Below are 114,349 nucleotides of genomic sequence, written 5' to 3' on the forward strand. Positions count from 1 at the left end.
AATTGATTTTCCGATGTAGCGGTTTCCGACGTCTCGGAAAACCAAGTAGTTCTCTCAAAGTTACTTTTATTAACGGCGCATGCCCTGTTTTCTTTAGAAAAAATTTTAGATTTTTTTGAAAATAATTCGTTTGGAGAGGTAATCGTGACGAAGTGGATAAAAAAGCAAAAAAACTTTCATTTTTCGCTAAAGCTTCTTTTCGAATTGTCGATACAGGCTGATTTTGCGTTAAATTCGTGTGGTGCGAACCATTAGCCAAGCAGCGTCAAAGCAAGGTTTGGCGCTTGTTTTGCTTGTGCCAGAATCGAAGTGCTGACCTGTTGTAAGATCTGCTGCTTCACCATTTGCGTGGTTTCTTTGGCGTAATCAGTATCTTGAATGCGGCTGTTCGAAGCCGCTAGGTTTTCGTGGATATTATCCAGATTATTGATCGCATGATTAAAGCGGTTTTGATACGCACCTAACTCAGCACGACTGCTGTCCACTGTTTTCATGGCGTCATCTAGAATACCGACCGCCATTTGAGCACCACCCACCGTACTGATATCAATTTTATCTACCGTTCGTTTTACAGTGACATACTTATCAAGCTCTAACTCATCACCCAAACCACCACTGAAGGTTGGTCCAGGGTATCCTATGGCATCTTTATAGGACATCAGTAACTGCAGTTGCCCCTCTTCATTAACAGACGCTTTTACTTTATCGGTTTGCCCATTAATGTAAGTAGCGAGTTCTTCTATATCGTCGCCTGCTTTAGCTTCAATACGGATCTCCTGCTCTTCAAAATTGTTATCACGATAGTGGATAACAATATCGTTGTTTCCGTTTTGAACCGTCCAATCGGAGCCGAGCCTTTGAGATGATCTCATAGAAAAGCTAGCAAAAGATTCCGGCTGCATAGTCCGTAGGCCAATTTGTACCGCTTCACCAGCAGTTGCACCGATTTGAAAAGACGATGTGCCAAATGTGCCATTCAGTAGTTTACGCCCACCAAATGAGGTGGTTTCCGCAATACGACTTAACTCATCATTTAAAGCAGAGACCTCTTCTTGCAGTGCAGTGCGTTCCGCTTTGCTGTTTGAACCATTGGCTGATTGAAGCGACAAATCACGCATACGCTGCATGATGTTAGTCACTTCATTCATCGCGCCTTCGGCAGTTTGCATGATGGAAATGCCGTCGTTCGCATTACGCACGGCAACATCCAAACCACGCATTTGCGATTGCAGACGGTTGGAGATTTGCAGACCCGCAGCGTCATCCTTTGCGCTGTTAATACGCTTCCCTGAAGACAAACGCTCCATGGATTGGTTCAGCATGTCAGTTGCACTGGTCAAATGACGCTGTGCGACAAGTGCTGCCACATTGGTATTAACGGTGATCGCCACGAGTAAAGGTCCTGAAATTAAGGCTTTGGATACTTATCGACCAAATTGCAGAAAGGTTTAGTGTTTTTTTATGAAAAGTGATGTAGTTACGCATTTCCTGACGAGACAGCGAATAGCAAAAAGCCTAGTGATGGCGCACTAGGCTTTGCATTTATGAGCAAAGACGACTCAGATTATTTTCTTACTTCGCTGCTTGAGTTGGCCGCAAGAGTAACTGTCACATAACTCACTCGTTGTCCGTTAACGTGCTTGTGCTCAGCAGGAACAGACTGCCCATCAACAACAAGCGTCGGGTAATCGCCATAGAACCAAGCTTCCCACTCTAAGTTTTGCTCAGAGGTATTGGTTAGCGTCGACCGTTCTAATCCATCATGACGCAAAGTTAGCTCGTGCTCTCCCATCGGAAGTTGCTCAACTTGAAGCCAGTCAATATCGGTTGTTAGATGAGACGCGGTTACAACTCGATGGTTTGCCGCATCAGGCTTGATGCCCATCAACCCCTCAATGGTATTCGAAATAAAGGTAAAAGAGATTTCAGGATAGTCACCGTTAGTACCTTGAGTTGGACGCTCATGGGGCTCATCTTTGATATCCATGATGTACTGCATCCACTTCCATGCTTCTGCATTGCGATTGTAAGGGAAGTAGGTTTCTGGGATATAAGTGTAAGCCTCAATGTTGTATGGCGCTTCCGGCGTACTGCCTATACCATCGCCCAGATTTTCTGCAATAAAGTCTAAGTAGCGCTCGTTACGTTCTCCAGGTTCAGTGATCAGCTTCATTGGCATGAACCAACTGTTTTCTTTACCGAAGTCATTCATACGGAAACCATCACGCTGAACGATGTTAACGTAGTTATCCAATGGTTTATTTGGATCCGCAATACTCCATTCTTCATTAAAGAAGTCTTTAAGTTGCTGTGCTTTCTCTTGCCAAAGCGCCGCCTCGCTGTACTCTTCACGAGCCCCAAGCATTGCAGCATACGCGACCGTCGCTTGGTATTGAGAGCCTATGCCATCACCGGCTTCGATTGGGAATTCGCCACGCTCGTTGTAAGTTGCGGATCCTTCAAAAATACCACCATAACCCTCGGCAATACCGTTAGGATCTTGATCGTCGTGAAGCGCGATATAATCCGTTAGCACCTTGGTGTAAAAACGCCATAAATCTGGGTCTTCGATGTAACGCTTGTCTCCTGTCCATTGATATTGCTTCCATGCTTTTTCCACAAACTCAAATTGCGCAGGCACTTCACGTACAAACCAGCTGTCATCTTTGTAGTCAATGGTATGTGGCGTGCCATCAAAGTTAACCGCCCACAAGGTATACCATTTTCTTGATTCCGTAGAATGCTTAGCGAAGGTCTTAAACATCGAAAAGTTTTCGGCATCTAGACCTGCGATTTTGGCTCCGCTGGCTTGATGTAAGAAGTCGCGAGAGTAGAAAGCCGTTCGGTCAAAATAACCAGCCCAATAAGATGGAATATAGTCTGCGGTGCCATCACCGTCATTATTGTTCTCATCACGGTTAACCAGATCATGCTGCCCTGTCATAACGAAGCGACGTGTTTTATCAATTGCCCATTCAAACGAACCTTGAAGTTTCTGATTCGAGGACGTGACGACAACCTGCTTCTCTTTTTCAATCGCCGTTAATGTCCATTTTTCTTCTTTGCCATTTGCATCTGTTACTACCGCTTGCACTGGTTGAGTAAAGTCCACGATTTCACCCACATCCAAGCTTGGTCGACTTTGTTCAGAAACCAAAAGGGTACTCACCGTTATGGCACTTAAATCGGTACCATAAGGCACTTGGAACTCGACGGTTCGCTGAGTTTTATCAATGCCCGTCACACCGACCTGTTGCTCGGCTTTAAATTGGATGATTTGATTAAAACTAACAGGCTGGCTCTTGTTCACTCTTACCAAAGACACACTGTCGACGCTCACCCCACCGACATCAGATCCTGTAAACCAGACTTTAATTTGCTCGCCTTTCTCTAGTGGAATAGCTGGCAGAGTATTTGGCTTATATATTTCACCCTCTGCATTTTCGTCTTTGGTTTTTTCAATCGTCTGGCTGACTAGAACCTCATCGGTCAGATTACTCAAGCCAAGAATGGCGTCATCACTTGGGCTGCTTATGTAGGCGGATAAATCATAAAAGCCCGTCTCAGGAATAGTGACTGTTTGGCTTACATGATGGTTAGTTCCGGAGGCAATCCTCGCCATCGACTCACCAACATAAGCGTCTTCATACTTCACATTGGCAAACCAGTAGCTCCATCCTAAACCGTCATTTTCAAAGGTAGAATTTGAGACAAGGTTGTCGCCTTTCGAAGAATCATCATCAGACGAGCTATTACAACCGGACAAAGCAAGGGCGACAAGAATCGCTGAAGCAAGTATTTTCAGTTTCATTTTTTTCTCGTTCGTAGGGATAGCGTGGTTATTGGATAACGTTTATTCGGGATGCTGCCGGCGACATGAAATGAAGACGCCGGCATGTTTATTGTTAATTTTTAATAGCTATAAGGAGCGTTAAACCGCTTGAATGGATTCTGGAGAAACTTTCGTTTTCTCATCAGAATCGTTGGCTACGATATGGTCGTATTTCTCGGTCAGATGATCCTGAATTTTTTGGTGGTAAGCACCGTTGAGTTTGTAGAAACGGAAGTACACAACCAAAGCGATAGCGAAGAAGAACGCTGGCAGCCCAACCATGATGCATTGCATGCCAAAGACGGTTTCAGGGCTTTGTTCCATGTTCGGTACATAATCCACTGCGGTAAGTGCGATACCAATGAAGAAAGCCGCAAAAGCTGAACCAGCTTTAACCACCAACGTTTGTACTGAGTACGCGATACTCTCGCAGCGTGAACCTAGCTTGTACTCACCGTAATCCACTGTATCCGCCACCATAATGACGTTCAGTACCCAAAATAGCGCCGTACCGATTTGCAATAACACACCCGCAGTAGAAATCAGCAGGATGCTTTGTTTGTCGTACATGCCTACGTAGATAAGGACTGCACTGCCTAGGATTGGGAAGCTCGATGCACACGCCCACAACACTCGGCGTGAGAACATTTGCGCCAATTTAGGGAACAAAACCAGTGTAATTAGGTTCGCGATACCAGCGTAAGCCATGTAGTAAGGGAAAAGTTCCTCATTTCCAACCACATACGTGAAGTAGTAAACCGCAAAGGCTGTGATGATGTTGGTAGCGAGGTTGTATGACAGTGCCATACAAAGAACGCTAGTCAGTTGGTCATTTTTGTAGATAAGCGAGAGAAGCTTCTTCAGCGAGACTTTTTCTTCAGGTTTCGTTATGTCAAGGTTGCTGGTTGAGTAGCGCTCTTTCACGTTACGTAGCGTGATGTAAGTTGAGACAAGGAAACAACCGACAAGCAAAATCGCAAACACTTGGAAACCAAATCCTTTGTCGTCGCCACCGACATAATTGACGAACGGCATTGCGATTGCGGCGGTAACAATCCATGCAAGGCTGGCGAAGAATCGAGGGTATGGCACAAGCTCTTCACGCTCACGTTTGTCCAGAGTGAGTGTCGGAACCAGTGACCAGAAAGGAATATCCATTAAGGTGTAGGTCATGCCCCACAAAATGTAAGTCACTGCTGCATAAGCAACAAGCCATGGTCCTTCGATGTGATGTGCACTAAACAACATGAGCAACACCACTGAGTTGGTGATGGTACCAATTAAAATCCAAGGTTTAAATTTACCCCAACGCGTGCGGGTATTGTTCACGATCCAGCCCATAATTGGGTCATTCACTGCATCCCAAATACGCGCAATTAAAAAGATGGTTCCCACCACGGCAGCCGAAATACCAACAACATCGGTGTAGTAGAACATCAGGTACATGTAAACGATGGTGATAGCGAAGTCTTTACCAAATGCGCCAAAGCCGTAGCTTAGCTTGGTATTCATAGAGATACTCATTTGTTACTCCTTACGCCCCCTCATCGAGAAGGCGCAGTATATTCACGTTATTGTCGTTTTTATTGATATTGGTTTTGTGATTCTGGATTTACTGATGCACCCACGCTGGCAACCAACCTTCGTGTGCTTCAATCAAGTCATCAACAAGGGCATAAATTTCTTCAATTCCAAGCACTGCTGCGGTATGAGGATCAAGCATGGCGGCATGATAGATACGATCTCGGTTTTCAGTGAGGATGGCTTCCGTCAGCAGAGTCTGAACATTGATGTTGGTCTGCATTAATGCCGCTAAGTGATTTGGTAGTCGGCCAGCTTTGATCGGTTGCACGCCATTTGCGTCGACCAGACAAGCTACCTCCACACAACAACCTTGTGGCAAGTTGTCAATTAACGCTTCATTCTTCACGTTGCCGTAGATAACGCTTGGCGTGCCTGTCCAAATCGAGTTCATGATGGTGCTCGCGTATTCATGGGACTCTTTGACGGTGATTTGATCCGCGTTTTTGAAGTCTTCGAGGTCTTTTTTCCAGTCAGCAATTTGTTCTACACAACGTTTAGGATATTCATCAAGTGGCACTTTATAACGTTCAATCAGATCTGGGCGATTTGGTTTGATGAAATATGGGGTGTATTCAGAAAAATGTTCTGATGATTCCGTCACGAAGTAGCCTAACTTCTTAAACATTTCGTAGCGGACTAGGTTGGTACAGCGACCGTTGTGATGCAAACCCGGCTTCGGCGCTTTGCCCGATTCAAATGCCTCAAGCAAATCAGGATAAATGTCGACATACTCCCCCTGCTCGTTTTTCTTTTCGAACGTAAGGTAATAAGCCATGTGGTTAATGCCCGCACAGGTGTAGCGAAGGTCTGAATATTCGATATCAAGGTCGCGAGCCAGCTCTTCTGCCGTCCCTTGCACGGAATGACACAAACCCACTTGTTTGATGTGAGGGTATTTCTCATACATCGCCCAAGTGTTCATCGCCATTGGGTTAACGTAGTTGAGCATAGTGGCATTTGGGCACACTTCAGTCATGTCTTCACACACACTCCAAAGGTGAGGAATAGTGCGCAGTGAACGCATGATGCCGCCAGGGCCTAAGGTGTCGGCGATGGTTTGCTCCAAACCGTGACGCTTGCAAACCTCAAAGTCCGTTACAGTGCATGGCTCATACCCACCGATTTGGAATGCGATAACGACAAAGTCTGCGCCTTGCAATGCTTCTTTTTGGTTTAAGTGACAAGTGATCGTCCCCGTCGCACCGGATGATTCCATCAACTTGCTTACGACTAGGTGTGATTCCTCCAAGCGGATTTCATCAATATCCATCAAGGCAATTTGCGCCCCTTTGAAGGCCGGCTTATGGAACACATCGCCAAGAATGTTCTTCACAAAAATCGTAGAACCCGCACCGATGAATGTGATTTTAGGGCTTTTCATAGTTGAATCCTTTTTGCTTTCATACTTTTGTTTCGATGCATTTAAGTTACACCTGTCGCAAGGCCGAATTCGTCTCAGATAAACCAATCACTCTCCCGTTTCCTAATATTTAAAATCAACCAATAAAAATTCTTAGGAAATGGGATATTTTTGTGTAAATCACGGATAAAAAAGGTGGGAAGATACACTGAGGCTTGCTAGCACGGCGATTTAAGTCACATAACCAAAATCTTATAAAACAGAGTAATCGGTGTTTTTGAAGCTGTTCTGAGTTTTGTTTCAACAGATTTAGTACAAAGAACTTATACAGTTTCCTAAGAGGTGGGCGATGGCGAAGGTAGAGTCCAAGGCAGAGTTAGATACATTGAAAGTCGTGATTCAAGATAAGTATTCTTCCGAAACAGTTTCTGTAAGCCCACTTTCGCTGTACTCATCTTATGAAAAAATCGATATCGAGCTTAGGCCGCCCCACTCTATGCCGGGTTATCACTGGCACGGACAAGTAGAGGTAAACATTCCTTTCGGGGATGATGTCGAGTACATCATTAACGGCAGTCCAATAGTGGTGAAAGCAGGCTCGATAGGATTGTTTTGGGCATCGGTTCCTCATCGGCTCACCAATCCGGGCAAAAGTCATAATATGGGGATCATCAATATTCCGATACACCACTTTATGTCTTGGACGCTAAATCGAGACTTCGTCAATCAGATCACCCATGGTTGTGTGCTGCAATCAAACGCCAGTTCATTAGTCAGCGAGTTTGAGTTAGCACGCTGGGCAGAAGAAACAAGCCACCCTTCGGAAAGTCGCCAGCAATTAGCGATTGATGAAATTGGCTTGATGTTAAAAAGAATGTGCTTAGATGGTTGGCAACAACTGAGCATCAATAAACAAGAGAAGTCGACCAAAAAAGGCGTCTCCAAACACTCGCAGTTTTACGTCAGTCAAATGCTGGAATACATTGCCACCCATCATAACCAGCCGATCACGATAAAAGATATTGCAGAACACATTGGATTGCATACTAACTACGCGATGAACGTGTTCCAACGAACCATGCAGATGACCATCAAGCAATACATCACGGCAATGCGGATTAACCACGCCAGAGCGCTGTTGAGTGATACCGACCGAACAATTTTAGATATCGCTTTAACGGTAGGTTTTAATTCTAGCAGCCGATTTTATGAGACTTTTCAGAATTATATTGGTGTAACGCCAACGCAATATCGCAAGAAGTCACGAGAAGATCATCGCTGGAGCAGTCACAGTACTAGCCCACTTTACGAACTAGAGAAAGGCGCCATTGATGGCAAAAGACCACTGACGGTCAGTTAGTCTTATCAGGCAAGAATGAGGGGAAACAAAAAAGGCAGATCACTCTGCCTTTTTAATCATTGGAGGGTTAGCGAAGAATTACTTAATCGCCAATTCCGCTAGCATTTCTTGTGAAGGAGCGAAGAAGTACGCACCTGTTACCGCTTTAGTGAAGCGAAGCAGTTGGTCAGTCTTACCATCTGTCACGCCGTACATGCTTTCAAGCATAACTTTGATGTTGTGGATAGTGTTGCAGTAAGAGATGAACAACAGACCGTGTGCGCCCGTTACTGTACCGTATGGCAAGCTGTGACGAACGATCTTAAGGCCTTTGCCTTCTTCTTTGATGTCCACACGACCCACGTGAGAAGCGGCTGGAACATCTTCTAGCTCGATAGAATCTGGCTTAGTACGGCCAATCACTTTCTCTTGTGCAGATACGTTCAAACGGTTCCATGCAGGAAGGTTGTGCTCAAAGCGTTGAACCATCACGTAACTACCACCAGCGAAAGCACCGTCTTTGATCAATGCTACGTCAGCACGTGCGTCGCCTTTCGGGTTCTCTGTACCATCAACAAATTCTGTCATGTCACGAGCATCTAGGTAACGGTAGCCGTATGTTTCGTCAACAATTGTTACGTCTTCCGCTGTGTCCACTAGGAATTTACGAAGAACGTAGAAGTGCAAATCGTGGCGCGTTGAATGACAGTGGATCAGTACATCAACGTCTGATGCCGGAGCAATCACGTCCCCTTCACCCAATTGTGGAAAATCAATCAACTCTTCTGGCATTTGCATGTTTAGGTGCTGCCAGAAAGACTTAGTGAATGCGATAGAAATCGTTAGGTCTGCACCTGGTTGGTTCGCATTGAGCTCTTTTACTAGCTCAGGTAGCGCTTTTAGTTTCGCCAGTACGTTTTCACGGTTTTGGTTCACTTTTAACTGAGTGTAAAGTGCAAATGGTCCTGCTTCAGGCACAATCGCCGTTTGAGCTTGTGACATTGAGAAATCCTCTATACATTGCCCCATGCGGGAATTTTTTGTTCTTAATTCTTCGATGGCTGTTCTTCTTTGTGCTCAACTTGTGGCACGTTGAAACAGTCTTTCACCCATCTTCCATTAAAAAGATAGATCATAAACCAAACTAACAGGGTAATAGTGAGCGCGTTTGCCCAGTTGAATACACCATGTTCTAAGTAGACATGATACATGGTCTGAACCAATTGAATACCGCACAAGATCAAAGTCATGGCACGACCATGCTGGGTAATTTGATTCACCCAACCTCTGTCTGGATGGCGCAAGCCCATCAACCACATCAATAATAAACTTGGAATACCCATCGATAGTCCGAGATATAGCGTATTTGAGTCCGGATAAACAATCGATAATATCTTGCTACCGCTGTCTCTACTCACTCCTGCCATGGCAAACACCACCCAAGAGCGTGCTAGGAACATCCACCCTAGCCATAACATAATTGGCGCTTTCAAAAATCCATGAGCGTCGTACTGATCAAATGAGTAACGCACAATATCGTCTTCTTAGTTTCATAAAAACGCCACTTTAACTGATCGCTTCAGAGTTGCAACCCAGCAAAGCTGAGAACTAAAGTTCATTTCATCATCTTACGCAGGTAAACTAGGTTTAGATTTACAGTGACGTCGATGGAAATATGAAGAAGAAAAACACAGCAGCACCCGTTCCTTCCCAAGAAACCCAAACAGAAGCGATGAAGATTGCTAAATCCACGCAAAAGCCAGGGCAAACCAAAGAACAGACTAAACTGATCGCTCAAGGTATTGAGAAAGGCATTGCTCAGTACAAGAAGCAGCAGAAAGAGCGCAATCGACAAGCCGATAAAGCGAAGAAAAAACAGCAGAGAGAAAAACAACGCCAAGTCGATGACGTGGTTGAACTAGATTCAGCAAACGTTGAAGCACCAACGAGCAAACCTGCCGTCTTACCTTGGGCGCTATTGGTTTTGAGTTGGGCAGGTTTTGCGGCTTACATCATGATGGGGAAATAGCATGCAACGATATGTGATGATAGGAAGCATCGCATTGGCTTTGATGGGGTGTTCATCACCATCCATACTGCTAACTGAACTAGGTAGTGATGTGCAGATCCGCATTGATAGCCAGTTCAATCCAGATCAATGCGAGTACCTAGGTGAAGTCACTGGCAGCGAAGGGCATTGGTATAATTACTTGTTCTACACCAACGATGCCATGATGCATGGTGCGATGGCCGATTTGAAAAACAACGCCGCTTTGCTCGAGGCCGACACCGTTTACATGGTCTCACCTCAAGACTTTGTGACTTCTTTCAGCGTGCTAGGTACTGCCTACCGCTGCCAATAAGCGTTTTCCAGACGTAAAAAAAGCCAGCAATTGCTGGCTTATGCACGAAATCCAAGACTGCTAGCGATATCTCCCTCTCGCTCAAGAACCCATTGACTGTCAAAAGGTCCCCAATCCGAAAGTTGGTAATAGCCGTCGTTATGACGTCGACCATCTTGAACGAAGATGAGTTCGATGCCGATCCCCGGTAATGCCTTGAGTACATCTTGAATAGTACGACGAGGCCACCCCGTTCTTTCGATCAATTTTGGTACATTTGGCCTTTCTAGGTTTTCCACCAACAAGGCCAAATATAGCCGCCTTGCAAAAACAGGACTCAATTCCATTGACACCTCCTAAAATTGTGCTGATTCATTATTTCTTTTTTGCTCGGCGAGATGTTGCGTTTGATCAATAACTCGACTTTTCCGTGCTATTTAGCCGAGTTTTTTATCAATCTGATCACCATTTGATGGAGGAATGAGCTACAAAATAAGCCTGAATAGAGCACTGACCTGTGAAATATTCGCCGCATGATTTTGTCACATTGGTTGCTTCTTGATAGGATGCTTGAACAGCCAAAAACAATGCAAAATCGGGCGTTCCATAGCGCAAACCGATAAGTAAAGTACAAAGAGAAAAGGAAATAATATGACGATCACTATGTTCGGCATCCCAAACTGCGACACGATTAAAAAAGCCAAGAAATGGCTAGAAGCGGAAAACGTTGCTTTTGATTTTCACGACTACCGCAAACAAGGTATCGATGCGGCAATGGTGACGGAATTTTGTAACGCACTAGGTTGGGAGCAAGTTCTGAACAAGCGTGGCACGACTTTCCGTCAACTGACTCAAGAGCAAAAAGATTCTCTTAACGAAGAAAACGCAATCGCGCTGTTAGTAGAAAATCCAGCGATGATTAAGCGCCCAATCTTGAAAGTTGAAGACCAACTTCATATCGGTTTCAAAGCAGACCAATACGCGACCATTTTTAACTCTTAATTTAAGGAACACTCAAGGATGACAGACAGTCCAGTACTGGCACTTGCTAAAGACCTGATTAGCCGCCAGTCCGTAACGCCTGAAGATGCAGGCTGCCAGGAAGTAATGATCGAGCGATTGAAAGCGCTTGGTTTTGAAATCGAAGTCATGGTATTTGAAGACACCACTAACTTCTGGGCTCGCCGTGGTACAGAAGCGCCACTGTTTGCTTTTGCCGGACACACAGACGTTGTGCCAGCGGGTAAGTTAGAACTGTGGGATACACCACCATTTGAGCCGACCATTATCGATGGTTACCTTCACGGTCGCGGTGCAGCCGACATGAAAGGCTCACTGGCGTGTATGGTGGTTGCGGTTGAGCGCTTTATTGCTGAAAACCCAGACCACAAAGGCTCGATCGGCTTCTTGATCACTTCAGACGAAGAAGGCCCATTCATCAACGGTACCGTTCGCGTTGTTGAAACCCTAATGGAGCGCGGCGAGAACATCGACATGTGTATCGTTGGCGAACCTTCAAGTACAGAAGTGGTTGGTGATGTAGTGAAAAATGGCCGTCGCGGCTCCATCACAGGCGACCTAACCGTAAAAGGTACACAAGGTCACGTGGCCTACCCTCACCTTGCAAACAACCCAGTTCATCAGTCTCTAATGGCTATCCATGAGCTTGCCACTACAGAGTGGGACCAAGGTAACGACTACTTCCCTCCGACTAGTTTCCAGATCCCGAATGTTTCAGCAGGGACTGGCGCGTCTAACGTCATTCCTGGCGAGTTCAACGTTCAATTCAACCTGCGCTTTAGTACTGAACTCAGCAATGAAATGATCGTTCAACGCGTCACTGAAACGCTGGATAAACACGAGTTAGACTACGATCTAAAATGGACCTTCAACGGCGACCCGTTCTTAACTGACACTGGCGCATTGCTAGACGCAGTGGTAGCAGCAGTTGATGAAGTAAACCACACTAAACCAGCGCTTCTGACAACAGGCGGTACATCTGATGGTCGCTTTATCGCCCGCATGGGTGGTCAGGTAGTTGAACTTGGCCCTGTTAATGCGACGATTCATAAAGTGAACGAGTGCGTGAAAGTGGACGATCTAGAAAAGTTGACTGACATGTACGAGAACACCTTAAAGCATCTGTTAGCAAAATAGCACCTACGTGTGTAGCAAGTAGTATTTAGCGAGAACACCATGACACCAGAGCAACTTACCGGAATCACTGACTCGCATCTGCAATCCACTTTAGTGGGTCAAAAAGCCTTTATGCTTCATCCAGAGGTCGCAGATGATTTGTTGCAGATGATTGATGCCGCAAACAAAGCGGGCTTTAAGATGGAAATTGCCAGCGGATTTCGCGATTTCAACCGCCAAAAAGCGATCTGGAACGGTAAGTTTGCCGGTGACTTAACCATCTTAGATTCTCACTCCCAGCCTCTAGACAAGGCGAAACTCAGTGATGAACAAAAGCTGATGGCCATTCTTCGTTGGTCTGCCCTACCGGGCGGAAGCCGACATCATTGGGGTTGTGATTTTGATGTCTACGCGCGTAACTTGCTACCGTCAGACACACAATTGCAATTAGAGCCGTGGGAATACTTAGAAGGTCACCAGTTACCTTTCTATCAATGGTTAGCAGCCAATTTAGAGCGCTTTGGTTTCTTCTTCCCTTATCAGCAAGATCTGGGGGGCGTTGCCATTGAACCCTGGCACATCAGCCATCGCTTTGTAGGGCAGCAATGCCTAACTCATTTGACGCCCGAAGTTCTGAGAAATCAGCTCATTGAGCAAAATCAGATCGATAACATTGCAGGGATTGACGTCATATTGAATAATTTGGATAAGGTCGTTACCAAATTCATTCACAATATCACGCCGCCGGAGGCTCTATGATCGAACTCTTAACCAACCCTTGGGTCATTATCATCATAGTGGTCAGCATCGTGGTGGGGAATATTGCTGCGCTCAAGTACACCGCAAAAATGAAGTTTGGTCAGATGGATAAAGGTCGTAAGAACGATTTAGATAAGCTGAACGAGCTGGATAAAGAACGCTACAGCGAAAATGGTGAGAAGAAAGACGACTCTCGTTAATATCTCATTTGAGCTTACTCTGAGCTCAAACCAAAGTACTGAGTACTCTCATTAAAACAAATACTAAAAAGGGACCAAGAAGGTCCCTTTTGTTTATCTGTGTCTAACTACTTAGCTGTTTTAAGTAATTAATCTTTCACTACCGCAGCCAATACTGGCGCAAGTGACTTCAAGAATTCTTCTTCTACTGGCTTACCAGAAGAGTCGGTAATGTTGATAGAAGTACGGTTACCCAAGTCACCCAATAGGAAAGTGTATTTACCTGCGGCTAGGTCTACTGGTTTCACGCCGATGTCATTCCAGAAAGCATCATCAGGTGATGCGTATTTCGCTGTCACCGTGCCTTGAGATTGGCTGCGCTCTTCAATAGTGAAGCCCATCTTCGGCATGACATCTGGCAGGCGGTTCCACACTACGTTGTATTGAGCACGAGCAATGATTACTGGCAGACCGCTGCGGTCTTTACCCATGGTAATTGGGATGTGCTTCACTAGCTCTTGTGCTTTACGCTGTGCTTCTTCACGAACGTGCTGGTCATAACGAGCAGTAACCAAGTTAGTCATAAACACGTTGTAACGCTCACGGTTAGTACGTGTTACTTCTTTAACTTGATTGCCTTCACGCCAATCAATCAAGCTCACTTTAAAGCCATGGCGACCGTTCATCTCACCACGAGTAATTTCGTAGCGGCTGCCGATTTCCATGTCTTCATCTGGTGAGTTCCAAGTTACCCAACCCGTTTCGATACGATTGTCGGTTTGGTTTTCTACTGGGATCTTGTTTTCAGCAACCATGTCTTGAACGGTTTGCCAAACTTTATCCAATTCATCCTTGCGAAGCAGCCACAGTGTTACTTCACCGTCATTGCTGCGATCTAGGCGAGCACCAGGGATCAATTCCAATACTTGCTGCGGCGGACGAATATCCACTTCTTTACCAATACCACCAGCGTACTCACCTTGTGGGATGCGGTAGTTAGGGTAAAACTGAGGAACAGCACCTGCGGGAACACTCCACTCTTCAAGAGGTGGGGTGTTCAAGTACTCGAAGTCGTCTTTTGCTTGACGACGCTGGTTTGCACCACCTGAACAGGCAGTCAATACGAATACAGCTAGTGAACTTAACACTAACTGGCTTGAAAGCTTCATTTATACTCCTAAAACACTGAGGGCTAATTTGCCCTCAGCATGAACTTCAATCCTAGCAACTCAATCTTAATAAATACCGGCGTCGGTTAGCGCCTGTTCAACGACTGGCTGCGATTTTTCAGAAAGTGGGGTCAAAGGAAGACGCAGTTCACCTTCTTCAATCAAACCAAGCTTATGTGCAGCCCATTTTACTGGGATAGGGCTTGATTCAACGAATAGGTTCTTGTGCAGAGTCATCAAACGTTCATTGATCGCTTCTGCTTCGTCGTATTTTCCTTCACTTGCCAAATGGAACATGTCTGCCATGTCCTTAGCCGCGATATTGTTCGTTACCGAGATAACGCCATGACCGCCAAGTTTAACAAATTCTAGGCCAGTCGCATCATCACCACTTAGTAAGATAAAATCTTCGCCACAAAGTTCACGGTGAAGTGCAATTCGGCTTAAATCGCCTGTCGCGTCTTTTAGAGCCACGATATTATCAAGCTTTGACAAGCGTGCCACTGTCTCAGGCAACATATCTACCGCAGTACGACCCGGTACATTGTACAAAATTAGAGGTACGTCACTCGCTTCAGCAATTGCTTTGTAGTGTTGGTACAAACCTTCTTGAGTTGGTTTGTTGTAGTAAGGCGTTACGCTCAGGAAACCCGTAATACCAGAATCAGCCAATAATTTGCTAAATGTCACTGCTTCGTGGGTTGCGTTTGCACCCGTACCAGCAATCACTGGGATACGACCGTTTGCAAACTCAACGGTTTTATTCACGACCTTTACATGCTCTTCAATGGTTAGAGTCGCTGACTCACCAGTGGTGCCAACTGCAACAATACCGTCTGTACCAGCTTCAACATGGTACTCAACAAGCTTTTGTAGACTATCAAAATCTACTTCACCATCTGATTTTAGTGGTGTAATCAGCGCTACGATACTTCCTGAAAACATGTTTATCTCCCTCATTTTACTCTTTCTGCATGGTACTGTAATGCGATTGAAAAACACAAGAGCGTAAACTCGCTTACAAAGTACAAATGAATGAATAATTATCAGTTGTTAGAGGTCTCGCAACTAAAATGTGAATTTTGTTCTCAATCCTAGCCATTCTGATAATTGTGTTTGGTGGCGACATGCCGCGAATAAGCCTAGGCCGCCGCTTTTAATTAGGCGCGGAATATACTCTCTCGTCATGAGGCTCAAGTCAGCGTTAAGTGAATTAATAGAGTACTCAACAATCAAACTGTTCACTTAATCAACAAAGCGTTTTAACAAGTTTAAAAAAAGAACTGACTCGACATTTCTGTGCCGTATCTGTGCTAACATCTCTCTATTGAAGAAAGGACAAGAAGCTCATTTATGAAGCAACATCTGGTACTTACAGCGGTTGGAACGGATCGTCCGGGCATATGTAACCAAGTGGTTAAGCTCGTCACACAAGCTGGCTGTAACATTGTCGATAGCCGTATTGCTATCTTTGGTAATGAATTCACTCTTATCATGCTGCTTACTGGTAACGCCAGTAATGTCACCCGCGTCGAAACGCAATTGCCACTACTAGGTCAAGAACACGACCTTATCACTATCATGAAACGCACGTCAGCACATGAGTTGCTCGACAACAGTTACACCATGGAAGTGTTCATTGAATCAGAAGACCGTATCGGCCTCACTGAGAAGTTCACACAATTCTTCGCCGATAAACAGATTGGTCTAGATTCCCTTAGTGCGCAAACAATCAGTAAATCGAAAATCCAATTAGATGCCGATCAGTTCCACATCGCGATCACCGCCTCAGTGAGTTCTGACTGTAATCTGATGCAATTACAAGAAGATTTCGATGAACTTTGTAATACGCTCAACGTACAAGGTTCTCTGAATTTCATTAAAAACAATCTATAAAGTAAAGGATATAACAATGAATACGCTGACAGCAGGCTCGCCAGCGCCAGCCTTCTCTTTGCTCGACCAAGATGGCAACACCGTTTCTCTCGGTGACTTCAAAGGTAAAAAAGTTCTGTTTTACTTCTACCCGAAAGCGATGACGCCGGGTTGTACCACCCAAGCAAAAGGCCTGCGTGATGTAAAAACAGAGCTAGATGCACACAATGTTGTGGTTTTGGGCGTAAGTATCGACCCAGTAAAACGCCTTGGTAAATTCATCGAACGTGATGAGCTAAACTTCACGCTACTTTCAGACGAAGACCATGCGGTTGCTGAACAGTACGGTGTGTGGGGCGAGAAAAAGTTCATGGGTAAAGTGTACGATGGTCTTCACCGTATTAGCTTCCTGATCAACGAAGAAGGCGTGATTGAGCACGTGTTCAACAAGTTCAAAACCAAAGACCACCACGAAGTGGTTGTGAACTACTTGAAAGAAAACGCGTAAACTTAGCTTTCATCTAAACACCAAAAAGCCCAGCAATCGCTGGGCTTTTTATTGGATTCGATGTCTATTCTTGTATCGGTTCGTTTTCTTCAGTGCTTGGCAGTGCGTTCCATACCGCTTTCACTAGTGTCGCCAATGGAATTGCGAAGAAGACGCCCCAGAAGCCCCACAAACCACCGAATACCAACACGGCAACGATAATCGCCACAGGGTGAAGGTTTACCGCTTCAGAGAACAACACAGGGACTAATACGTTGCCGTCTAGTGCCTGAATAATGCCGTAAGCGACCAATAACCAGTAGAACTGTGGTGTTAAACCCCATTGGAACAAACCAACAATCGCAACAGGCACAGTCACTGCAGCCGCACCGATGTACGGGATAAGCACCGACAAACCCACCGCTACAGCAAGCAATGCAGAGTAGCGCAGGTCAAGAATCGCGAAAGTCACATAACTTACGCCACCCACGATAAGGATTTCTAAAACTTTACCGCGAATGTAGTTCGAGATTTGCTCGTTCATCTCGTGCCAAACTTTGTTCGCTAGCTTGCGGTTTTTCGGCAAAATGCCACTCGCCATGCGCAGCATTTCTTCTTTGTCTTTGAGCAAGAAGAACACCAACAGCGGAACAAGAATCAGATAAACCGCCAGTGTCGCTAAGCTTACCAAAGATGCCAAAGAGCCTTTTACCACACTCTCACCCAAACCAATGGCTTGGTTTTTCGCGTTGGTAACCACGGTTTCTACGATCTCTAGGTTTGCCAACTCAGGGTAACGCTGTGGCAATGTAGCAATGAATTTTTGCAACCCTGCATACATGTTCGGGATATCGTTAATTAAATTCCCCACCTGAGTCCAAATCGTTGGCACGAGACCAAAGACGGCAATCAGCATCAAACCGATAAAAATCAGAATGACGGTAATGACGGAGAAAGTACGCGGAATACCCAAACGGCACATTTGTGTCACTGGCCATTCAAGTAAGTATGCAAGAACGATCGCCACCAGCAATGGTGCAATCAAATGCCCGAAAAAGTAAATTGTGATAAAGCCGAACAGCAAGATCGCCACTAGGCTCACTGCATGTGGGTCTGAAAAGCGTCGCTTATACCAACGACTTACCATTTCAAGCATCTTATGAAGATTCCTTATTGAATACTGTCAACGTGAAGTGTTCCGGCGAAGTTTGGCAATCCACCGCATACCCTTGGTTAAGTAAATACTTCACGATATCGTGTTTAGAGCTTTTATCCACCACTTGAATGACAAGCTGATGATATTGCTGCGTTTCTCCCTGAAACACATCTGCAGCGTGACGCTTAGCAAGTAACAGTGCCATAGGGCAGCGTTGCTCGCGCAAATCGAGTAACATGGATTCCATTGTATTGCTCTGCACTTGTGATAGGGTTGTATTGTAACGGCTTTTTGAGCTGGTGCTAGTGATTTAAGCGTAGACGACAAAGACTTTATAATTCAAAATTTTAACATCTTGTAAGAAGTATCTACGAAACCAATCCGTTTATTTTCGGTCTTATAGCTAGCATATTCATCCCATAAGGATGACCATAATGCATGGTGGTCATGCTGAGAGGAACTCGGCACCCAACCCATGTTTCGGTATTTTGGAGAATCTTTAAACCGTATGTTAAAACGCACTCGCTCGCTAGTTTGTTTATGCCTTGCTGCTGCATTGAGTACACCAACACCTATTTACGCCAATAGCCTTGATCTCCCTGATATTGGTACGGCAGCTGGAGGCACTCTGACGATAGATCAGGAGTTGATTTATGGCGACGCTTACATGCGTATGCTCAGAGCCAGCAGCCCTATTGTTAGCGATCCCGTCATCAATGAATATATTGACACACTTGGACACCGTTTGGTCGCCAATGCGAATGACGTAAAAACTCCGTTCCACTTCTTTATGATCCGTGACCGCAACATCAACGCATTCGCCTTCTTTGGCGGTTACGTTGCCCTGCACTCGGGTCTATTTTTGCACGCTCGTACTGAAAGTGAGCTTGCCTCTGTTGTGGCGCACGAAATTGCCCACGTAACACAGCGCCACCTTGCACGAAGCATGGAAGAACAGGCTCGTCGATCGCCAGCTACTATGGCAGCACTCGCTGGTGCATTGCTACTCGCCATTGCTTCTCCAGAAGCCGGGATGGCCGCTGTGACAGCAGCAACTGCCGGTAACATGCAGAGCCAAATCAACTACACTCGTTCAAACGAGAAAGAAGCCGACCGCTTTGGTATTGCAACCTTGGCAAAAGCAGGCTTTGACGTACAAGCAATGCCGCGCTTCTTTGGCCGCCTAGCGGATGAATACCGTTACGCGAGTAAGCCGCCACCAATGTTGCTGACTCACCCATTACCTGAAGACCGTATTACCGACAGCCGAGCGCGTGCGCGAGCTTACCCGCCAATGCGTATCATGCCTTCGATTGATTACCATTTGACTCGTGCTCGAATCGTTGCACGTTATGCGGGTATCGATGGACAAGCGGCAATGAGTTGGTTTAATCGAACTCAAAAGAAAGCCTCTCCTGAAATCATCCCGTCTTTTGATTACGGTCGAGCGCTCGTTCACCTAGACAACAAACGTTTGAGTGAAGCTGAGCCACTTCTGAAAAAGCTGCTGCAACAAGATCCTGGCAACCCATTCTATTTAGATGCCATGACCGACTTGTACATAGCGCAGAAGAAACCACAAAAAGCGGTTAATATGCTGAGCAGTGCGCTGAAACGCAACCCGCAAAACAAAGTGCTGACCATCAACTACGCTAACGCTTTGCTAGAAGCGAATAAGAACGAAGAAGCCGTACGCATTCTTCAACGCTACACGCACGATAACCCAGAAGATACCAACGGCTGGCACCTTCTATCAAAAGGTAACCACGCCCTAGGTCGCAATGACGAAGAACTCGCCGCTCGCGCAGAAATTTTAGCGCTGCGTGCAGGATGGAATAAAGCCATTCAATATTATTCTGAAGCAAGTAAAATTGCTGAACTTGGCAGCTTAAAACAAGCTCGATACGACGCTCGTATCGACCAGTTAATGATCCAAAGAGATCGATTCATGGCATTACAATAACGAAATGGAGAAAACCATGTCAGTCGTGATTTATCACAACCCTCGTTGCTCAAAGAGCCGTCAAACTCTAGAACTTCTAGAGCAAAACGGTGTTACACCGGAAGTCGTTAAGTACCTTGATACACCGCTTAATGTGGAACAACTCAAAGCACTTTACGCTCAACTTGGTTTCTCTTCTGTACGCGAAATGATGCGTACAAAAGAAGACATCTACAAAGAGCTTGCTCTGGGTGAAGCGTCAGTGACAGACGAGCAACTGTTCGAAGCAATGGCACAAAACCCTAAACTGTTTGAGCGCCCTGTTGTGGTTGCTAACGGCAAAGCGAAAATTGGTCGTCCGCCAGAGCAAGTACTGGAAATTCTATAAATGGATTGCCAGATCCTCATTTTGTATTTCAGCCGTCATGGCTCGACAAAACAGCTGGCAAGACAGATAGCAAGAGGGGTCGAATCGACTCCTCATTGCGAAGCGATTTTGCGTACAGTTGAAGAATTGTCACCTCACTCACATACCCCTTCCGATCCAATTGTTACTCTAGATGAATTGAAGCAGTGTGATGGCCTCGCGTTTGGCAGCCCAGTATGGTTTGGCAACATGGCAGCACCGCTTAAGCACTTTTGGGATCAAACCACACCTTTGTGGGTGAACGGCGATCTTATCGATAAGCCAGCTTGTGTGTTTACCTCGTCATCCTCAATGCACGGCGGTCAAGAAACCACGCTACAGAGCATGATGACCCCACTTCTGCATCACGGCATGATGGTGTTAGGAATCCCTTACTCAGAGCCAGAACTGCATACCACCCAATCAGGTGGAACCCCATACGGGGCAAGCAGTGTAGGACAAGAACCTAGTCTTACGGCAGAAGAGATTCGTCTCGCACAACAATTAGGAAAACGACTGGCGACCGCAGCGAAAAAGCTCAAAGGAAGTCAGTAAGCTCAAGGATAAGAAATCGATGTCTGACATTATTGACCAACCACCTCTTAGCACCCGAACCCAAACCTATCGCTACATGGCGCTGTTCGGCAATTTGGCATTGTTAGCTTGGGTCGCGATTTGGCAATTAGCGCTTTCCCCTCACCCGCACCTAAGCAGTACCACGCTGGCTATCGCATGGTGTATCCCGCTACTTTTACCATTGCCGGGCATTCTTGCAGGTAAGCCATACACGCACGCATGGGCAAACTTCGTCTTGATGCTGTACTTCTTACACGCCCTGACAATTTTGTATATCGATGGTGGTGAGCGTTGGTTAGCTGCTGTGGAGCTACTTCTTACTTCACTCGGCTTTGCAGGTAACATCTTGTTTGCACGAGCGCGTGGTAAAGAGTTGGGGTTGAAGCTAAAACGTCTATCTCAAGTAGAGAAAGAAGAGAAAGCTAAATTCAATAAATAGCAATTTCAATAAGTAGCTAGCCCAATACGTATCTGGATGATGAAGCCTCCAGTTTTCTCACTCCCAGCAAGAAATACCAAACAATAAAAAAGAGTCGCACTTGGCGACTCTTTTTTTGTTCAGCTTGTTGCTATGTTGCTAGCCAGGCCTAATGCTTAGTTTAGGTCTTCAACCACATCCGTTTCTAGCACTGGCGCAATCTCTGAGTTTTCTTCAGGCTCGACAGGCGTGCGAACTGGCGCATTCCATTTGTAGATCAAGTCGTACTGCTCTGGTGCAGGCTTCACGATGGCAGGCTGTTCTGGTTGCGCAGTATCTGTATTTAGATCGACCACTTCCGCTGCTTGAGCGTCTTCTGTCGTTGCTGGCAGTTGTGTTGGCTGTGCTGGCTCTTCAGGTAACTGGGCCGGTACAACTTCTTCCATACCAGCCATTGGATCTTCCGTTACTTCCAAAGAACGAATAGAAGAGACTTCTTGCTCAAACGCTTGTTGAGAAGCCAATAGATGGATAGTCAAGGTGACTTGATTGCCTTGAATACGCTTAATTTCAGCACCAGCAACCGAACTCAACTTTGTTAGTGAGTTTTCTAGCTCGAAGAAATCCATAGCAGAGGAAACGCTAAGCACTTTCACATCAATCGCTTCTGATGATTTGCTGGAAACGACGACAGCGCTTTTCTTCGCATAGTAATCGGCAATGCCACCAACCATTGCTGGAATCGCATTTGCGCCAGATGCTGAGCCACTGCGTGGAGATTGCTTAGACTCAGAAAGCTGAGCTGGAGATTGGTCGTACAGTGTCCAACGAATCTTATCGCCTTGAACACGAACAATCAGTACCGCATCCACAGGGTAACGTTGGCTCGCTTGGCTGATTGGGTCAACAAAGTCACCCCATAGATCAGAAACGTTCACGCCTGTTACATCATCGAAATCACCCACTGGCATCGTGATTGGAAGACCACGTGCTTGTGCAGCATCACGAAGGGTCGCTGCACTCGTTGAATCTGAATGCTCCCATGTAATCGTACGATCGTAGCCTTGCTCTTCTACCATCCAAACCAGAATGTTCGCACGGTTTGGTGACCAAAGAGGAAGCTGAGCTTGCGTTAGTAATGAGCGAATCTGGCCACTATTAAACAGCATTTTTAAGCTGCTTTGACCATCAATTTGGCCATAGCCAAGTTGGGAAATATAGCGAGAACTTGAACCCACTGCTTTCTTAATTACTGGGTTGCTAAGGGAAGATTGGCTGCCTGTTGCACGCACAATCACATCTTGCATACCTTGTTGACGCGCGAGTTCTTCGCCGTCTTTTTGCTCACCGTCGATCGCCACTTCGGCACGATAGATATCTACCTGAGTTAATGCATAAACTGGCAGAGACAACCAACCTATCAATAAGAGAGCTAAATAGCGCATAGTTTTCATAATCCTCTGAACAAGAACACGCATGATAAGCAACTATCAAACCTTGAGCAAGAAGAGTACTGAGTGAATTGTCTGTATTCTGACCAACTTAAAAGGCCCGCATGAAACTAAACATTCGCTGACCTTATAAATCCACACAAAAGTTTGATCTAGGCAACATTGCAATCGATTGCCAGATGATAAGATTCGCCGGATTTGTCTGCGTATCTTTGAATAGGGAATTATTATGAAAAATGCGTTACAAGGCGCTCAGATGCTCTTTGTCGCTTTTGGTGCTCTCGTACTTGTGCCACTTCTGACTGGCCTTGACCCAAACGTTGCTTTGTTTGGTGCTGGTGTCGGTACTCTTCTTTTCCAACTGATTACTAAACGTTCTGTTCCAATCTTCCTTGCCTCTTCTTTCGCGTTTATTGCTCCTATCATGTTCGGTATCCAAACTTGGGGTATCGGTGCAACCATGGGTGGCTTGATGGCTGCAGGTTTGGTGTACGTTGGCCTTGGTGCGATGATCAAAGTGCGCGGCGTTGGATTCATCCATAAAATTCTTCCGCCTGTCGTTGTTGGCCCAGTAATCATGGTGATTGGTCTTGGCTTAGCACCAACGGCTGTAAACATGGCGGTAGGTAAATCAGGTGACGGCGCAATTCAATTAGTGAACGGCGACGCAGCGATTATCATCTCCGCAGTGTCATTGCTAACGACGATTGCATTGAGCGTATTCGCAAAAGGCTTCCTAAAACTGGTTCCTATCGTTGGCGGTATCTTGGCAGGCTACACGGTGTCACTGTTCTACGGAGTCGTGGATTTCACTCCGGTTGCTCAAGCGGCTTGGCTAGCAATGCCAAACTTCACAGCGCCTGAATTCAACATCAACGCTATCTTATTCATGATCCCAGTCGCCATCGCTCCGGCAGTTGAACACGTGGGTGACATGCTGGCGATTTCAAACGTAACGGGTAAAAACTATCTGAAGAAACCAGGTCTTCATCGCACCATTGCGGGTGACGGGGTAGCAACAATTGCAGCTTCTATGGTTGGCGCGCCACCAAACACGACTTACAGTGAAGTAACCGGTGCGGTAATGCTAACTAAGGCATTCAACCCTGTAATCATGACATGGGCGGCAATCACAGCCATCGTACTTGCGCTGGTTGGTAAGCTAGGTGCGACTCTACAAACGATTCCAGTTCCAGTTATGGGCGGCATCATGATTCTACTGTTCGGCTCTATCGCAACAGTCGGTCTGAACACGTTGATCAAGAACCACGTTGACCTTCACAAATCACGTAACCTAGTGATCGTAGCAGTAACTCTAGTGTTTGGTATCGGCGGCATGGCTTTCGGTATTGGTGAGTTCAGCCTTCAAGGTGTGAGCCTATGTGGTATCGTGGCTATCATTCTTAACCTAGTGCTACCACACGACCTTGGTGAAAACCACGTGGTGGATAACGCACAAATGGAAGAAGAGAACGCGAAATAATTTGAAGTGCGGCTTAATCGATTTAAGCCGCCCTTCCTGCTCTCGTATCTCGTAACTATCTTCTATATAACAAATACAAAAAAGGCTTGGTTTTCACCAAGCCTTTGTTTTTTCAATTCAGTAATAATCTAGCATCAAGCCCGAATTATTTAGTACCGAAGATCTTGTCACCTGCGTCACCAAGACCAGGAACGATGTAGCCTTTGTCGTTTAGCTTCTCATCGATAGCTGCTGTGTATAGCTCAACGTCTGGGTGAGCTTTTTCTAGCGCTTCGATACCTTCAGGAGCAGCTACAAGAACAAGTACTTTGATTGCCTGACAACCTTTCTCTTTTAGAAGATCGATTGTTGCGATCATAGAACCGCCCGTTGCAAGCATTGGGTCAACAACTAGAGCGATACGCTCGTCGATGTTAGAAGCAAGCTTGTTGAAGTAAGGTACTGGCTCAAGTGTTTCTTCGTCACGGTAGATACCAACAACACTGATACGTGCACTTGGCATGTGCTCAAGTACGCCGTCCATCATGCCAAGACCAGCACGTAGGATTGGCACTACTGTCACTTTCTTACCTTTGATTTGGTCAACTTCTACAGGACCGTTCCAACCTTCAATGGTTACTTTTTCTGTTTCAAAGTCTGCTGTCGCTTCGTAAGTAAGTAGGCTACCGACTTCTGTCGCTAACTCACGAAAACGCTTCGTGCTGATGTCACCTTCTCGCATTAGACCAATTTTGTGTTTTACTAGAGGGTGTTTAACTTCAACAACTTTCATTTCCATCTCCGGCTTTTTTGGCAATATTTAAACAAACCTTCAGATTATACATGATTTTTGCAGGGATATCAGGATAGATCACTAAAGAAAAAAACCGACGCAAACGTTTGCTATCTGTATTTAACCACTGGTAGAATAGCGCCGTTTTCATATCCAACTTAAAAACCGAGGACTTCCCTGTGAGTGGTAACAACTCTTCTCTTAGCTATAAAGACGCTGGTGTAGATATTGATGCAGGCAACGCGCTTGTAGATCGTATTAAAGGTGCGGTTAAGCGTACTCGTCGCCCTGAAGTGATGGGTGGTATCGGTGGTTTTGGCGCACTGTGTGAATTACCGACTAAATACAAACAACCTGTACTGGTTTCTGGTACTGACGGTGTAGGTACAAAACTTCGTCTAGCACTGGATATGAACAAGCACGACACCATCGGTGTAGACCTAGTCGCGATGTGTGTAAACGACCTAATCGTGCAAGGTGCTGAGCCGCTATTCTTCCTAGATTACTACGCGACTGGCAAGCTAGACGTAGACACAGCAGCAGATGTGGTTTCTGGCATTGCTGATGGCTGTGTTCAAGCAGGCTGTGCACTTATCGGTGGTGAAACTGCTGAAATGCCGGGCATGTACGAAGGCGAAGACTACGACGTTGCAGGTTTCTGTGTTGGCGTAGTAGAAAAAGAAGACGTGATTGACGGCACGAAAGTAGCAGCAGGCGATGCACTAATCGCTGTTGGCTCAAGCGGTCCACACTCAAATGGTTACTCGCTTATCCGTAAGATCCTAGAAGTTTCTGGCGCAGATAAGAACGAAGAGTTAGCAGGTCGCACTATCGGTGAACACCTACTAGAACCAACTAAGATTTACATCAAATCAGCACTTAAGATGATTGAGAAGCACGACATCCACGCGATTTCTCACATCACTGGTGGTGGTTTCTGGGAAAACATCCCACGCGTACTGCCTGAAGGCACGAAAGCCGTTATCGATGGTAGCAGCTGGGAATGGCCAATCATCTTCAAATGGCTACAAGAGAAAGGCAACGTTGAAACGCACGAAATGTACCGTACGTTCAACTGTGGTGTTGGTCTAGTCGTTGCACTACCAAAAGACCAAGCAGACGCAGCGGTTGCGCTTCTTAAAGAAGAAGGCGAAAACGCATGGGTGATTGGTGAAATCGCTCAAGCAGAAGCAAACGAAGAGCAAGTTGAAATCCAATAACTTGCGAATCAAGCTCAAAAAATAAAAAGAATGAGGACGCTATGTCCTCATTCTGCTATCTGGAACATCGAAAACCATTCTAATAGTAGGTAATTTAGTGATTACGCACGTCAAACCTACAGTATCAAGGCAGTCTCAATATCATGAAAAACATAGTGGTCCTCATTTCGGGTAACGGCAGTAACCTACAAGCAATACTTGAAGCCTGTGAAGCCAACATGCCAAACGCACAAGTGGCAGCGGTTTTTTCTAACAAAGCTGATGCCTACGGTTTGGAGCGTGCAAAACAGTTTGATGTGAATGGTCACTTTGTCGATCCTAAAGCATTTGAATCTCGTGAAGACTTTGATGCCGAACTGATGAAGCAAATTGATGAATACCAACCAGACGTGATTGTATTGGCTGGTTATATGCGTATTCTCAGCAGTGCGTTTGTTTCCCATTATCTGGGTAAGATGATCAACATCCACCCTTCTCTATTGCCTAAGTATCCGGGTTTACACACCCACCAGCGTGCCATTGATGCCGGAGACAAAGAGCACGGCACCAGCGTTCACTTTGTCACAGAAGAATTAGACGGTGGCCCTGTTGTGCTACAAGCTAAAGTACCGGTGTTTGAAGACGATGACGCAGATGCACTCGCCGCACGCGTTCAGACTCAAGAGCACAACATCTACCCAATGGTGACGAAGTGGTTAGTCGAAGGGCGATTATCGATGACGGAGGGCAAAGCGTATCTCGATGGTATTGAGCTAGGTGCGCACGGTTACGCTGCCGAGTAACTCTTAACTCCAAACACCAAACGCAAAAAGGCAGCCATCAGGCTGCCTTTTGTTTTATTCAAATGTTTTACTGCGAGAAAACCATCACTCCAACGGCTCAGTCGGCGCTTGGTTACCCGGCTTCGGCGCGGCAAACGGTACATCCGTTAGCGCTTCGGCGTTGTTCAATATCAATTCACCAACATGGAACAAGCCATACTCGCCCGGCTTCATTCGATGCCAAGTCTCATTGCCCGTTAAAGGCTGAGTCGCAATCACAGAAACCACATCGTTTGGTGTCGTCTCTTCTTGGAAGTTGATTTCTACATCTTCATCCAACAGAGCCGCCTTGCCAAATGGTGCTCGACGCGTTATCCAGTAAAGATGGTTGGTACAGTAAGTCATCACGAACTCACCGTCGCTGAGCAGCATGTTAAACACGCCCTTTTCTTTCAACTTATCGCAGCACTGGGCAACATAAGCAAAGACCGCTTCCATATCTTGAGGAGGCTCAGGGTATTTGTCTTCCATCTGCTTGAGTAGCCAACAGAAAGCCATCTCACTGTCGGTTTCTCCGACCGGACGGTGACGACCCGTATACAAATCTTGGTAGTCAGTTAGCTGACCATTGTGTGCAAAAGTCCAATAACGTCCCCAAAGCTCACGCGTAAACGGGTGTGTATTTTCTAAGTTCACACCGCCTCGGTTTGCCTGACGAATATGGCTGACCACCGCACGACTTTTGATCGGGTAGTTTTGCACTAACTCAGCAATTTTCGAGTCACAACTTGGGTTTGGATCTTTGAAAGTACGGAACCCCTTTCCTTCATAGAAAGTGATTCCCCAGCCATCACGATGCGGGCCAGTGCGACCACCGCGCTGCATCAAGCCTGTAAAACTGAAACAAATATCTGTAGGAACATTTGCGCTCATGCCGAGCAATTCACACATGGTTTAACGAACTCCTTACCTTAAAACACAACTAAGCCAGTATTCGGCTTAGTTGTAAATCTTATTCCATCTCTTTTTCGATCAACTGAATGATGATGTGAATGATCTTAATGTGCACTTCTTGGATACGGTCTGCGTAACCAAAGTGTGGTACGCGGATCTCGATGTCTGCAAGACCTGCCATTTTACCGCCATCTTTACCCGTTAACGCGATCGTCTTCATACCTTTCGCTTGTGCCGCTTCAATCGCTTTTAGGATGTTGCCTGAGTTGCCAGAAGTCGACAAACCAAACAGAACGTCACCTTTGCGACCAACCGCTTCTACGTAACGAGAAAATACGAAATCATAGCCAAAGTCGTTACTGACACAAGAAAGGTGGCTTGGATCTGAAATAGCGATACCAGCGTAACCTGGGCGGTTTTCACGGTAACGACCTGTTAGCTCTTCTGCAAAGTGCATGGAGTCACAGTGAGAACCACCGTTACCGCACGACAACACTTTACCATCTTGCTTGAATGAGTCAGCAATCATTTTCGCTGCCGCTTCGATTTGCGCAATATTGTGGTCATCACTTAAAAACTTATTCAGAACTTCAGCAGCTTCGTTTAATTCACTTCTAATCAGATCTTGGTACATAAGACGTTCTCTTTATTATTTCGGCCACAGCGGAGCGTTTCCGCTTCTCACTTGGCAAATTGTTCTGATGCGAAATTCACACCGGACAGTTCATTACTCTGAGTTTACCCACAAACGAGAATTAGTGTCGATAGCGAACCAACAGATTTGGATTCATCGTGGTAATAAACTTGTTAACTTGCTTACGAAATCATCACCCAACTCCCAACTTTAGAATTTTAACTCTACTTAGATCACTTTTTACTCAATCTTGGGTTTTACATTTTATTAATATTTTGATTACACTTATGAGAACTGGTTAGACCTCTTACCAAAATACAGACGTACAACATAATTAAAGTCTGAAAAGGAAAAAACATATGGACATCTTGCTCTCAATCGTAGCGATGACAGTTGTATTAGGCATTACGCTTTACCACAGAATGTCACTCGTGAAATCCGTCAGTCTGCTAACTGCTGCCATGCTAGCACTGACTATCGCAGGCTCAGTTGGTGTTATTGGCTGGGCACTTTACGTTCTTGCTGTTGCAGTGTTCGCGGTTTCTAGCATTCGCCAATCCCTCATTAGCCGCAAAGCACTCGTTATGTTTAAGAAAGTCCTGCCTGCTATGTCTCAAACCGAGAAAGAAGCATTGGACGCTGGTACAGTTTGGTGGGAAGCCGAGCTATTCAAAGGCAAACCGGAATGGCAAAAGCTTCACGCAATCAAAGCGCCTAAGCTGAGCAAAGAAGAGCAAGCTTTCCTAGATGGCCCAGTAAACGAAGTGTGTGCCATGGTGAGTGACTTCCAAGTAACACACGAGCTGGCTGACCTTCCACCAGAAGTGTGGCAATACCTGAAAGACAACAAATTCTTCGCCATGATCATCAAAAAGAAATACGGAGGCCTAGAATTCTCTGCATACGCGCAATCTTTAGTACTGCAAAAACTCACTGGCGTATCTGGCGTGCTGTCTTCTACCGTTGGCGTACCAAACTCGTTAGGCCCTGGTGAACTTCTACAACACTACGGTACAGAAGAACAAAAAAATCATTACCTACCGCGCCTAGCAGAAGGTAAAGAAATTCCGTGTTTCGCACTGACTAGCCCAGAAGCAGGTTCCGATGCGGGTTCTATTCCAGATTACGGCGTGGTATGCAAAGGCGAATGGCAAGGTGAAGAAGTCCTTGGTATGCGTCTAACTTGGAACAAGCGTTACATCACTCTAGCGCCAGTCGCAACGGTTCTTGGTCTTGCATTCAAACTGCGTGACCCAGAAGGCTTACTAGGTGACCAAGAAGATCTTGGTATCACTTGTGCTCTAATCCCAACTGACCTTAAAGGCGTTGAGATTGGTAACCGTCACTTCCCGCTTAACGTACCATTCCAAAATGGCCCAACTCGCGGTAAAGACATCTTCGTACCAATGGACTTCATCATCGGCGGCGAGAAAATGGCAGGCCAAGGCTGGCGTATGCTGGTTGAGTGTCTATCGGTTGGTCGTGGTATCACGCTACCTTCAAACTCAACAGGCGGCATTAAAACTGCAGCGATGGCGACAGGTGCTTACTCGCGCATTCGTCGTCAGTTCAAACAGCCTATCGGTCACATGGAAGGCGTTGAAGAGCCATTAGCGCGTCTTGGTGGTAATGCTTACGTGATGGATGCAGCAAGCAACCTAACTGTGGCAGGTATCGATCTAGGTGAAAAGCCTTCGGTTATCTCAGCTATCGTGAAGTACCACTGTACGCATCGAGGCCAACAAAGCATCATCGACGCGATGGACATCGTAGGTGGTAAAGGCATCTGTATGGGTCCTTCTAACTTCCTAGCGCGTGGTTACCAAGGCGCGCCAATCGCGGTAACCGTAGAGGGTGCGAACATCCTAACTCGTTCAATGATCATCTTCGGTCAAGGCGCAATTCGTTGTCACCCTTACGTTCTTGAAGAGATGAACGCGGCTTACTCTGACGCTGGCGACGCGGTTGAGAAGTTCGACAAAGCACTAGCGGGTCACGTGAGCTTCACCATGAGTAACCTAGTGCGCAGTATTTGGTTTGGTCTAAGTGACGGTCTAGGTTCTTCATCACCAACCAAAGACGCAACCAAGCGTTACTACCAACAATTGAACCGTTACAGCGCAAACCTTGCTCTGCTGTCGGATATCTCGATGGCAGTACTAGGTGGTTCGTTGAAACGTAAAGAGCGTCTGTCTGCACGTCTTGGTGATATTCTAAGTCAGCTATACCTGAGCTCCGCAACATTGAAACGCTTTGAGCAAGATGGCCGTCCGGTTGAAGATTTGCCATTAGTACATTGGGGCTTGCAAGACAGCTTGAAGCAAACTGAAGCGGCAGTTGATGAGTTCCTAGCGAACTTCCCGAACAAAGCAATTGGTCGTGCACTGCGTGTATTGATCATGCCATTTGGCCGCGTACGTAAAGCACCAAGCGACAAGCTAGACAGCAAAGTAGCTCGTATTCTACAAACGCCAAGTGCAACACGTTCACGTATTGGTCGTGGTCAGTACCTAGAACCGACGGAACACAACGCAGCAGGTAAAATTGAACTGGCACTGTCTGTGATTCTTCAAGCTGAACCTGTGTTCGACAAGGTATGCAAAGAGCAAGGTAAACGCCGTCCATTCATGCGTTTGGATATGATTGCTCAAGAAGGTCTAGAGCAAGGCTTCATTACCCAAGAAGAAGCTGATTTGCTGAGAGAAGCAGAGCAACACCGCCTAGACACCATCAACGTAGACGATTTTGAGCCAGAACTATTGGCCGCAAAGCCGCTGTACCCTCAGATGGAAAACGTCGCTTAAGCGAATGATGGCTTAAACGATAAATAGGAAAGCAAAACGGGAGCCGAAGCTCCCGTTTTTTATTGAATCTCTGCTTCGCACAACACGGCGATCGCAAAGAAGCGTTTATTGTTCGTTATCTTCTTCAACAATAAACGACTGTTCAATTCTGCGCAGTTCTTCCTGCTCTTTCAGCTTAAGTTCTTCTTGAAGCGTCGCTTTGCGTTCGTTCAATGCTTTCTTCTCTGACTTAGTCAGGAACTTCACCGCTTTTTTGTTCGCCAATGCGTACGCAACGACATCTTCACCTTTTTCACGGCGCTCACTCACGCGTTGTGAGAAACGTTCGTTGTCACGTGCTTTACGTTCAGCTGAAGTTAATTTGCTCATTTTTGTGCCTTTAATAAGAATACAGCAGCCCAATTGCTGCCCTCAGGTAAACAAATGAGAAGTCATTCATATAGCTGATGGCGAGAGTCTAACATAGATACGTAAAGGAACCGCGAAGTGATTGAGTGTGCAAAGTAGGATCTACTGCCGAGTACTCTGTAGAGGGTGAAGAAACAAACGCCCCAGCGCGCTAACAATAGATTCTTAGTCTCGCTGGAGCTCGCTAGAGTGACGGTTTACTTTGAGTTATCAGGTTGCTACACGCGAAGTGTTTCTGGATTTCCGTAATTCTGAACAGTGAGGAACGAACATGATTCAGAATCTACTCACCAAGAGAGCTTAACTAGGCAGACAAAAGATCCGGTTTAGAAAAACATCCGCCAAATACTCTGACTCCGTAATAGATGTACGTCGCTCTAAAATTCGACATGCCATGTTCAAGACATATTTGAGGCAGAAGCCTATCCGCTTGCTCTCGACTGCTTTGAGGTAGCACTTCTTCTCTCATCAACTGGTATAACGCGTCATGAACCAGAGAAGCTTTAAGAATGTTCTTGGTATCAATCGCTGGGCCACTAGCTCCATCCCAAGACTAACCTTTCTTAATCGTCAGCAACCCTTGCTCAGATAGACTCAGAAACGGACTATCGAAAGGCTGTGTGAGTGTAATACCGGTTTCAACCTGTTCTTCGGAATGAAGGTTATATTTGTACGTCCGACGTTTTTTGTACTTCATAAGAGGCCTCCTAGTCACCTAGCTTCTTTGAGGTGCTTAACCTAAAGCTTCTCTGAGACTTTCCTTAGGTAGTTTTTTGCCAACTCATTGTTGTAGTGACTCCGCCATTTTACATTCGATTTAAAACAAAAAGGGAGCCAAAGCTCCCCAATATTCATAATTAACCCAATTGATACCTTTGGCCTACTCGAAGGTTACCTTCGCTACCATCGCCTTCCCTGAAACGGATTTACCAGACAAAAGATAAGTATCATCTGCAACTTCAATGACACTGCTGACTTGCGCCATCGTTGCGTCCGCATTGTAGATAATTTGGTCGAATGTACCTAAGCCCATGCCACCAGCATTATTGGATGGATTGCGCTTAATCTGTTCTGAAGTGATGACTTTACCCGACTTCTCTAGAGTTAGCGTACTTGCCGTTTTGTTATTACAAGCACCTTTATTCACATCACAGCTTCTTCTCACTTGCCAAAGAACTGCAAATTTAGTGTCTTTATCTAAGACATCACCATTTTTGAAAGTGATTGGGTTGTTTACAAAAGTTGATGCTGTCAGAAGTCGACCATCTTGACTGACTTCCGCTAATTGATAGCGCCAATCACCACCGTCACTGTTCTGACTCATACTACGGTTACCGACCTTAGCAGGCGGCAGAGACCCATTTCCTTTAGTGATTTCAGTCTTTATCGGACGCCACTTACCGTCATCCAGTTCAAATGCAAATGGTCGAACAAGTTTACTGTCAGGAACTCGCCCATCAGCAGTAAACATTGGGATGTCTTGTTCAAAACTGACTTGAGCAGTCACTTCACGACGTTGATCTTGAACCATCTGGAATTGCTTCCACGGCTTACCTTCATCTTGACTCGCCAGAGGTTCGACGCTAGTTGGACTAAAGCCACAGTTAGTATCGTCAAAAACTAAACTGAACGTTGTTGTTAAGTGTCCTTTTCGCTCAATCGAATCTCCGTATGTAAACTTGTTGTCACTCTCGCCTTTCAGTTTAGCGATGGCATGCAGTTCACCATCAATATCAACCAATGCGTTGATGTTGCCTTGGAAGTCGAGTGTACAAGTTTCAACGGACGTGGCAGCTTGTGCCCCTGTAGAAATAGCTAATATGGAAAGAGCCAAAAGGCTTTTAGAAGTAGAGTTTCTCATTATATGCTCTCGTGTAATTATTGATCCATCAAAATACACTCAGCAATGCAGCCCACAGTATCCCTGTGCTGTCACTTTGCGTCCCAACCTCACGATTGGTTTGCCCTTAATGAGTTGGCATAAATTTAGTACATTAGGATTACTATTCAAGCTCTTAATACCAATTTAGTATTAGTTAATTGAGCTTTATTGATAAAACAATACTTACATCACTTTATGCGCAACAATACACTTATTATTGGTAAGTCATTAATACTCACTTAAGTTCATATTATTGTCATATCTTCCAAAAAAACGGAGCCAATCGACTCCGTTTTCAATTTAAATTCTTGCGCCCTACTTCTTAGGCACTTCCAACTGCATCTCTGGCATGGCTTGGCGTTTGGCTTTGAGCTTGCTCCAGATAATCCAAAATAGAATCACCAGAATCAAAGCAATCACGTTGCCGATGGCAATGATGATCATGCTGCGTTTACGTTCGGCTTCACGTTCGGCGATGATGCGTTTTTCCATTTCGATGCGGCGTTGCTCGGCGATCTCAGCTTGTTTCGCTAAGCGTGCAGCTTCTAGATCCACTTCATCGACGACGCTGAATGACTGTTCTTTGATTGGGAAGACTAATGAGCGCTTGGTTGCTAGGTCTGTGGCAAAGACTTCACCATGCCATGAGTACTTACCTAACTCTGGATCGTTATCCATATTAAGCGTGGTTTTGGTACCGTCAGCAGACACTTGACCTTGGCTGTAGCTGATGAAACCGTCTGGTGCTTCTTGCTCTACATTCACCGCAATGGATCCCGGCGTGATCATGCCTTGCTCACCGCTAACCACCAGCTGGTGTGGTTGGTCTGCATGACGTGCTTGAATAAAGGTGCGCGTAATTGGCGATGGGTACACCAGTACCACTTGCTCCTGAGCTCGCAAAAATACGCCATTGCCCGACGTAATACGTGCACGGTATTTACCCGGCTCGATATCAATTGGCAGTTGAACGGTAAACACACCGTCGCCAGCTTTTTCATCTAGCCCGCGGCCATCATCAGCAAACTCGCCAATCACCATAGGTACAGGACGCGCTTCTTTGATCAGTTCGTCTTCGTTTTCTACAAACTTAGTGAAGGTGACACGCAGATTTACGCGGTCTAGGAAATCACGCAGTACGAGCGGCTTATCGTCTGAAGTCAAACGCGCGGTGAACTTGAGGGCTTCATTCTGATAAAGGCGATTTGGGAACACATCGGTACTGAGCTTTAAGTGTGAGATCAGACGAATGTTGTTTTTCGGGGTGACTTTTCCGACAGCCTGCCACGGACCTGGCATGGGTTTATCTATCGAAATAATATCGAGGGAAGATTCTTGATACCAACGAACGTTGTCGTAGGTGCCCCAAGCATAGTACTTTTTACCGTCAGGGCGGACAAGGACGACGGGCTGAGAGCTCTGTTCACGATAAACCAAAAAAGTAATCTGTTCGATGGTTGGATCGACACGAAAGCGGTTATCTAACAAAGACATGGCGGACTCGCTCGCGGCAAACGCGAAACAACTCCAGAACGCTAAAATAGCGACTGACAAAGCCCTCAACATAGTCTCTCCTATTTACTACCAAATACTGTCGTTCACCAGTTCGAGTCTTTTCTGGTGTGCTTCTACTTCATCGGCAGTTGCACGCAAAACCTTTAGCGCTTTTCTTCCTTCAACACGACGAATGCCTTCCGCTTCACCGTCTTTTTTATTGGCATTAAATTCTAGGCTAGTTTGTCCACCTGTCATCAATAGGTAAACGTCGGCTAGAATCTCCGCATCGAGCAATGCCCCGTGGAGAGTACGGTGTGAGTTATCAATACCGTAACGTTCACACAATACGTCAAGGTTGTTTCGCTTGCCCGGGAAGATTTTCTTCGCCATGGCAAGGGTATCGGTCACCTTACAGTAATCATCCGTCTTACCAATGCTTGGATTGAGCATTTCAAACTCGTAATCCATGAAGCCGGTATCGAAGGGCGCGTTGTGGGCAACCAGCTCGGCGCCTTTAATGAAATCTAGAAACTCTTGGTGTACGGCAGAGTATTCTGGCTTATCGACCAAGAATTCATCCGTAATACCGTGAACTCCAATCGCGTCTGGTTGGATTTCACGATCAGGCTTTAAGTAAACGTGAAAGTGACGACCAGTCAGCTTACGGTTGATGATCTCCACGGCACCAATTTCGACGATGCGGTGACCCATGTAGTGAGGACCACCTTCTAGGTTCATACCCGTGGTTTCGGTATCGAGAACGACAATACGATTATGTTCAGAATTGCTGCTGGTATTCATAAGGTTATGTGTGTCAGACTATGCTTTATTAAATGTTTCGGCTAATAGTACCAAAAATATGACCAAACACGTTGAGATTTTCACTGATGGATCTTGTTTAGGCAATCCGGGCCCTGGCGGTTACGGCATTGTCTTGCGTTACAAGCAAACGGAAAAGACCCTCGCGAAAGGCTACACGCTGACCACGAATAACCGCATGGAAATGTTGGCCGCCGTGGTGGCACTTCAAACGCTAAAAGAGCCATGCCAAGTGACGTTAACGACGGATAGCCAGTACGTGCGCCAAGGCATTACGCAGTGGATTCACAACTGGAAGAAACGTGGCTGGAAAACAGCGGATAAAAAGCCAGTGAAGAATGCTGATTTGTGGCAAGCGCTCGATAAAGAAACCGCTCGCCATCAAGTTGATTGGCATTGGGTTAAGGGCCATGCAGGTCATCGTGAAAATGAAATCTGTGATGAGCTAGCGCGCGCTGCCGCAGAAAACCCAACTGAAGAAGATACAGGGTATCAAGCGTCCTAGTTTTTACTGCTTGAAACCTTTTTCACTGCACTGCCCTCTCTGTTCATCACGCCAAGTGGTGTTAGCTTTCTCTTCAAGCGCCAATGCGGCTTGATAGGCTTGAGAGGGTACGTTCGTTTACGAGCCACGATATAGTACAAACTCCCCGCCGGTGATGCCCAATCACCCAAACTGTTCTCTAGCCACGTCCACATGGTTTTGTAACGCGTCATTGGAAACAGCGCATAGCGATCGCAGTGAATCACTTGGTAGTTCAATACCCCTAACCAGTCTTTAATCCGGTTCACCGTGAACATGCGACCACTCCATGGCAAATTATTTCTTCGCCAAGGCAATAAACTCGCTAACCCAGTGAGACTGATCGGATTGAACCCCGTAATAATAAGATAACCATCATCCATCATGACGCGATCAACTTCGCGCAGCAGTCGATGGGGATCACTTGCATAGTCAAGCTGATGAGCAAGCACCACAACATCAAAGCTTTTTTCTAAAAAGGGCAATTCGTAACCATCTGCAATGACATTATGCAACGGGTTCTGGATATCTACGTTGACTTGGTGTTGAATGTTACAACTACAGCTGGTTAGCTCACAGCTCAAACCACCCAATTTCAACATGTGGTAACCGAACAGTTTCGGACACCACTCATCAAGTCGGGTTTGGATTGACTCAAGTACCCACGGCCCATTGTTCATGTCTGACCAAGTCGACGGGTGCTGTAAAGTTTTGTTGCTGAGTGCTGGTTTCATTAACCACCTGACTATATAAAGGGTGACGGAGAACGAATCGTGTTAGAGATCAAAAGCATACCCGCATTTAATGATAATTACATCTGGCTGATACAAAATAGCGACAAGCGATGTGCCGTGGTCGATCCGGGCGATGCTAAGCCAGTGTTAGAATATTTGCAGGCTAACGAGTTAACTTTAGAAGCGATCTTAATTACGCACCACCACAACGATCACATTGGTGGCGTTCCAGATTTAGTTCATGCTTTTCCTCATGTTTCTGTTGTTGGGCCAAAAGCGGAACCTATCCCAACATTGACCAATGCCATGGAAGAAGGCGATAAGCTTGAGCTTTTCGGAGAAATCTTCATGGTGCTAGGTTTGCCGGGTCACACGCTTGGTCACATCGGCTACGCTGGTGACGGTAAGTTGTTCTGTGGTGATGTGCTGTTCTCTGCAGGTTGTGGTCGTATTTTTGAAGGCACACCAGAGCAGATGTTCGAGTCACTAAGCAAAATTATGAAGCTCCCAGAAGAGACCGAAGTGTTCTGCGCGCACGAATACACCGCAAGTAACGTAGCCTTTGCCCTAGCGGTTGAGCCAGACAATGAGCACTTACGTCAGTACCGTGATGACGTAAACCGACTACGCGGATTAAACATTCCAACCATTCCTACCACGCTTCGCAAAGAGAAGTTAATCAACCCATTCCTGCGTGCAACCAACGCAGAGGTCATAAAATCTGTAACAAACCGTATCGAAAATAGCGACCCATGCTCGGTTTTTACAGCTTTACGTGAGTGGAAGAACGAATTTTAACCAATTTCTGCTTGTAACTTTGCTCGACGCAAGTATTATCGTGAGCTGATTTTCATAGAAGCGCCTCTGGCGCTTCTATTGCGTTTGGGGCTGATATAAAGCTGTTTGTATTTCACCCAATCGCATAAAAGTAGCGGCTTTCGCGCCCTACCCTTAGTTAGTGTTACAAGATGTCTATTATCTTGCGACTGCCACGCACCTTAGCTGCGCGACAGGCAGGAGAAGATAAACAGGCCCTAAATAGGCTGAATCCATGCGTTTAAAGTACAGTTGGGCGTTGGCGTTACTACTTTCTGGCTGTCAATTGACACAGTCAGATTCAACAAACACACCAACACCAGAAACCAATAAGTCCGAGCAAGCGGTAAAACAAGACGCGGCTCAAGCGGACTCCGAGAAAAAGCAATCGATAGCGAAGAAACCTGCTAAAGAGACGCCGAAAACCCTTTCTCCTCAGGAACAAGAAGATGTATGGCGTCGTATCGGCATGCAGCTTGAAATGGACATCCCAGACAACAAGAAAGTCGCTTACTACCGTACATGGTATCTGAAGCACCCTAACCACCTGCGCACCGTTTCTGAGCGTGCACAGCCGTTTTTGTACATGATTACAAAACGCATTGAAGAACGTGGTCTTCCAATGGAATTGGCGCTTCTACCTATCGTAGAGAGCTCATTTGACCCATTCGCGTACTCACACGGTAGTGCGGCAGGTCTTTGGCAGTTCGTTCCTGGCACCGGCAAGATGATGGGCCTAGAGCAGAACTACTGGTACGACGGTCGTCGTGATGTGTACGCAGCGACAGATGCAGCACTTGATTACTTAGAGCAACAAAGCAAGCGCTTTGACGGTAACTGGGACCAAGCGATTGCTGCTTACAACAGTGGTGGCGGTCGTGTATCAAGCGCGATTCGTAAGAACAAAAAGCTAGGTAAACCTACGGACTTCTTCTCTCTAGATCTTCCAAAAGAGACCAGCAGTTACGTTCCTAAGCTACTTGCGCTTGCAGACATCATTGCGAACCAAGATAAGTACGGCATCGACATTCCACCGATCCCGAACAAACCTGTGCTTACGCAAGTCGATCCAAAAGAACAATTGGATCTCGCAATTGCGGCAGACTACGCAGGCATTGGTGTGAAAGAACTGCAAGGTTACAACCCAGCTTACAACCAATGGTCGACAGCACCGAATGGCCCGCACCAGCTTCTTATTCCTATCGAGAAAAAGGATCAGTTCCTTGCTCAGGTGAAGAAGAACCGTGGTAAAGGTATGAAGGTCGCACGCTACCAAGTGAAGTCTGGTGACTCACTCAGCGTATTGGCTCAGAAGTACGGTACGACAACCAAAGTTATCCAACGTGCTAACGGCCTAAAAAACAGCAATATTCGCGTTGGTCAGTACCTAATGATCCCAACGTCAACAAAAGACGATGCTAAGTACGCGTTAACCGCCGAAAATCGCCTAAACAAAACGCAATCTCAAGCTCGCGGTCAATTCAAACTGACTCACGTTGTGCAATCTGGCGAGAGCTTGTGGTCTATCGCAAAAGAGAACAAGGTTTCTCATAAGTCTCTGGCGAAATGGAACGGCATGGGACCAAAAGACACCTTGCGCGTTGGCCAAAAACTGGTGATCTGGAAAAACTCAGATAAAGGCGCAGTAATTCGCACAGTGTTCTATGACGTGCGTTCTGGCGACACCATCAGTGGCATTGCGAGCAAGTTTAAGGTGAAGAGCAACGACATCGTGAAATGGAATTCTCTTCAAAAGCAGAAGTACCTGAAACCAGGTCAGAAGCTTAAGTTGTATGTTGACGTAACTAAGGTAAGTGTATGAACCCATCGAGTAACCCGCTTGTAATGTTGTTGGATATTTTCCGTTCTCCAACATCGTGCTTCCTAGCGCTGTATCAGCGTGGAGGCTGGGGGTGGCAACCGTTCATCTTTTTGATGCTCAGCCCATTCCTATTCTGGGGTGCCTATTTCTCGAATGTGGATTTCACTTGGCTAAGTGAACAATTAACGGCTCAATTCCAACAGGTCGATCCTAAGCAGATTGAACTGTTGGAACCAAACACGCTGATGGCAAGTGCGATCATCAATGATGTGTTTAACCGCTTTGCGACTCTGCTGCTTTTGGCGTTGTGGTTCTTCCTAGCGACTAAAGCAAGCAAACAACAATACGGCTATTGGAAATGGTTTGCAGCGGCTTCTGCAATCCTGTTCCCTGCGGTTTTAGGCGACATCGCAAGCTATGCGAGCCTGTTACTGAAACACGGTCAGGTAATGACGTACGCGGCGGATTTAAACAGCCTAAATGGTTTGTTGAAACTGCCTTTGACCAACGAGTGGTCGCACTTTGCTAGCTCACTACCGCTGCTGCTGCCTTGGTACATTGTATTGGGCTATGGTGTGGTTCTGACTTGGACAGAGTTTGAACGTGGACAGGCTCTTGTGATTTCGAGCCTGCCTTGGATTGCGTTTTACGTGATTTGGGCGTTGTACATCGTTATTGCTTAAGCCATTTAAGCGAGCTCATAAGAGTCCTTACTGGTCGTTAAGCGTAAACGACACCAATAATGGATTATGATCGGAAGCGTCGCTCTGCGGCGCTTTCGCGTTTTTGAGGGTCAGACCTCGGTAAAAGACGTGGTCGAGTGGTAATCCGGTAATGAACTGAGTGCGATTATCTTGACTGAATTTCGCTTCTTGTAGGTCTGCCTTTTGGAGAGCCGTCTTCATTGCTTTCACACGGTCCTCACTCCAGCTGTTGAAATCTCCCGCAAACAAAATTGGGCCTTTGTGCTCTTTTAGAACCATTTCTAAACCAGACAACTGTGAAGTGTACTCTTCAGTGCCAACGGTAAAGTTAATCGCATGAATATTTACCACGGCTAGGGTCTCGCCATTGCTAAGTTGATACTTGCTGTACAGAGCCGACTTTGGCAAACGCAGCCATGGTTCTTTAGAAGTGTATGCACAAGCACGAATTGGCTCTTTTTGCGCAATACTGATTACCCCTGCACCACTTCCAAGCGCCTTAAACGCGCTTACTTGGTTGCTCATCCAATGGCCTTCCACCAGCCAGTTTTTAAACTCATCAGTCAAACTGGCTTCTTGTAAAAGCAACAGTTGTTTATTGGCAGAGAAAGCATCGAGCGCTTGTTGCCAGTTGTCTCTGTTTTGCTTATAAATGTTCCATACCAAAACGTTAAGCTCACCATCCTTATCAATCGCTTGTGGCTTATTAAACTCCATACAGCGGATGTCTTGAGTAATGTTCGTCCCTGTTTGAGTAACAATCTGTGGTTGTTCCGGCACAGTAAAGATCACCTGAAAACTCACAAACCCAGCGATAATGAGAAAAACTAACGCAAAAGCTAAACGCTGATACATAGACCTACCTGAATGCAAATAAAATGGAATCAAAAATACGAGCAATAAAAAAGGAGCCATTCTCGGCTCCCTTTTAGCTTACTCAAATTTTCACCACATGCTGTAGTGAAATCTTATATCTATCTGGATAAAGATTAGATCGCGTCTTCGTCTTCTTCACCTGTACGGATACGTACTACACGCTCTACGTCGGTTACGAAGATCTTACCATCACCAATCTTACCGGTTTGCGCCGTTTCAATGATGGTTTCGACACACTTGTCTGCAACGTCTTCTGTCACTACGATTTCTAGCTTCACTTTAGGAAGGAAATCCACCATGTACTCAGCACCACGGTACAGTTCAGTGTGACCTTTCTGACGACCAAAGCCTTTCACTTCAGAGACGGTCATCCCTGTAATGCCTACTTCAGCCAATGCTTCTCGAACATCATCCAATTTGAATGGCTTGATAATCGCTTCAATCTTTTTCATGTTCATCCCTTAAGCTTCAATCGTTTGCGCATATTATCGGTTAGCGTCTCACAACATTCAATCCTTGTTGTCACCAAGCACCTGAAAATCCTGACACTGGTGGAATTTATTTGCGGATGAATGTAACAAAGTCGCGCAGTCAGCAATCCCGCATGCCCGAAACGAAAAAACCAGAGCACTGGCTCTGGCTTGGTCTAAATCTTTATCTGGGTTATACCCGCGCTTACTTCAAGCTTGCGTAGTACGCTGCTAAGTTTGCGATATCTTCGTCTGACAGTAGATTCGCTTGCGCTTGCATCACTGCGGCAAGACCACCTGTGCGTTGACCCGCTTTGTACGCCTTGATTGAACTTACGATGTATTGCTCATTCTGGCCTTTCAGATTTGGATAACCAGGAATCACCGCGATACCATCCGCGCCATGACAAGCAGCACATACGCCCGCTTTTGCTTGCCCTGCGGCTACATCACCTGCCGCCAGAGCTTGCCCACTTAACATGGTTAGCGCCACCATTGCGCCCATGATTGTTTTCTTCATTGCTTCACCTAATCGATTATTATTTAAGGATTTTTATATTTTATAATCAACATTGTGGCATGAATTACAACGACTTGCGCCAGATAAGTTCACAATCTTGACCACTGAAGGCTTGATCAACAAACAAATCGCCGACCGCCACCACCTGATCTTGGTACATCAGAATCGGGATCTGGCGGCGCAGCCAACTCGGCACATTGTATTCTTGGAATAACTTCTTCAGCTTACGGCTATGGTTACGAGTGGTTGGGTGCGCAGAGAGCCCTTCTGGATTAAACGTCACTCGTAATAGATCTGGCTGAGGCGGGATAGCAATGGTAGCTTGTTCTGAGCGGGTACTCAAAGTGAGCTCTCCGAGTCGCTCAGGCAATACCAAAGCAGTATCGGTTTGAATTTTACTCTGCCACGTCGTGACATCAGCTGTTTCAGTGACCCAATAAAGGCGATTTTGAAAACGGCGTACTTCCCCCTGCTTAAGTTGCAGCTTAGGGTTAGCATCTTGCTGCGCCAATCCGACTTCATTCCAAATTAAATTGAGTTGCACTTGGGTTGGCATATTGGCATTTAGCTTAGCCAACCACATACGAACCAATCGCGCACGAGCCAATTCACTGTGCGTAGCTAATTCTTCAATACTCAGACTCAAATCACTTTGCAGAGCACGCTCAAACACTGCGCTAAGCAACTCGTCCAGCAAAGCTTCTTGCTGCGCGCACAAACTCGCACTGCGCTGCACCGCTTGATGGATGCTCGGCCAACGTTCAGAAAGTTCTGGCACTATACGATGACGTAGGAAGTTACGATCGTAACGAGTATCTTGGTTGCTTTCGTCTTCTACCCAATCCAGCTTTTGTTCTCTGGCTGTCGCTTCGATTTGCTCTCGCTTAACGGCCAGTAGTGGGCGAACTAATGTGCCATCAGCAAACGGCATGCTTTCAGCCATCGATGATAACCCCTTTGGCCCGCTGCCCCGTTTAAGTGCTAACAAGAAGGTTTCCACTTGGTCATCGGCATGTTGCCCTGTCAGCAATAAGTCCCCCATTTGGACATGCTTTTCTAAGGCTTGGTAACGAGCTTCACGTGCCAACAACTCGATACTTTCGCCGCTGTTGATGTCTAAGTTCACGTGCTCAACCGAGCATGAGATTCCCGCTTGCTGAGCCCAAACTAAACATTGATTTGCCCAGTCGTCCGCATTCGTACTCAAACCATGATGTACGTACACCGCGTGGCAGCTAACGGATTTAGAATCTACTGATTGATTGTCTATCGAATGCGCTTGGCGATAACGGCTAAGCAGCTCGAGTAGTAAACGCGAATCCACCCCACCACTAAACGCCAAGACAATCTTGGTGCCTGATTGGTAATAACGATCAAGAACTTGAGCAAATTGCGAGTAAAGCGATTCCATAAATCATCCGATAGAAACAAAAAAGGGTTGGACGTATGCCCAACCCTTTCTATTTTATCTGTAATCTAGCGAGAATTCAGCTAGCACCTAGCGACAGCTGTAATTAGCAGTAACCGTAGTTCATTAGACGCTGGTAACGACGCTCAAGTAGCGTTTCGTGATCCAGTTGTTCTAGGTCTTCTAGCTGACGAAGCAAGTTTGCTTTCATGTTTTCAGCCATTTGAACGTGGTCACGATGTGCACCACCTAGTGGTTCTTCGATGATTTCATCGATAAGCTCAAGCTCTTTTAGACGTGGAGCGGTTAGGCCCATCGCGTCTGCTGCTTGTGGTGCTTTGTCTGAATCACGCCACAGGATTGAAGCACAACCTTCTGGAGAAATTACTGAGTACGTTGAGTACTGAAGCATGTTCACGTAGTCACCTACACCAATTGCAAGTGCACCGCCTGAACCGCCTTCGCCAACAACGTTACAGATTACTGGTACTTTAAGACCAGACATCACTTTTAGGTTCTTCGCGATCGCTTCAGATTGGCCACGCTCTTCCGCGCCAACACCTGGGTATGCACCTGCCGTGTCGATGAAAGTGATGATAGGCATGTTGAAACGCTCAGCCATTTCCATCAAACGTAGCGCTTTACGGTAACCTTCTGGTTTAGGCATACCAAAGTTACGTTTTACTTTTTCTTTGGTCTCACGGCCTTTCTGGTGACCAATGATCATCACTGGGCGACCTTCAAGACGTGCAATACCACCAACGATCGCTTTGTCGTCAGCAAACGCGCGGTCACCCGCTAGTTCGTCAAATTCATCAAATGCGTGCTTGATGTAATCTAGCGTGTATGGACGTAAAGGGTGACGAGCCAGTTGAGCTGTTTCCCATGCACCTAGATTGCTGAAGGTTTTCTTCTTAAGTTCTAGGCTCTTTTTCTCAAGCTGTTCGATTTCTTTATCAAGGTCAACCGCAGAATCACCACCGTGACGAGATACGTCACGTAGCGCTTCGATTTTCGCTTCTAGTTCTGCGATTGGCTTTTCAAATTCAAGAAAGTTTAGGCTCATCTATGAATCCTTTTTTACTCAGCGTCTTACATATTGCGCTGAATTTTTAGTTAAATTCGAGTTCTACTTGGCCTTTGCCAAGCAACTGTTTTAAATCGTCTAGTAATGTATCTGTTGGCGTTACTCGCCATTCGGTGCCCAATGTTAACCGCGCTCTGGCGTCGGCACGCTGGTAGTATACATTGACAGGTACGGTTCCGGCTTTGTGCGGTTCTAAAATACGAGTAAATTGCTCAAAGAATTTATCGTTGATCTGGCTAGCATCAATAGATACCGACAAACCACGTGCGTATTTCTCACGTGCGGTACCCAGATCCATAACTTCACGCGCCGACATTTTAAGGCCACCGTTGAAGTCATCAAAGCTGACCTGTCCAGAAACAACCAGAATTTTATCTTTTTCGAGAAGTTCTGCATACCTATCAAGCGCATCCGAGAACAACATCACCTCCATTCGACCACTTCGGTCGTCCAGAGTCATGATACCGATACGCGTACCGCGTTTGGTTGTCATCACGCGAGCTGCAATAACAAGACCCGCGACTGTTACGGATTGATCGCGACGAGTTGGGGTTGCGTCTTTTAGTCGACAACTGACGTACTTATTTAGTTCCTTTATGTATGCGTTAACTGGGTGGCCGGTCAAATATAAACCGAGCGTCTCACGTTCACCCTCTAACCATACTTTCTCTGGCCACGCTGGCACTTGAGTATATTTGTGTTCCACCTCTTCTGGCGCATCAGTCAATACACCGAACATATCGGTTTGACCAAAGGCTTCCGCTTGGTGGTGTTGGCTTGCCGCTTTCACCGCATCATTAAGCGATGCCATTAGCGCCGCGCGATGTGGACCTAGCCTGTCGAGTGCGCCCGCGTAAATCAGTTTTTCGATAACACGCTTGTTGACCTTTTTCAGGTCGATTCGCGCACAGAAGTCAAATAGGTCAATGAAGTGACCACCTTTGTTGCGCGCTTCTAAGATTGCATCGATTGGACCTTCACCCACACCTTTGATCGCGCCGATGCCGTAAACAATCGCGCCATTCTCATCGACATTAAAGCGGTACAAACCAGCATTGATGTCTGGTGGAAGCACGGTGAGCTTCATGCGGAAACATTCGTCAACTAGGCCAACCACTTTCTCAGTGTTATCCATATCGGCGGTCATTACCGCTGCCATGAATTCTGCTGGATAGTGCATCTTAAGCCATAGCGTTTGGTACGAAACCAATGCGTAGGCTGCCGAGTGAGATTTGTTAAAGCCGTAACCAGCGAACTTCTCTACCAAGTCGAAGATCTTCATCGCCAACTCGCCATCGACGCCGTTGGCAATTGCTCCCTCTTCGAAGGTTGCACGCTGTTTCGCCATCTCTTCCGGTTTTTTCTTACCCATCGCACGACGAAGCATGTCCGCACCACCAAGGGTGTAGCCAGACAGCACCTGTGCGATCTGCATTACCTGTTCTTGATACAGGATGATGCCGTAAGTCGGATCCAGAATCTCTTTAAGCGATTCGTGTTGCCACTTTTCATCAGGATAAGAGATCGCCTCACGACCGTGCTTACGGTCGATAAAGTTATCTACCATGCCCGACTGAAGCGGCCCTGGGCGGAACAGTGCCACCAATGCAATGATGTCTTCAAAACAGTCCGGTTGCAGACGTTTAATCAGCTCTTTCATACCGCGCGATTCAAGCTGGAATACCGCAGTGGTTTCTGAGTTTTGCAGCAAACGGAATGACGCCGCATCATCCAGTGGAATCGATTCGATGCGAACAGGAGCTTTACCTTCACGTTCTAGACGCGGGTTAATCAGACCCAACGCCCAGTCAATGATGGTTAGGGTACGTAGGCCCAAGAAGTCAAACTTAACCAGGCCGGCGGTTTCCACGTCGTTCTTATCGAACTGAGTAACTGGGAAGTGGCCTTCCGAGTCGGCATAAATCGGCGCGAAGTCTGTAATGGTGGTTGGTGAGATTACAACACCACCCGCGTGCTTACCGGCGTTACGTGTACAACCTTCAAGGAGGCGACACATGTCGATAAGCTCTTTCACTTCTTCGTCTGCGTCATACAACTCAGGCAGTGCAGGCTCAGCTTTGAACGCTTTTTCCAGCGTCATGCCCGGATCAGGCGGAACCAGTTTTGAAATACGATCAACAAAGCCAAACGGGTGGCCAAGTACACGGCCTACGTCGCGGATTACCGCTTTCGCCGCCATGGTACCGAAGGTGATGATCTGAGATACCGCATCACGGCCATACATTTCCGCTACGTGATCAATTACTTGGTCACGCTTATCCATACAGAAGTCGACATCGAAATCGGGCATGGATACACGTTCTGGGTTCAAGAAACGTTCGAATAGAAGGTCGTATTCAAGTGGATCAAGGTCGGTGATCTTCAATGCGTATGCCACCAAAGAACCAGCACCTGAGCCACGACCCGGACCTACCGGAATCGCGTTGTCTTTCGACCATTGGATGAACTCCATTACGATCAAGAAGTAACCTGGGAACCCCATTTGGTTGATTACGTCAAGTTCGATTTGCAGACGATCATCGTATTCAGGACGACGCTGCTTGCGCTCTTCCTCATCTGGGAATAGGAACTCTAGGCGCTCTTCCAGACCTTCACGAGACTTCATGACCAAGAAGTCGGTCTCTTCCATACCTTCAGTTGGGAAGGCTGGAAGGAAGTATTCACCAAGACGTACTGTCACGTTACAACGCTTCGCAATTTCAACGCTGTTTTCTAACGCTTCCGGAATGTCGGCAAACAGCTCGCACATTTCCTCTTCAGTACGCAGGTATTGTTCTGGGCTGTAGTTCTTTGGACGACGCGGATCTTCTAGGGTGTAACCATCGTGGATCGCAACGCGGATTTCATGGGCGTCAAACAAGTCTTCACTGATGAAAACGACTTCGTTGGTTGCAACGACTGGCAGCTCAACCTCTTCTGCCAATTCAATCGCAAAGTGCAGGTAAGTTTCTTCGTCTGGACGACCAGTACGAACCAACTCTAGGTAGAAGCGGTCTGGAAAGTATTGGTTGTAAAACTCGACACAACTGTCGACAACTTTGCGGTTGCCTTTTAGCAATGCTTTACCGATTTCACCGTTTTTCGCGCCTGAAAGAACGATCAAACCTTCTGATAGTTCAGCCAACCAAGCTTTGTCGAGCACCGGTTGGTGTTGTACATGACCACGAAGGTAAGCTTTTGAGATCAGCAAAGTCAGGTTTTTATAACCTTCGTTGTTTGCTGCGAGTAACGTTAATTGCGTCAGCTCCTCACCAAACTCATCCGATTGCATTTTGAAGTCTGCACCGATGATTGGCTTCACACCACTGCCGTGTGCGGTGCCATAGTATTTCACCAAACCACACAGGTTAGTGAAATCGGTCAGCGCCATTGCAGGCATACCGAGTTCGGCGACTTTCTTAACGAGCGGTGGAACTTTGTTGATACCGTCCACCATAGAGAAATCACTGTGGATTCTTAGGTGAATGAACTTGGGATCTGACATTAACAGGTACCGTAAAACTATATCTTGATTGGGATTCTAACCTAAAGCGGGCGTGGTTTATAACACCGAAACGCCCATTCTATTACTTTGCTTTATTCTTCGATGCCGAGCGCTTTCTTCACGGGTTTGAAGCTCTTACGGTGCTCACTGATGACACCGTGTTGCTCAATCGCTTCAAAGTGCGCTTTGGTTGGATAACCTTTGTGCTTAGCAAAACCAAATTGCGGATATTGTTTATCCAACTCTTCCATTTCTTGGTCACGAACCACTTTGGCAATGATAGAAGCCGCACTGATTTCCGCTACGCGTAAGTCGCCCTTCACGACGGCTTGCGAGTCCATCGGAAGTTGTGGGCAGCGGTTGCCGTCGATAAGCGCTAAATCTGGCTGCACTTTCAAACCGGAAATTGCACGTTGCATCGCAACCATGGTCGCTTGCAAGATGTTGAGCTCATCAATCTCTTCAGGAGAACAGCGACCTACCGCCCATGCTAGGGCTTTCTCTTTGATTTCTGGCAGCAGTGCAAGGCGCTTTTTCTCGCTCAGCTTTTTAGAATCGTTCAAACCTTCAATTGGGTTGTTTGGATCTAAGATGACCGCTGCGGTAACAACATCACCCACCAAAGGACCACGCCCTACCTCATCGACACCCGCAACCAGCTGATAGCCTTGCGGGTATTCAAACGGTGGTAGTTCTACTTTTGCTTTGGTCGTTTTTGGTTTTACAGCCATGGTAAATCTCTATTTATTAATCAGTTTTAGAACCGCATTCGCGGCTTGTTGATCCGCATCTTTACGAATCCAATGATGCATTTCAGTAAACTTATCCAACATTTCTCGGTTGTCGCTCTCTAATAAACGAGACACTTCATTGAATAGATTTTCTGGCGTGCAATCTTCTTGCAGATATTCTTTTACAAGTTCGGTGTCAGCCAAAATGTTCGGCAGCGACACGTATTTGGTTTTCAATAGTCGCTTAGCAAGGAATGCCGTTACAGCATTAACACGGTAACCCACCACCATTGGGCGTTTAAGCAACATACATTCAAGTGCAACGGTGCCCGAGGCTAACATCACCGCGTCAGAAGCAGTAATTACGTTACGCGCCGTATCATCCACCAGCTTGAAATCAAGCTCTGGCGCGTATTCTTTCCACGCGTGCTCAAATTGTTCACGACGTTTCTGGTTTACTAGTGCAACGACGAAGCCAAGATCTGGGAATTTTTGATGCAGTTTTTTACAGGTTTCAATAAACGGTTGAGAGAGCATTTTCAGCTCGCTGCCACGGCTACCCGGAAGTACCGCTAACCATTGTTTGTCTTGTTCTAAACCAAGCAGTTCACGTGCAGGTGCTTTGTCCGATTGCAGTGGAATAGCATCTGCCAATGTGTGACCAATGAATTCACAAGGTACATTGAATTTGTCGTAGAACGCTTTTTCAAACGGTAGGAATGCCAGTACCAGATTGGTTGCGGCTTCAATATTGAAGATACGCTTTTGACGCCAAGCCCAAACCGAAGGACTGACGTAATGCACGGTTTTAATGCCCGCATTTTTCAGGTCTAGCTCAACTCGCAAGTTAAAATCTGGAGCGTCAATTCCGATGAAAACATCTGGTGGATTCTCGGTGAAATACTTCACAAGTTGCGCTTTGACTTTCAGTAGTCTTGGCAAGCGACCTAGCACTTCCACTAGGCCCATTACAGCAAGTTCTTCCATATCGAACAGAGACTCACAGCCTTGCGCGATCATCTTAGGGCCACCAATACCAACAAACTCTGCGTCTGGGTATTGTTGTTTTACTGCCTTGATAAAGCCTTCACCTAGCGTGTCGCCAGACAATTCTCCGGCAATGATGCCGATACGTAATGGTCTTTCCATATCTACTTCGCTATTTTTCCTGTGCGCTATGGGTAACGTTTTAAACTATGTAGACACATAAACCGCAGTAGCCGCACAATCTGCAGCGTACAATCCGTTATCCATAAAACACAAAAAGACCGCAGCCCAATTTGGGCGCGATCTTTTCAATTTAACCGCTCATTCGTTGATTAACGAATAATGCCACGTTCCGTTGTTTCCAGAATATCTGAGAAACGTTTCACTGCCGGCCACTCTTGTGCCATTTCAGCTAGGATTGGTTTCACTTCTTCCAGAGTCTTACCTGAACGGTAGATTTCTTTGTACGCTTTTTGTAGCGCACGAATTTCTGGTTTTTCGAAACCGTTACGCTTCAGGCCAACCAAGTTCAAACCAAATGGTGTTGCGTGGTTACCTTGAGCAAGTACGTATGCTGGTACGTCTTGAACAACAGCAGAACAGCCGCCAACGTATGCGTAAGCGCCAACCGTACAGAACGGATGAATCGCAGAAAGCGCCATCACACCTGCATGATCATCAACCGTTACGTGACCACCAAGAATCGCATTGTTACCAATGTGAGTATGGTTACCAACGATAACGTCGTGTGCGATGTGTGCATTTACACAAAGCAGGTTGTCATCACCAATCACTGTTGTTGCTTTGTCTTGAACCGTACCACGGTGAATCTGAACCGCTTCACGAATCACGTTGCGGTCACCGATAACCACTGTTGTATCTTCGCCACCGTACTTCTTGTCTTGGTTTTCTTCACCAATAACAGCGTGTGGGAAAATGCGGTTGTCTTTACCAATTGTGGTGTGACCTTTGATCACTACGTGAGACATCACTTCAGTACCTTCACCGATTTCTACCGTTGAGGTGATGTAAGTGAATGGACCAACAGTCACGTTAGCGCCAATTTTCGCGCCTTCTTCTACCACCGCAGCAGGGTGGATTTTAGCGGTTTCATGAATCATATTAAAACTCTCGACGAGCACACTTCAGCTCTGCTGAACATACTACTTCGCCGTCAACCTTCGCTACACCTTTGAATGCAGCAATGCCGCGACGCTCTTTCAAAAATTCTACTTCAATAATCATTTGATCGCCTGGTACTACTGGTTTACGGAATTTTGCACCGTCAACACTTGCAAAGTAGTACAGTTCGTTTTCAGTTGGCGCACCAAATGATTTAAATGCAAGTAAGCCTGTCGCCTGCGCCATCGCTTCCAGAATAAGAACACCCGGGAAAACTGGCAGTTGTGGAAAGTGACCTGTGAACTGAGGTTCGTTAACCGACACGTTTTTAATCGCGTGAAGGTACTTCTCTTCTTGGAAGTCAATCACTCGGTCGATCAATAAGAATGGGTAGCGATGAGGTAGTAGCTCTTGAATTTCAGAGATGTTCATCGTTTTCTTTTCAGTAGTCAAAGTCGTCTTCCTATATCAATACTCAACAACCAAGATGGCAAGGCAGCGGCAAAAGCCACTTAATCAGGAAATGCCTGCAAAGTGTATACCAGCTTGGTGATAAATCTACTTATAGCGCGTCATTATAGAAGAAAAAGACCCGCATTTCGCGAGTCTTTGTTCAGAATTATGGAACTAAGATTCTTCTTTCGGTTCCAGCTGTTTCTCAACAGCTTTCAGGCGTTTGTTCATATCGTCAATGCGATGAACTCGAGTTGCCGTTTTACGCCACTCTCGGTTCGTTTGCAGTGGAATACCTGACGAATACAAGCCTTTCTCTTCGATACTGCGCATAACCATGCCCATACCGGTGATAGCTACGCCATCTGCAATCGTGATATGTCCGTTAAGAACCGACGCGCCGCCGATCTGACAGTATTTACCAATTTTGGTACTGCCAGCGACAATAGTACCACCTGGCATCACGGTACCATATCCGATCTGCACGTTATGAGCGATTTGAAGCTGGTTATCAAGAATTACGTTGTCTTCGATAATGGTGTCTTCAAGTGCACCACGGTCAATCGTAGTACATGCACCAATCTCAACGCGGTTACCGATACGCACTGAGCCAAGTTGAGGGATCTTAATCCACTCGCCTTTGTCGTTAGCGTAACCGAAACCATCAGAGCCAATGACTGTGCCAGATTGAACCAGACAGTCATCGCCCATTGATACTTCATGATAGATAGTCACATTAGCCCAAAGCTTGGTGTTGTTACCTAGCTTTGCGTTCTTACCGATAAAGCAACCAGCGCCGATACTTACGTTGTCGCCTAGTTCAACACCCGTTTCAATCACTGCGTTTGCACCGACTGTTACGTTAGTACCCATCTTCACGTCTGCTGCGATGACGGCACTTGGTGCGATCTCATCTGCAGGCTTCGGCGTGGTGTCCATTGCTTGAACAACACGAGCGAATGCAACATAAGGGTCAGCCACAACCAGTGCATTACCTACACACTGGTCTTTGTGTTCAGCTTTCACCATCACAACCGTTGCTTGACACTCAGAAAGGTGTTTTGCGTATTTTGGGTTAGACAAGAAAGTGATATCACCTTCTTGTGCTTTATCCATTGGAGCTACACGGCTTACGACGAGAGACTCGTCACCAAATAGCTCACCCCCGGTAATTGTCGCCAACTCGGCTAATGTTAATGTCTTCATAACTTCTTATTTTAGAGCTTTAATTACGTCTTCAGAGATGTTGTATTCTGGCTTACCGTACTGAAGTGAAGAGATGTCGATTACCATATCGTAGCCTTTCTTAGTTGCTACTTTCTTCACTGCGTCTTGGATAGTTTTGAATAGCTTCGCTTTCTCTTCAGCTTCGCGACGTGCACTTGCTTTCTCTAGAGCTTGTGCCTTCACTTTGTACTCGCTGTCTAGTTTAGCGATGTCGATACGTAGTTTTTCAACTTCGTCTTGACCTAGAAGCTCACCATCACGTTGTAGCTTTTCAATCTTAGTCTTAGCTTGCGCTTGGATAGATTTCAGCTCATCTGCTTTGCTCTTAAAGTCTTTCTGCATTTTTTGTAGAACTACTTCGCGTTGAGGAAGCGCTTGGAAAACTTGAGCAGTATTTACATAAGCAATTTTCTGAGCAGCTTCAGCCGCGTTAGCAAACATTGAAGAGCTAAGTACTAGAAGGCCTAGGCCAGCTGCTTTCATCATTTTATTCAAAATATTTTCCTCTTTAGAAGGTTCTACCGATAGTGAACGTGAAGAACTCTTCATCGTCGCCATCATATTTCTTAATTGGTTTCGCTAGCGAGAATACTAGAGGCCCCATTGGAGACATCCATTGCAACGCCGCACCGTAAGACGAGCGGTAGTTGGTTGGATCTGAGTAATCGTAGTAGTAACGGTCGCCGTATTCAGCACCTGAGCTACGGTAGTCGAATTCCGTATCCCAAACACTCGCCATATCGAAGAAGATACTGGTACGAATTTGGTTACGAACTTCGTCAGAAGCAAATGGTGTTGGAACAATCAACTCAAGGCTTGCCAACGCAACTGCGTTACCACCAACAGAATCGTCTGTTGCTGTATCAGCACCGTTGTTCGAGCCTGAGTAGTCACGATAAACCGCTTTCGGACCTACGGTATTCGAGCCGAAACCACGTAGTGTTGTAAAACCACCCGCGTAGTAGTTTTCGTAGAATGGGAACAAGTTATCGTTACCATCCGTTTGACCATAACCGTTACCATAACCTAGACGACCACGGAACAAGAGCGTGAATTCATGCTTCTTAGTCAGTGGAACGTATTGACGAACATCATACTGCATCTTGAAGTATTGAACGTCAGAGCCAGGTACGGTCATCTTATAGAATGCACGTTGGTGGTTACCCGCTGTAGGGAAGTAGCCACGGTTTAGGTTGTTACGTGTCCATGAGATGTTGAAGTCAAAGTCATTTGTGTTCAACGCGCCGCTAGAATCAATGTTGTCTTCTTGCGCCTGTAGGAACTGTTCTACCTGTAGGTAAGGAGACAAGTTACCGATCTTGTTGTGGGTGTAGCCAACACCAAACTCAAAGCGGTTCAGTTCGTCGAATGGGAAGCCCCATGTCAAACTTGCGCCGTAACTTTGGTTGGTATAGTCAACGATACCCGCTTCAGATGCTTCGAACTCGTCGTAGAAGATCTTACCACCCAAACTTACACCATCTAGGTTCCAGTATGGGTCACGGTAGTCCAAGCTCACGTTTTTCTGGTAGTCGTTCATCATCGCGTTAATACCAACGCGGTTACCACTACCAATAAAGTTGTCTTGCTGTAGGCCGACCTGGAAGCTCACGCCTGATTCAGTACCGTAACCGACACCGAAGTTCACGCTGCCCGAGTTCGCTTCTTTAACAGAGTAAACTAGGTCAACTTGGTCATCGCTGCCAGGAACACGTACCGTTTGTACTTCTACGTTTTCGAAGTAGCCCAGACGGTTTAGACGCGTTTTACCCGTTTCGATTGATTTCGAGTTTAGCCAGCTGCCTTCCATCTGACGCATTTCACGACGCAGAACTTCGTCTTTGGTCGAGTTGTTACCCGTAAAGCGAATGTCACGTACGTAAATACGGTTACCTGGGTCTACGTTCACAACAAGCGATACTTGTTTGTTTTCGTCGTCGAACTCAGGAATGGTGTTTACTTGCGGGTAAGCATAGCCAGATTCACCAAGCACACGCTTGATACCTTCTTCCATTGACGTTACGCGAGAGCCGTTGTACGTCTCGTTGTCTTCAAATGGAACCAGCTTTTCGAACGTTGCTTCTTCACCAATTAGGTTGCCGCGGAATTTCACGTCTTTAACGGTGTACACGTCGCCTTCCTCAAGACCAAGGGTAATGTATACGCCTTTTTTGTCAGGAGAAATCGCCACTTGTGTCGAATCAACGTTAAATTTCAGGTAACCACGGTCTAGGTAGTAAGACTTCAGCGCTTCGATGTCACCAGCAAGTACTTGCTTTTGGTATTTTTCGTCCGCTAGGAAGTTCCACCATGGTACGTCAACGTTTAGGTTGAAACGAGATAGAAGGTCTTCATCAGAAAAGACTTCATTGCCGATAAAGTTGATTTGCTGAATTTTCGCCGATACACCTTCGGTGAAGACGAATTTCAAGTCAGAACGGTTACGAGGCAATGGAGTAACAACCGCTTTTACGGTCGCGTTGTATTTACCAACACTGTAGTAAAAGTCTTCCAAACCTTTTTCGATGTTGCTCAGCGTAGTGCGGTCAAGCGCTTCACCTTCACGAACGCCAGAAGCATTCAGGTTTTCTTGTAGCTGCTCGTCCTTGATTGCTTTGTTGCCTGAGAATGAGATGCTCGCAATAGTTGGACGCTCTTTTACTTGAACAACCAGAACATCACCATTACGCAGCACTTTCACATCTTCGAAGTTACCCGATGCGTACAATGCGCGAATGATCTCTGCAACATCGCCTTGGTCAACGGTATCACCGACACGTACAGGCATTTTCAGCAACGCTGCACCCAGTGCCACACGCTGCAATCCATCGATTTCAATATCTTGAACTACAAAGTTCTCTGCTCCGTTTGCAGATACACTGGTCGCCAGTAAACTTGCAAACAGAATTCGCTTAATCGCCATACTTGTTCTAATTATTCCTTGCTACTGCTTTTGTCTCTGAACTATCACAGACGAGTAAAATCATTAAATAGCGCTAACGCCATGAGCGAGAAGATAATCGCACCACCAATTCGATAGCCCATTTCCTGTACTTTCTCAGGTACTGGGCGTCGGATGACTGCTTCAATTGCAAAAAACAGCAGATGCCCACCATCCAACATTGGTAAAGGAACGAGGTTAATAATACCTAGGTTAACACTAATTAGTGCTAGAAAACCTAAAAAGTAGACCAGACCGTAGTCTGCGGTCGCCCCTGCTCCTTTGGCAATAGATATTGGTCCGCTCAAATTGTTCAGACCAACGTCACCTACAATCAGTTTCTTAAGCATACTGATGGTAAGTCCAATAACTTGACCAGTTTTGTCAATCGCTTTGCCAATAGACTCGAATACACCAAACTGTAATTCGAAGCGATAACTTTCTGGCCATTCTGCGACTTCAGGTGCGATACCCGCGAAGCCAACCGTTTCTTTGTTAGCTAGCTCACGACTACCTGGAGTCAATGTGAAAGATTGCTCTTCACCTTGACGTAACACCATCAGGTCAATTGGCGTTTCTGGGTTAGAACGAATGGCTTCAACCACTTCATCCCACTTAGAAATCTTATCACCATTAATCTCGATGATTTTATCGCCAGCTTGTAGGCCTGCTTGTTCAGCGGCACCACCTTCACTCACCTGTGCCAACTCCGTATAAATCTCTGGAGTGTACGGTTTGAAGCCTAGCGATTGCATCGCAGATTGTGTTTCTGGATCAAATTTCCAATCACGGATATCAAGTGTCTTCGTGACTTCCGAGCCTACTTCATTTGCCGAAGAAAGCGTTACTGTCATCGAATCATCACCAATGTGGGAAACTAATCCCATGTTGACTGATTCCCAGTCCGGAGTTTTGATACCTGAGATGGATTTTAGTTCCATCCCTGATTCAATTCCTGCTTCTGCAATGATTGAATTGGGCGTAACTTCACCAATTACCGGCTTCACTGCTGGTACTCCAATCAGGAAAACCAACCAGTAAGCAACAATAGCAAACAGGAAATTAAAGATAGGACCCGCCGCCACGATCGACGTACGTTTCCACAGTGGCTTTTGGTCAAACGCCAAATGCTTTTCGTGCTCAGGCACGTCATCAACACGACTGTCCACCATCTTGACGTAACCGCCTAGCGGAATCATCGAGATGCTGTACTCAGTTCCGTCTTTGCCTACCTTACTCCAGATAGACTTACCAAAACCGATAGAAAACTTTTCAACTTTTACACCGCAACGACGCGCAACCCAAAAGTGACCATACTCGTGCACGGCCACCAAGATGCCCAGTGCAACGATAAAAGAAACCAAATTCCACAAAATACCAGTCATTAGCTACGCTCGCGTAAAAATTCTAAGGCGATAGTTCGTGACATTCTATCTAGCTCTATCAAGCTTTCCAAGCTATTCACATTCTCACTTTTATGGCTTGCAGTGATTTTGTTCAAAACTGATTCATTGATGCGAGCGATATCAGTGAAACCAAGACGGTTATTCAAGAAAGCATCAACAGCGACTTCGTTTGCTGCATTCAGAGCAGTCGTAGCATGTTGACCTTCGTAACAAGCATCAATCGCTAGCTTCAAACACGGGTAGCGCGCAAAGTCGGGTTGAAGGAACGTCAACTCACCCACTTGAGTAAAGTCGAGTGGTTTCACACCAGCATTCACACGAGATGGGTAAGACATGGTCAGTGCAATCGGCGTTGCCATATCGGGTTCACCCATTTGTGCTAAGACGGAACCGTCTCGGTATTGCACCATAGAATGAATCACAGACTGAGGGTGAATGATCACTTTCAGCTGTTCGCGAGCCGCATTGAACAGCCATTTTGCTTCAATGTACTCAAGACCTTTGTTCATCATGGTTGCGGAATCAACCGAGATCTTAGGTCCCATCGACCAGTTAGGATGAGCGATTGCTTGTGCAGGAGTAACGCTCTCAAGCTCAGCGATATCCGTGTAGCGGAATGGACCACCAGAACCAGTAAGCAGGATAGATGAAATACCATGCTCTTCTAAGTTACAACGACCTAAGTTGGTTTGAACTTGTTGAGGTAAACACTGGAAGATCGCATTGTGTTCGCTGTCTACTGGAAGTAGCTCTGCGCCGTGCTCTTCAACTGCATCGATAAACAGTTGCCCAGACATCACCAGTGCTTCTTTGTTAGCAAGGAGAACACGCTTGCCAGCTTTTACCGCTGCCATGGTTGGAAGCAGACCTGCCGCACCAACGATAGCCGCCATCACGCTGTCGACTTCTTCTAGGGCAGACACATGGCAAAGCGCATCAACACCACCCAACACTTCTGTAAGAGGAGACACTGAAGCCAACTCTGACTTAAGCGCCACAGCCGCCGCTTTATCCGCCATTACAGCGTATTTAGGTTGCCATTTACGACAAAGTGCGACCATCTTTTCAACGTTCGTGCTTGCCGCCAATGCGACGATAGAAAACAGCTCAGGGTTTTGTTCAACCACTTTAAGTGTGCTTGCACCGATTGAGCCTGTTGCACCAAGAATCGTTAACTTTTGCATGATGTAAGACCGTTAGAAAAACTCAGGAGCGACAACGCCGCTCCCGATAAATTAGAATACGTAGTAAAGAAGAGCAAATACTGGGAATGCAGCCGTTAGGCTATCAAGACGGTCGAGAATGCCGCCGTGCCCTGGAATGATGTTACTGCTGTCTTTGATGCCAGAAACACGTTTGAACATGCTTTCTACTAGGTCACCAAGAACAGAAATCACAACTGTAATCAGTGTGATGATTACCATGTGAATTGGGCTGGTAAATTGAATATCAAACCAACCTGCAAACAACCATCCAACAATTAATGCTGCAATGATGCCGCCAATCAAACCTTCGATAGTCTTGTTTGGACTAACATGTGGCGCCATTTTACGTTTACCCATGCTTTTACCAGCAAAGTAAGCGCCACTGTCTGCAGCCCATACCAAGAAGCAAACGTACAGCACAAGTTTTGCGCCGTGGTATGGATCTACTGAAATATCGGAAGCTCTAAGGATGATCACACTCCAAAGGAAAGGGATCAAAGTTAGAAAACCAAACACATGACGCAGTGCTTTACTGTTTTGCCACAGATTGGTTGTTTTAGGGTAAGTAATGGCCATCCCACTTGCGATAATCCACCATGCAAAACCGAGCGCTAACACTGTGTAGTGTGGAGTTGCTAGTTGGTTAAGGCTTGCCGCATCTGGCGAGATGAATAGAAAACTGAGTCCGGTTACGACAACGGCTGGTACTAGCGCAGCGATGCGTGAATTGCTTTCTGTAAACTGGGTCCACTCCCAAAAACCTAATAGCGTAATCGCAGTCAAAGCGATAATGAAGCCGATTAGGGGTAATTTAAAAATACCTAAAATTACAAGGGGAGCTAAAATTAGTGCTGTTATTATTCTCTGTTTCAAACTAACTAGTCCTTATTGAGCAGCCATCAATGCCTTTACTTGCTCGCCAGTACAACCAAAGCGACGCTCTCGGTTAATAAACCAAGTCACAGCCTCTACTAAGCTGTCTTCATCAAACTCTGGCCAGTACTCCGGAGTAAAGTACATTTCAGCATACGCCATTTGCCACAGCATAAAGTTACTGATGCGACACTCACCACTTGTACGGATCAAAAGATCCACTTCAGGGAGATCTGCCATCGTTAAATGCTGGGTAATTAACTGCTCATTGATATCCTCTACACGGATTTCACCGTTACGCGCTTTTAACGCCAACGTTTTTGCCGCCTCTGTGATGTCCCATTTACCGCCATAGTTAGCCGCAATGTTAATCACCATACCCGTATTGCCAGCGGTGAGTGCTTCTGCTTCGATGATTTTGCCTTGCAGTCGCTCACTAAAGCGGCTGGTATCACCAATAACGCGCAAACGCAGATTGTTTTTATGCAGCTTTTTCACTTCGCTAGAAAGCACGGAAATGAACAGCTCCATCAGGAGACCCACTTCTTCCTCCGGACGACGCCAATTTTCACTACTGAAAGCGAACAACGTCATGGCTTTAATACCGAGTTTAGAAGCAGCAGCGACGGTCTTACGAACGGCATTAACGCCTTTTTTATGACCGAATACGCGAGGTTTTCCTTTGGACTTAGCCCAACGACCATTACCGTCCATAATGATGGCAATATGTTTAGGGAGGGAATCAGAGAAGGCTTGAGAATTTTGCATAGGGAGTTAATTGAGTTCCATCAGTTGGATAGATTAACACAAAAAAACGCTGCACTGTGAGCACAGCGTTTTCCAACAGTGATGTAGGTGGGAGTATTAAACTTCCATCAACTCTTTTTCTTTAGCGGCAAGAACTTCGTCGATCTTCTTAACTGCTACGTCAGTCAGTTTTTGAATTTCATCTTGTGCTTTACGATCTTCGTCTTCAGAGATTTCTTTATCTTTTAGAAGACCTTTTAGGTCGCTGTTTGCGTCACGACGGATGTTACGAACTGCAACACGTGCGCCTTCAGCTTCACCACGAACGATCTTAACTAGGTCTTTACGACGCTCTTCTGTTAGCGGTGGAAGTGGAACGCGGATGATTGTGCCAGCAGACATTGGGTTTAGACCAAGGTCAGACATCATGATCGCTTTCTCAACTTTTTGAGTTAGCTCTTTGTCGAATACAGTAATTGCTAGAGTACGTGCGTCTTCAGCAACAACGTTCGCTACTTGGTTAAGAGGAGTCGGCGCACCGTAGTACTCTACAGAGATGCCAGATAGTAGGCTTGGGTGTGCGCGGCCAGTACGAACTTTAGAAAGGTTGTTCTTTAGCGCTTCAACGCTTTTGTCCATGCGCTCTTGCGCGTCTTTATTGATTTCGTTAATCACGGTTTCACCTTAAAAATGTCATCTTTCATGAAGAAAGCTTAAAGGGCTTAAGCAAAGCGAAACGCCATCCAATATCTCGTGTTGAATGGCGTTGAGATTTACGCGTCAGCGCAGATCAACGTGCCTTCAGCTTCACCCATTACCACGCGACGTAGTGCGCCTGGCTTATTCATGTTAAATACGCGGATTGGCATTTTGTGGTCACGAGCAAGTGTGAACGCTGCCAAGTCCATTACTTTCAATTCTTTATCCAGAATTTCAGTGTAAGATAGCTTATCATACAGCTCTGCGTCTGGGTTTGCTACTGGGTCAGCAGTAAATACACCATCAACTTTCGTTGCTTTTAGAACTACGTCAGCTTCGATTTCGATGCCGCGTAGACACGCTGCTGAATCTGTCGTGAAGAATGGGTTACCAGTACCTGCAGAGAAGATAACTACACGGCCTTGGCGAAGTTCGCGGATAGCGTCTGCCCAATTGTAATCGTCACACACACCTTTTAGCGGAATTGCAGACATTACGCGAGCGTTTACATAAGCACGGTGAAGTGCGTCACGCATTGCTAGACCGTTCATTACTGTCGCAAGCATACCCATGTGGTCGCCTACTACGCGGTTCATACCCGCTTCTGCAAGACCTGCACCACGGAACAAGTTACCGCCGCCGATTACCACACCAACTTGAACACCCAGTTCAACCAGCTCTTTCACTTCTTGAGCCATACGGTCAAGAACCGCTGGATCAATACCAAAACCTTCTTCACCTTGAAGTGCTTCACCACTTAGTTTTAATAGAATACGTTGATATGCTGGTTTAGGGTTCGTAGTCATGGAGTTTACCTTCCAAAGAGAGTTGTCGATTAACAGTCATGAATAGACACAAAGTTACTTATAGCTATTCATCACGGCTAATTTTGCCCGCTCTTTTCGTAAAAAGACCGCAGCCTAGGCTACGGTCTAATATTTACACAAGTCGCTAAGGATTAACCTTTTTGAGCTAGTGCTACTTCTTCAGCGAAGCTCATTTCAGCTGCTTTCTCGATACCTTCACCTACTTCTAGACGAACGAATGTAGCAACAGAAGCACCTTTCTCTTTTAGCATTTCGCCAACAGATTTCTTAGGTTCCATGATGAAAGCTTGACCAGTTAGAGAGATTTCGCCAGTGAATTTCTTCATGCGGCCGATAACCATCTTCTCAGCGATCTCTTGTGGCTTGCCTTCGTTCATAGCGATTTCAACTTGAACTTCTTTCTCTTTAGCAACTACGTCAGCTGGTACGTCTTCTGGGTTAACGAACTCAGGCTTAGAAGCAGCAACGTGCATTGCAACGTGCTTAAGAGTTTCTGCGTCGCCTTCACCAGCAACAACAACACCGATTTTCTCGCCGTGACGGTAAGAAGCGATTGCAGTACCTTCAACGTAAGCAACGCGACGGATGTTGATGTTTTCGCCGATTTTAGCAACTAGAGCTACGCGCTCTTCTTCGAACTTAGCAACTAGCTCTTCAGCTGTAGCTTTAGTCGCTAGAGCGTCAAGTGCTACTTTGTCTGCGAATGCAGTGAAGTTACCGTCTTTAGCAACGAAGTCAGTTTGGCAGTTAACTTCAAGAAGAACAGCAACGCCGTTTTCTTCTTTGATGATGATTGCGCCTTCAGCTGCAACGTTACCAGCTTTTTTAGCTGCTTTCGCTGCGCCTGATTTACGCATGTTTTCAATTGCTAGTTCGATGTCAGCGTTTGCTTCTACAAGCGCTTTTTTACATTCCATCATGCCAGCGCCAGTGCGCTCGCGAAGTTCTTTAACTAGAGCAGCAGTTACAGTTGCCATTCTCTATTCCTCGTTTGATTCGAAATAAGGTAAAAAACAGGGGCCTACATTGTCGGCCCCCATTGCTAACTATAACTCAGTCTATGCTACAACAAGGTTTCACATAGACTAAGTGTGACACAGAGCCGTTATTATTCAGCTTCTACGAAACCGTCTTTTTCAGCAACTGCTGCAACGTCTTTGTTGCGACCTTCAGACACTGCAGATGCTGCAGCGTTTAGGTATAGTTGAACTGCGCGGATCGCGTCGTCGTTACCTGGGATGATGTAGTCAACGCCGTCTGGGTTAGAGTTAGTATCTACCACAGCGTATACTGGAATACCTAGGTTGTTAGCTTCTTTAATTGCAATGTGCTCGTGATCAGCGTCGATTACGAATAGAGCGTCTGGTAGGCCGCCCATATCTTTAATACCACCAAGAGATTTCTCTAGCTTCTCCATTTCACGAGTACGCATTAGAGCTTCTTTCTTAGTTAGTTTTTCGAAAGTACCGTCTTGTGCTTGTGCTTCGAAATCTTTTAGACGCTTGATAGACTGACGAACTGTTTTGTAGTTCGTTAGCATGCCGCCCAACCAACGGTTGTTAACGTAGTATTGGTTGCTTGCGATTGCAGCTTCTTTAACAGCTTCAGATGCAGCGCGCTTAGTACCTACGAATAGAACTTTACCTTTCTTCTCGCCAACTTTAGCTAGTTCAGCTAGAGCTTCGTTGAACATTGGTACAGTTTTTTCTAGGTTGATGATGTGAACGCGGTTACGAGCACCAAAGATGAATGGCTTCATTTTTGGGTTCCAGTAACGAGTTTGGTGACCGAAGTGAACACCAGCTTTCAGCATATCGCGCATTGATACAGTTGCCATTTTAAAATCCTCTATGGGGTTAGGCCTCCACATCCCCCATAATTCCGACCAAGCTTCTGCTCAGCACCCCGGAACATGTGACGGAATGTGTGTGATTTAAAGATAAAAGTTAATTGGAAGAAGCTTGCTTCGCTACTCTTCTAATGAAAAGTAAAGAGAACAGTCCTCGATTCCGGCGCGCTTTATACCATATTTTAGCCTAAGATGGCTAGTAAAAATTGTTTCTTACAATTCTAATTTCCCCTATCACACCTATCCCTACTCTCTTCTAAATTCCATGACTAGACTACAAGTAAGAATGACTCATATTCTTAACTGGCTTGGGTTAACCGCAAGATGTCTGATAGAATGCGCGCATTCGCACGTTTACGTGCTTACGAATAAGTAGAGAAAGCCAATGTCAATCAAGATTAAAACTGCTGAAGAAATCGAACGCATGCGTATTGCGGGCAAGCTAGCCGCAGACACTCTAGAAATGATCGAACCGCACATCAAGGCGGGTGTGACGACAGAAGAATTAAACAAAATCTGTCACGATTACGCTCTAGAGCGAGGCGCTTACTCTGCACCGCTTGATTACCATGGATTCCCTAAATCAATCTGTACGTCAATCAACCACATCGTTTGTCACGGCATCCCTGCGACAGAAGATGAAAAAGGTGCAAATGGCCAAATGAAGCCAGCTGTACTTAAAGATGGCGACATCATTAACGTTGATATCACGGTTATCGTACCTAACGATGAAAACGCAGATCTAAGCGTTCGTCCACAAGGTTACCACGGTGACACTTCTAAGATGTTCCTAGTTGGTGATGTATCTCCAGCAAACAAACGTCTGTGTATGGTTGCTCAAGAGTCACTTTACATCGGTATGCGTCAAGTTAAGCCTGGTGCAACTGTTGGTGACATCGGTACAGCAATCGAGAAGTACATCAAAGAAAACAACAAGAACAACCCACGTAACAAGTTCTCTATTGTTAAGGACTTCTGTGGTCACGGCATCGGTGACGAGTTCCACGAAGAGCCACAAGTGGTTCACTACAAGAACAAAGACCGCCGCGTACTAAAAGAAGGCATGTGTTTTACTATCGAGCCAATGATCAACGCGGGTAAATTCGGTTGTACTGTTGATGCTCAAGATGATTGGACGGTTTACACTGGTGACGGTAAAAACTCTGCACAGTGGGAACACACTATCGTGGTAACTAAAGAAGGTTGTGAAGTACTAACACTTCGCAGCGACGATACCATTCCACGAATGATGAAAAACGTTTAATCGCCCATCACTTTCCATATCCCCGCCCATGCGGGGATATTTTTTATCTGCAACAAATTTGTTAGATTGCTAATAGTTTTAGCTTGCACGGATAGCAAATATGACCCTTCAGTCACCTCTTACGTTTACCGATGAACAGATAAACATCGGCGAACTTAAGCAAGAACTCGAAAAATTCAGTTCATACCAAAAAGAAGAATTTCTACAGCACCACCCTGTGACCAACCTTGTTTTGTCACGCGCTGAGTACATGGATTTACTCCTCAATCGTTTGTGGCAACACTTTGGATTCAAAGACATCCATAATATTTCCTTAGTTGCCGTCGGCGGTTACGGGCGTGGTGAGTTACATCCTCTGTCTGATATCGACATTTTGATTCTGTCGCAGAACAAGCTGCCAAATGCTCTGGAAGCTAAAATCAGTGAGTTCATTACGCTATTGTGGGATTTACGCCTAGAGGTCGGCCACGCAGTGCGCACTGTAGATGAATGTGCAGAGATTGGACGTTCAGACTTAACCGTTGCCACGAACCTGCAAGAAGCGCGTTTGCTTTGCGGAAGTGAAGACACCTTTCAAGCCTTAAAGAAAGTGGTGTTGTCTGATTCTTTCTGGCCAAGCGAAACTTTTTACCGCGCCAAGATTCAAGAGCAACGTGAACGCCACGCACGCTACCATGACACCACCTACAACCTCGAACCCGACATCAAGTCCACGCCGGGCGGCTTGCGTGATATTCACACTTTAAGCTGGGTGGCACGCCGTCACTTTGGCGCAACATCGTTACTAGAGATGAGCCGCTATGGCTTCCTGACCGACGCAGAATACCGAGAGCTGGTCGAGTGTCAGGACTTCTTATGGCGCGTGCGTTTCGCCCTGCATATTGAGCTTCGCCGTTATGACAACCGACTGACCTTCGCTCATCAGGCTCAAGTGGCCGAACATCTGGGTTATGTTGGTGAAGGCAATCGCGGTGTCGAAATGATGATGAAGGAGTTCTACCGCACCCTACGTCGTGTGGCAGAGCTGAATAAGATGCTGCTCAAGCTGTTCGACCAAGCCATCATCAACGGTGGGGCTTCACAAGATGCTGAAATTATCGACGAAGATTTCCAACGCCGTGGTTCACTGATCGAGGCTCGCAAACCTGCACTGTTCCAAGCTCGTCCTGAAACCATTTTGGATATGTTCCTGCACATCGCCAATGATTCGAGCATCGAAGGCGTAAGCCCTCCTACGTTGCGTCAGTTACGTACTGCGCGTCGTCGATTGAATAAGTTCTTGCACACTATCCCTGAAGCGCGTGAAAAGTTTATGGCGCTGTGTCGTCATCCAAATGCGCTGCATAAGGCGTTTAGTCTGATGCACAAGCTTGGCGTACTGGCAGCGTATCTTCCGCAGTGGAGCCAAATTGTCGGTCAGATGCAGTTCGATCTATTCCATGTATATACCGTGGATGAGCACAGTATTCGTCTACTCAAGCACATTAATACCTTCAGCTACGCAGAGAACCACAGCAAACATCCAATTTGCTGCGAAGTTTATCCTCGAATTCAGAAGAAAGAGCTACTGATTCTAGCCGCGATTTTCCATGATATCGGCAAAGGGCGTGGTGGTGACCATTCGGTGATTGGCGAAGGTGAAGCATACGACTTCTGTATTGAGCACGGCTTGTCTAAGCCAGAAGCGAAATTGGTAAGTTGGCTAGTAAGGCATCACTTATTGATGTCGGTAACTGCACAGCGTCGTGATATTTACGATCCGGACGTGATTACCGAGTTTGCCAAGCAAGTGCGTGATGAAGAGTACCTTGAGTACCTTGTGTGTCTGACGGTAGCCGATATCTGCGCGACCAACCCTGAACTTTGGAACAGCTGGAAACGCACCTTGCTCGCAGAGCTATTCTATTCCACCCAACGCGCGCTGCGCCGTGGCCTAGAAAACCCTGTAGATGTGCGTGAGCGTATTCGTCATAACCAACAAATGGCGTCCGCCCTATTACGCAAAGAAGGCTTCTCTGCTCGTGAAATTGAAGTGCTGTGGCAACGCTTTAAAGCCGATTACTTCTTGCGTCACACTCACAAGCAAATCGCTTGGCACTGCGAACATTTACTTCGTATGGAAGATCCAAGTAAACCGTTGGTTCTGATCAGTAAGAAGGCCACACGTGGCGGTACCGAAGTATTCGTTTACAGCCCAGACCAACCAGCGCTGTTTGCTACCGTCGTTGCTGAGCTTGACCGTCGCAACTTTAACGTACATGACGCACAAATCATGACCAGTAAAGATGGCTATGTACTCGATACCTTTATGGTACTAGACCAACACGGTAAAGCGATTGAAGAAGGTCGTCACAGTGCAGTGACTAAACACATTACGCATGTACTGGAAGATGGCCGTCCGACAAAAATTAAGACGCGCCGTACACCAAATAAACTTCAGCATTTCAACGTCAAAACCAAAGTCGACTTCCTGCCAACCAAGAGCAAAAAACGCACTTTGATGGAGTTTGTCGCTCTCGATACACCGGGGCTTCTGGCGAAAGTGGGTCGTACCTTTGCTGATTTGGGCATTAACCTTCATGCCGCAAAAATCACCACCATTGGTGAGCGCGCTGAAGACTTGTTTATTCTGACGAGTGAAGCCGGCGGCAGGCTCAGTGAAGAGCAACAAGACGAGCTGCGTGAAAAGCTGATTGAAAAACTCTCTGACCCAGTTTCAGCTTGAGAGAAAACCAACGCTTGATCAACAACTAAGGTGGGCAAGAACGATAGCGATCTTGCCCACAAGTTGAGCAATTTGACTAAATATCAGCTATCTAGCTCATAAATGGGCTGCTACAGTTGTATGGACTCCAATTCAATACACAGAGGTAGCCTATGTATCCACACCTCACTGGTTTGGGCATCCATGACCCGAAACAGATTGAACGTTACTCCCTGCGCCAAGAAGCACACAAAGACGTCCTAAAGATCTACTTTCACAAACAGAAAGGCGAGTTTTTCGCTAAGAGCGTGAAGTTCAAATACCCACGCCAAGTTAAAAATGTATTAGTAGATAGCGGCAGTCATAAATACAAAGAAGTAACCGAAATCAACCGTAACCTGACGCTTGTGATCGATGAGCTAAACAAGATCACCAAGCCTGTGAAAGTGGCTGAAGTGGATGTAAAAGAAAAGATTCTCTCTGATCTTCGTCACTTGGAGAAAGTCGTTTCCAGCAAGATCGCCGAGATCGAAGCGGATCTAGAAAAGCTGAAATAAAACATTAAGACTGAAAAATTAAAAAGGGGTTGGTACCAATACCAACCCCTTTCTTTGTTTAATACAGCGAATAGCGGATTACCCTAACCGCTTATTGCACCAACGATGCATCCCACTCAAATCTCGCAAATAACTGCTGCCAAGTTTCATCGATATTGGCTTTCATCACAATTTCTTCATCGGTAAACGGATGCACAAAGCGCAACTCTGATGCATGCAGCAACAGTCGATGAGAGTCGAATTCGGTACGGTACAGCTTGTTGTGCTTGCCATCACCGTGTGTCGTATCACCAACAATTGGATGACGTAGGTGAGCCATGTGGCGGCGCAACTGATGCTTACGCCCGGTCTTTGGCTTCATTTCCATCAAACAGTATCGTGTGGTCGGGAACTTGCCTGTTGAATAAGGAACTTCCACTTTTGCTAGCGGTTTATATGCCGTTACTGCTTCTTGTGCTTCTTTCTCTTGCGAAGCAAACTTATCGGCAATCTTATCGAGTTCGACTTTCAGAGCGTAATCCAGTACGCCTTCTTCCTCGATCCAGCCTCGAACGATCGCATGATAGGTTTTCTCCATCTTGTGCTCAGCAAACATAGGCATGACTTGTGAAGCAACTTCGCTGGATAAAGCAAACACAAGTACACCTGAGGTTGGGCGATCCAAACGATGCAGTGGAAACACATGCTGACCAATTTGATCGCGCAGCGTTTGCATCACGAATTGAGTCTCATGCTTATCCAACCAACTACGGTGCACGAGCATTCCGGCAGGTTTGTTGACCGCAACAAAGTACTCGTCCTGATAAACGATCTCTAATAAAACGGGTTCAACGGATGGTGATGTTTCTTGTTCTGACATTGAGGTTACTTACATAGTTCGTCGATGGTTCGAATAGTCACTAATAGCTCGGCGTAATGCGGCTCTTGTTTCCACGCTTCTGCAAAATACGGCTCAATAGAAAAGCCACGTGGCAAAGGTTGGTTACTTTCCACTAACGCATGCATACGGGCAATAAAGATCCACTGCAACCACTCATGCGGATGAAGTGTATCAATAGCAAATGGTTCCGTGCTTTGCAGTGCTTGTTCCGATGGCATAGTGTGCTGCCACAGCTCATGATGGCGCAATTGTGCTTCAAGTTGTTGAAGTAAGTCGACCAATTGGGTGTTTGTTGCCATTAATTCCGTCTCGAACCTTGAATTAGCCGAGAATGATACCATTTCTTGTGAAAAGAACATTAGGATGTCGTATTTAATGGAAAACATTCAAACCCTCACTCAGCTGTTAAATAACAGCCATTGTGAATATCAAATCTTCGACCTTGGTCGTCGTATCAAAACCATCGATGCACAAGTGTTTGCGGATGTGGAAAAAGGCCAGTGCCCTTACCCATTCCCAATGCAGCGTAAAGCGCACCTCGCAATCGCGTACTGGAATGAGCAAAAGCAGCCTTGGATTTGGTTTCTAAAGTTTGAGCTGGATGAGCGTGGTTTGCTTAAGCAATCCGACATCGGAAACTTCATTAAATACGTCGTTGAAGCGATGGGTACTCGCCTGAGTGAGGAAATGTCGGAAGAGCAACAACAAAAGCTTTCTAACAACCCATACACGTTTAAACCTGCAGAAGAAAAGATGGCTGTCTTCCACAGTCAAGTTCGCGCAAACTTAGACTTACCCACCAGCCAGTATTACGAGCACACTCAGCACTACTTTACCGGTGACCTAGGTTGGGACAACTGGCAAACCGTTGGTCTGCAAGGCATCACTGATATGGCCGCACGCTTAGGCAAAGAGCAAAATGCCGTGACTTTGCGTAAAGCCCTTAACCACTTGCCTAATGAACCACTTTACGCCCTACTCGGCGCGCTTGAACATGTCGACCTACAAGAACGTTTGGCAGAGCGCATTGCGGAGAAAGCGCAGCAAGAAATCGAAAGCAACGAACCTGACTTGTTCTTACTCTCTGCTTTGATCCGAGCTCTGGCGGGCGCACCAACCGATATTTCCTTGCCAATCTTGAAAGCAATTTTACAAAGCCCACGTTTGAGCCACCAAGAAGTATTGATCGGCATCGCTGGACGTACTTGGCACCTACTCGCTGACGCTAGCGTCGCTGAGCAATTTTTGCTGCGCCTCGCACAAACTGGGAACCAAGCCCTATTTAATCAATTGTTTGCCGATTTAGTTATGCTGCCAGAGCTAAGAATGGTATTGCTACCTTTACTGCACTCTAGCCCATCGGAAGAGCTAGCGACGGCATTAGTCAAACTGCAGCAAGCAACAAAGGGATAATGAAGGATTAGGGATGATCGGTGACCTACTAGCCATTTTAGGACTGTGCTTTTTTTGTTTTTTGTTTTGGCAACAACGACGTCAGTCAGAGTTGGCAAAAGCAGCTATTTCTCGTAAGTGCGATCAGTTAGATTTGCAATTAGTCAGCATTGCATTTGGTGCGCATAAATTGAAAACGCCAGACGGAATCTGGCGTTGGCATACGGTGTATCAATTTGAGTTTTCATCCCTTGGTGATGATTGCTACCAAGGTGAGTTAACGATGATCGGGTTTAGGCCGCTGAACTTTCACCTACCGCCACATCGCTTGTAAATTCCATTTCAAAGTAAGGGCCGTAAAGGTCCTTGCTTTCTCTCGTTTTTGTAAATCCTAGTTTTTCCAGCACTGCCATGGATGCTTTATGGTGGCTATTCACATTTGCTTTGACTTTGTGTAGCCCAAGCTCACGGCACGCTTTCGGGAAAAACGCCTTTAGCGCTTCTGTCGCTAACCCTTTACCCCAATAAGCTTTATCAAAGATAAACCCTAGCTCTGGTTCATGATCTAGGTTTGAAATGAACACGTGTCCCATATAATCACGACTGGTACTCTCAAGCACCGCCATACTGTGGACATTCTCATCGTCCAGAATCTTCTCAAACAACTGTTTGGCAGAAGACACGGTATGAGGTCCATTCATTTCTGCGCGATTTTTAGCGCAGCAATTCAACATCACGAACTCTAGTTGCAACGACTCATTGTAGGGTAGAAGAAGCATTCTTCTGGTTACTATGGTCACATCTGTTCCTTGATTACAGCAAACTTAATTTATCCGCATAGCAGAAGCTCAAGAGCTATCGATTGAAAAACCATCGATTTGTATGCGGCACATAACGCCTTTTAGAGAAGCCGAAAGTTAAACCAACTGATTGGAAAGGATATTGATCTGGATTGTTTTTTATTCAGTGTTATGAGGAATTTATAAATAATGTGATATCGCCTACTTTCAATCATCCAAAAATATGAAAGCGCGATAAATAAGAAAGACCCCGACACAAAAGTATCGGGGCCATAGTCTTACTCGCAGCAGTCCGGCTACTAATTAGTGCTCCATGCATCATCCATAATAGTGGCTGAATCCGTCAGCTTAGTCCTTACGTCGCCGTCCTAGCGGTGTCCTTATCATCCTGATAGCTAACATTCCCCGTTAGCACACATCACTTGTTCCTTGAGCGGTGTCCTTTGCATCGTCCTGATGCTGTCCTTACCTCAATCCTATGAGGGGTCCATTGTCTGTCCTTAGTCATCAACATCCTATTGATGAATGTATCCTTACAATGTCCTACGCTCCTTGCTTGATCACTCATCCTGAATAATCAAATCGTCGTCCTGACGATGACCAAATCCTTGGTGCTTTCCTGTTCCATGTCTGCTTCCTGCCGACAAGGTTTAATTTACGCTTTTCCCTTTAAATCACAATCTACCCAAGAAAATCTTTTGTTGAAAAACTTAGTTAACAGCATGTTAAAATGATATTTTTCATATACTTATAGACAAAACGTTCTGTTTAGCTGATGACGAAATCGTTTTCTCTCACAACCCGTGTGAGAGATCTCGCACAAGGCACTGCCGAAATTGCTATTCGCTAAAATCAACCGCGCAAAGTATGATGATAGAAGTCATTTTAGTAGGGACAAATTATGTTAACTCAAGACGTCACTAAAGAGCTGGAAGCCGTGATGGAACAGCTGCAGCAGCAAGGCAAAGAGCCCACTGTGGCACTGGTAAAAGCACGAATGAAAACGCCCGTACCGATGCCTGCATTAATCGCAACCATCAAAAGTTGGAAGAGCGCAAACCGTATCCCTAAAGTGGAAGTAGCGGTGCAAACTCCGAAAGAAGAAGATCGTATTGTTGCGCTGGAGAATACCGTGGCGAAGTTGGTTGCTCGAGTAGAGGAACTGGAAGCAAAACTCAATGAGAAAACATCATGAAGCTGTGGGTAGATGCGGATGCTTGTCCGAAAGTAATCAGAGAGACGATTGTACGCGCCGCTGAGCGCACAGGCGTTGAATGTACATTTGTAGCCAACCATGTGGTCCCTGTACCAAAACGTGCCAATATCCACTCTTTACAAGTCCCTGCTGGCTTTGATATTGCCGACAATGAAATTGTTCGTCGTGTCGAAGCCAATGACTTAGTGATCACCTCTGATATCCCATTGGCAGACGAAGTGATCAGCAAAGGTGCTCAAGCACTGAGCTCACGAGGCGAGTTATACACCAAAGACACCATCAAAGCGCGCTTGAATATCCGTGATTTCATGGACACCATGCGCTCAAGTGGCATTCAGACTGGCGGCCCTGCGGCTTTGTCTCAAACAGAACGCAGAGAGTTCGCTAACCACCTCGATAGAATCCTTGCCAAGCGTTGATTACGCCTCATCCCCCGCACGAAATTCATTCGTTGATGAAATAGGAATAACAAAACTCCGTTCTTTGTTGTTAGAACAAGAACGGAGTTTTATTTATGAAGTCACGGATTGCCTTTTCTCTCACTTTGCTTTTATCGAGCCCTCTTTCATTGGCTAACAATGAGTCTTTTGGCATTGTTGGCGGCAGTGTCACCTATGGCGAAAGCGTGTTTTCCGTCAAAGACACCCCTCAGCTTGGCGCAACACCGAATCTGTTTTATTCAGGCCCGATAGGTTTTATCGATGGCAGCTTAGCCAACTGGCAAGCGTTACCCTACGTGGGCATATCGGCCAATTGGCGTTTTGCAGAAGTCTCCGACACCTTTGCCGAATTACCAAATGGCATCAACGACCGCGATGGTAACGGTGAGCTTGGTATTACCTTAGGAACGGTTGGCGCGAGATTGACTTATTTGCATGATGTCACTTCAGAACACAATGGCTATGAAGTACAACTGCATCTCGGTCGGACGTTAGAAACTTGGTTGCCACCTTTTACCCTGACTCCATATCTTGAAGTCGATTATCGTGACAAAAAACTCTCTCACCACCTTTACAGTGTCTCTGCACAAGAGGCCGCTGCATCTGGGTTAAACAAGTTCAAAGCCGATTCTACTTTTGTTTATCAAGCGGGAATTATCGGTTTGTATGAGTTCACACCATCTTGGATTGGCATTTCTAAAGCTGAGTTTGTGCATCACGATAGCGACAGCCCTTTAATTCAGCGTGATGTGGGATGGTCGTTTGAAGTCGGCCTAACTTATCGCTTCGCTGGACTTTAAACAAAAAAGCCTGCGATAAACGCAGGCTTTGAGAGCTGAGTGAGGTTGCCAATTAAGGCGTGTAGTACGTTGCCGCACCAGGACCTACTGGTAGACCGAATACGAATACCCATAGGTAGAACAACACACTCCAACCTACGATAAAGCAGATTGAGTATGGCAGCATGGTCGCAATCAACGTACCGATACCTAGGTTCTTCATGTAACGTGTTGCTACTGCAAGGATAAGACCGAAGTAGCTCATCATTGGAGTGATGATGTTCGTTGTTGAGTCACCGATACGGTAAGCCGCCTGAATCGTTTCTGGCGCGTACCCTACAAGCATTAACATAGGAACGAAGATAGGTGCTGTTACAGCCCACTGTGCCGATGCAGAGCCGATCATAAGGTTAATGAAGCCACACATTAGGATGAATGCGAAGAACAACATTGGGCCAGTTAGACCGATGCTTTGTAGGAAGTCTGCACCCGCGACTGCGAATACTTGACCAAAGTTAGTCCACTTGAAGAAAGCAACAAACTGAGCGGCGAAGAATACCAATACAATGTACATACCCATCGAAGACATTGACTTCGACATTGCGTCAATCACGTCACGATCGTTTTTCATTGTGCCAACCACTCGGCCGTACACAAAACCAGGAATCGCGAAGAACACAAAGATGAACGCTACGATACTCTTCAGGAATGGAGAGCCCGCGACCGTGCCAGCATCAGAACGCAGAACACCATCAGCAGGAACGATAGTCCATGCCAGTAGCGCCGATACTGCTAGAACAGCGATACCCGCCAGTTTAAGACCTTTCTTCTCTACGTCAGTCAGTGTACCCATCTTGTCTTGAGACAGATCTTCCGCTGCTTCTTCATCGTTGTATTTACCAAGTTTCGGCTCAACGATTTTCTCCGTTACAAATGCACCGGTAATCGCGATAAAGAAGGTAGAAACAAACATGAAGTACCAGTTTACTTCTGGGCCTACCGTGTAAGTTGGGTCAATCATCTGTGCTGCTGTTTCAGTGATACCTGAAAGCAGTGGGTCAACCGTACCAATCAGTAGGTTTGCTGAGTAACCACCAGATACACCAGCAAATGCGGCTGCTAGACCAGCAAGTGGGTGACGACCTAATGAGTGGAACAGCATTGCAGCTAGTGGGATCAATACCACGTAGCCAAGCTCAGAAGCCGTGTTTGAAATGATACCTGCGAAAACAACAGTAACGGTAACCATGCGCTGAGAAGCGCCCATTACTAGGCCACGCATTGCAGCAGAAAGTAGTCCAGAATGTTCTGCAATGGCAACACCAAGCATCGCAACCAAAACCGTACCTAACGGTGCGAAGCCAACAAAGTTTTTCACTAGGTTAGTAACAATCAGTTCTAAGCCGTCAGCATTGAGCAGACTGATTACTTGAATCATACCGTCCGCTGCACGACCCGGTGCGCCTTCTGGGCGAGGATCCATGACTGCGACTTCAAAGTAGCCCGCGATACCGGACATCACTAGGATTGCAAGACAGAAAATGGCGAAAAGTGTGATTGGGTGGGGTAAAAGGTTCCCCAAATATTCAACTGTATCTAAGAAGCGCGTGAATAGTGGCTTCTTTGGCGAGTTTTGTTTCATTGAAGCAGATGAACTCATCTGTTCCCTCCTTGTATTTATTCCTGCGCATTTGTGACAAAAATGTCATAAAGCTTGCGCAGGGTACTCGACACAAGGGTTAAGTGAAAGTTCAAAACGTTACAGAATGTAACTTAAAGACGGATTTATGACCTATTATCGATAAAAATATAGTTATATCACCCACATATAGATCATAAATCAGAATTATAAGTAACTACATCCCATAAATTATTACGATATTTATGGTTATTTTTGAACCGCCTTGAAGCGCGGGTTCGACTTGCAAATGACGTATAAACGTCCTCTTCTTTTTACGATTTGGCAATCAGGGTGTCGGCTTTTTGCACTCTTTAATGATTTAACAACTTTCATCTCTTAGTCCTTATCTTTATTAAATTGACCAAAGCGACGATTAAAGTTCGCAATACGACCTTCCGCTTGAACCACACGTTGCTTACCGGTGTAAAACGGATGAGAAGCGGATGATACATCGAGAGTGAAATATGGATAAGTTTTGCCATCTTTCCATTCGATAGTGCGATCAGTGTGTAGTGTCGACCCCACAACAAAGTACTCATCTACGCTTGTGTCGTGAAATACCACGGGGCGGTATTCTGGGTGGATACCTGGTTTCATATTAATTGTCCTTTCGATTAATTGTTATGTTATAACAACGCAATTAAGAATCATTATCAACAAAAAAGCAAGCGGAATTTTGTGGTACTTTAGCTTCCATCTCCCATGCATAAGACAACGTATCCATGTATTCCATTGAGCCTATTGGTGTTATTCAAAGCCCATACAAAGAGAAATTTGCTGTCCCTCGCCAACCTCGATTGGTGCCAGCCGCGCGCTCACGCGTCAAACTTCAAGGCGCAGCAAATAGTCCAGAAGCCGTGCGCGGATTGGAGCAGTTTTCTCATGTTTGGTTGTTGTTTTTGTTTGATCAGAATTTAGAAGCCGGATGGAAACCAACGGTGCGCCCACCTCGTTTGGGCGGCAATGAGCGTATTGGTGTGTTTGCTTCACGTTCGACTTTTCGCCCTAACGGCATTGGCATGTCGGCGGTAGAAGTTAAAGGTATCAGCAAGGAAGGCGATCAGATCTATTTGGATCTTGGTAACGTAGACTTGGTCGATGGCACGCCAATTGTTGATATCAAGCCATACATCCCCTACTCAGATTCTATTGCAGAGGCACAAGGTGGCTATGCGGAAGACGAACCTGAAAAATCACAGGTCGACTTCTCTTCAGCGGCACTGGCAGCACTCGAAAAGCGTGACGATACTGAGTATGTCAAAACGGTGATCGAGCAGGTTCTGGCGCAAGATCCTCGTCCGGCTTACAAGAAAAACAAGCCTGACAATAAGGAATATGCGGTAAATTTGTTCGATCTGAACGTTAAGTTCACGGTTAGCGATAACTTAATAACAGTTACTGCGATTGAAAGCTTTTGACAAAGGCATTTGGCTGATATTATAAGCGGCTAACAATTTTCCCCTTGTGGGACCTTCATACTCCTGTCTATTCTGGCTTGAGTATCTAACTTTAATAAACGGATAAATTTAATGCGTACCAGTAATTATCTTCTTTCTACTCTGAAGGAGACTCCAAACGACGCAGAAGTAGTGAGCCACCAGCTCATGCTACGCGCGGGTATGATCCGTAAGCTGGCTTCAGGTCTTTACACCTGGCTGCCTACTGGTCTACGTGTGCTGCGTAAAGTCGAAAACATCGTTCGTCAAGAAATCGACAATGCAGGTGCAGTCGAAACTTTGATGCCCGTTGTTCAGCCGTTTGAACTATGGGAAGAGACAGGTCGTTCTGAGAAGATGGGTCCTGAGCTACTTCGCTTTACTGACCGTCATACTCGTCCGTTTGTTCTTAGCCCTACAGCTGAAGAAGTGATCACTAGCCTTGTGCGTAACGAAGTGAGCTCTTACAAACAGCTTCCGCTAAACCTGTACCAAATCCAGACTAAATTCCGTGATGAGCGCCGCCCACGTTTCGGCGTAATGCGTGCACGTGAATTCTGCATGATGGATGCATACAGCTTCGACATCGACAAAGAAGGTCTAGAGAAATCTTACCAAGCGATGCACGATGCTTACTGTAAAGCATTTGATCGCATGGGCCTTGAGTACCGTCCAGTACTTGCTGACTCTGGCGCTATCGGTGGTAGTGGTTCTCAAGAGTTCCACGTACTTGCTGAAAGCGGCGAAGACCTAATCGCATTCTCTACTGAGTCTGATTACGCAGCGAACATCGAAAAAGCAGAGGCGGCAGCACCTGTAGGTGAACGCGCTGAACCAACTCAAGAGATGACGCTGGTTGATACGCCAAACGCGAAAACAATCGCGGAGCTTGTAGAGCAACACGGTCTAGCAATCGAGAAGACAGTAAAAACTCTATTCGTTAAAGCGTCTGATGAAGTAGATGCTGACATCATCGCTCTTATCGTTCGTGGTGACCACGAGCTAAACGAAGTGAAAGCAGAAAACCTACCTCAAGTTGCTTCTCCACTAGAGATGGCAACAGAAGAGGAAATGCGTGCACTTATCGGCGCTGGCGCTGGTTCTCTAGGCCCTGTTGGTCTTGAACTTCCATTCATCGTTGACCGCTCTGTTGCTGTAATGAGCGACTTCGGTGCGGGCGCAAACATCGACGGTAAACACTACTTCGGTATCAACTGGGGTCGTGACGTTGAACTAGGCCAAGTTGAAGATCTACGTAACGTAGTAGAAGGCGATCCAAGCCCATGTGGTCAAGGTACGCTAATGCTTAAACGTGGTATCGAAGTTGGTCACATCTTCCAACTAGGTAACGTTTACTCAGAAGCGATGAACTGTGGTGTTCTTGGTCCTGACGGTAAGAACGTAATCCTAGAAATGGGTTGTTACGGTATCGGTGTTTCACGTGTTGTTGCTTCTGCAATCGAGCAAAACCACGACAAATACGGCATCATTTGGCCAGACGCTTTAGCGCCTTTCCAAGTGGCTATCGTTCCTATGAACATGCACAAGTCTGAAGAAGTAAAAGAAGCAGCTGAGAAGCTGTACGCTGAACTGACGGCTATGGGTATCGAAGTACTATTCGATGACCGTAAAGAGCGCCCAGGCGTAATGTTCTCTGATATGGAACTTATCGGTATTCCTCACACTATCGTGATCGGTGATCGTTCAATGAAAGAAGGCAACTTCGAGTACAAGAACCGCCGCTCTGGTGAGAAGACAGCCGTTGCAATGGCAAACATCGTTGAGCACGTTAAAGCTCAACTACAATAAGCTGCACTAAGCACACTGTGCTGAATATATAGCGATGAAAAGGGTTGGCTTCGGTCAGCCCTTTTTTACATCTGATTTTCTAAGTGTGTAGACCCTCTCTAATATTTGCGTTGTTAATCTTTGGTTCAGATTTATCACCTTACACTGGATTCAATCTAGTAAGGAGGTTACTCATGGATCTAAAAAGTCTTCTTAACCAAGCACTCAAATCAGACCTACTTAAACAAGGTAGCGATGCGCTCAGTAAACAAACGAGCAATATCAAATCATCATCAAGTTCTAGCCAGCTAAAAACGCTTGGCGCAGGTGCGATTGGTGGCGGCCTTATCGGCGTGCTAATGGGCTCTAAGAAGAGCAAAAAGATGGCCAAGAAAGTCGGTACAGGCGCACTCAAAGTCGGTGGCGCAGCAGCATTAGGTGCTTTGGCTTACAAAGTCTATAACGATTGGCAAGCAAAACAGGATACACAAGGTATCAACGAAAGCTTCGATCCTGATGACAACAAACATGCAAAACTGATCCTTAAAGCCATGATTGGTGCAGCAAAAGCCGATGGCCATGTCGATGAAGAAGAAATGGCTCGCATCGAGCAAGCACTGACAGAAATGGGCGCAGATGATCATGTAAGACAGTTGGTTCATCAAGAGCTACACAAGCCTCTCGATCCGGCGGAAATTGCACGCTTGGCGACCTCTCCACAACAGGCTTCAGAAATATATCTGGCATCACTGATTGTGGCCGATGAGCAAAACTTTATGGAAAAAGCGTATTTGCAGGAACTTGCTAAGCAGCTCAACCTTGCTCCAGAAGTGACGCATCAATTGGAAGCACAGTTGCAGTGATGAATGTTTGCTCAAGTTGCTTGTTAACTTGAGCCAAAACAATTCTCTGCTTTGAGTTTCAAAACGGCTATGTGTATATTTGAGAGCAGTTATCATTTATTAAGGATTTAGCCATGCAAGTATACGGCTGTTGTGAATTAGTTCGTGAGCTTTACGCTCAAATCGGTAGTGGCGATCAAGCATACGTGCCTCAAGCAATCTCATGTGCAGTAAGAGCACTGAATGACGTTGCGGCAGACGAGTCTCTACCAAAAGACGTGCGTGAAAAAGCGGCGTTTGCTGCGGCAAACCTACTGATCTCTGATTTCGAGGATAAGTAATGAATCTAGCGAACTTCGAATCCATGGATCCAATCATGCTGATGAGCATCGTCAACATGAAGCTACGTGACGACTTCGGTGGTGATCTGGATAAGCTGGTTGCATTCTTTGATATCGACCGCGCAGCACTTGAAGCAAAACTGGCAACGGCGGGTTTTGACTTTCTGCCTGAAGCAGGTCAGTTCCGTTAACCGCCCATCGCGACGGACAACGTAAACATCGAATAGAAAAAAGGGCTTGATGCATTCATCAAGCCCTTTTCTTTTATGCTTTGTGTAAGTCGATTAGCCGAACGAAGCCCAAATAACGGTCGCTACCAAAATCGGACAAACAAACTTCACGTATGCTGGCCACAACTTACCGAACCAACCTTGAGTGAACTCAGGACAACCTTGCTCAAGCTCTTTGATTTTTGAGTGACGATTCCATACCCAACCACCAAATAGACAGAACAATAGCGCCGCCATAGGTTGTAGATATTGCGTTGCGATGGTCGCAACCATGCCAAACAGTGCGCCGAAGTTAAATACGATAACCACACTGAACAGCGCAATCAGGCCACCCAATACCCAGCTTGTCGTGCTGCGTTTCGTGTTGAATCGCTCACCCACCAGTGCAACCGGGCACTCAAGCATCGAGATAGATGATGTCAGTGCCGCAATCGTCAGTAATAAGAAGAACACGATTGAGAATAGTTGACCAAGCAAACCTAAGCTATCAAACATCAGCGGTAGAACTGTAAATACCAGTGTATCTGAACTTAACAGCGAACCATCTTCTGCATAGATTTGAACACCTTTTTGCATCGCAACGAACATTGCAGGCATTACCACTAGACCAGCAATAAAGGCGACTGCGGTATCGACCATAGTCACGTTCATCGCCATCTTCGGCAAGTTCTCTTTCTTACTTAGATAAGAGCCATAGATAAGCATCGAACAGCCACCGATGGTCAGAGAGAAGAAGCCTTGGCCCATTGCGGCAAGGATAAGTTTGCGATCCCATACTTTCTCGAAATCAGGCACTAGGTAGTGCTTCAAACCTTCCATCGCACCGTTTTGCGTCATGATGTAAATGAACAGCAAACCGAACAGAACAAACAGTGCTGGCATTAGACGCGTAGACCACTTTTCAATGCCCTGTTTTACGCCGCCTTGTACGATCAAAATGGTTAATACATAAAATGTAATCGTACCGAACAAGTTGCGCTCAACACTGAAGCCTTTCAACCATTGTGTCGCCGCTTCCATGCCCATGATGTCAGTCACTGCGCCCAACATAAAGCAGATCAACCAGCCGCCTACAATCGAGTAAAACGCTAAAACCGCACTTGGCACACTCAGACCAATCCAACCAACTAGGCCGCCAAGCTTCTTGCCCACAGGGTTGTCTGTTAGAGAACGCATGCTGTCTACTGGATTTGCTTGACCATGACGACCGATCGCCATTTCAACCACCAGCATTGGGAATGCAACGATAAGAATCATCACCAAGTACACCAACAAGAAGGCGCCGCCGCCGTTGCTTGCTGCTTGAGTTGGAAAGCCCCAAATGTTACCTAGACCCACTGCAGCACCTGCTGCCGCTAAGATGAATCCAAGGCGTGAGCCAAAATGCTCACGAGGCTGAGAAGAAGTTTGTTGTGTCATACCACTCACACAAAATATCAATGAACTAGCTGACTAGTACACTATAGCAATATCTTCTACTCAACAAGAGTCATTAGGTTAATTACTCGACAATCAGATCAATTAGCAGACATTCAGTTTGTAAATTTCCACGTACATCTCATATTCGCCAAGTATCGTTTTTTGTCTTTTTGATGAATTTATAAATCAGCGTGAAGTGAGCCGAAAAATAATGAGCCGAGTTGTAAAGTACGAATAGTTCAACGTGATTTCGTGTTGAAAAGTGAAACATAACGCTTCGAATTTCTCTCCTGAGGTCTATTTATCAACTAGTTATCTAACTATATCTGTTCATGTTCTTATGAATATCGAGTAACTCAAGGAGAGAAAAATGAAGTTCACTCTACTGCATGGTGCAGTGATAGCCGCTCTTAGTGTCAGCTATCAAGCTCAAGCCTACAACTGCCAAAACTTATCAACGTGGGATAGCACAACCGTCTATAACTCTGGCGATCAAGTGCAAACCAAGGGCGCTGCGTATGAGGCTGCTTACTGGACACAAGGTAATGATCCGGTAAACAACTCAGGCCCATGGGAAGCGTGGAAAGGTCTTGGTCAATGTGATGGTGGCGGTACAAACCTCCCTCCAACGGTGTCTTTCTCCTCTCCTGCAGATAACGCTCAGATCCCTGAAGGCAGCGTAATCACTTTGTTAGCAAACGCCGCTGACGAAGACGGCCAAGTGGCTCAAGTCGAATTTCTTGCTAGTAACCAGACCGTTGCTGTTGTTACCCAAGCCCCTTTCCAAGCTGACTGGACAGCAGTTGAGGGTGTCTCTCAGTTAACGGCGATCGCCACCGACAACGAAGGCGCGGTAACCACAACCAATGTGTCTATCTTCGTTCAACCGCAAACCGAACTACCACCTCCAACCGTTTCTCTAACGAGCCCAACGGGTACAGAAACACCAAGTGTGGGTGACACTATTCCGGTAACGGCCGATGCAGCAGACAGCGATGGTTTAGTCACCCGAGTTGAGTTCTTCGTAAACAACCAATCCGTTGCTGTCGATACTGCGGCTCCATATGAATACATCTGGACTGCAGCAGTTGGAACTCACACCTTTAAAGCACAGGCGACCGACGATTCGAATCTATCGACCATTAGCCAAGAAGTCTCGCTCGTCGTCAGCGATTCCAGCTCTGGTGGCTGTGCAGATGCTGTACCTTATGTAGCTGGTAACCGCTATGAAGCAGGTACACTCGTCTCTAATCTCAACCAGAAATACCGCTGTGATGTGGCAGGTTGGTGTTCTTCTGATGCAGCCTGGGCTTATGAGCCGGGTGAAGGTTTGTACTGGCAGGATGCATGGACTGGGTTAGGTGCCTGTTCGACACCGCCTCAAGTCGCTATCACCGCACCAAACGAAGGACAAGTCTTGCTCGCAGGTGACAGCGTTGAAGTCTCGGCGGATGCCAGTGATGCAGACGGTAGTGTGACTCAAGTAGAGTTCTTCGCCAATGGCACCAGTTTAGGTGTGGTTGCTCAAGCACCATATTCCGTTCTTTGGAATGCAACGCTAGTTGGCGCGAATCAACTGAAAGCCGTTGCCACAGACAACGATAACAATACGTCCGAGTCTGTCGTTAATGTGACTGTGAGTGACCAAGATTTGGTGATTTCATTGACGTCGCCGAGTGCAGGTCAAACCGTCGGTTTAGGTAAAAATCTCGTTCTCAGCGCGGATGCAACCTCACTAACCTCTGGCGTGAAACACGTCGACTTTATGGTGAACGGTGCAATTGTCGCAACCGACACGACGGCACCTTACTCGGCGAACTGGACACCTGCCGCGATTGGTAGCTTTACGGTAAGCGCCCAAGCCACCGACCTTGCAGGTACAACCACGCTTTCTGATGCGGCATCGATTACCGTTGTTGAACAAACGGAGAAACGTCATAAGCTGATTGGTTACTGGCACAACTTCGTAAACGGTGCAGGCTGCCCTATTCGCCTCGCTGATATGTCTGATGCATGGGATGTGATCGATATTGCCTTTGCAGAAAACGACCGTAACAGCGATGGTACCGTGCACTTCAACCTGTACTCTGGTGACATCTACAGTGATTGTCCAGCGCTAGACCCAACTCAATTCAAGCAAGACATGGCCGCACTGCAAGCTAAAGGTAAGAAGTTCGTTCTGTCTCTTGGAGGCGCAGAAGGCACAATCACGCTAAACACAGACCAAGATGAAGCAAACTTCGTGTCGAGCTTGACCGCATTGATTGCCGAATGGGGCTTCGATGGTTTGGATGTGGATCTAGAAAGTGGCTCTAACCTGCTGCATGGTTCGCAAATTCAAGCACGTTTAGGTGGTGCTTTGTTGCAAATCGAGCAGAACATGGGCGGCGATATGTACCTAACCATGGCACCTGAGCACCCTTACGTACAAGGTGGTTACATTGCTTATAGCGGAATTTGGGGCGCGTACATTCCTGTGATTAACGAGACACGCAGCACGCTCGACCTTCTACACGTTCAGCTATACAACAACGGCGGCCTGCCAAACCCATACATGTCTGGTTCCGCACCAGAAGGTTCTGTGGATATGATGGTGGCACAATCTAAGATGTTGATTGAAGGTTTTGAATTGGCCGACGGTACCATGTTTGAACCACTACGTGATGACCAAGTGGCGATTGGCTTGCCATCAGGTCCAAGCTCAGCTAACTCAGGTCAGGCGCCAACACAGAACATTCTAGACGCGCTAGACTGTCTGACTAAAGGCACTTCATGTGGCACAGTGAAACCAGCGTTTAACTACCCGAACTACGCTGGCGTGATGACATGGTCAATCAACTGGGATGAGCATGATGGCTTCAACTTCTCGAAACCAGTAGGCGATAAGCTAACTCAGATGAATGCGGAATAACTCGAATAGATACTGAATAGTACCCATGTAAAAAGAGCGCCGATAACAGGCGCTCTTTGTTATTTGTGTTTCGCGAATTAGATCGTGAAGACTTGGTAATCTTTTAATGCTGGGATCTTCTTCAGCAGATCTTGTTCTTCACCTGCCATATCATCCAATGATTCACACAAATCTTCCGCTTGTTTTTCGACGTCTTTCGAATGCTCAGCTAAGCGTTCTTGTACCTTGGCTTGCAGTTCCGTCATGCTTTCAGACAGCGCAGTTAAGTTCAAACCACCGTCTTCTTTCATCTTGGCAGACAAAGCGTCAAATGCGCTGGTTAGGAATTCTTTGTTAAAGATTTCTTGTGCCTTTTCGAAGTCTTTTGACCATGATTCTGTCATCGAGTCAAAACTGTCAGCAGGTAGAATAAAATCACCGTCTTTGTAGTAACGGGCTTCTACATCGGCAAAGAAATCCTTTACCGCAACCTTAACGTTATCAAACGAATCAGGCGCATCAAGGCTTACTGCGATATCATCGATGATGTCATTTGCTAGGGCTAAGCCATCACTCGCGAGCTGTTTCGCTTGCGGAATATAAGCATTCATCTTCTCGCGGTAACTTTCAATTGCCGCTTTTTGATCATCGTCTAGCTCGATCATTTCACCTTTGATGAACAAGTTATTGTCTTCATCGACGACCGCTTTTTCACCATTGGCATGTACGATTTCTAAATTCTGACCATCCATACGAACTTCGTTGTTAATATCAACGCGACACTGAGCTGCGTAGCCACTGGCACTGATAGTCAACAAGGAGAGCGTGAGCAGTTTCTTCATTACTTTCTCTTTTTCATGGTTATTCTGTTTAACTATAACAGCCACCTATGGGTGGGATGTCAGCAAATCGTCACGACTTCATAACAAGTTGTTTTATCGCCAATTTTCATCTCCACTTCCTCCCCTTCTTCTTTGCCCATCAAAGCACGACCAAGGGGGGATTTCGGCGTAAGAACAAACACCTCTTTGCCTTGCCATTCGACAGTCAGCCCGCCAGAGCAAGGGCCGATAAAGAAGGCTTTTTCAACATCGTTCTCGTCCACTAATTCCACATAAGCACCAACCGCGATACGAGCATCGACAAAATCACGCAGCACAAGAGTGCGGTACTGGCGAAGCTCTTCTTCACTCTCTTGCACGCGCATCGCTTGCCCGTGCGCGAGGTAAGATGCCTCTAAAGCTAGCGTGTCGTACTTATGCTCAGGCACGGTTTCTTCATCCGTTGCGGCATCAATCGCTCTTTGAGTCGAGGCATGAGCAACTTGCAGTTTATCTTCGAGTTGTTGAATGATTATTTGGACTAAATCGACTTTGTTCATACTTTTAGGGCGCGCGTTTGGCACTCAGGATGTGTTAATGTAACCCAGTTTATCATCAAACCAAGGTTTCCCTATTATGCAAAGTGACTCGCTTCAGCAAACGCTTCAATCCGTGTTTGGGTTTGACTCATTAAGACCCGGCCAACAACCGGTGATTGAAGCTGTAATGAACGGACACTCAGCCGCTGCCATCTTCCCAACTGGCTCAGGGAAATCGCTTTGCTACCAGCTTCCTGCTACTCAGTTACCACACCTGACTTTGGTGATTTCACCGCTTCTTGCGCTGATGAAAGACCAACTTAGTTTCTTACAAGGCAGAGGCATTGCTGCGGCATCTATCGACAGTAGCCAAAGCCGTGAAGAAACCCAGCAGGTGATGGCTGGCGTGAAAAATGGGCATATCAAGATTTTGATGATCTCGGTAGAGCGACTCAAGAACGAACGTTTTCGCGAGTTCATTCGTCAAATTCCACTTTCTCTCATGGTGGTCGACGAAGCGCACTGTATCTCGGAGTGGGGTCATAACTTCCGTCCTGACTACCTTAAACTGCCGCAATACCAGCGCGAACTGAATATCCCTCAAACACTCTTGCTGACTGCAACCGCTACGCCAGCAGTCATCGAGGACATGCAAAGTAAGTTTGATATCGCTGGCGAGAACATTACCGTTACCGGTTTCTATCGCTCTAATCTTGATATTTCGGTACTTCCATGTGAAGAAGAAAACAAGCTAACTCAATTGAGCGACATTATTGCTGCTGCACCAAAACTGCCAAGCATCGTGTACGTGACTCAACAGCAAACTGCAGAGCAAGTTGCTAACTCACTGATTCGTTTAGGTATCAATGCTCACGCTTATCACGCGGGAATGAAGAGTGACATTCGTGAGAAGATCCAACAGCAATTCATGGACTCGCAAATCGACTGCATTGTCGCCACAATCGCCTTTGGTATGGGTGTAGATAAATCCGATATTCGCCGTGTGATTCACTTCGATTTACCGAAATCTATCGAAAACTACGCACAAGAAATTGGCCGAGCGGGACGTGATGGGCAACGTTCGGAGTGTATTCTTCTTGGTAATACCTCTGGCTTAACGGTATTAGAGAACTTTGTTTACGGCGACACGCCTGAGCCAAGCTCAATCAATTATGTACTGGAACAAATTCGCGAGAACACGCCTCAGTGGGAAGTGATGGCGCTGCGCTTATCTCGCGACAGCAACATTCGCCAACTGCCGCTGAAGACCTTGTTGGTTTATCTAGAGTTGGCAAAAGTGATTGAAGCCAAATACAGTTATTTCGCCGAATATCGCTTCAAGTTCCTGCAAGACCGGTCTTTCATCCTCAATCAGTTCCAAGGCGAACGACGCCAGTTTATTGAAGCTATTTTTGCTTGCTCGACCAAAGCGAAAGTATGGTGCCAAGTGGATTTAGAAGCGTTGTGGATGAACTATCAATCTGAGCGCAGCCGTGTGGTTGCGGCGCTTGATTACTTCCACCAAAACGGTTGGATTGAATTAGAAAGTAAACAGCTCACGGATGTGTATTCGGTTCTCCCTGCGACTCAAAACCAAGAAGCGACCTCTCAACATTTGGTTGAACTGTTCCAATCCAAAGAGCAAAAAGACATTGAACGAATTCATACGATGTTGAATCTGTTCCAATCATCGGACTGCTTGAGCTATCAATTAGCGCATTACTTTGCTGATCACAATGCACCGACGCAATGTGGTCACTGCTCAGTATGTCGTGGACAAGTCGCATCGTTCCCTCAGCCACAACAAGAGCAGCCTGAACTGGCACATTTGTCCGCTTGGGTTGATGAGTTTGTTCAGCTTTCACCAACGGCGATCAGTAATGCCGCCGTAGCTCGATTCCTATGTGGCATTAGCACGCCAATCATCACTCAACTCAAAGCCAGTAAACTTCGGGGCTATGGTTCAATGGCGAATATCTCCTTTGAACACGTGCTCAAGCAAGTTGAGTTAGCGCGAGCTTAGAAGAAACTCAATTGCCGTGCTTGCTCTTCAGGCTTGAGCATCACACTCAAGCCTAACAAGCGTATCTCTCGACCGTTTTGGCGCTTAAGAATGTCTCTTAACAGAACTTTGAAATCTTCGAGCTCAAGTTGAGGGTGAATGTGCTCAATCGTTGTGAGTTGAAAGTCAGCGAACTTGAGCTTAATTCCCTGCTTGATGATCGATTTATCTGGGCTGGCTTTCTCTAAGCGTCTCTCCAGTTCAGGGTACAGCTTATCCTCAATCACCTTCCAACATTCGTCGTAAGTCGAAATGTTTTCGCTAAAGGTTCGCTCTACTCCAACCGATTTGCGCTCACGTTCCACCACCACTTCACGATCATCAATACCATGGCTGCGTTTCCAAAGCGAAGCGCCTTGACGGCCGAACTGACGCAATAGTTCACGGTAATCACTGTTTTTTATGTCTTCACATAGATAGAAGCCAGCCTGATGGAGCTTTTCTAAACTCACTTTGCCAACACCTGGGATCTTTTCCAAAGGCAGTTTATCAACCACCTCTTGGACTTTATCGGGAGGAATCACAAACTGACCATTGGGTTTGTTCATGTCTGAAGCGACTTTGGCAAGAAATTTAATCGGAGCAATGCCTGCAGACGCAGTAATTCCCAGCTCATTCCGGATATCATTGCGAATCGACTCCGCAATCAAGGTCGCGGAACCACGACATACCGTAGAGTCGGTGACATCGAGATAAGCCTCATCAAGAGAAAGCGGTTCAATCAGCGATGTATATCGTTCAAAAATGGCGCGAATCTGCTGAGAAACTTGTTTATACACGTGCATGCGCCCCGGAACGACGAGGAGGTTCGGACATAGTTGTAATGCTCTTGCGGTTGGCATTGCACTGCGTACACCAAACTTACGTGCTTCATAATTACACGTGCTGATGACACCTCTCTGCTTCTCATGGCCACCTACTGCAAGCGCAATACCACGGTAATTTGGATTGTCTCGCATTTCTACCGCCGCATAGAAACAATCCATATCCACGTGAATAATTTTTCTTACTCGCTCAATCACGCTCTACACAAATACACTGTTCAAAAACACAGTATAGCTGCAAATATACGTATTGGAAATACTGTTATCTGGAGTCAATATTGGAAATTTTTGTCGGAGTTTTTAATAGCGATGTATTCATATTTCGTTATTATTGATTCAAATAACACTAAAAAAGTAGGGACACTTCTTTGAGTAATAAAATACTGGTCGTCGAAGACAGTCGCGCCTTTAGAAACTATCTCGTACAGATCTTAACTCAGGCTGGTTATGAGGTACTTGCTGCAGAGAGCTATGCGGACGCTCAATCCATTTTAGCGGCTAAACCAGAGCTGTTGTGTGCGGTATTAGATTACTGCTTACCTGACGCCCAAGAAGGCGAAATCATCGACCTTTCTTTAGCTCATCAACAAAAAGTCATCGTGCTTACGGCAATGTTTCAAGATGATGTTCGTGAAAAAATGCTGGCGAAAGGCGTGTTGGACTACATTCTGAAAGACAGTATGGCCTCCGTCTCTTACCTCCTTCCACTGATCAAACGATTGACCAATAATCAGCGACACAAGTGCTTAGTCGTTGACGATTCGATGACGGTTCGTCGTCACGTTATTCAATTGTTAGAGCACCAGTACATCCAAACGTTACAAGCTGAAAATGGTCAACAAGCCATCGAGTTGATCGAGCAAAACCCTGATATCACCTTGGTACTGACTGACCACGATATGCCAGTAAAAGATGGTATTACCATGATCCGCGAGTTGCGCCAGAAATTGGATAAGAACCAACTTGCCATACTGGGCATCTCAGGAAGCGACGATCACACCATGACCGCACGTTTTCTTAAGGCGGGTGCGAATGACTTTCTATATAAACCTTTCAATCAAGAAGAATTCTTTTGCCGCGTTCATCAAATCTTAGACATGAAAGAAGCAACCACTGAGCTATTTAGAATGGCAAACCAAGATGCTCTCACAGGCTTGTGGAATAGACGTTTCTTGTTTGGGCAAGCATGTAGCGGCTGCGAAAAACGTAATATCGCGATGTTGGATATCGACTTTTTCAAGAAAGTGAACGATAACTACGGGCATGATGGCGGTGATGCTGCACTGGTGATGGTAGCGAATATCCTAAAGATTTACTTCCCTGAAGACGTCATCGCTCGCTTTGGTGGAGAAGAATTCTGTATTCAAGCCTGTGGGAGCTATGATGATTTCGTCACTCGTTTAGAACAAATGCGTCAAAGGGTAGAGAAAACCCCTATTCCGTATCAGGAAGAAGACATTCAAGTAACCATCAGTATTGGCGTGTCAAATATACAGGGTAATCTAGACCAACAGATAAAAGTGGCCGATGACCGTTTATATCAAGCGAAAGAAAGTGGTCGAAACCAGATTGTCTACCAATAGCGCCCTGTTTCTCGATGACAAAAAAACAAAACCCAGCGACAAGGCTGGGTTTTCTATTTTGGTTATCGCCGATTAAGCAATGCGATCTTTTTCCCATGCTGCGAGCTTCTCAGCACGCGCAGCTTCACGGGCTTCACGCTTTTTACGTGCATCACATGGTTCTGGGCAGTTACATACTTTCTCGATGCCTACTGCACCAAGGCCACCACAGCTACCTTTTACAACCTTCTTTTGGAAGATGTAACCTACTGCCATCGCTGCAATCACCGCAACAAAGACAGCAAAAGTAATTAGAAATGTACTCATAAGGACATGCTCACTTCTGTTGTTATTTCTTCATGAACGGCTTGTATGCTTCCGAAGCCAGCTCTTTAAAACCATCATCCGTTTTCACAACCATGAAAACAGGAATGTTATTCTCGTTCGCGATTTCCATGCCTTTGTCTTCACCTAGCACCATTAGGCCAGTTGCAAGACCATCAGCCGTCATCGACGATTTATCCAGTACCGTTACAGACACCACTTTATGATGGATTGGTTTGCCTGTTTGCGGGTTAATGATGTGAGAGTATCGCACACCATTGCTCTCAAAGTAATTACGATAGTCACCGCTTGTTGCAATTGCCATATCACCCGGCTCAATAATTTCTTGAATTGAGCGCTCATCAACGGTTGGCTTTTCAATTGCAATACGCCACGGCACACCTTCACGGTTAATGCCTTTCAAACGCATTTCACCACCAACTTCTACCATGTAGTTGTGAATACCTTCAGATTGTAGGTAATCCGCAACTACATCAACACCCCAACCTTTTGCGATAGTTGATAGATCAACGTAAAGGTTCGGAATGTCTTTAGACATTTTATTGCCTTCAATAGAAAGATGATGGATACCTGTATTCGCTTTGCGAGCCGCTAGCTCTTCGTCTGTCGGAACCACATCTGGACGCGCTTCAGGTCCAAAGCCCCAAAGGTTAACCAAAGGACCAACAGTGACGTCTAGTGCACCTAAAGTAAGACCGTTTAGACGAATCGCTTCTTTCACTACTGTTGCAGTTTGTGGGGATACCTCGAATGGCTCACTCGTTGTGTGTTGATTAAAACGGCTAAGCTCTGAATCTTCACGGTACGTCGACATTTGATCGTTCACTTCTTCAAGTAGACGATCGATTTCTGTCTGAAGCGCTTCAGGCGATGGTAGGCCATCCTGCTGAATGTATTTGATGTTGTAAGTTGTGCCCATGGTTGGGCCACTTAGATGAATTTGATCCGCAGACTTTTCACAGCCAGCCAAAACCAATAGAGAAGCGAATGCAACAAGCCACTTTTTCACTTGTTTACTCCTATTGTCGTTAAATTGATATGGAAAATGGGTTCTCTTGAGACAAACCGATTTCCTATATCAACTGTTGAATATCGTCTTGTTTTCTACAAAAAATAATGGCTAGCTCTTAGAGAGCTAGCCATAGATTCAATCACTTGGAGGGATTAACCACCGAAGTCATCTAGTAGGATGTTTTCATCCTCTACACCTAGATCTTTTAGCATGCCGATTACAGCAGCGTTCATCATAGGTGGACCACACATGTAGTATTCACAGTCTTCTGGCGCTTCGTGATCACGTAGGTAGTTCTCGTAAAGAACGTTGTGAATGAAGCCAGTGTAACCATCCCAGTTATCTTCTGGCATAGGGTCAGACAGTGCACAGTGCCATACGAAGTTATCGTTGTCAGCCGCTAGGCCGTCGAAGTCTTCTACGTAGAACATTTCACGCTTAGAACGTGCACCGTACCAGAATGACATCTTACGCTTAGAGTGCAGACGTTTTAGCTGGTCGAAGATATGAGAACGCATTGGAGCCATACCTGCACCACCACCAACGAATACCATTTCAGCGTCAGTGTCTTTCGCGAAGAACTCACCAAATGGACCAGAAATCGTACACTTGTCGCCTTCTTTCAGAGACCAGATGAACGATGACATGATGCCAGGTGGTACGTCTGGGTTGTTAGGCGGCGGCGTAGCGATACGCACGTTAAGCATGATGATACCGTGCTCTTCTGGGTAGTTAGCCATAGAGTATGCGCGGATCGTGTCTTCGTTTACCTTAGACTCGTAGCGGAACAGGTTAAACTTGTCCCAATCTTCACGGTATTCTTCAGGTACATCGAAATCAGCGTATTTAACGTGGTGAGCTGGCGCTTCAATCTGGATGTAACCACCAGCACGGAAAGGTACTGATTCGCCATCTGGGATTTGTAGCTTAAGCTCTTTGATGAATGTTGCTTTGTTATCGTTAGAGATAACAGTACATTCCCACTTCTTAACGCCGAAGATTTCTTCAGGAAGTTCGATGTCCATGTCAGTTTTCATTGCAACCTGACACGCTAGACGCTCACCTTCACGTGCTTCACCTTTAGTAATGTGGTCAAGCTCGGTAGGTAGGATGTCACCACCACCTGATTTAACTTTTACGCGACACTGACCACAAGAGCCACCGCCACCACAAGCAGAAGATACGAATACGCCAGCACCAGCTAACGCAGATAGTAGCTTACCACCTGGTTGTGTAACGATCGCCAGTGAAGGGTCATCGTTCACAGAAATTGTAATGTCACCTGTTGGTACAAGCTTAGACTTAGCGAAAAGAATCACTAGTACTAGCGCAAGTACGATCAGAGTAAACATCACTACACCAAGAATAATGTCCATTGACTATTCCTTAATTGTTGCGGTTTACCCGACTTACAGTTGAACACCAGAGAAAGACATGAAGCCTAACGCCATTAGACCTACAGTGATGAACGTGATGCCTAGACCACGTAGACCAGGAGGTACGTCTGAATACTTCATCTTCTCACGGATACCTGCAAGAGCAACGATTGCTAGCATCCAGCCCACACCAGAGCCGAAGCCGTAAACAACAGATTCAGCAAAGTTGTAGTCACGTTGTACCATGAAAGATACACCACCGAAGATCGCACAGTTTACTGTGATCAGCGGTAGGAAGATGCCTAGCGCGTTGTACAAAGGTGGGAAGAAACGGTCAAGAACCATCTCTAGAATCTGTACAAGTGCCGCAATTACACCGATAAAGGTGATGAAGTTTAGGAAGCTAAGGTCTACGCCCTCAACTAACGCGTTCTCTTTCAAAACTAGGTTGTAAACTAGGTTGTTCACAGGAACCGCGATAGTTAGTACTACCACAACTGCAACACCTAGACCGAAAGAGGTCTTAACTTTCTTAGATACGGCAAGGAAAGTACACATACCTAGGAAGAAAGACAGTGCCATGTTTTCGATGAAAATCGATTTAACTAGCAGACTGATGTAATGTTCCATGACGTCCTTACTCCTTCGCTTCGATTTGTTCAGGTCTGATAATGCGGATAGCCCAGATCATGAAACCGATTAAGAAGAATGCTGATGGTGCAAGTAGCATCAGGCCGTTTGGCTGGTACCAACCACCGTTGCTCACTAGAGGTAGTACTTCTAGGCCAAATAGTTTGCCTGAGCCAAATAGCTCGCGGAAGAAACCAACAGTGATAAGAACGAAACCGTAACCAAGACCGTTACCGATACCATCGATTAGAGATGGGATTGGCGCAGATTTCATCGCGAACGCTTCAGCACGACCCATTACGATACAGTTCGTAATGATCAGACCTACGAATACCGATAGCTGTTTAGAGATATCGTATAGGTATGCTTTAAGCACTTGGTCTACCACGATTACTAGAGATGCGATGATCGCCATTTGAACGATGATACGCACACTGTTAGGAATGTGGTTACGGATTAGAGAAACAGAGAAGTTCGACAGTGCAGTTACGAATGTTACCGCTAGTGTCATTACAAATGCTGTTTCTAGTTTAGTTGTTACTGCAAGAGCAGAACATACACCAAGAACCTGTAGCGCGATTGGGTTGTTATCCAACACCGGCGCCATAATGCTCTTTTTAATGTTTTGTGCGCTAGACATTAGTTCAGACCTCCGTCACGAACTTTTGCTAGGAAAGGACCAAAGCCCATGTCACCTAACCAGAAGTCGAATGTACCTTGAACACCGTTACCAGTTAGTGTCGCACCAGATAGGCCGTCAACGCCGTGTTCAGAACCTTCTGGAGCACCACCTTTAACAATCTTGATTGCTGGTTTGTGGTTCTCGTCGAATAGTTTCTTGCCAACGAATTGAGCACGCCATGCTGGGTTCTCTACTTCACCACCAAGTCCAGGAGTTTCACCTTGCTCGTAGTAAGTGATACCAGACACAGTGTCACCGTCAGTTTCAACCGCAACGAATGCGTACATCATTGACCAAAGACCAGTACCGTGAACAGGGATGATAACTTTAGATACTTCATCACCGCTTTTCACTAGGTAAACGATACCTGTGTTAGCACGACGTAGGATCTTAGCTTTGTCTTCTTCAGCCGTTAGCTTGATAGACTCAGATGGATCTTTCGCTGCTTTACGTTGGTCGTAGTTAGCTGCTGTAGAACCGTCACCCGCAGTCTCAACAAAATCACCTGTTTTGAAGTCAACTAGACGAGGTTCAATGTACTCAGCAAATAGCTCAGGTACTTTTTTACCGTCAGCTTCAATGCCAGCAACTTCTACAATCTTTGATTGCTTATCTAGGACAGCGTTAGCTTTTTGCTTATCACGCAGGCCTACTGCCGCTGTTGATACGATGATTGAACAAACAAGGCTCAACCCGATAACAACACCCAGCGTCTTTTTAATGCTGTCGTTATTACTTGCCATAGCGTGCTAGTCTCCGCTTGATGTTCTTCTCGATAACTACATGGTCGAACAGAGGTGCGAATAGGTTCGCGAATAGAATCGCCAGCATCATACCCTCTGGGTAAGCTGGGTTAACTACACGGATCATCACACACATTGCACCGATTAGGATGCCGTACCACCACTTACCACCGTTGGTAAATGAAGCTGATACTGGGTCCGTTGCCATGAAGAACATACCGAATGCAAAACCACCTAGAACTAGGTGCCAGTGCCAAGGCATGTTGAACATTGGGTTAGTGTCAGAGCCAATCACGTTGAACAACGTAGACACTGCAATCATACCGATCATTACACCCGCAATGATGCGCCATGAAGCGATTCGCATGTATACGATCATCGCTGCACCGATCATTAGAGCTAGAGTCGATACTTCACCAATTGAACCTGGGATGTTACCGATGAAAGCATCCATCCAAGTGATAGGAGCGCCAGTGATGTTGTTGATCAACGCGCCGCTACCGCCGTGAGCCCATTGGCTAAGAGCAGTTGCACCAGAGAAGCCGTCAGCTGCTGTCCATACTACGTCACCCGAGATTTGAGCTGGGTAAGCGAAGAATAGGAAAGCACGACCTGCAAGTGCAGGGTTAAGGAAGTTACGACCTGTACCACCGAAGATCTCTTTAGCAACAACAACACCAAATGTGATACCTAGTGCCGCTTGCCATAGAGGTAGCGTTGGTGGAACGATAAGTGCGAATAGAATAGAAGTTACAAAGAAACCTTCGTTCACTTCGTGCTTACGCACCATACAGAAAAGCACTTCCCAGAAACCACCAACAATAAATACTGTTGCGTAGATTGGTAGGAAGTAAGTCGCACCTAGTAGCATTTTACTGCCAACACCTGCTTCAGCACCGATGGTGCCGCCAAGCATTTCTGTTAGCCAGTAGTGCCAGTTACCAGAGATAACTGTCGCTAGTTGATCACCAGCGTACATGTGGTTAAGTGCTGCGATAGCTTGGCCACCCGCGTTGTACATACCCCAGAACATTGCTGGGAATACCGCGAACCAAACCATGATCATGATACGTTTTAAGTCAACGCTATCACGGACGTGCGAGCTACGTTTTGTTACTAGACCTGGCGTGTAGAAAAGCGTTGCCGCTGCTTCGTACAGTGCAAACCATTTTTCGTGTTTGCCGCCTGGTTCAAAATGATGCTCGATATCCTCTATGAATTTCTTAAGCATGGATTACCCTTCCTTCACAATGGTATCTAGGCATTCACGAAGTAGCAGACCGTACTCGTATTTACCAGGACATACAAAGGTGCACAATGCTAGATCTTCTTCATCCAGTTCAAGCGCACCCAGTGCTTGAGCACTGTCTGTATCGCCTGCGCATAGATCACGAAGTAGCAAAGTAGGTTCCATATCAAGAGGCATTACACGCTCGTAGTTGCCAATTGGAACCATTGCACGATCACTACCGTTAGTTGTCGTTGTCATGTTGAACAACTGACCTTTAAAGATGTGACTCAGGAAAGATTTAGTGATTGAGAACTTGTTTTTGCCAGGAACAGCCCAGCCAAACAGTTCTTTCTCACGACCTTCACGCAGGACAGAAACCTGCTGATGGTAACGACCAAGGTAAGCATGTGGACCAGACGCTTGAGTACCAGAAAGTACAGAGCCTGAAATCACACGAACTTCACCTGGCATCAATTCGCTGTCAGTTAGGTCTTCAAGAGAAGCACCTACAACAGTACGAAGAAGACGTGGGTTATTCACTACAGGACCAGCAAGAGATACAACACGATCTGTGTATAGCTCACCAGTAAGGAATAACTTACCGAACGCGATAACGTCTTGGTAGTTGATGCTCCAAGCCACGTTTTGTGCATTTACTGGGTATAGGAAATGCATGTGGGTGCCAGCAAGACCTGCTGGGTGAGGGCCATCGAAGACGTGTTCTTCTACGTTAGACTGAGAAGAGCGTGGCAAGCTAGTGCCAGATTTACATACGTAAACCTTGCCTTCTGTCAGGGCTGAAAGAATGTCTAGACCGGCAACGAATGCTTCTTGTTGTTCATTAATGATCAACTCAGGCTGAGCTGCTAGTGGATTAGTATCCATCGCAGTTACAAAGATAGCCTTAGAATTTGATTCGATTGCTGGAACCTTGCTGAACGGACGAGTACGTAAAGCGGTCCAAAGGCCAGATTCAACCAATTGAGTCTTGATCACTTCGCGATCTAGACCTGCTAGTTGAGCTGCTTCGAACTTATCAAATGTCACCTGCTCTTCGCCTGCCACTTCAATCACTACAGATTGAAGAACACGCTTAGCGCCACGGTTAACTTCGATCACTTTACCGGCTGCTGGAGCTGTGAACTTAACGCCAGGGTTCTTTTTGTCTTCAAAAAGAACTTGCGCTTTTTTCACTTCATCACCAACGCGGACATGCATGGTAGGACGCATGCCAACGTACTCTTCGCCAAGCAAGGCGACTTTTTTGATGGTCTTACCATCATTAATCACCTGGGATGGAGTTCCTGCGATAGGAAGATCCAAGCCCTTCTTTATTGTAATCATACGCACTTGCACTACTTTTATCGGGAAAAAGATTCTTTTGATTGCGTAACTTTTAGACACGACATCAGTGTCCGGTTTCGATGCTGTTTAAAACATCAAAATCGCAACATCCTATTAATTATCTCGTCACAAATATTAGGCGAGATTTATCAGGTGCGGTAGTCTAGCATTTTTTGGGAACTTGATGCCATGACCAATCTTAGGAAAGGTGGGTTTATTTCGGTAGAATCGAGTGTAAAAGGTTAAAGAATAGTCATAACTTTGACCCATCGCACAAATGCCAAATCCCTTGCATCTGTCATGGAAATAAAACATTCACGCTTTGAAACATGCATTAATTTTCATTCATTTGTTGAAACACTGTTAACACATTTTTTAACCTTCATTTGTGCCACATTTTAATCCCGAAAAGATGTAAAACAAAAAAAGATGGCCGAAACCATCTTTTTCAAATCAGCGAGTTAAAGCCGGTTTAACGACCGCCACCCATACACATAGGACTATCTGGCGCGCCATCTTGCTCTAATTTCCACTCTTCATTGGTGTAAGTATGAATCGCCAACGCATGGATGTGATTATCGAGTTCATCAGCAAGCACGGTGTGCACCTGACGATGTCGACCAATAAGGCGCTGACCCGCGAACGCATCACTGACAACAATCACTTTGAAGTGACTCTCAGAACCCGGCGGAACATTGTGCATGTAGCTCTCATTGATCACTTTCAAATAATTAGGTTGCAGCTCACTATGCAGTTTCTTTTCTATGATTTCTTGGATCATATTCAGTCCTCATCGATACTAGTCCGGTAAGTATATACTCTAGTTTGACAAATGAAATCAACGAAACCTCCCTGTTCAACCTTCTCATAATCCACACAGTTCGCTAAAAGCCTGTGAAAATCAGTAAATTTGACAGCTTTTTGTATCTTGAATCTTCATCATTTGCGACAATAATCACTAATTTCCAAATCCACTTACGTTTAGTTATGAAAACCGAATTAGACCTTCACGATCGTAGCCTCACGCTACATCGTTTCCCAAAGCGCTCCAATGAGACTCTTCAAGCATGGGATGCGGGTGATGAGTACCTTATCAATCACGTAGAAGAATTAGCGCTGCCAGAGAATCAAAACATCGTGGTTATCAATGATAATTTCGGCGCGTTGGCATGCTGGTTTTCAGAGAAACATAATGTCACATTGATGAGTGACTCTTTTATTTCTCATAAAGGTGCCAAACAAAACCTCGAAGATAACCAATGTAAGCAAGTTGCCTTTCTTAGTACGATGGATGAGATCCCTGAGAATACAGATTTGGTTTTGATGCAATTGCCGAAAAGCAACCGCCATTTGGTTTGGTTGTTAAGTCAATTACGTAAATCGCTTCCGGCCTCTTGCCCTATTATTGCGGTGAACAAAGCCAAAGAGATCCACACTTCTACTCTGAAGCTCTTCGAAAAACACTTAGGTGAAACCACCACCTCCCTTGCATGGAAAAAACATCGTTTGGTGTTTTCTCACGCAACCGCGCAGCCAATCCATGCCGTAGATCCGATGACAGTTTGGGGTGTAGACGGAGAGAACATCCAACTGAAAAACCTGCCAAATGTTTACTCAGGTGAAAGCTTGGATTTAGGTGCACGCTTTATGTTGCAGCACCTACCTCAAGATCCTGAGTTGAAAAACATTATCGACTTGGGCTGTGGTAATGGTGTGTTGTCCATCAAAATGGGGCAGTTAAACCCAAAAGCTCACCTAACTTGTGTTGACGAGAGCTTTATGGCGGTGGAGTCTGCAAGGCAAAACCTTATCGCTAACTTAGGTGAAGGCCGAGATATTGAATGTATCGCGAACAACTGTTTAGACGACTTCAAACCTGAAAGCGCATGTATGGTGATGTGTAACCCTCCTTTCCATCAGCAACAGGCCATTACAGACCATATCGCTTGGCAAATGTTCTGTGACTCAAAACAAATTCTGAACCAAGGTGGGAAGTTATTGGTCATAGGTAACCGTCACCTTGGTTACGATGCAAAGCTGAAACGTCTATTCGGCGACAAAAATGTGAAATTAGTCGCTTCTAACAACAAGTTCGTGATTTTACAGGCAACGAAAAATCCTGCTAAATTAGGCGCTAAGCAATAAAGTCCCGACTTTAGCAAAATGTTTAAAAGGAATAATAAGATGAAAAAACTGGTACTAGCGGCTTCGGTTGCCTTGCTTGCTGCATGTTCAGCGCCACAACAGCAACCTCAACTGAATCTGATGCCTGAAACAACGCTAAGCACTAACCCTATCGTACAAGGCAAAAGCTACAGCCTAACCAGTAAAGATGTGCGCGCCGCACAATACGTTGCGCTAGTCGACAACGGTCGCTCAAACATTTTGCCGCTTCACGCGAAGCAGAACCTACGCATTTCTCTTGAAGAAGCATTGGAGAAGCAATTCTCTTCTCAAGGTTTCCACTCTGACCTGAACAGCGACAACTCGATTGAACTTGAAGTGCAAGAAGCGTTAGTAAACGTGAAGCACTCTGTAATGGAAAACGAGATGGACGCAAAAGTGGTTTTAGAAATCACAGCAGAAACTCCGCAAGGTAAGCTAGTTAAGACCTATACTGGTACTGCTAAACGTTCAGGCACACTCAGCGCTTCAGATTCAGATATTGAGCAAACATTAAATGATGTTGTTGCTCTTACTTTGAAAGAAATCGCGAATGATCCTGAGCTTCGTCAATACATGCAGGAGCGATTCTAATGCTACGCAAAGCCATTCTTTCTCTCGCGCTATTAAGCTGCAGCGTTTTTGCTGGTCCTAAAGTGGCGTTTGAAACCACGCTCGGTAACTTCACTGTTGAGCTCAATGAAGAAAAAGCACCGATTACTGTCGCTAACTTCCTAAAATACGTGGAAGACGGCAGCTACGAAGGTACGATTTTCCATCGTGTGATTCCTGGTTTTATGGCGCAAGGTGGCGGCTTTAACCAAGATATGCAGATGCAAAAGACTTATGCGCCAATCAAAAACGAAGGTAACAACGGTTTGAACAATGACCGCGCAACCATCGCGATGGCACGTACAAACGCTCCTGATTCTGCCACGCGTCAGTTCTTTATTAACCTCGTGGACAATGACTTCTTAAACTACGGCGCTCGTCCACCTGGTTATGCAGTATTTGGCGAAGTCACTGAAGGCTTCGATGTCATTCAAAAAATGGCCGCTCAGCCAACCAAATCTATCGGTCGCATGCGCGATGTCCCAGAGACGCAAATCGTCATCACCAAAGCAACACTACTCAAATAGCCAAAACCATAAGCCCTTTGAATATTCGAAGGGCTTTCTCTTTTACTGGCTCTATTTTAACGGATTGATTTATGTCTTCATTACCTTCCATCACTTGGTTGGAAACGGTAAAAAGTTACCTCGATAAACGCCTACTTTGGGTTTTCATGCTCGGTTGTTCCAGCGGCTTTCCATGGGTGCTTATCGGTTCAAATATGTCTGGCTGGCTGAAAGATGCTGGTTTAACACTTTCTGCAATCGGCTACTTTGGTAGTGTGTTCGCGGTCTACGCGATCAACTTTCTATGGGCGCCATTGGTCGATCGCGTCAAATTGCCTGTTTTGCATCGTTTGTTGGGACAACGACGCAGTTGGATATTTTTATGCCAAAGTATCGTCTTAGTTGCGACGCTGTTTATTGCCGGTGTAAACCCAGCAGAAAACCTGATGTTCACGTCACTTCTTGCTCTGTGTATTGCTACGGCTTCCGCAACACAAGATATTGCCATTGATGCATTTCGTATCGATACTTTCCCTAAAACGGAGCAATCTAAACTTCCGCAAGCTTCAGCTATGGCGGTGATTGGTTGGTGGACAGGATATTCCTTACCGGGCTATTTAGCTTTCATCAACGCTGACAGTATCGGTTGGAACGGTGTTTACTACGGAATGGCATTCATTGTCGTTTTACTGATGGTTTTTACTCTATTGGTCGGTGAACCTAAAACTCAACGAGAGCAACTTCAATCTGAAGCGGAGCAACGTCATAAAGAAGTAGTGGGCTCTAAAGTAGTGGCTTGGTTTACCGTAACAGTCGTAGAACCCTTCTTAGACTTCTTTAACCGAAATGGTGTTCGTGTTGCCATCACCCTTCTTTTGTTTGTTTTCCTATTCAAGATTGGGGAAGCATTCTTAGGGCGTATGTCGATCGCCTTCTACAAAGAGATTGGTTTTAGCAACGAACAGATTGGTTACTACTCGAAACTCATTGGCTGGGGCGCGACCATGCTGTTCACCTTTGTTGGCAGCATGTTCAACGTTAAGTTTGGTATTGTACGTGGCCTGATGATTGGCGGTATCGCCATGGCGGCAAGTAACTTGATGTTTGCTTGGATTGCGAAGGTGGGCCCGAACGAGCACTTGTTCCTAGCAACAATCATTGTCGATAACTTTACGACCGCTTTCTCGACCGTCGCTTTTGTTTCCTTCTTAACGATTTTGACTGGGCAAGCTTTCTCAGCTACTCAATACGCGCTGCTAGCTTCACTGGGCAACTTTGGACGAACGACGCTAGCTTCATTCAGCGGCGAATTAGTTGATTATCTGAATGACTGGACGACCTTTTTTGCGATTACCGCAGTCATGGTCGTTCCAAGTTTGATCATGCTCTATTCTTTACGCCACTACTTTACCGAACTGCTCGAAAAAGCAAGGCAAAGAGACTAAAGAAAAATAGTTAAAAAAAAACCACCGACTTCGGTGGTTTTTTTGACCGTTGAATATTTATGGGTACATGCCCTTGCCGAACATATTGAATATTCTGGCAACCCCTTGGGTGAAGATCATTGGCTCTGTCAGCACAGTTAGGCACAAGCAATCTTCTCCGGGCTTGGTGAACGGACTGTGTTTTACGGAACCGTCTCTGACCATCATATCTCCCGCTTCATAATGGCCATCTTCATCACTGAAACCGCCGTGAAGTACAAGCGTCGATTCTTGGCCTTTGTGCGTGTGCTGAGGAATACGAACATCTTCACTGATGTACATTAAGTTAACGCGGGCATCTTCCCCTAAGTCGAGTTGCGCACTATATACTTTACCGCCGTAACTCTTCCACTCACCGACCAGATCAGAAAAGCGACTCAACGTTTTGGGCAGCTTAAAGTCTTTACCCGCAACTTCAACTTTCGCAATGTCTTTTATAACGACCGATTCTGGTGTTGGCTCTGCCGTAATAATGTCATTGAACATTATGTCAAAGTCTGCGTCATACTCTGAAGCGATATCGCTTACAGCAACCGATGCTTGTTCGGCTTCGATTTCATTTACATATGCTCGGCATTTCGAACAAGTCTCTAAGTGTGTGGCAACCACCAAACCAGAAACCGCATCAATACTTCCCGAAGCATAGGCCTCTAACAATATTTTGTCTGGATGTTTATTCATAATTGCTCCGTATGCATCGAATGCCTTAGCTTTTCTACCGCTAGCCTCAAGCGAGACTTCACGGTACCCAAAGGTATGTCGAACAGCTCTGCGACCTGTTGGTGTGGTAATTCTTGAAGGTACACCGCTTGGAGTACTTCTCTTTGGTTTTTCGGCAGTATGTCTAAAAATTTGACTACCTGTTCTTTGAGCATGTCTTGCTCAGGTGAATAATGGTCAACCAAATCAGCGGGGTAGTAATCTGATGGCCAAATGTCATCAGAATGAATGTGTAAATCTTTGCCTTTCTGTTTCCTTAAAAGGTCGAAACAAAGGTTACGGATAATGGTATAGATCCATGTCGACAACGCACTTTTTGTGCCGTCATATAAATGAGCTTTTTGCCAAACAGTCGCCATGGTTTCTTGCACCATTTCCATTGCAACTTGCTCATTACCAACATGTTTGTAGGCGAACTGCTTAAGCTTTGGTGCATAAAAACGAAATACGAAGGCGAAAGCGTCTTTGTCTCGCGCTTTCACTTTATCCATATAATCATTCCATTCGCTTCGCCCGAGCTTTTGTGGGCTTTCACTCATCATAATCAGCCTTAATCATTGGGAGGAGTTGCCCCCTCCCCCTTTCGTCCTAGTCGGTGATGTCATCAACAATAAGATTGAAGCCACCGTTATTGCCATCATCGATGGCGACTACTTGATATACGACGCCGTTCATTACCGTTACAGGTGCAGAATCAATTGCTACTGTGTTTGGGTCCCCCGCCACTGTCACAGTGACAAAATAAGAACCTTCGGCAACGTAAACGCCTTGCACACTATCTTTATACGCGAAGTTTGCTATTGCTGGATCACTTCCATCAATTCCTGCGCTGGTTGTGAGATAGATGTCTACCATTTCAGCCACTGGATTCGCTGCTGCGTGCGTAACGTTTAAAGTTGCGCTGGTTGCCACTGCACGACGCATGTCTTCGACTACAAGCGGCTCAATTGCGATTGCAGGAGCGACAACGCCAACAGCATAGATGCTGTAATCCATACCACCTTTCACTTCCAAACCGTCAACATCGATAATTGGATCTGTCGTTGTACCATCAACATACACATCAATATCGTACGCTTTTGGCGCAAGGTCCAAGTACCCACGAATTTGTTTAAACTCCAAATCCGCAAGCGGAGCAAACGCAGCACCGTCAACATGCACATCAACAACAGGTGCACCATCGACTAAATGACCAACGCGCACTTCTGCTTGGCTGCCTGTATCTTCAATTATAGAAGAGCCAGAACCATCTAATACCATTAACTTCACCGGAGAAGTGCTGTTTGAATCACCTGTACTGATAGCTGCAATAGTTAAGTTAGCATTAGCTGGGAGCGGAATGGTTCCCGAATCAAACGCTACTGTATCACCCACGGCGAGTCTCACTTGATAATCACCTGCAGGAATATTTAGCACATCCGTTGATGCTTTATAGGCTAGATTAGTAATCGGTGATGAGTCTGCCAACGCGGCACCGGGTTCAGTGACGTAAAGATCTACGGCTGGCACGCCAGAAGCAGCATGCACCACCTGCACGTCTAGGCTGTTAGCGTCTGCCATAGAAGTTGCGCTTCGAGTTACGATAAGAGGTTCAACAGGGTTTGATGCACCAGAAGCGTCGCCCACAACAAAGGCGGTGTAGTTTAGGTCTGAATCCAGCTCGAGTGTTGTTCTGTCTACAACAGTAGCGACTTCGCCACCAGGTAGTTGAACGTCAACTTGTACAGAGTTGGCGCCCTCTGGAACGCGAACGTACCCCGACCCGACACCGTAATCTACGCCAGTTAACGCTGCTTCGTCATTAATCCATACGTTCGCTAACGGAGCGTCTGCTGACGCGTGCACCGCTTGCAAGTTCGAATATTCGATCGAATCACTGTCTGAGCCACACGCAGCAATCCCTAGTACAGCAACCAAGGTTACTGCCGTTTTGGTTAGTCCTTTCATATCCTAGTCTCTCTTTTTGGTGGGGCTTCTATCGCTTGATTGAGAAAATGCAACGCAGGTAGGCAATCTGTTGCACCAACCAGCTTCTCAAATAAGATACTGTCGAGAGGCAAGAGCTCTAGCCACCGCTGGGTAACCCACGAGGCATCGTCATAGAAACGATGCTGATAGAGTTTTCCCAACTGAGGAAATTGCTCGTATACATGAGCGAGTTGCTCGCTTAGATACAGAAAGTCTGGAGTAGGCTTTGGTTCACTCCAGTTTTCTATCCAATCAATCTCAGCATGACGCAAACCATCAGAGTCTGCTCTAACACGCTTGACAGTAAAGCGCTTTTCACCGACAACGGTGATTCCAAGAAGTCCATCACTCAGTGTTTCAAAATCAACGATGGTGACCAAAGTACCGATAGACGACACATTCCCTACTGCTTTTGGATCTTCCCCACTGCCGACAAGACAAACGCCAAACCCGACGTTTCTAATACTGCATTCCTTCACCATGCGTTGATAACGTGGCTCAAAAATACGCAGATTCATCTTTCCTTCTGGCAATACAACTGAGGTTAAAGGGAATAACATGACTTCGTTCATTAAATCGTCCTCTTTGATTCAAAAACTCATACGAGCGATGTATTAGAGAGATCACTAACGATTTATGTTGGTTAATCGACTGGCTTAAAAAGTCATAAAAACGATTACGCAAACGACGTGCGTCACATATTTATTGCAAACCAATGCAACAAATAAAAAGTTCCGTGAAATAAACTTATTTCGTGACGAGCCTCACTAAAAACCTTCATTTTTGCATCCTTTATCACTTTCATTTGAGATTTTTATCGCTATTATTCCCGCCAATTGGAAAGCGCAGCACAGATTGCGTGTTCTGAATCATTACAAACATAGAGAGTCCCCTTATGCGTAAATCACTTTTAGCTCTTAGCCTTCTAGCGGCTACTTCAGCTCCAGTTATGGCTGCTGACTACTCAGATGGCGATATCCACAAGAACGATTACAAGTGGATGCAATTCAACCTAATGGGTGCATTCAACGAGAAAGGCTACTCTGAGTCTTCTCACGATTACCTAGAAATGGAATTTGGCGGCCGCTCTGGCATCTTCGACCTATACGGTTACGTAGATGTATTTAACCTGGCTTCAGATCCAGGCAGCGACAAAGATGGCGGCGAGAAGATCTTTATGAAGTTTGCTCCTCGTATGTCTCTAGATGCTGTAACTGGTAAAGACCTATCTTTCGGTCCAGTTCAAGAGCTTTACGTTGCGACTCTTATGGAATGGGGTGGTAACTCAGACGTTAACTCTCAGAAAATCGGTCTAGGTTCTGACGTAATGGTTCCTTGGTTAGGCAAAATCGGCCTAAACCTATACGGTACTTACGATGGCAACAAAAAAGACTGGAACGGTTTCCAAGTTTCTACTAACTGGTTCAAGCCATTCTACTTCTTCGAGAACGGTTCATTCATTTCTTACCAAGGTTACATCGATTACCAATTCGGTATGGATGATGCTGAAGGTAACAAGTTCAACACTACAGCGTCTAACGGCGGTGCAATGTTTAACGGTATCTACTGGCACTCTGACCGCTTCGCAGTGGGTTACGGCCTGAAACTATACCATGACGTATACGGCTTCAAAGACGGTGAGCCACTACCATGGGGTCACAAACCAGAATCATCTGGTGCTGGTCACTACGTAGCTGTAACTTACAAGTTCTAATTGAACCGATAAGTTCCCCAAAAATGGCGCCTCTTGGCGCCATTTTTATTTGCTTTCCTTTTTTCCCTCATTATCCTTGCAGCAAACCTTTTTAATGAGAGCGTTTGGTGAATATTCTCATCTTAGGTCCGGGAGCCGTTGGTTCACTCTGGGCGACTAAATTCAAACTTGCTGGACACAATGTTTCCTTGTGGGGAAGAAGCTCAAACAGCGAGCAGTTGCTCCAACTCGATGACCATCCAGCAATCAATTTTTCTAATCAGCACATCCCTTCTGTTCAAAATGCAGATCTGATTGTTGTGACAGTAAAAGCATGGCAAGTGGAAAGCGCGATTGAGCCTCTTCTTCCCTACATCAGCGAAGACACCATCGTGATGTTACTGCACAACGGTATGGGCACTGCACTGCTACTTGAAGCAAAACTGCCTGATAACCCATTAATCGTTGCCACAACAACACACGGTGCTTACAAACCAAGTAAAGAGCAGGTTCTGCATACTGGTCAGGGAAATACTCAACTGGGTGGCTTTAATGCTAAAGGTACTCAATGTAACTTCTTAGCGGAGGTGATGAATCACGCTTTACCAGAGGTGAATTGGAACCCAAATATCAACGCTGCATTGTGGACCAAGCTTGCGATCAATTGCGCGATCAACCCTCTGACCGCCATTCATCAATGTAAGAATGGTGAACTTGCCGCTCCGGAATTTGCCTCCGAGTTGGCGAACATCACCCGCGAGTTGGTGGAGGTTATGAATAAAGAAGAGATAAAGATCGATTTTGATTCTCTTCACACCACTGTTATGCAAGTGGTGAACGCAACAGCCGCAAACTACTCTTCAATGAGACAAGATGTTTTTCACCAACGTCGCACCGAAATTGATTTTATTACCGGCTATTTGCTGAAAGCTGCTGAAAAGCATCACATTAGTACGCCAGAGAACGCCAAACTCTATCAACGCATCAAACAGATTGAACAAAGCTGGACAGAACAATGAATAAAAAGATCTTAGTACCTATCGCGCCGGGCACAGAAGAAATGGAAGCGGTAACCGTTATCGACTTGATGGTTCGAGCAGGCTATGACGTCACAGTCGCAAGCGCAGATTTCGATGGTGCACTGACTATGAAAGCGTCTCGTGGCGTGACACTAACCGCGGATTGCAAGCTGGTTGATATTGCCGATGACGAGTTTGATGCGATTGTTCTGTCTGGTGGCGTAGGTGGTGCAGAAACCTTCCGTGATAGCACAATCATGATTGAGATCCTGAAACAGCATATGTACGAAGGTAAACTGGTTGCGGCTATTTGTGCAGCGCCAGCTTTGGTTCTACAACACCACAACCTTTACCCTGAAGCCTTGATGACATGCCACCCAAGCTTCCAATCTCATATTCCGGAAGACAAATGGCGAGCAAAACGCGTCACCATGGATGTGAATCACAACCTACTGACGAGTCAGGGACCAGGAACTGCTCTTGAGTTCGCGATGGAAATCATTATCAAACTTTCTGGTAAAGAGCATGGATGGATGGTCGCAGAACCGTTAGTCACTATCCCAACACTGCATTATCACGAATTCGGTGACGAATAATGTTTGACGTAAACGCTGTACGCGAACAGTTCCCAGCCCTAAATCAAGACGTAAACCAATCGCCTTTGGTTTACCTTGATAGCGCAGCAACAACGCAAAAACCGCAGTGCGTGATCGATGTGATTAGCCGTTACTACAGTGCACAAAATGCTAACGTGCACCGTGGCAGTCATAGCTTAACAGCCAACGCGACCAGCCAATTTGAAGCGGCTCGTGAAACCGTTGCGAATTTTATTGGGGCGAGCAGTTCAAAAGAAATCATTTGGACTCGCGGCGCAACCGAAGCACTAAATCTCATCGCGCAAACTTATGCTCGTAGCACACTCCAAGCGGGTGATGAAATTCTGATCAGTGAAATGGAACATCACGCGAACATCGTGCCTTGGCAAATTGTCGCGGAGCAAACGGGCGCGAAAATCATTAAGGTTCCGATGACCCCCGATTGCCAATTCGACATCAATGCGTTTGAAGCACTGTTGTCGGAGCGCTGTAAAATCGTAGCGTGTGCACAAATCACCAATGTGACGGGCTCTCGTCAACCTATCGAGAAAATCATCGCCATGGCACATGCGGTAGGCGCAGTTGTCGTTGTCGATGGTGCACAGGGCATTGTTCATGAACCGTTGAACTTGGCAGAGCTCGATGTCGACTTTTATGTCTTCTCTGGTCACAAGCTGTATGCACCCGCTGGGATTGGCGTTCTGTATGGCAAGCTTGAACTTTTAGAAGCGATGCCACCATGGCACGGCGGCGGCAAAATGGTTGAAAGAGTCTCGTTCGAGAAGACCACCTTCTCTGCCTTGCCGGGTAAGTTTGAAGCGGGTACACCGAACGTCGCCGGCGCGATTGCTCTAGCGAAAGCCATCGATTGGTACCAAAGCTTCGACCAAGCCGCAGTAGAGGCACATCTGCATTCTCTACAAGACAAAGCTTACCAAGCACTAAGCCAATTGGATGACATTCAAATCCTTGGTTATCAGCAGAATGCTTCAGTGCTTACTTTTGTAATGGATGGCGTTCACCACCAAGATATTGCTACTTTACTTGATCAACAAGGTATCGCTGTTCGTGCTGGGCATCACTGTGCTCACCCTCTGATGGATGCGCTCAACGTTAAAGGAACGGTGCGCGTTTCTTTTGGTATCTACAACACGTTAGAAGATGTTGAAAAGCTGATTGCGGCAGTCGAGAAAGCGGTCGATATGCTTTAACAATCAAGATACCAATCTAGATATATAGAAAAAGGGTTGAAACCATTTGGCTTCAACCCTTTTCTTTGTTTTGTTCTTTATGCGGTATTCCTAATCGCAATTACTGAGCCTGCGCTTTGATCTGCTCTACAATCGCTTTCAAACCATTGCCACGCGATGGGCTTAGGTGAGCAATTAAGCCCAGTTTTTCAAAGTAAGCATCAATATCAAACGCTTGGATTTGCTCTGCCGTTTTGCCGTCGTAAGCCGCCATCACTAAGGCAATCAGACCACGAACAATACGCGCATCAGAGTCAGCGCAGAAGTGCCATAAGCCTTCTTGCTCTTTGCTCACCAACCACACTAGGCTTTCACAACCAGATACGGTTACTTGCTCTGATTTAAGCTCTTCAGGCATTTGAGGCAGCTTTTTACCCCATTGGATCACCTGACGGTAGCGGTCTTCCCAACCTTTAAATTGCTGCATGGTTACGGCGATGTCTTCACTGGTGATGTCAGTGCCAAACGGCGAGACAGGGAAATCAGTCATGATGCGCTCTCTTCTCTGAATTACTTCTTATGTTTTTGGATCAGCTTTTCAACGATGCGTGATACCGCAACAAAACCGAACGTTGCGGTTACAACCGTCGCCGCGCCAAAACCACTCGCGCAATCCATACGTTTTGGACCTTCTGCTGTCGATTTCACGCCACATACTGAACCATCGGCTTGTGGGTACTTCAATTGCTCCGTAGAGAACACACAATCAATACCAAACTTACGCGCTGGATTTTTTGGGAAGTTATGATGACGACGTAATGTATCTTTGATCTTCTTCGCCAGTGGATCTTGGATTGTCTTGGTCAGATCCGCCACCATGATTTGGGTTGGATCGATTTGACCACCAGCACCGCCAGTTGTGATCACTTTAATCTTGTTGCTACGGCAGTAAGCCAGTAGAGACGCTTTTGCTTTTACGCTATCGATCGCATCCAACACGTAATCGAACTCTTTGCTCAAGTACTCGTGCTGGTTATCTGGCGTGATGAAATCGTCAATCAGATTCACCTTACACTCTGGGTTAATCAGCTTAACGCGCTCTGCCATCACTTCAATTTTGCTTTGACCAACCGTGCCAGTCATCGCGTGGATTTGACGGTTAATGTTAGTCACACACACGTCATCCATATCAATCAGCGTCAGCTCACCAATACCAGTACGTGCCAGCGCTTCTACCGCCCAAGAACCTACGCCACCAATACCAATCACACACACGTGTGCAGCACGAAGGATTTCTACTTCGCTGTTACCGTAGAGACGACGAGTGCCACCAAAACGTTGGTTATAGCTGTCAGATGCCGGAGTATCGAGTTCACGCATATTGAAGTTCCAGATGATCGATAGAAAAACAAAGAGTGCGATTTATACGCACTCTTTGAGGAAATGTCTAGATGATGAGAGGTAATTCCTCTCGCTAGGCGGCTATTGTAACTTCTCTGGCGGCAAAGCCCAAGGTGCTTGCGTTGGCGTGTTTTCCAAGCCCAGCTTCCACACTCGACCAAAATGCTTGTAGTGGCCCGCTTCTGTACCGGCACGTGGTCCCATACCATGGTATAGGTCAAGATGGTTTTGCTTCACTGCACCGCCAGTGTCTAACACAATAAGAAGACGAAGCTGGTGCACCCCACTCCATGTACCGTCTTTATTAAGCAATGGCACTTCCGCCAAAATTGGCGTGCCCATAGGTAGAATCGAACGATCGCCAGCTACCGATGCCATTGGTAATAGTGGAATACCTGCAGAGCCCGTTACTGGCGCATCCGCTTGTGGAGCAAAGAACACATAAGAAGGGTTTTGCTCTAGCAACTCACGAACCGTTGCTTCATCATTCTTCATCACCCAGTCTTTGATGGCTTTGAGTGACATCTCTTCACGTGGCACTTCACCACGCTCAATTAGAATTCGGCCAATACTCACGTACGCTTTATTGTTCTTGCCTGCGTAAGCAAAGTATTCCAGCGTATCGTCATCTTCGAAATGAACAAAGCCACTGCCTTGCACTTCCATCATGAATGGATCAATACGGTTTGGTGCGTAACCCAATACCAGACCTTGTCCCTCAAGCGCACCGTTATAAATTTCCGCACGTGTTGGGCAATCAGAGCTACATTTTGGCTTGCCGTAAACCGGGTACTTATATTTTTCATTCGGTTGATGACGCAATTCCATCACAGGAGAGAAATAGCCTGTGAACAACACGTTGCCCTTCTTATCACCACCACCAAGCTGCGCGGCTTGGATGCCGTAAGCACTGAGCGCAGTCGTGTCACCACTCTGCAATGCCCATTCACTCAACTTCTCGTAAAGTGGCTGATACATTTTTGCCATTGAAGGCGACTTAGTCACAACCTGTTCTGCTTGTTTGTTGAATTCAGTGAAGTCTTGCGGCTTGTTGGATTCAACGACATCAGCTTTGTTCAAGATATGCGAAAACTCGCCATCGTAATCTTGCTTAGCAAGTAGGTTTTGTTCTGGCTCAGTCGCACAACCAAATAACAGACTTAAAGAGACAATAAGAAGGAGTTTTTTAAACACGTGTTTTTTCCATAAAAGAAGATAGCAAAAGGATGGCAAACAAATGCAAACGACGCAATTGAAAAGCTGCGACAAAGTGTATCAGCGATAAGGCAAAGGCTTTAGTTGCTGCTAATTCATCCATAAAAATAGGAAGCTGGATAATAACAGCAATGTAATCAAACGATTGTCCGGACAATGTCTGATGGAAGTGGCAGGAATTTTAAGATACCCGAAAACGCTAGCCCTCTCACACTGAGACCCAGCGAGCAGTTATAGAAAGAATTTTACGAATATGAAGCGCTAGCGAATAGCTAGGTTCGAATGACCTTCTAGGTGAAAAACGGGCAGATAGTGGGCATTTGAATCCAACTTCATTTCAGAATGATGCTGATCGAGGAAGTCAAATCGACGCACTGTAGAGCCGACCTTATAAGAAAGCGTATCACCATCAAATTCGAAATCCGTCGCCACGGTTGACCCTCTCACCGTTACACCACGCTCACTAAGAATAAACTCTTCACGAGCATATGGCGCCACGTCTTGCTCTACCCACTTGCCATAAATCACAGACTTAGAAACTGGTGGATTGATATAGCGCGTGATCAAATCACCATACATCATAAATACGACTATCGTTCCTACGATCGCCGTTAGCATAAGCGAACGTTCGATCCATTTACGAAGTGGCGATTTTGTAGAGATATTTTGCTCTGATTGAGCAGCGATAGCAGCATTCTTATTTACAACTGAAGACATGAGGCTCACGTGTTTGAACTAGACGGGAACATTGTACCCTCATCAGCCAAACACAACCAAGCATCACGCTCACGATGTTTGTGCTTTATTCCAAAAAATTACCTTGCCAAAATTTGAATAAAAAGACAATATTAAAGCATAAATAAACACAAGGAATGGCTGTAGTGAAAATTCGTAGTACTGCTCTGGTTAAAGGATTCCGTCAATCCACACCTTATGTGAATGCTCACCGTGGAAAAACCATGGTACTAATGCTAGGAGGTGAAGCGGTTGCCGATAAAAACTTTGGTAACATTATCAATGACATTGCTTTAATGCACAGCCTTGGCATTAAAGTTGTTGTTGTTTATGGTGCCAGGCCACAGATCAACCAACTACTAGAGAAGCAAGAGCTTACTACGCCATACCACAAAAACGTTCGAATCACAGATGAAGCCGCGCTTTCGGTAGTTATGCAAGCAGCAGGGCAGCTTCAACTGGCGATAACCGCACGCTTATCTATGAGCCTTAACAACACGCCGATGGCGGGTACTCAACTTAACGTTGTGAGCGGCAACTTTGTCATTGCTCAGCCACTCGGTGTGGATGACGGCGTCGACTATTGCCACAGCGGACGCATTCGTCGAATCGATACCGATGCAATCCACCGGACACTCGATCAAGGTTCAATTGTATTACTCGGCCCAATCGCCAGCTCAGTTACAGGGGAATGCTTCAACCTTCCCTCAGAAGAAGTCGCGACTCAACTAGCGATTAAGCTTGGTGCGGATAAATTGATTGGCTTCTGTTCTGAGCAAGGGGTTATTGATGACAATGGTAACGCCGTCGCGGAATTATTCCCTATTGAAGCCGAGCATGTCATCACGAAACTCATGGCAGACACCTCACCAGATTCCGACTATAACTCTGGAACATTACGTTTTCTCAAAGGCTCGATTTCTGCTTGCCGTGCAGGTGTGCCAAGAAGCCACCTAATCAGTTACAAAGTTGATGGCGCACTCATTCAAGAATTGTTCTCTTTCGATGGTATCGGTACACAGGTTGTAATGGCCAGTGCTGAACAGGTACGTGAAGCGGACATCGATGACATTGGCGGTATTTTAGATCTGATTCGCCCATTAGAAGAACAAGGCGTGCTAGTAAGACGCTCTCGCGAACAGCTTGAGCAAGAAATTAATAAGTTCACCATCATTGAAAAAGACGGCTTGATCATCGGTTGCGCCGCTTTGTACCCATATATCGAAGAGCAAAAAGCAGAGATGGCTTGTGTGGCGATCCACCCAGACTATCGTGATGGAAACCGTGGGTTATTGCTACTGAACTATATGAAGCATCGTTCAAAATCAGACAACATCAATCAGATCTTTGTGTTGACCACACACAGTCTGCATTGGTTTAGAGAGCAAGGCTTCTATGAAGTGAATGTTGATTACCTTCCGGGAGCAAAACAAGGGCTGT

Annotated in this window: 115 protein-coding genes and 1 riboswitch (1 of these 116 cut by a window edge); of the genes, 46 read left to right on the top strand and 69 right to left on the bottom strand. The window is 46.0% G+C overall.

What is annotated here, in order from left to right; all coding sequences use genetic code 11:
• Nucleotides 1-251: 251 nt before the first annotated feature.
• The 4 genes from VCHENC03_RS05005 to VCHENC03_RS04990 form a co-directional block, all read right to left on the bottom strand.
• Nucleotides 252-1,391 (bottom strand): flagellin, encoded by a 1,140-nt coding sequence (locus VCHENC03_RS05005; RefSeq protein ID WP_009707383.1) that lies wholly within the window; start codon nt 1,389-1,391, stop codon nt 252-254.
• Nucleotides 1,392-1,564: 173 nt separating this feature from the next.
• Nucleotides 1,565-3,811 carry a hypothetical protein gene (locus tag VCHENC03_RS05000; RefSeq protein ID WP_009707384.1) on the bottom strand — a complete coding sequence of 749 codons (2,247 nt, stop codon included), beginning with the start codon at nt 3,809-3,811 and terminating at the stop codon, nt 1,565-1,567.
• A gap of 120 nt (nt 3,812-3,931) precedes the next feature.
• The gene (gene melB, locus VCHENC03_RS04995) at nt 3,932-5,356 is read right to left on the bottom strand and encodes a melibiose:sodium transporter MelB (RefSeq protein ID WP_009707385.1); all 1,425 of its coding nucleotides are present in this window, start codon (nt 5,354-5,356) and stop codon (nt 3,932-3,934) included.
• An 88-nt stretch (nt 5,357-5,444) separates the two neighbouring features.
• Nucleotides 5,445-6,797 carry an alpha-glucosidase/alpha-galactosidase gene (locus VCHENC03_RS04990; protein ID WP_009707386.1) on the bottom strand — a complete coding sequence of 451 codons (1,353 nt, stop codon included), beginning with the start codon at nt 6,795-6,797 and terminating at the stop codon, nt 5,445-5,447.
• A 328-nt stretch (nt 6,798-7,125) separates the two neighbouring features.
• On the opposite strand from VCHENC03_RS04990, the gene melR reads away from it, so the two are divergent.
• Nucleotides 7,126-8,136, top strand: coding sequence for a transcriptional regulator MelR (melR, locus tag VCHENC03_RS0126185; RefSeq protein WP_032803000.1), 1,011 nt, complete (start codon nt 7,126-7,128; stop codon nt 8,134-8,136).
• A 78-nt stretch (nt 8,137-8,214) separates the two neighbouring features.
• Here melR and VCHENC03_RS04985 read toward each other — a convergent pair whose 3' ends face one another.
• Both VCHENC03_RS04985 and VCHENC03_RS04980 read right to left on the bottom strand, forming a co-directional pair.
• On the bottom strand, nt 8,215-9,117 hold the full coding sequence (locus VCHENC03_RS04985) for a Dyp-type peroxidase (RefSeq protein WP_005436880.1): 903 nt from the start codon (nt 9,115-9,117) through the stop codon (nt 8,215-8,217).
• Between the two features lie 44 nt (nt 9,118-9,161).
• Nucleotides 9,162-9,647 (bottom strand): DUF2919 domain-containing protein, encoded by a 486-nt coding sequence (locus tag VCHENC03_RS04980; RefSeq protein ID WP_009707388.1) that lies wholly within the window; start codon nt 9,645-9,647, stop codon nt 9,162-9,164.
• A 143-nt stretch (nt 9,648-9,790) separates the two neighbouring features.
• Between VCHENC03_RS04980 and VCHENC03_RS04975 the strand changes: the two genes are divergently transcribed.
• Complete coding sequence (locus VCHENC03_RS04975) at nt 9,791-10,144, top strand: DUF2956 domain-containing protein (protein WP_005436875.1); 354 nt, start codon at nt 9,791-9,793, stop codon at nt 10,142-10,144.
• Between the two features lies 1 nt (nt 10,145).
• Nucleotides 10,146-10,478, top strand: coding sequence for a DUF4156 domain-containing protein (locus VCHENC03_RS04970; protein ID WP_032803002.1), 333 nt, complete (start codon nt 10,146-10,148; stop codon nt 10,476-10,478).
• A gap of 38 nt (nt 10,479-10,516) precedes the next feature.
• Here VCHENC03_RS04970 and VCHENC03_RS04965 read toward each other — a convergent pair whose 3' ends face one another.
• Nucleotides 10,517-10,804 (bottom strand): winged helix-turn-helix domain-containing protein, encoded by a 288-nt coding sequence (locus VCHENC03_RS04965; RefSeq protein WP_005445349.1) that lies wholly within the window; start codon nt 10,802-10,804, stop codon nt 10,517-10,519.
• 304 nt (nt 10,805-11,108) lie between these two features.
• On the opposite strand from VCHENC03_RS04965, the gene VCHENC03_RS04960 reads away from it, so the two are divergent.
• From VCHENC03_RS04960 to VCHENC03_RS04945, 4 genes are read left to right on the top strand one after another with little or no spacing between them, the layout of a single operon-like run.
• Complete coding sequence (locus VCHENC03_RS04960; protein ID WP_005436871.1) at nt 11,109-11,459, top strand: ArsC family reductase; 351 nt, start codon at nt 11,109-11,111, stop codon at nt 11,457-11,459.
• An 18-nt stretch (nt 11,460-11,477) separates the two neighbouring features.
• Entirely contained in the window at nt 11,478-12,614 is a 1,137-nt protein-coding gene (dapE, locus tag VCHENC03_RS04955; protein ID WP_009707390.1) for a succinyl-diaminopimelate desuccinylase, read from the top strand.
• 39 nt (nt 12,615-12,653) lie between these two features.
• On the top strand, nt 12,654-13,352 hold the full coding sequence (locus tag VCHENC03_RS04950) for a M15 family metallopeptidase (protein WP_009707391.1): 699 nt from the start codon (nt 12,654-12,656) through the stop codon (nt 13,350-13,352).
• Nucleotides 13,349-13,552 (top strand): DUF2897 family protein, encoded by a 204-nt coding sequence (locus VCHENC03_RS04945; RefSeq protein WP_009707392.1) that lies wholly within the window; start codon nt 13,349-13,351, stop codon nt 13,550-13,552. The genes VCHENC03_RS04950 and VCHENC03_RS04945 overlap by 4 nt, the downstream gene beginning before the upstream one ends.
• Before the next feature lie 128 nt (nt 13,553-13,680).
• On the opposite strand, the gene bamC is transcribed toward VCHENC03_RS04945, so the two are convergent.
• Nucleotides 13,681-14,700 (bottom strand): outer membrane protein assembly factor BamC, encoded by a 1,020-nt coding sequence (bamC, locus tag VCHENC03_RS04940; RefSeq protein WP_009707393.1) that lies wholly within the window; start codon nt 14,698-14,700, stop codon nt 13,681-13,683.
• A 66-nt stretch (nt 14,701-14,766) separates the two neighbouring features.
• Nucleotides 14,767-15,645 (bottom strand): 4-hydroxy-tetrahydrodipicolinate synthase, encoded by an 879-nt coding sequence (dapA, locus tag VCHENC03_RS04935; protein ID WP_009707394.1) that lies wholly within the window; start codon nt 15,643-15,645, stop codon nt 14,767-14,769.
• Between the two features lie 408 nt (nt 15,646-16,053).
• Here dapA and VCHENC03_RS04930 point away from each other — a divergent pair, with 408 nt between their 5' ends.
• Together VCHENC03_RS04930 and bcp are read left to right on the top strand one after the other, a co-directional pair.
• On the top strand, nt 16,054-16,596 hold the full coding sequence (locus VCHENC03_RS04930; protein ID WP_005436861.1) for a glycine cleavage system protein R: 543 nt from the start codon (nt 16,054-16,056) through the stop codon (nt 16,594-16,596).
• Nucleotides 16,597-16,612: 16 nt separating this feature from the next.
• The gene (gene bcp / locus VCHENC03_RS04925; protein WP_009707395.1) at nt 16,613-17,083 is read left to right on the top strand and encodes a thioredoxin-dependent thiol peroxidase; all 471 of its coding nucleotides are present in this window, start codon (nt 16,613-16,615) and stop codon (nt 17,081-17,083) included.
• A gap of 64 nt (nt 17,084-17,147) precedes the next feature.
• Here the strand turns inward: bcp and VCHENC03_RS04920 are convergent, their stop codons facing one another.
• Complete coding sequence (locus tag VCHENC03_RS04920) at nt 17,148-18,218, bottom strand: AI-2E family transporter (RefSeq protein ID WP_005436858.1); 1,071 nt, start codon at nt 18,216-18,218, stop codon at nt 17,148-17,150.
• Between the two features lies 1 nt (nt 18,219).
• Nucleotides 18,220-18,456 (bottom strand): sulfurtransferase TusA family protein, encoded by a 237-nt coding sequence (locus VCHENC03_RS04915; protein WP_009707396.1) that lies wholly within the window; start codon nt 18,454-18,456, stop codon nt 18,220-18,222.
• A 270-nt stretch (nt 18,457-18,726) separates the two neighbouring features.
• On the opposite strand from VCHENC03_RS04915, the gene VCHENC03_RS04910 reads away from it, so the two are divergent.
• The 4 genes from VCHENC03_RS04910 to VCHENC03_RS04895 are packed head-to-tail and all read left to right on the top strand — an operon-like array spanning nt 18,727 to nt 21,581.
• Nucleotides 18,727-20,181 (top strand): beta-barrel assembly-enhancing protease, encoded by a 1,455-nt coding sequence (locus VCHENC03_RS04910; RefSeq protein WP_009707397.1) that lies wholly within the window; start codon nt 18,727-18,729, stop codon nt 20,179-20,181.
• Between the two features lie 16 nt (nt 20,182-20,197).
• Nucleotides 20,198-20,548, top strand: coding sequence for an arsenate reductase (glutaredoxin) (arsC, locus tag VCHENC03_RS04905; RefSeq protein ID WP_009707398.1), 351 nt, complete (start codon nt 20,198-20,200; stop codon nt 20,546-20,548).
• The gene (wrbA, locus tag VCHENC03_RS04900; RefSeq protein ID WP_009707399.1) at nt 20,549-21,121 is read left to right on the top strand and encodes an NAD(P)H:quinone oxidoreductase; all 573 of its coding nucleotides are present in this window, start codon (nt 20,549-20,551) and stop codon (nt 21,119-21,121) included.
• Between the two features lie 19 nt (nt 21,122-21,140).
• Nucleotides 21,141-21,581, top strand: coding sequence for a DUF2069 domain-containing protein (locus VCHENC03_RS04895; protein ID WP_005436847.1), 441 nt, complete (start codon nt 21,141-21,143; stop codon nt 21,579-21,581).
• Between the two features lie 155 nt (nt 21,582-21,736).
• On the opposite strand, the gene VCHENC03_RS04890 is transcribed toward VCHENC03_RS04895, so the two are convergent.
• A complete protein-coding gene (locus VCHENC03_RS04890; protein WP_009707400.1) occupies nt 21,737-23,005 on the bottom strand; it encodes a DUF2066 domain-containing protein in 1,269 nt (422 codons plus the stop codon).
• 235 nt (nt 23,006-23,240) lie between these two features.
• Between VCHENC03_RS04890 and VCHENC03_RS04885 the strand changes: the two genes are divergently transcribed.
• Nucleotides 23,241-24,494, top strand: coding sequence for a uracil-xanthine permease family protein (locus VCHENC03_RS04885; RefSeq protein ID WP_009707401.1), 1,254 nt, complete (start codon nt 23,241-23,243; stop codon nt 24,492-24,494).
• 145 nt (nt 24,495-24,639) lie between these two features.
• On the opposite strand, the gene upp is transcribed toward VCHENC03_RS04885, so the two are convergent.
• Nucleotides 24,640-25,266 (bottom strand): uracil phosphoribosyltransferase, encoded by a 627-nt coding sequence (gene upp, locus VCHENC03_RS04880; RefSeq protein ID WP_005445324.1) that lies wholly within the window; start codon nt 25,264-25,266, stop codon nt 24,640-24,642.
• A 179-nt stretch (nt 25,267-25,445) separates the two neighbouring features.
• On the opposite strand from upp, the gene purM reads away from it, so the two are divergent.
• Together purM and purN are read left to right on the top strand one after the other, a co-directional pair.
• A complete protein-coding gene (gene purM, locus VCHENC03_RS04875; RefSeq protein ID WP_005436839.1) occupies nt 25,446-26,486 on the top strand; it encodes a phosphoribosylformylglycinamidine cyclo-ligase in 1,041 nt (346 codons plus the stop codon).
• A 143-nt stretch (nt 26,487-26,629) separates the two neighbouring features.
• Complete coding sequence (gene purN, locus VCHENC03_RS04870; RefSeq protein ID WP_009707402.1) at nt 26,630-27,268, top strand: phosphoribosylglycinamide formyltransferase; 639 nt, start codon at nt 26,630-26,632, stop codon at nt 27,266-27,268.
• An 84-nt stretch (nt 27,269-27,352) separates the two neighbouring features.
• On the opposite strand, the gene VCHENC03_RS04865 is transcribed toward purN, so the two are convergent.
• Both VCHENC03_RS04865 and lpcA read right to left on the bottom strand, forming a co-directional pair.
• The gene (locus VCHENC03_RS04865) at nt 27,353-28,198 is read right to left on the bottom strand and encodes a class II glutamine amidotransferase (protein WP_005436836.1); all 846 of its coding nucleotides are present in this window, start codon (nt 28,196-28,198) and stop codon (nt 27,353-27,355) included.
• Between the two features lie 61 nt (nt 28,199-28,259).
• On the bottom strand, nt 28,260-28,835 hold the full coding sequence (gene lpcA, locus VCHENC03_RS04860; RefSeq protein ID WP_005436835.1) for a D-sedoheptulose 7-phosphate isomerase: 576 nt from the start codon (nt 28,833-28,835) through the stop codon (nt 28,260-28,262).
• Between the two features lie 359 nt (nt 28,836-29,194).
• Between lpcA and fadE the strand changes: the two genes are divergently transcribed.
• On the top strand, nt 29,195-31,639 hold the full coding sequence (gene fadE / locus VCHENC03_RS04855; RefSeq protein ID WP_009707403.1) for an acyl-CoA dehydrogenase FadE: 2,445 nt from the start codon (nt 29,195-29,197) through the stop codon (nt 31,637-31,639).
• 105 nt (nt 31,640-31,744) lie between these two features.
• Here fadE and VCHENC03_RS04850 read toward each other — a convergent pair whose 3' ends face one another.
• From VCHENC03_RS04850 to dnaQ, 5 genes are all read right to left on the bottom strand, one after another.
• Nucleotides 31,745-32,008: a hypothetical protein gene (locus VCHENC03_RS04850; protein WP_005436833.1), complete on the bottom strand. Its 264-nt coding sequence runs from the start codon at nt 32,006-32,008 to the stop codon at nt 31,745-31,747.
• A 343-nt stretch (nt 32,009-32,351) separates the two neighbouring features.
• Complete coding sequence (locus VCHENC03_RS28055) at nt 32,352-32,573, bottom strand: DUF1353 domain-containing protein (protein ID WP_332307024.1); 222 nt, start codon at nt 32,571-32,573, stop codon at nt 32,352-32,354.
• A gap of 354 nt (nt 32,574-32,927) precedes the next feature.
• Nucleotides 32,928-33,908: a hypothetical protein gene (locus VCHENC03_RS04845; RefSeq protein WP_009707405.1), complete on the bottom strand. Its 981-nt coding sequence runs from the start codon at nt 33,906-33,908 to the stop codon at nt 32,928-32,930.
• A 38-nt stretch (nt 33,909-33,946) separates the two neighbouring features.
• Nucleotides 33,947-34,023, bottom strand: a riboswitch (cyclic di-GMP riboswitch).
• A 221-nt stretch (nt 34,024-34,244) separates the two neighbouring features.
• Nucleotides 34,245-35,495: a TIGR03503 family protein gene (locus VCHENC03_RS04840; RefSeq protein ID WP_009707406.1), complete on the bottom strand. Its 1,251-nt coding sequence runs from the start codon at nt 35,493-35,495 to the stop codon at nt 34,245-34,247.
• A 15-nt stretch (nt 35,496-35,510) separates the two neighbouring features.
• Nucleotides 35,511-36,227, bottom strand: coding sequence for a DNA polymerase III subunit epsilon (gene dnaQ / locus VCHENC03_RS04835; RefSeq protein WP_005436825.1), 717 nt, complete (start codon nt 36,225-36,227; stop codon nt 35,511-35,513).
• A gap of 58 nt (nt 36,228-36,285) precedes the next feature.
• On the opposite strand from dnaQ, the gene rnhA reads away from it, so the two are divergent.
• On the top strand, nt 36,286-36,750 hold the full coding sequence (gene rnhA / locus VCHENC03_RS04830) for a ribonuclease HI (protein ID WP_005446139.1): 465 nt from the start codon (nt 36,286-36,288) through the stop codon (nt 36,748-36,750).
• On the opposite strand, the gene VCHENC03_RS04825 is transcribed toward rnhA, so the two are convergent.
• Complete coding sequence (locus VCHENC03_RS04825; protein ID WP_005436820.1) at nt 36,747-37,502, bottom strand: class I SAM-dependent methyltransferase; 756 nt, start codon at nt 37,500-37,502, stop codon at nt 36,747-36,749. The genes rnhA and VCHENC03_RS04825 overlap by 4 nt on opposite strands.
• Before the next feature lie 39 nt (nt 37,503-37,541).
• On the opposite strand from VCHENC03_RS04825, the gene gloB reads away from it, so the two are divergent.
• From gloB to VCHENC03_RS04810, 3 genes are all read left to right on the top strand, one after another.
• A complete protein-coding gene (gene gloB / locus VCHENC03_RS04820; protein ID WP_020195503.1) occupies nt 37,542-38,300 on the top strand; it encodes a hydroxyacylglutathione hydrolase in 759 nt (252 codons plus the stop codon).
• 253 nt (nt 38,301-38,553) lie between these two features.
• Nucleotides 38,554-40,140, top strand: coding sequence for a lytic transglycosylase (locus tag VCHENC03_RS04815; RefSeq protein ID WP_009707408.1), 1,587 nt, complete (start codon nt 38,554-38,556; stop codon nt 40,138-40,140).
• Nucleotides 40,137-40,823, top strand: coding sequence for a YIP1 family protein (locus VCHENC03_RS04810; protein ID WP_005430220.1), 687 nt, complete (start codon nt 40,137-40,139; stop codon nt 40,821-40,823). The genes VCHENC03_RS04815 and VCHENC03_RS04810 overlap by 4 nt, the downstream gene beginning before the upstream one ends.
• A gap of 27 nt (nt 40,824-40,850) precedes the next feature.
• On the opposite strand, the gene VCHENC03_RS04805 is transcribed toward VCHENC03_RS04810, so the two are convergent.
• The 21 genes from VCHENC03_RS04805 to rpsB form a co-directional block, all read right to left on the bottom strand.
• The gene (locus VCHENC03_RS04805) at nt 40,851-41,699 is read right to left on the bottom strand and encodes an endonuclease/exonuclease/phosphatase family protein (RefSeq protein ID WP_009707409.1); all 849 of its coding nucleotides are present in this window, start codon (nt 41,697-41,699) and stop codon (nt 40,851-40,853) included.
• Nucleotides 41,700-41,833: 134 nt separating this feature from the next.
• Entirely contained in the window at nt 41,834-42,172 is a 339-nt protein-coding gene (glnB, locus tag VCHENC03_RS04800) for a nitrogen regulatory protein P-II (RefSeq protein ID WP_005436810.1), read from the bottom strand.
• A 223-nt stretch (nt 42,173-42,395) separates the two neighbouring features.
• The gene (locus VCHENC03_RS04795; protein ID WP_009707411.1) at nt 42,396-42,710 is read right to left on the bottom strand and encodes a c-type cytochrome; all 315 of its coding nucleotides are present in this window, start codon (nt 42,708-42,710) and stop codon (nt 42,396-42,398) included.
• Between the two features lie 64 nt (nt 42,711-42,774).
• The gene (tilS, locus tag VCHENC03_RS04790) at nt 42,775-44,121 is read right to left on the bottom strand and encodes a tRNA lysidine(34) synthetase TilS (protein ID WP_009707412.1); all 1,347 of its coding nucleotides are present in this window, start codon (nt 44,119-44,121) and stop codon (nt 42,775-42,777) included.
• A 103-nt stretch (nt 44,122-44,224) separates the two neighbouring features.
• Nucleotides 44,225-45,184 (bottom strand): acetyl-CoA carboxylase carboxyl transferase subunit alpha, encoded by a 960-nt coding sequence (gene accA / locus VCHENC03_RS04785; RefSeq protein ID WP_005436807.1) that lies wholly within the window; start codon nt 45,182-45,184, stop codon nt 44,225-44,227.
• A gap of 46 nt (nt 45,185-45,230) precedes the next feature.
• Nucleotides 45,231-48,710 (bottom strand): DNA polymerase III subunit alpha, encoded by a 3,480-nt coding sequence (gene dnaE, locus VCHENC03_RS04780; RefSeq protein WP_009707413.1) that lies wholly within the window; start codon nt 48,708-48,710, stop codon nt 45,231-45,233.
• A gap of 92 nt (nt 48,711-48,802) precedes the next feature.
• On the bottom strand, nt 48,803-49,441 hold the full coding sequence (rnhB, locus tag VCHENC03_RS27520) for a ribonuclease HII (RefSeq protein WP_009707414.1): 639 nt from the start codon (nt 49,439-49,441) through the stop codon (nt 48,803-48,805).
• A gap of 9 nt (nt 49,442-49,450) precedes the next feature.
• Nucleotides 49,451-50,590 carry a lipid-A-disaccharide synthase gene (lpxB, locus tag VCHENC03_RS27525; RefSeq protein ID WP_009707415.1) on the bottom strand — a complete coding sequence of 380 codons (1,140 nt, stop codon included), beginning with the start codon at nt 50,588-50,590 and terminating at the stop codon, nt 49,451-49,453.
• Between the two features lie 170 nt (nt 50,591-50,760).
• The gene (gene lpxA / locus VCHENC03_RS04765) at nt 50,761-51,549 is read right to left on the bottom strand and encodes an acyl-ACP--UDP-N-acetylglucosamine O-acyltransferase (RefSeq protein ID WP_009707416.1); all 789 of its coding nucleotides are present in this window, start codon (nt 51,547-51,549) and stop codon (nt 50,761-50,763) included.
• Nucleotide 51,550: 1 nt separating this feature from the next.
• Entirely contained in the window at nt 51,551-52,003 is a 453-nt protein-coding gene (fabZ, locus tag VCHENC03_RS04760; RefSeq protein WP_009707417.1) for a 3-hydroxyacyl-ACP dehydratase FabZ, read from the bottom strand.
• Nucleotides 52,004-52,177: 174 nt separating this feature from the next.
• Nucleotides 52,178-53,209, bottom strand: a complete 1,032-nt coding sequence (gene lpxD, locus VCHENC03_RS04755) for a UDP-3-O-(3-hydroxymyristoyl)glucosamine N-acyltransferase (RefSeq protein WP_009707418.1) — start codon at nt 53,207-53,209, stop codon at nt 52,178-52,180.
• A 6-nt stretch (nt 53,210-53,215) separates the two neighbouring features.
• A complete protein-coding gene (locus VCHENC03_RS04750) occupies nt 53,216-53,725 on the bottom strand; it encodes an OmpH family outer membrane protein (protein ID WP_009707419.1) in 510 nt (169 codons plus the stop codon).
• Between the two features lie 13 nt (nt 53,726-53,738).
• The gene (gene bamA / locus VCHENC03_RS04745; RefSeq protein WP_009707420.1) at nt 53,739-56,153 is read right to left on the bottom strand and encodes an outer membrane protein assembly factor BamA; all 2,415 of its coding nucleotides are present in this window, start codon (nt 56,151-56,153) and stop codon (nt 53,739-53,741) included.
• Nucleotides 56,154-56,197: 44 nt separating this feature from the next.
• Entirely contained in the window at nt 56,198-57,556 is a 1,359-nt protein-coding gene (rseP, locus tag VCHENC03_RS04740) for a sigma E protease regulator RseP (protein ID WP_009707421.1), read from the bottom strand.
• Nucleotides 57,556-58,761, bottom strand: coding sequence for a 1-deoxy-D-xylulose-5-phosphate reductoisomerase (gene ispC / locus VCHENC03_RS04735; protein ID WP_009707422.1), 1,206 nt, complete (start codon nt 58,759-58,761; stop codon nt 57,556-57,558). Before ispC ends, rseP begins: the two co-directional genes overlap by 1 nt.
• A 51-nt stretch (nt 58,762-58,812) precedes the next feature.
• Nucleotides 58,813-59,655 carry a phosphatidate cytidylyltransferase gene (locus VCHENC03_RS04730; RefSeq protein WP_032803009.1) on the bottom strand — a complete coding sequence of 281 codons (843 nt, stop codon included), beginning with the start codon at nt 59,653-59,655 and terminating at the stop codon, nt 58,813-58,815.
• 12 nt (nt 59,656-59,667) lie between these two features.
• A complete protein-coding gene (locus tag VCHENC03_RS04725) occupies nt 59,668-60,423 on the bottom strand; it encodes an isoprenyl transferase (RefSeq protein ID WP_005436781.1) in 756 nt (251 codons plus the stop codon).
• Nucleotides 60,424-60,519: 96 nt separating this feature from the next.
• Entirely contained in the window at nt 60,520-61,077 is a 558-nt protein-coding gene (frr, locus tag VCHENC03_RS04720; RefSeq protein WP_005436779.1) for a ribosome recycling factor, read from the bottom strand.
• A 98-nt stretch (nt 61,078-61,175) separates the two neighbouring features.
• Nucleotides 61,176-61,907 carry a UMP kinase gene (gene pyrH, locus VCHENC03_RS04715; protein ID WP_005436777.1) on the bottom strand — a complete coding sequence of 244 codons (732 nt, stop codon included), beginning with the start codon at nt 61,905-61,907 and terminating at the stop codon, nt 61,176-61,178.
• Nucleotides 61,908-62,059: 152 nt separating this feature from the next.
• Entirely contained in the window at nt 62,060-62,905 is an 846-nt protein-coding gene (gene tsf / locus VCHENC03_RS04710) for a translation elongation factor Ts (RefSeq protein ID WP_005436775.1), read from the bottom strand.
• Between the two features lie 131 nt (nt 62,906-63,036).
• Nucleotides 63,037-63,765 (bottom strand): 30S ribosomal protein S2, encoded by a 729-nt coding sequence (gene rpsB, locus VCHENC03_RS04705; protein ID WP_005529366.1) that lies wholly within the window; start codon nt 63,763-63,765, stop codon nt 63,037-63,039.
• A gap of 397 nt (nt 63,766-64,162) precedes the next feature.
• On the opposite strand from rpsB, the gene map reads away from it, so the two are divergent.
• From map to VCHENC03_RS04690, 3 genes are all read left to right on the top strand, one after another.
• Complete coding sequence (map, locus tag VCHENC03_RS04700) at nt 64,163-65,041, top strand: type I methionyl aminopeptidase (protein ID WP_005436764.1); 879 nt, start codon at nt 64,163-64,165, stop codon at nt 65,039-65,041.
• A gap of 100 nt (nt 65,042-65,141) precedes the next feature.
• Nucleotides 65,142-67,766 (top strand): bifunctional uridylyltransferase/uridylyl-removing protein GlnD, encoded by a 2,625-nt coding sequence (glnD, locus tag VCHENC03_RS04695; protein ID WP_009707424.1) that lies wholly within the window; start codon nt 65,142-65,144, stop codon nt 67,764-67,766.
• Nucleotides 67,767-67,918: 152 nt separating this feature from the next.
• Complete coding sequence (locus tag VCHENC03_RS04690; protein ID WP_005436760.1) at nt 67,919-68,302, top strand: DUF3461 family protein; 384 nt, start codon at nt 67,919-67,921, stop codon at nt 68,300-68,302.
• A gap of 91 nt (nt 68,303-68,393) precedes the next feature.
• On the opposite strand, the gene truC is transcribed toward VCHENC03_RS04690, so the two are convergent.
• Together truC and VCHENC03_RS04680 are read right to left on the bottom strand one after the other, a co-directional pair.
• Nucleotides 68,394-69,161 carry a tRNA pseudouridine(65) synthase TruC gene (gene truC, locus VCHENC03_RS04685; protein WP_009707425.1) on the bottom strand — a complete coding sequence of 256 codons (768 nt, stop codon included), beginning with the start codon at nt 69,159-69,161 and terminating at the stop codon, nt 68,394-68,396.
• 5 nt (nt 69,162-69,166) lie between these two features.
• On the bottom strand, nt 69,167-69,481 hold the full coding sequence (locus tag VCHENC03_RS04680; RefSeq protein ID WP_005436756.1) for a YqcC family protein: 315 nt from the start codon (nt 69,479-69,481) through the stop codon (nt 69,167-69,169).
• 76 nt (nt 69,482-69,557) lie between these two features.
• Here VCHENC03_RS04680 and VCHENC03_RS04675 point away from each other — a divergent pair, with 76 nt between their 5' ends.
• Both VCHENC03_RS04675 and VCHENC03_RS04670 read left to right on the top strand, forming a co-directional pair.
• The gene (locus VCHENC03_RS04675; RefSeq protein WP_009707426.1) at nt 69,558-70,595 is read left to right on the top strand and encodes a DUF3549 family protein; all 1,038 of its coding nucleotides are present in this window, start codon (nt 69,558-69,560) and stop codon (nt 70,593-70,595) included.
• Between the two features lie 13 nt (nt 70,596-70,608).
• Nucleotides 70,609-70,908 (top strand): DUF3301 domain-containing protein, encoded by a 300-nt coding sequence (locus tag VCHENC03_RS04670; protein WP_009707427.1) that lies wholly within the window; start codon nt 70,609-70,611, stop codon nt 70,906-70,908.
• Here VCHENC03_RS04670 and VCHENC03_RS04665 read toward each other — a convergent pair.
• Nucleotides 70,868-71,353, bottom strand: coding sequence for a GNAT family N-acetyltransferase (locus VCHENC03_RS04665; RefSeq protein WP_005436752.1), 486 nt, complete (start codon nt 71,351-71,353; stop codon nt 70,868-70,870). The genes VCHENC03_RS04670 and VCHENC03_RS04665 overlap by 41 nt on opposite strands.
• A 922-nt stretch (nt 71,354-72,275) precedes the next feature.
• On the opposite strand from VCHENC03_RS04665, the gene VCHENC03_RS04660 reads away from it, so the two are divergent.
• The 3 genes from VCHENC03_RS04660 to VCHENC03_RS04650 all read left to right on the top strand — a co-directional run bounded on the left by VCHENC03_RS04660 (nt 72,276) and on the right by VCHENC03_RS04650 (nt 73,830).
• Nucleotides 72,276-72,569 carry a hypothetical protein gene (locus tag VCHENC03_RS04660; RefSeq protein WP_009707429.1) on the top strand — a complete coding sequence of 98 codons (294 nt, stop codon included), beginning with the start codon at nt 72,276-72,278 and terminating at the stop codon, nt 72,567-72,569.
• On the top strand, nt 72,566-73,009 hold the full coding sequence (locus tag VCHENC03_RS04655; RefSeq protein WP_005436748.1) for a YaiI/YqxD family protein: 444 nt from the start codon (nt 72,566-72,568) through the stop codon (nt 73,007-73,009). The genes VCHENC03_RS04660 and VCHENC03_RS04655 overlap by 4 nt, the downstream gene beginning before the upstream one ends.
• 95 nt (nt 73,010-73,104) lie before the next feature.
• Nucleotides 73,105-73,830: a MipA/OmpV family protein gene (locus VCHENC03_RS04650; protein WP_009707430.1), complete on the top strand. Its 726-nt coding sequence runs from the start codon at nt 73,105-73,107 to the stop codon at nt 73,828-73,830.
• A gap of 52 nt (nt 73,831-73,882) precedes the next feature.
• Here VCHENC03_RS04650 and VCHENC03_RS04645 read toward each other — a convergent pair whose 3' ends face one another.
• The 3 genes from VCHENC03_RS04645 to VCHENC03_RS04640 all read right to left on the bottom strand — a co-directional run bounded on the left by VCHENC03_RS04645 (nt 73,883) and on the right by VCHENC03_RS04640 (nt 76,087).
• Nucleotides 73,883-75,469 carry an AbgT family transporter gene (locus tag VCHENC03_RS04645; protein ID WP_009707431.1) on the bottom strand — a complete coding sequence of 529 codons (1,587 nt, stop codon included), beginning with the start codon at nt 75,467-75,469 and terminating at the stop codon, nt 73,883-73,885.
• Nucleotides 75,470-75,697: 228 nt separating this feature from the next.
• Nucleotides 75,698-75,823, bottom strand: a complete 126-nt coding sequence (ykgO, locus tag VCHENC03_RS27090) for a type B 50S ribosomal protein L36 (protein ID WP_009847431.1) — start codon at nt 75,821-75,823, stop codon at nt 75,698-75,700.
• A gap of 3 nt (nt 75,824-75,826) precedes the next feature.
• A complete protein-coding gene (locus VCHENC03_RS04640; RefSeq protein ID WP_009707432.1) occupies nt 75,827-76,087 on the bottom strand; it encodes a type B 50S ribosomal protein L31 in 261 nt (86 codons plus the stop codon).
• 125 nt (nt 76,088-76,212) lie between these two features.
• On the opposite strand from VCHENC03_RS04640, the gene tsaA reads away from it, so the two are divergent.
• The 5 genes from tsaA (at nt 76,213) to VCHENC03_RS04615 (ending at nt 80,088) form a co-directional block, all read left to right on the top strand.
• Nucleotides 76,213-76,908 carry a tRNA (N6-threonylcarbamoyladenosine(37)-N6)-methyltransferase TrmO gene (gene tsaA / locus VCHENC03_RS04635; RefSeq protein ID WP_009707433.1) on the top strand — a complete coding sequence of 232 codons (696 nt, stop codon included), beginning with the start codon at nt 76,213-76,215 and terminating at the stop codon, nt 76,906-76,908.
• A 111-nt stretch (nt 76,909-77,019) separates the two neighbouring features.
• Nucleotides 77,020-78,735 (top strand): proline--tRNA ligase, encoded by a 1,716-nt coding sequence (locus VCHENC03_RS04630; protein WP_009707434.1) that lies wholly within the window; start codon nt 77,020-77,022, stop codon nt 78,733-78,735.
• Between the two features lie 173 nt (nt 78,736-78,908).
• The gene (locus tag VCHENC03_RS04625; RefSeq protein ID WP_009707435.1) at nt 78,909-79,577 is read left to right on the top strand and encodes a tellurite resistance TerB family protein; all 669 of its coding nucleotides are present in this window, start codon (nt 78,909-78,911) and stop codon (nt 79,575-79,577) included.
• 113 nt (nt 79,578-79,690) lie between these two features.
• Nucleotides 79,691-79,897 carry a YaeP family protein gene (locus VCHENC03_RS04620; RefSeq protein WP_005529380.1) on the top strand — a complete coding sequence of 69 codons (207 nt, stop codon included), beginning with the start codon at nt 79,691-79,693 and terminating at the stop codon, nt 79,895-79,897.
• Nucleotides 79,897-80,088, top strand: coding sequence for a DUF4250 domain-containing protein (locus tag VCHENC03_RS04615; RefSeq protein WP_009707436.1), 192 nt, complete (start codon nt 79,897-79,899; stop codon nt 80,086-80,088). The genes VCHENC03_RS04620 and VCHENC03_RS04615 overlap by 1 nt, the downstream gene beginning before the upstream one ends.
• Nucleotides 80,089-80,181: 93 nt before the next feature.
• On the opposite strand, the gene VCHENC03_RS04610 is transcribed toward VCHENC03_RS04615, so the two are convergent.
• Nucleotides 80,182-81,546, bottom strand: coding sequence for a sodium-dependent transporter (locus tag VCHENC03_RS04610; protein ID WP_005436738.1), 1,365 nt, complete (start codon nt 81,544-81,546; stop codon nt 80,182-80,184).
• Nucleotides 81,547-81,916: 370 nt separating this feature from the next.
• Here VCHENC03_RS04610 and VCHENC03_RS04605 point away from each other — a divergent pair, with 370 nt between their 5' ends.
• Nucleotides 81,917-84,457: an Ig-like domain-containing protein gene (locus tag VCHENC03_RS04605; RefSeq protein WP_009707437.1), complete on the top strand. Its 2,541-nt coding sequence runs from the start codon at nt 81,917-81,919 to the stop codon at nt 84,455-84,457.
• A gap of 77 nt (nt 84,458-84,534) precedes the next feature.
• Here VCHENC03_RS04605 and VCHENC03_RS04600 read toward each other — a convergent pair whose 3' ends face one another.
• A complete protein-coding gene (locus VCHENC03_RS04600; RefSeq protein WP_009707438.1) occupies nt 84,535-85,278 on the bottom strand; it encodes a YggN family protein in 744 nt (247 codons plus the stop codon).
• A 59-nt stretch (nt 85,279-85,337) separates the two neighbouring features.
• The gene (locus tag VCHENC03_RS04595; protein ID WP_005436729.1) at nt 85,338-85,817 is read right to left on the bottom strand and encodes a GreA/GreB family elongation factor; all 480 of its coding nucleotides are present in this window, start codon (nt 85,815-85,817) and stop codon (nt 85,338-85,340) included.
• A gap of 76 nt (nt 85,818-85,893) precedes the next feature.
• Between VCHENC03_RS04595 and VCHENC03_RS04590 the strand changes: the two genes are divergently transcribed.
• The gene (locus VCHENC03_RS04590) at nt 85,894-87,819 is read left to right on the top strand and encodes a RecQ family ATP-dependent DNA helicase (protein WP_009707439.1); all 1,926 of its coding nucleotides are present in this window, start codon (nt 85,894-85,896) and stop codon (nt 87,817-87,819) included.
• On the opposite strand, the gene dinB is transcribed toward VCHENC03_RS04590, so the two are convergent.
• Nucleotides 87,816-88,880: a DNA polymerase IV gene (gene dinB / locus VCHENC03_RS04585; protein ID WP_032803015.1), complete on the bottom strand. Its 1,065-nt coding sequence runs from the start codon at nt 88,878-88,880 to the stop codon at nt 87,816-87,818. The two genes, VCHENC03_RS04590 and dinB, sit on opposite strands and share 4 nt — an antisense overlap.
• A 170-nt stretch (nt 88,881-89,050) precedes the next feature.
• Here dinB and VCHENC03_RS04580 point away from each other — a divergent pair, with 170 nt between their 5' ends.
• Nucleotides 89,051-90,265, top strand: a complete 1,215-nt coding sequence (locus VCHENC03_RS04580) for a diguanylate cyclase (RefSeq protein WP_009707441.1) — start codon at nt 89,051-89,053, stop codon at nt 90,263-90,265.
• 72 nt (nt 90,266-90,337) lie between these two features.
• Here VCHENC03_RS04580 and nqrM read toward each other — a convergent pair whose 3' ends face one another.
• From nqrM to bolA, 9 genes are all read right to left on the bottom strand, one after another.
• The gene (nqrM, locus tag VCHENC03_RS04575) at nt 90,338-90,571 is read right to left on the bottom strand and encodes a (Na+)-NQR maturation NqrM (RefSeq protein WP_005436655.1); all 234 of its coding nucleotides are present in this window, start codon (nt 90,569-90,571) and stop codon (nt 90,338-90,340) included.
• A gap of 22 nt (nt 90,572-90,593) precedes the next feature.
• Entirely contained in the window at nt 90,594-91,598 is a 1,005-nt protein-coding gene (locus VCHENC03_RS04570) for an FAD:protein FMN transferase (RefSeq protein WP_005436654.1), read from the bottom strand.
• A 155-nt stretch (nt 91,599-91,753) separates the two neighbouring features.
• A complete protein-coding gene (nqrF, locus tag VCHENC03_RS04565; RefSeq protein WP_009707442.1) occupies nt 91,754-92,977 on the bottom strand; it encodes an NADH:ubiquinone reductase (Na(+)-transporting) subunit F in 1,224 nt (407 codons plus the stop codon).
• Nucleotides 92,978-93,010: 33 nt separating this feature from the next.
• Entirely contained in the window at nt 93,011-93,607 is a 597-nt protein-coding gene (gene nqrE, locus VCHENC03_RS04560; protein WP_005436652.1) for an NADH:ubiquinone reductase (Na(+)-transporting) subunit E, read from the bottom strand.
• A 7-nt stretch (nt 93,608-93,614) separates the two neighbouring features.
• Entirely contained in the window at nt 93,615-94,247 is a 633-nt protein-coding gene (locus tag VCHENC03_RS04555) for an NADH:ubiquinone reductase (Na(+)-transporting) subunit D (RefSeq protein ID WP_005436651.1), read from the bottom strand.
• Complete coding sequence (locus VCHENC03_RS04550) at nt 94,247-95,032, bottom strand: Na(+)-translocating NADH-quinone reductase subunit C (RefSeq protein ID WP_009707443.1); 786 nt, start codon at nt 95,030-95,032, stop codon at nt 94,247-94,249. The genes VCHENC03_RS04555 and VCHENC03_RS04550 overlap by 1 nt, the downstream gene beginning before the upstream one ends.
• Entirely contained in the window at nt 95,022-96,263 is a 1,242-nt protein-coding gene (locus VCHENC03_RS27530; RefSeq protein ID WP_005436648.1) for an NADH:ubiquinone reductase (Na(+)-transporting) subunit B, read from the bottom strand. The genes VCHENC03_RS04550 and VCHENC03_RS27530 overlap by 11 nt, the downstream gene beginning before the upstream one ends.
• A gap of 3 nt (nt 96,264-96,266) precedes the next feature.
• Nucleotides 96,267-97,607: a Na(+)-translocating NADH-quinone reductase subunit A gene (locus tag VCHENC03_RS27535; RefSeq protein WP_032803016.1), complete on the bottom strand. Its 1,341-nt coding sequence runs from the start codon at nt 97,605-97,607 to the stop codon at nt 96,267-96,269.
• Between the two features lie 472 nt (nt 97,608-98,079).
• Nucleotides 98,080-98,388 (bottom strand): transcriptional regulator BolA, encoded by a 309-nt coding sequence (bolA, locus tag VCHENC03_RS04535; protein ID WP_005436644.1) that lies wholly within the window; start codon nt 98,386-98,388, stop codon nt 98,080-98,082.
• A 206-nt stretch (nt 98,389-98,594) separates the two neighbouring features.
• On the opposite strand from bolA, the gene VCHENC03_RS04530 reads away from it, so the two are divergent.
• The 4 genes from VCHENC03_RS04530 to VCHENC03_RS04515 all read left to right on the top strand — a co-directional run bounded on the left by VCHENC03_RS04530 (nt 98,595) and on the right by VCHENC03_RS04515 (nt 102,333).
• Nucleotides 98,595-99,752, top strand: a complete 1,158-nt coding sequence (locus VCHENC03_RS04530) for a methyltransferase (protein ID WP_009707445.1) — start codon at nt 98,595-98,597, stop codon at nt 99,750-99,752.
• 39 nt (nt 99,753-99,791) lie between these two features.
• Nucleotides 99,792-100,364, top strand: coding sequence for a YajG family lipoprotein (locus VCHENC03_RS04525; RefSeq protein WP_005436640.1), 573 nt, complete (start codon nt 99,792-99,794; stop codon nt 100,362-100,364).
• The gene (locus VCHENC03_RS04520; RefSeq protein ID WP_009707446.1) at nt 100,364-100,909 is read left to right on the top strand and encodes a peptidylprolyl isomerase; all 546 of its coding nucleotides are present in this window, start codon (nt 100,364-100,366) and stop codon (nt 100,907-100,909) included. Before VCHENC03_RS04525 ends, VCHENC03_RS04520 begins: the two co-directional genes overlap by 1 nt.
• Before the next feature lie 71 nt (nt 100,910-100,980).
• Nucleotides 100,981-102,333: an AmpG family muropeptide MFS transporter gene (locus VCHENC03_RS04515; protein ID WP_009707447.1), complete on the top strand. Its 1,353-nt coding sequence runs from the start codon at nt 100,981-100,983 to the stop codon at nt 102,331-102,333.
• 57 nt (nt 102,334-102,390) lie between these two features.
• On the opposite strand, the gene VCHENC03_RS04510 is transcribed toward VCHENC03_RS04515, so the two are convergent.
• The 4 genes from VCHENC03_RS04510 to VCHENC03_RS04495 are packed head-to-tail and all read right to left on the bottom strand — an operon-like array spanning nt 102,391 to nt 105,632.
• On the bottom strand, nt 102,391-103,053 hold the full coding sequence (locus VCHENC03_RS04510) for a ChrR family anti-sigma-E factor (RefSeq protein WP_009707448.1): 663 nt from the start codon (nt 103,051-103,053) through the stop codon (nt 102,391-102,393).
• Nucleotides 103,050-103,634, bottom strand: coding sequence for an RNA polymerase sigma factor (locus tag VCHENC03_RS04505; protein WP_032803017.1), 585 nt, complete (start codon nt 103,632-103,634; stop codon nt 103,050-103,052). The genes VCHENC03_RS04510 and VCHENC03_RS04505 overlap by 4 nt, the downstream gene beginning before the upstream one ends.
• Nucleotides 103,635-103,680: 46 nt before the next feature.
• The gene (locus VCHENC03_RS04500) at nt 103,681-105,039 is read right to left on the bottom strand and encodes a DUF4397 domain-containing protein (RefSeq protein ID WP_009707450.1); all 1,359 of its coding nucleotides are present in this window, start codon (nt 105,037-105,039) and stop codon (nt 103,681-103,683) included.
• Nucleotides 105,036-105,632, bottom strand: coding sequence for an LON peptidase substrate-binding domain-containing protein (locus VCHENC03_RS04495; RefSeq protein WP_009707451.1), 597 nt, complete (start codon nt 105,630-105,632; stop codon nt 105,036-105,038). Before VCHENC03_RS04495 ends, VCHENC03_RS04500 begins: the two co-directional genes overlap by 4 nt.
• A gap of 323 nt (nt 105,633-105,955) precedes the next feature.
• Here VCHENC03_RS04495 and VCHENC03_RS04490 point away from each other — a divergent pair, with 323 nt between their 5' ends.
• The 4 genes from VCHENC03_RS04490 (at nt 105,956) to csdA (ending at nt 109,579) form a co-directional block, all read left to right on the top strand.
• Nucleotides 105,956-106,774, top strand: a complete 819-nt coding sequence (locus tag VCHENC03_RS04490) for a nucleoside-specific channel-forming Tsx family protein (RefSeq protein WP_005436622.1) — start codon at nt 105,956-105,958, stop codon at nt 106,772-106,774.
• A gap of 107 nt (nt 106,775-106,881) precedes the next feature.
• Nucleotides 106,882-107,772 carry a 2-dehydropantoate 2-reductase gene (gene panE, locus VCHENC03_RS04485; protein WP_009707452.1) on the top strand — a complete coding sequence of 297 codons (891 nt, stop codon included), beginning with the start codon at nt 106,882-106,884 and terminating at the stop codon, nt 107,770-107,772.
• The gene (locus VCHENC03_RS04480) at nt 107,769-108,368 is read left to right on the top strand and encodes a DJ-1 family glyoxalase III (RefSeq protein ID WP_005436618.1); all 600 of its coding nucleotides are present in this window, start codon (nt 107,769-107,771) and stop codon (nt 108,366-108,368) included. Before panE ends, VCHENC03_RS04480 begins: the two co-directional genes overlap by 4 nt.
• Nucleotides 108,368-109,579: a cysteine desulfurase CsdA gene (gene csdA / locus VCHENC03_RS04475; RefSeq protein WP_009707453.1), complete on the top strand. Its 1,212-nt coding sequence runs from the start codon at nt 108,368-108,370 to the stop codon at nt 109,577-109,579. Before VCHENC03_RS04480 ends, csdA begins: the two co-directional genes overlap by 1 nt.
• 100 nt (nt 109,580-109,679) lie before the next feature.
• On the opposite strand, the gene csdE is transcribed toward csdA, so the two are convergent.
• The 4 genes from csdE to VCHENC03_RS04455 all read right to left on the bottom strand — a co-directional run bounded on the left by csdE (nt 109,680) and on the right by VCHENC03_RS04455 (nt 112,891).
• Nucleotides 109,680-110,108 carry a cysteine desulfurase sulfur acceptor subunit CsdE gene (gene csdE, locus VCHENC03_RS04470; RefSeq protein WP_009707454.1) on the bottom strand — a complete coding sequence of 143 codons (429 nt, stop codon included), beginning with the start codon at nt 110,106-110,108 and terminating at the stop codon, nt 109,680-109,682.
• A 20-nt stretch (nt 110,109-110,128) separates the two neighbouring features.
• Entirely contained in the window at nt 110,129-110,938 is an 810-nt protein-coding gene (tcdA, locus tag VCHENC03_RS04465; protein ID WP_005427322.1) for a tRNA cyclic N6-threonylcarbamoyladenosine(37) synthase TcdA, read from the bottom strand.
• 102 nt (nt 110,939-111,040) lie between these two features.
• Nucleotides 111,041-112,153, bottom strand: a complete 1,113-nt coding sequence (gene mltA, locus VCHENC03_RS04460; RefSeq protein WP_009707455.1) for a murein transglycosylase A — start codon at nt 112,151-112,153, stop codon at nt 111,041-111,043.
• Nucleotides 112,154-112,435: 282 nt separating this feature from the next.
• A complete protein-coding gene (locus VCHENC03_RS04455) occupies nt 112,436-112,891 on the bottom strand; it encodes a DUF2850 domain-containing protein (protein WP_005436607.1) in 456 nt (151 codons plus the stop codon).
• A 164-nt stretch (nt 112,892-113,055) separates the two neighbouring features.
• Here VCHENC03_RS04455 and argA point away from each other — a divergent pair, with 164 nt between their 5' ends.
• A protein-coding gene (gene argA / locus VCHENC03_RS04450) for an amino-acid N-acetyltransferase (RefSeq protein WP_009707457.1) crosses the window boundary here: on the top strand, nt 113,056-114,349 show its 5' portion. Its footprint extends 44 nt past the window's final position; 1,294 of the gene's 1,338 nt are visible here — the first part of the coding sequence; it begins with the start codon at nt 113,056-113,058; its stop codon lies beyond the right edge, outside the window.

The sequence above is a fragment of the Vibrio sp. HENC-03 genome (assembly GCF_000305755.2).
Lineage (GTDB): Bacteria > Pseudomonadota > Gammaproteobacteria > Enterobacterales > Vibrionaceae > Vibrio > Vibrio owensii.

What these genes read in the sequence shown, in the direction of transcription:
- VCHENC03_RS05000 (WP_009707384.1), bottom strand. Translation starts at nt 3,811, where the DNA reads ATGAAACTGAAAATACTTGCTTCAGCGATTCTTGTCGCCCTTGCTTTG.
- melB (WP_009707385.1), bottom strand. Translation starts at nt 5,356, where the DNA reads ATGAGTATCTCTATGAATACCAAGCTAAGCTACGGCTTTGGCGCATTT.
- VCHENC03_RS04990 (WP_009707386.1), bottom strand. Translation starts at nt 6,797, where the DNA reads ATGAAAAGCCCTAAAATCACATTCATCGGTGCGGGTTCTACGATTTTT.
- melR (WP_032803000.1), top strand. Translation starts at nt 7,126, where the DNA reads ATGGCGAAGGTAGAGTCCAAGGCAGAGTTAGATACATTGAAAGTCGTG.
- VCHENC03_RS04985 (WP_005436880.1), bottom strand. Translation starts at nt 9,117, where the DNA reads ATGTCACAAGCTCAAACGGCGATTGTGCCTGAAGCAGGACCATTTGCA.
- VCHENC03_RS04975 (WP_005436875.1), top strand. Translation starts at nt 9,791, where the DNA reads ATGAAGAAGAAAAACACAGCAGCACCCGTTCCTTCCCAAGAAACCCAA.
- VCHENC03_RS04970 (WP_032803002.1), top strand. Translation starts at nt 10,146, where the DNA reads ATGCAACGATATGTGATGATAGGAAGCATCGCATTGGCTTTGATGGGG.
- VCHENC03_RS04965 (WP_005445349.1), bottom strand. Translation starts at nt 10,804, where the DNA reads ATGGAATTGAGTCCTGTTTTTGCAAGGCGGCTATATTTGGCCTTGTTG.
- VCHENC03_RS04960 (WP_005436871.1), top strand. Translation starts at nt 11,109, where the DNA reads ATGACGATCACTATGTTCGGCATCCCAAACTGCGACACGATTAAAAAA.
- dapE (WP_009707390.1), top strand. Translation starts at nt 11,478, where the DNA reads ATGACAGACAGTCCAGTACTGGCACTTGCTAAAGACCTGATTAGCCGC.
- VCHENC03_RS04950 (WP_009707391.1), top strand. Translation starts at nt 12,654, where the DNA reads ATGACACCAGAGCAACTTACCGGAATCACTGACTCGCATCTGCAATCC.
- VCHENC03_RS04945 (WP_009707392.1), top strand. Translation starts at nt 13,349, where the DNA reads ATGATCGAACTCTTAACCAACCCTTGGGTCATTATCATCATAGTGGTC.
- bamC (WP_009707393.1), bottom strand. Translation starts at nt 14,700, where the DNA reads ATGAAGCTTTCAAGCCAGTTAGTGTTAAGTTCACTAGCTGTATTCGTA.
- dapA (WP_009707394.1), bottom strand. Translation starts at nt 15,645, where the DNA reads ATGTTTTCAGGAAGTATCGTAGCGCTGATTACACCACTAAAATCAGAT.
- VCHENC03_RS04930 (WP_005436861.1), top strand. Translation starts at nt 16,054, where the DNA reads ATGAAGCAACATCTGGTACTTACAGCGGTTGGAACGGATCGTCCGGGC.
- bcp (WP_009707395.1), top strand. Translation starts at nt 16,613, where the DNA reads ATGAATACGCTGACAGCAGGCTCGCCAGCGCCAGCCTTCTCTTTGCTC.
- VCHENC03_RS04920 (WP_005436858.1), bottom strand. Translation starts at nt 18,218, where the DNA reads ATGCTTGAAATGGTAAGTCGTTGGTATAAGCGACGCTTTTCAGACCCA.
- VCHENC03_RS04915 (WP_009707396.1), bottom strand. Translation starts at nt 18,456, where the DNA reads ATGTTACTCGATTTGCGCGAGCAACGCTGCCCTATGGCACTGTTACTT.
- VCHENC03_RS04910 (WP_009707397.1), top strand. Translation starts at nt 18,727, where the DNA reads ATGTTAAAACGCACTCGCTCGCTAGTTTGTTTATGCCTTGCTGCTGCA.
- arsC (WP_009707398.1), top strand. Translation starts at nt 20,198, where the DNA reads ATGTCAGTCGTGATTTATCACAACCCTCGTTGCTCAAAGAGCCGTCAA.
- wrbA (WP_009707399.1), top strand. Translation starts at nt 20,549, where the DNA reads ATGGATTGCCAGATCCTCATTTTGTATTTCAGCCGTCATGGCTCGACA.
- VCHENC03_RS04895 (WP_005436847.1), top strand. Translation starts at nt 21,141, where the DNA reads ATGTCTGACATTATTGACCAACCACCTCTTAGCACCCGAACCCAAACC.
- VCHENC03_RS04890 (WP_009707400.1), bottom strand. Translation starts at nt 23,005, where the DNA reads ATGCGCTATTTAGCTCTCTTATTGATAGGTTGGTTGTCTCTGCCAGTT.
- VCHENC03_RS04885 (WP_009707401.1), top strand. Translation starts at nt 23,241, where the DNA reads ATGAAAAATGCGTTACAAGGCGCTCAGATGCTCTTTGTCGCTTTTGGT.
- upp (WP_005445324.1), bottom strand. Translation starts at nt 25,266, where the DNA reads ATGAAAGTTGTTGAAGTTAAACACCCTCTAGTAAAACACAAAATTGGT.
- purN (WP_009707402.1), top strand. Translation starts at nt 26,630, where the DNA reads ATGAAAAACATAGTGGTCCTCATTTCGGGTAACGGCAGTAACCTACAA.
- VCHENC03_RS04865 (WP_005436836.1), bottom strand. Translation starts at nt 28,198, where the DNA reads ATGTGTGAATTGCTCGGCATGAGCGCAAATGTTCCTACAGATATTTGT.
- lpcA (WP_005436835.1), bottom strand. Translation starts at nt 28,835, where the DNA reads ATGTACCAAGATCTGATTAGAAGTGAATTAAACGAAGCTGCTGAAGTT.
- fadE (WP_009707403.1), top strand. Translation starts at nt 29,195, where the DNA reads ATGGACATCTTGCTCTCAATCGTAGCGATGACAGTTGTATTAGGCATT.
- VCHENC03_RS04850 (WP_005436833.1), bottom strand. Translation starts at nt 32,008, where the DNA reads ATGAGCAAATTAACTTCAGCTGAACGTAAAGCACGTGACAACGAACGT.
- VCHENC03_RS04845 (WP_009707405.1), bottom strand. Translation starts at nt 33,908, where the DNA reads ATGAGAAACTCTACTTCTAAAAGCCTTTTGGCTCTTTCCATATTAGCT.
- VCHENC03_RS04840 (WP_009707406.1), bottom strand. Translation starts at nt 35,495, where the DNA reads ATGTTGAGGGCTTTGTCAGTCGCTATTTTAGCGTTCTGGAGTTGTTTC.
- dnaQ (WP_005436825.1), bottom strand. Translation starts at nt 36,227, where the DNA reads ATGAATACCAGCAGCAATTCTGAACATAATCGTATTGTCGTTCTCGAT.
- rnhA (WP_005446139.1), top strand. Translation starts at nt 36,286, where the DNA reads ATGACCAAACACGTTGAGATTTTCACTGATGGATCTTGTTTAGGCAAT.
- VCHENC03_RS04825 (WP_005436820.1), bottom strand. Translation starts at nt 37,502, where the DNA reads ATGAAACCAGCACTCAGCAACAAAACTTTACAGCACCCGTCGACTTGG.
- VCHENC03_RS04815 (WP_009707408.1), top strand. Translation starts at nt 38,554, where the DNA reads ATGCGTTTAAAGTACAGTTGGGCGTTGGCGTTACTACTTTCTGGCTGT.
- VCHENC03_RS04810 (WP_005430220.1), top strand. Translation starts at nt 40,137, where the DNA reads ATGAACCCATCGAGTAACCCGCTTGTAATGTTGTTGGATATTTTCCGT.
- VCHENC03_RS04805 (WP_009707409.1), bottom strand. Translation starts at nt 41,699, where the DNA reads ATGTATCAGCGTTTAGCTTTTGCGTTAGTTTTTCTCATTATCGCTGGG.
- glnB (WP_005436810.1), bottom strand. Translation starts at nt 42,172, where the DNA reads ATGAAAAAGATTGAAGCGATTATCAAGCCATTCAAATTGGATGATGTT.
- VCHENC03_RS04795 (WP_009707411.1), bottom strand. Translation starts at nt 42,710, where the DNA reads ATGAAGAAAACAATCATGGGCGCAATGGTGGCGCTAACCATGTTAAGT.
- tilS (WP_009707412.1), bottom strand. Translation starts at nt 44,121, where the DNA reads ATGGAATCGCTTTACTCGCAATTTGCTCAAGTTCTTGATCGTTATTAC.
- accA (WP_005436807.1), bottom strand. Translation starts at nt 45,184, where the DNA reads ATGAGCCTAAACTTTCTTGAATTTGAAAAGCCAATCGCAGAACTAGAA.
- dnaE (WP_009707413.1), bottom strand. Translation starts at nt 48,710, where the DNA reads ATGTCAGATCCCAAGTTCATTCACCTAAGAATCCACAGTGATTTCTCT.
- rnhB (WP_009707414.1), bottom strand. Translation starts at nt 49,441, where the DNA reads ATGGCTGTAAAACCAAAAACGACCAAAGCAAAAGTAGAACTACCACCG.
- lpxB (WP_009707415.1), bottom strand. Translation starts at nt 50,590, where the DNA reads ATGGAAAGACCATTACGTATCGGCATCATTGCCGGAGAATTGTCTGGC.
- lpxA (WP_009707416.1), bottom strand. Translation starts at nt 51,549, where the DNA reads ATGATTCATGAAACCGCTAAAATCCACCCTGCTGCGGTGGTAGAAGAA.
- lpxD (WP_009707418.1), bottom strand. Translation starts at nt 53,209, where the DNA reads ATGAAGACATTAACATTAGCCGAGTTGGCGACAATTACCGGGGGTGAG.
- bamA (WP_009707420.1), bottom strand. Translation starts at nt 56,153, where the DNA reads ATGGCGATTAAGCGAATTCTGTTTGCAAGTTTACTGGCGACCAGTGTA.
- rseP (WP_009707421.1), bottom strand. Translation starts at nt 57,556, where the DNA reads ATGACTGGTATTTTGTGGAATTTGGTTTCTTTTATCGTTGCACTGGGC.
- ispC (WP_009707422.1), bottom strand. Translation starts at nt 58,761, where the DNA reads ATGCAAAAGTTAACGATTCTTGGTGCAACAGGCTCAATCGGTGCAAGC.
- VCHENC03_RS04725 (WP_005436781.1), bottom strand. Translation starts at nt 60,423, where the DNA reads ATGCAAAATTCTCAAGCCTTCTCTGATTCCCTCCCTAAACATATTGCC.
- pyrH (WP_005436777.1), bottom strand. Translation starts at nt 61,907, where the DNA reads ATGACTACGAACCCTAAACCAGCATATCAACGTATTCTATTAAAACTA.
- tsf (WP_005436775.1), bottom strand. Translation starts at nt 62,905, where the DNA reads ATGGCAACTGTAACTGCTGCTCTAGTTAAAGAACTTCGCGAGCGCACT.
- rpsB (WP_005529366.1), bottom strand. Translation starts at nt 63,765, where the DNA reads ATGGCAACTGTATCAATGCGCGATATGCTGAAAGCTGGTGTTCACTTC.
- map (WP_005436764.1), top strand. Translation starts at nt 64,163, where the DNA reads ATGTCAATCAAGATTAAAACTGCTGAAGAAATCGAACGCATGCGTATT.
- glnD (WP_009707424.1), top strand. Translation starts at nt 65,142, where the DNA reads ATGACCCTTCAGTCACCTCTTACGTTTACCGATGAACAGATAAACATC.
- VCHENC03_RS04690 (WP_005436760.1), top strand. Translation starts at nt 67,919, where the DNA reads ATGTATCCACACCTCACTGGTTTGGGCATCCATGACCCGAAACAGATT.
- truC (WP_009707425.1), bottom strand. Translation starts at nt 69,161, where the DNA reads ATGTCAGAACAAGAAACATCACCATCCGTTGAACCCGTTTTATTAGAG.
- VCHENC03_RS04680 (WP_005436756.1), bottom strand. Translation starts at nt 69,481, where the DNA reads ATGGCAACAAACACCCAATTGGTCGACTTACTTCAACAACTTGAAGCA.
- VCHENC03_RS04675 (WP_009707426.1), top strand. Translation starts at nt 69,558, where the DNA reads ATGGAAAACATTCAAACCCTCACTCAGCTGTTAAATAACAGCCATTGT.
- VCHENC03_RS04670 (WP_009707427.1), top strand. Translation starts at nt 70,609, where the DNA reads ATGATCGGTGACCTACTAGCCATTTTAGGACTGTGCTTTTTTTGTTTT.
- VCHENC03_RS04665 (WP_005436752.1), bottom strand. Translation starts at nt 71,353, where the DNA reads ATGCTTCTTCTACCCTACAATGAGTCGTTGCAACTAGAGTTCGTGATG.
- VCHENC03_RS04660 (WP_009707429.1), top strand. Translation starts at nt 72,276, where the DNA reads ATGTTAACTCAAGACGTCACTAAAGAGCTGGAAGCCGTGATGGAACAG.
- VCHENC03_RS04655 (WP_005436748.1), top strand. Translation starts at nt 72,566, where the DNA reads ATGAAGCTGTGGGTAGATGCGGATGCTTGTCCGAAAGTAATCAGAGAG.
- VCHENC03_RS04650 (WP_009707430.1), top strand. Translation starts at nt 73,105, where the DNA reads ATGAAGTCACGGATTGCCTTTTCTCTCACTTTGCTTTTATCGAGCCCT.
- VCHENC03_RS04645 (WP_009707431.1), bottom strand. Translation starts at nt 75,469, where the DNA reads ATGAGTTCATCTGCTTCAATGAAACAAAACTCGCCAAAGAAGCCACTA.
- ykgO (WP_009847431.1), bottom strand. Translation starts at nt 75,823, where the DNA reads ATGAAAGTTGTTAAATCATTAAAGAGTGCAAAAAGCCGACACCCTGAT.
- VCHENC03_RS04640 (WP_009707432.1), bottom strand. Translation starts at nt 76,087, where the DNA reads ATGAAACCAGGTATCCACCCAGAATACCGCCCCGTGGTATTTCACGAC.
- tsaA (WP_009707433.1), top strand. Translation starts at nt 76,213, where the DNA reads ATGTATTCCATTGAGCCTATTGGTGTTATTCAAAGCCCATACAAAGAG.
- VCHENC03_RS04630 (WP_009707434.1), top strand. Translation starts at nt 77,020, where the DNA reads ATGCGTACCAGTAATTATCTTCTTTCTACTCTGAAGGAGACTCCAAAC.
- VCHENC03_RS04625 (WP_009707435.1), top strand. Translation starts at nt 78,909, where the DNA reads ATGGATCTAAAAAGTCTTCTTAACCAAGCACTCAAATCAGACCTACTT.
- VCHENC03_RS04620 (WP_005529380.1), top strand. Translation starts at nt 79,691, where the DNA reads ATGCAAGTATACGGCTGTTGTGAATTAGTTCGTGAGCTTTACGCTCAA.
- VCHENC03_RS04615 (WP_009707436.1), top strand. Translation starts at nt 79,897, where the DNA reads ATGAATCTAGCGAACTTCGAATCCATGGATCCAATCATGCTGATGAGC.
- VCHENC03_RS04610 (WP_005436738.1), bottom strand. Translation starts at nt 81,546, where the DNA reads ATGACACAACAAACTTCTTCTCAGCCTCGTGAGCATTTTGGCTCACGC.
- VCHENC03_RS04605 (WP_009707437.1), top strand. Translation starts at nt 81,917, where the DNA reads ATGAAGTTCACTCTACTGCATGGTGCAGTGATAGCCGCTCTTAGTGTC.
- VCHENC03_RS04600 (WP_009707438.1), bottom strand. Translation starts at nt 85,278, where the DNA reads ATGAAGAAACTGCTCACGCTCTCCTTGTTGACTATCAGTGCCAGTGGC.
- VCHENC03_RS04595 (WP_005436729.1), bottom strand. Translation starts at nt 85,817, where the DNA reads ATGAACAAAGTCGATTTAGTCCAAATAATCATTCAACAACTCGAAGAT.
- VCHENC03_RS04590 (WP_009707439.1), top strand. Translation starts at nt 85,894, where the DNA reads ATGCAAAGTGACTCGCTTCAGCAAACGCTTCAATCCGTGTTTGGGTTT.
- nqrM (WP_005436655.1), bottom strand. Translation starts at nt 90,571, where the DNA reads ATGAGTACATTTCTAATTACTTTTGCTGTCTTTGTTGCGGTGATTGCA.
- nqrF (WP_009707442.1), bottom strand. Translation starts at nt 92,977, where the DNA reads ATGGACATTATTCTTGGTGTAGTGATGTTTACTCTGATCGTACTTGCG.
- nqrE (WP_005436652.1), bottom strand. Translation starts at nt 93,607, where the DNA reads ATGGAACATTACATCAGTCTGCTAGTTAAATCGATTTTCATCGAAAAC.
- VCHENC03_RS04555 (WP_005436651.1), bottom strand. Translation starts at nt 94,247, where the DNA reads ATGTCTAGCGCACAAAACATTAAAAAGAGCATTATGGCGCCGGTGTTG.
- VCHENC03_RS04550 (WP_009707443.1), bottom strand. Translation starts at nt 95,032, where the DNA reads ATGGCAAGTAATAACGACAGCATTAAAAAGACGCTGGGTGTTGTTATC.
- VCHENC03_RS27530 (WP_005436648.1), bottom strand. Translation starts at nt 96,263, where the DNA reads ATGCTTAAGAAATTCATAGAGGATATCGAGCATCATTTTGAACCAGGC.
- VCHENC03_RS27535 (WP_032803016.1), bottom strand. Translation starts at nt 97,607, where the DNA reads ATGATTACAATAAAGAAGGGCTTGGATCTTCCTATCGCAGGAACTCCA.
- bolA (WP_005436644.1), bottom strand. Translation starts at nt 98,388, where the DNA reads ATGATCCAAGAAATCATAGAAAAGAAACTGCATAGTGAGCTGCAACCT.
- VCHENC03_RS04530 (WP_009707445.1), top strand. Translation starts at nt 98,595, where the DNA reads ATGAAAACCGAATTAGACCTTCACGATCGTAGCCTCACGCTACATCGT.
- VCHENC03_RS04525 (WP_005436640.1), top strand. Translation starts at nt 99,792, where the DNA reads ATGAAAAAACTGGTACTAGCGGCTTCGGTTGCCTTGCTTGCTGCATGT.
- VCHENC03_RS04520 (WP_009707446.1), top strand. Translation starts at nt 100,364, where the DNA reads ATGCTACGCAAAGCCATTCTTTCTCTCGCGCTATTAAGCTGCAGCGTT.
- VCHENC03_RS04515 (WP_009707447.1), top strand. Translation starts at nt 100,981, where the DNA reads ATGTCTTCATTACCTTCCATCACTTGGTTGGAAACGGTAAAAAGTTAC.
- VCHENC03_RS04510 (WP_009707448.1), bottom strand. Translation starts at nt 103,053, where the DNA reads ATGAATAAACATCCAGACAAAATATTGTTAGAGGCCTATGCTTCGGGA.
- VCHENC03_RS04505 (WP_032803017.1), bottom strand. Translation starts at nt 103,634, where the DNA reads ATGATGAGTGAAAGCCCACAAAAGCTCGGGCGAAGCGAATGGAATGAT.
- VCHENC03_RS04500 (WP_009707450.1), bottom strand. Translation starts at nt 105,039, where the DNA reads ATGAAAGGACTAACCAAAACGGCAGTAACCTTGGTTGCTGTACTAGGG.
- VCHENC03_RS04495 (WP_009707451.1), bottom strand. Translation starts at nt 105,632, where the DNA reads ATGAACGAAGTCATGTTATTCCCTTTAACCTCAGTTGTATTGCCAGAA.
- VCHENC03_RS04490 (WP_005436622.1), top strand. Translation starts at nt 105,956, where the DNA reads ATGCGTAAATCACTTTTAGCTCTTAGCCTTCTAGCGGCTACTTCAGCT.
- VCHENC03_RS04480 (WP_005436618.1), top strand. Translation starts at nt 107,769, where the DNA reads ATGAATAAAAAGATCTTAGTACCTATCGCGCCGGGCACAGAAGAAATG.
- csdA (WP_009707453.1), top strand. Translation starts at nt 108,368, where the DNA reads ATGTTTGACGTAAACGCTGTACGCGAACAGTTCCCAGCCCTAAATCAA.
- csdE (WP_009707454.1), bottom strand. Translation starts at nt 110,108, where the DNA reads ATGACTGATTTCCCTGTCTCGCCGTTTGGCACTGACATCACCAGTGAA.
- tcdA (WP_005427322.1), bottom strand. Translation starts at nt 110,938, where the DNA reads ATGCGTGAACTCGATACTCCGGCATCTGACAGCTATAACCAACGTTTT.
- VCHENC03_RS04455 (WP_005436607.1), bottom strand. Translation starts at nt 112,891, where the DNA reads ATGTCTTCAGTTGTAAATAAGAATGCTGCTATCGCTGCTCAATCAGAG.